Source organism: Burkholderia catarinensis, assembly GCF_001883705.2.
Classification (GTDB): Bacteria; Pseudomonadota; Gammaproteobacteria; order Burkholderiales; family Burkholderiaceae; genus Burkholderia; species Burkholderia catarinensis.
Map to the genome: position 1 here is coordinate 1 of NZ_MDEQ02000031.1, position 84,195 is coordinate 84,195.

Consider the following 84,195-nt stretch of genomic DNA (forward strand, 5'->3'; position numbering starts at 1 on the left):
CGACCAGCCGGCGAACCTGCCGTGTCGTCAACTCCAGCCGTTCGGCCGCACGCCATGGCTTGAGCTTGCCGTCGGCTACGTCCTGAATGACCTTGAACCGGTCCAGCTCCCGCATCGTCATCGTGATCCGCTCCGTTGCAGCCATCGCAGCCTCCGGCGCCGGACACCCGGCGGCCGGACAGCTTACGCGGCACGAAAGCGGACATTTCTATGTAGCCAAAAGCGGACATTTCTATCTAGCCACTACAAAATTTGACGGTGATAATCAGCATTATGTCAAATAATCCATTAGGCCGGTGTAGGTCCCAAGTTCAGATGTCGTGTTTCCGCTAAATAAAAATGTCGTGTTTTGGCTTGTAGGTTGATCGTCTGCACCCTGAGGGAGCGCCGACGATGAACGCGACTGGGACGATCACGATGACGATGCGTGCAGCGGCACGGCTGGGCATCAGTCGGCGGCAGATCGAGCGACTGCTCGCCCGGTATCGCGCCGTAGGTCCTGTCGAATGGCGCTACCGCCAGCAGCGGACTCAACATCGTCGGGAAGTCGTAGTTCCACTCCACCATGTTCAGACATGGCGTGTCGACCGGACCGATGTCTTGCAGATTGAACATGTACATGCGATGCGCCATCGAAGTTCCTTGTTATGAGTGACACGTTGGCAAATCAGCGTCCGGATGCTTATGTTATGTCTGCCGGTGTTACGTTTTCCGGCGTCGAATCGACAGAAATTCATGCGTCGCAGCCGGATCCCACGCAACGGAAACGGGCCATCGAGCGATGCAGCGGGCGCAATGGGTTTCACAGTGCGATCTTGCCTCGTGCAACCACGCCCGAAGCAACTGAACCTCTACCTTTCCGGGATCCCCTTGATTTCGATGCACTTCACGGAGGTAGCCTGATTAAGCGTGATAAGGGATTCCGATCCGCGCCTACAATAATATCCAGTGAAATCGAATACTCTCTGTCTGATTTTTATTCACGCCGCATTGGGTAACGCCAGCGCATCGTCGCATGGCCTAAACCCGTCGACTCCCAATGTTGCATCAACATCCAGCCGCTTCAGACCGGCGCCCTTACCTTGCTTGCAGTTAATGTCGGAAGTATGCCCTGCGGTCTTCGCACAATTAACATTGCCACGCCATATGCTTCGCCCCGGAGACCGCATTTTTCGGCGACTTTACGCCGGCGCCCTTCTTCTTCGGGGCGGCGGCCGACATCGTCGTTCCATGAAATCCGCTGCTCGCCCCCCATTCATCCGAGGGCGCTTTCGATCTGGTCATCCATGCAATTTTCGAGCGGCGCGAAATATTCGAGAAACCCCGTGTTAAAGCGTAGCATGCGGTGCTTGCCGCAAGCAGGCATCTGTTATCCGTCTGACGTCATTCTTTATGAAAGGGAACGCGGGCTCCCGGACAGGTGTATCGGGTCGGCCGATTATTCGAGATTTTGTACTCGATCGATGCGATTGCTTCGAGAATTCGCTTGCAAATCGATGACGATTCACCCGCCAGTCGGGCAGTTCCCCGGGGTAGACTGTTGTCCTGTTCGAGTTCCTGCTTCACACGATCGTCAGCAGCTTTAGTTGCGGCGCGGTACTTGACATTCGTCATTGCGATAGCTCGCGCGATCGCGATGACGAATGCAATCGCGGGGACATAGCTTGTAGCGGCCAAGTTGAAATCCATGGCCAACTCCTCATCATGATGGCATTCGACTATCCTGTTCGGGACCCGTCGCGCGCGTGATCGACAATTGTGATGCGGGGAGACCCCATGTACAAACCCGCCGCACCCGCTCGCCTACCGCTGCGTGCTGCTCTGGTGAATGGCACCGGCCAAGACAGTTCAGTGGTGCGCGACCAGTGAACATTGTGGATTCACGCATCATGTACTCGATCTTGCCCGCGTTTGTCTCTGCCTTGTTTCTCGGGTTTGGCCTCTACGTGCTGGCCACCAAGGGTCTCACGCGCGTATCCGTCCCGTTCGTCTTGATGTGCGCGACGACCTTCGTCTGGCAGGGAACGTGGGCCTTCCTGTTCCAGACGACCGAGGCGGACGTTGCCAACTTGTTAGTCAAGGCAGGCTATCTGTTCATCCTTTTTCTGCCGACGACCTTCTACCATTTCGTGACGGAGATCGTGTCGCGTCGGGACGAGCGGCCGATCATGTTCGCATCCTACGGACTCTGCGTCCTGCTGGCTGTGCTGCTGGTCACGAGCAATGTGGTCGTCGATGGATTCCGCCTGCATTTCTTTGGCCCGTATCCGAAGGCAGGCCCACTGCATCCGTTGCACGTCGCGCAGACGGTATTCCTGGTCGGCCGCAGCGGTTGGCTCCTGATCGACGCAAGACGACAGGAGCGAGCGCGAGACGTCCGGCAACTGCTCACCCAATGTCTCGTCAGCCTGGGCCTCTACTCGCTCGCGGCCACCGACTATGCGGTGAACTACGGAGTCGAGTTCTATCCCGTGGGGGTGCTGGTTATCGCGATCAGTCTCGGGATTCTCGCAACGTCGATCGTCCGCTATGGCCTGATGGGCCCCTATCTGCTGGCCGCGACGGTCGCGCATGAAGTGGCCACGCCGCTGGCGGCGATCGGCCTGCACGCGGACGAACTGCGGAGCGTCCTGCCGGTGCTGCTGCGCGGGTATCGGCTAGCGGTGGAGCACCGGTTGTGCGCCGACGGTTTGTATCCTGAACAGCTGGAGCGGCTGCCGACGCTCGCGTCGTCGATCCGGCGCCAGGTCGACACCACGAGTACTGTGGTCGAAATGTCCCTGGCGTCCTTTACGCTGGACCGACTCGATCGCCACGGCTTCGCGGCCTGTCCGATACGGGCCTGTGTCGACGCCGCGGTGGATCGCTTTCCCTTCCGTGTGGGTGAGCGAGACCGCGTATCGGTCAACTCGATCGATCCGGACCTTCAGTTCTCCGGATCCGACTCGCTCGTGATCTTCGTCATCTTCAATCTGCTGAAAAACGCCCTGTACGCGATCCACGCAAACGGCCGTGGGCAGATCGAGATCGAGGCCCGTCGCAGCAACGGTTACTGCATGGTGCGTTTCAGCGATACGGGCCCGGGCATCGCCCCCGATGTGCTCCCTCGAATCTTCGACGCCTTCTTCTCAACCAAATCGCACGGTCGCGGCGCCGGCATGGGCTTGAGCTTCTGTCGCCGCGTATGCGAGGCGCTCGGCGGCACCATCGCGTGTGAATCCGTCCCCGGCGTCCGGACCACGTTCACGATTCGGCTGCCGGAGCCCGGTTCGCCGGCGGACCGGGCATTGCGCGATCCGCCGGCGCCCACCCGACGCTATCGCATCGGGTAAGGCTGTCTCACATTCAGTTCGCGGCGGACGGCAGGATCAGTTCATACGCCTTGACCCGCTCGATGATGCCCGGCGGAAACCGGCGGATCCGCTTGTCGGAACCGGCAAACACGATCTGCTGATACCCCAGCGACACTTGTCGTCCGTCAACGTAGAAGCGAAACAGCAGATAGGCCGAACACTGCCGAACCTCGAACGTATTGAGATAGCAGTCGACCCGCTGGAACGGAAACGTCTCGTGGACGTATTCCTGATGCGCGCGCTTCGTCACGAACGACCCGCCGGCCGCCAGCAGGTTGTTGTGGATGCATTCGTGAAACCAGCGTTCACGGCACACGCCTTGCCATTCGAAATAGCGTGAGAAATAGGTGTTCATGAAGGCATTGGAATCCTTGAGGTAAATGTCGACCACGTGGTGGAAGGTTTTCTCGGACAGATGTGCCGTTTCGTTGGAAAGAACGTGAAGAATCGCGTCTCGCGTCAACATGGATAACTCCTTGTGTCGCTACTGGCGGTAGCGGCGCATTCCTTCAACGAGAAGGAATGGCCCGATTCTCCCCGTGCATTTCCGCTGAGCGGCGCGGTCGAAACGTGGCGAATGCGCGGATGAGGAGCAGTTGATGCGCGTCGCACTTTCGCCGGATAATTGGCGCGGTCGTGCAATGCGACCGTCGTTCGCGGTCATGCGTCTCCGGTACCGCACGTTCCTTTGCTGATTTATCGAGACTCGAATGCAATCCTTCGTTAGGCAGCCGGTGCTCTATCCCGTGTCCGTGGTGTTTGTCGACGACAATCCGGATTTCCTGCAGGCACTGCGGGGCATATTTCCGGACGAACACCTGAACCGCTTTTTTACGGAGCCGCGGGCGGCGCTCGACTTCGTATCGTCGCGTAACGCGGAGATGCCGCCGACCGCCGCGGACTATTTTGGTGCGGAGAAGACCGGCGGAAATGCGATCGGCCATGATGTGCTCACCGATCTCGCCCGATTTGAGGCAGTGGGCGCGGTAGTCGTCGACTATTCGATGCCGGAGGTCGACGGCATCCGGTTTCTCGCCTCCATCCGCAACGCGAACTGCATGAAAATCCTGCTCACCGGCGTCGCCGATGAGCGCGAGGCGGTGGACGCATTCAACGCGGGACTGATCGATTGCTATCTGAAGAAAACCGACGTCGAGATGGCCCGCAAGCTGGCAGCGGTGCTGGACAACGCGAAACGCAAGTTCTGCGCAGCCCGCGGGCACATCAGCCTGCATGAAGCGGGGGCGACCTACCGGGATCCGCGGATCGTCAAGCTGATCGATGAGGTGGCCGCGCGGGAAGGCATCGTCGAATACTACTGGCGCCCCAATCAGGACGCGGTGCTGATGTTTGACGCCGCCGGTGCGCCAAGTGTCTTTCTCGCCTGGAACGAGGAGGACTGGTCGTTCCACTGCGATATCGTGGCCGACGCGGGTGGACCGGCCGAATTGTGCCGCGGCATGGAAGCGCGCCGCATCATGCCGCTGTTCTGGCCAGCTCAGGGCTATCGACCGGGCCTCGCGGACATTCACTGCGCAACCCCGCTACCCGTTCCGGGATGGGGCGGCACGTTTTATAGCTGGACCCGTCTGGACGATGCGGCCACCGAGCGCGAGCTGCCCACGTTGGCAAAATGGCGTCACGCGTAAGAAATCATCCGCCCGTCCCTGGACGGAACGGGTAGGCGATGCGATGCTGTCGGCTGCTCGGCAGCAACTCGAATTGGAACAATCCCTGTCAATATTGACAGTTATCATCGGCACGGACTTTTGTTCCAATAGCACCCTATTCCGAGGGCCACCCACTATTCCAATCAGAGCAGGCAGTCGATCAGCGATCTGCGCCGCCTCCCGATATCGATCGATTCTCGATCTGATGTTGTCATCACGCTTCACGAAAGCTGCAGCGCGAAGCGATCCGCAAACTTCCGACTGGCGGATCTGACCTTACCCCCGCCGAGTACACCATTCGTAAGTTCGTGGCTCGTCGGTGTTCGGTTGATGCAGTTGCCGAAATGGGTCCGGCGCCAGTTGCCCCAAGGCACTCTGCGGACGCATCGAGTTGTAGTCCATGCGCGACGCTTCGATACGCCTGCGTGCATCGTCGAGACTGACGGACGCGTACTGGTTCAAACACGCTTCGCGCAGTCGGCCGTTGAAGCGCTCAATGTTCGCGTTTTCCACCGGCTCACCCGGCGAATAAACGTCAGCTTGACGCCATGCTTGTGCACCCAGGCGTCGAGTGCCTTGCTCACGAATTCCGGCCGTTATCAACCTGAATCAGGTCGAGACATCGTCGTTGCCTTGACTGCTCGAGCACACGCGCCACGCGTACACCCGTCAGCGAGAAGTCGACCGCGGTGTGTGGACACTCCCGGTTCCAAGTTTCGGTGATGGTCAACATCCGAGCGCGCCAGCCATTCGCAAGCGCATCCGCAACGAAGTCCATTGTCCACATTGGGCATCGGCATCACCACGCGCAGATGGCCAGGGCGCTTCTTTCGACACTTCAAGCGAATCGACAGGCCTTCTTCGCGGTATAGCCGTTCGGTCCGTTTGTGGTTCTGAACCAATCCTTCTCGGCGCAGCAGAACGTGCAGTGCAGCAAACTCGATCGATCCCGCTCGCGGGCGGCGATGCGAAGCATGGGTAGACGAGCCGCACGAGATCGCCCCCCCTGCTGACGAACCGTCACGAACAGGCGCTCGACGCACGGCTCGTCGAACCGACTGCTTACGCCGTGTTCCTCACCGGCTCCAGCGCGATCAGCGTGCACGATTCGGGCGGCAGCGGCGACAGCGGCACGCCGATGTCCAGCAACGTCGCCCCCGAAAACTCCGCGCCCTCGCCGGCCATCGCCTCAAACAGGTCGGTCTGATGCACGAAGTGCGGCGCGACGGGCACATGAAGGAAGCGGGCGCGATACACGACATCGCGCCGCAGTCCCTCGATGCGCAGCGGCAATGCATAGCGCGTTTTATCCTCGTGCAATCGATAGACCGCCAGCAGCGATGACATCCCGTCGTCGGCGACCGCCTGGGTCCACGACAGCGCACTTCCGGCATGCCCCTGCCGCAGGGTTCCGCCGTGCAGGACCGGCCGCCACGTCTTGTACAGCGCAATCCAGCGGCGGGTTTCGTCGAATTCCTCGGCGGAGAAGGTTCGCGGATCGATTTCGAGCCCGAGGTGACCGAAGATCGCGACGGCGGCCCTGAATGCCAGCGTATGCCGTCGCCCCGTCGTATGAGAGCATTCCGCGCCGATGTGCGCGCCCATCACCTCGGGCGGAAAGAAACGCAGGAAGCCGCGCTGGATGTCGATCCGGGTCAGCGCGTCGTTGCAATCGCTCGTCCAGATCCGCTGAACGTATTCCAGCACACCATAATCGGCACGCCCCCCACCGGATGCGCAGCTCTCGATCTCCACCGACGGAAACGAGCGACGCAGCCGGCCCAGCAATGCATAGAACGCACAGGTCTGGCGACGGTAGGCCGCGAGGCCGCGATGGCCCGCGGTCGCAAGATCGCGATTCATGTCCCACTTGACGTAGGAAATCGGATGCTCGCGCAACAAAGCACCGACCCGCTCGAAAAGATGCGCCTCCACATCGGGCTCCGAGAGATCGAGCACCAGCTGGTTGCGCCCCGTCACCAGCGGCCTGCCGTCGAGCCGGAGCACCCACTCGGGATGGGCGCGATACAGCTCGCTATCCGGATTGACCATCTCCGGCTCCATCCAGATCCCGAATTCCATACCGAGGCCGCGCACGCGCTCGACGAGCGGCGCAAGCCCGCTCGGATACTTGTCGGCATCGGGCCACCAGTCGCCCAGCCCCGCGCGATCGTTGTTGCGTCGATGAAACCAGCCGTCGTCGAGCACGAAGCGCTCGACTCCCAGACGCGCGGCGGCACCGGCCAGTTCCTCGAGATCCGCCGGGTCATGCTTGCAATACACGGCCTCCCAGGTATTGAGCATGACGGGACGCGGGCGCATGGGCTGCTGCGGCGAGTTCAGCATGTGCGCGCGAACGAAGCGATGAAACCCGGCACTCAGTCCGTTCAGGCCACACTCGCCATACGACAGGTATGCGCACGGCGTGCGATAGCGTTGCCCGGGACGCAGCACGACCTCGCCCGGGGCCAGCCACTCGCCCAACTGGAGTTGCCGACGACCGTCGGCCATGGGTTCGACGACGATCGAATGGTTTCCGCTCCATCCGAGATGCGCGCCATAAACATGGCCTTCATCGTCCCCGAGCGACGAACCGATCATCACGCCCGGAAACGAGTCGTGGGAAGTACGACCGCGCCGGTTGTCGCGGCGCCACGTCGCGACGCCCAGGCGCTCGCGTGTTTCCTGGAACTCCAGTGTCCAGCGCCCGGAGAAACCCAGTACCTGGTCTGCTTCGGGCGGCAACGGCACCGACGCTGCGGCAAGCCAGTCCACGCGAAACGGCGTTTCCCCGCGGTTCTCCACCTCGGCCCACATCGTCACGACGTCCGACGCCGGGTCGATCGCATAACCGAGCGTCACGCCCAACGCAGCTTGCTCGTCGCTCAGCTTCAGCACCATGCCGTGTTCGTTTCGGCGAACTTCGTCGAGACGGAATTGCTGCGCCCAGTCCGTGTCGCCGTCCGTCCCCGGGCGGGCTCCTGCCAGTGCTGGCTGGTGAAACCAGCCGAATCCGTGTGTCGGCAGAACCGTGAACGGCGGATCGCCGTCGAGCACCGTAGGCGGGTGCGGTCGCGCGCTCGCTGCGCGCCAGAAGCCGGCGCGTTCGTCGGGTTTCGCGCCGAAGTGACGCCATATCGGCGGCATGCCGGATGACTCCTCCAGTGCAATGCAGACGTTGGAGCCGTTCAGGCACACCAGTTTCGTATCGAACATAGGTCTTACCCTTTGGTGGCCCCCATCGTGAGGCCGGCAATGAAGTGCTTTTGCTTGAAGAAAAAGATCAGGACAGGCGGAAGGGCCGCGACGATCGACCCGGCCGCGACGAGATGCCATTGAGCGACCCAGATGCCGCTCAGCGTCTTCAGCCCTGCCGTGACCGGCATCGCGTGATCGCCCTGCACCAGCACCGTTGCCCAGAAGTAGTCGTTCCACACGAAGGTGAAGACCAGTACCGAGATCGCCGCCATTGCCGGCCGCACGAGCGGCAGCACGACCTTGTAGAAGACCTGGAACTCGGTCGCTCCGTCCATGCGGGCCGCTTCGATCAGCTCGCGCGGCAGCTCGATGATGAAATTGCGCATGAAGAACGTGCAGAAGCCGGTATTGAACGCGACATGGAACAGCACAAGGCCCGGCACGGAGTTGTAGAGCCCCAGTTGCAGGCTCATCAGGCGGACCGGGATCATCAGGATCTGGAACGGCACGAAGTTGCCGGCCAGGAACAGGAAAAAGACCGGCAGGTTCAGCCTGAACCGATAGACGCCGAGCGCGAAGCCGGCCATGCAGCTGAGGGCCACCGCGCCGATCACCGCGGGCAGCGTGATCAGGCAGGTGTTGACGAGATAGCGCGCCAGCGGCGTATCCGTGAACACGGCGCGATAGTTTTCCACGACGCGCCACTCGCTCGGCCACCCCCAGTAGTTGCCGGCGAAGATGTCGGCGGACCCGCGAATCGACGTCAGCGCGACGGCCAGAAGCGGCAGCAGCCAGACGACGAGCGCGACGGCAAGCACGGCGCGGTACAGCCATTGCGCGGAACGGCTGGCCTGTTCGATCGGTGTGGGAAACATTCAGGCGAGCTCCTTTTCCTGCGTGTAGACGCGAACGATGACGAAGCCGATGTAGACGAGCATCAGCAGAAACAGGATCGTCGCGATCGCCGAGCCGTAGCCGACGCGATAGCCGTAGTCGCCGAGCGCCTGTTCGTACATGTAATAGGCGAGCACCCTCGACGATCCGTACGGGCCGCCCTGGGTCATGATCGACACCATGTCGAAGCTGCGCAGCGCGCCGACGACCGTCACGACGATCGCGACGAAGGTCGCGGGCCGTAACTGGGGCAGAACGACGCGACGCAGCATCGACCAGCCGTGCGCGCCTTCGAGGCGGGCCGCCTCGATCAGGTCGGCCCGCACGTTCGACAGGCCCGTCAGATAGAGAATCATGCAGTACGAGATCTGCGGATAGAGCCCCGCGGCAACGATGCCGTACGTGACGTAGCGCTCGTCGGACAGCACGGCCACGGGCGGGATGCCGAACCAGTGGAGCACGTGGAACAGCATGCCGTTGGACGGATCGTAGAACCAGCCGAACACGAGTCCGATCACGGCCTGCGAGATCACGAACGGAAAGAAGAACATCGACTTGACGGCCCGCATCCCGAACACGTTCTGATTGAGGAACAGCGCGAAGAACAGGCCGGCAGGAACGGCCAGCAGAAAGCCGACCAGCCAGATGACGTTGTTCCTGAACGCCGTCCAGAAATCGGGATCCAGAAGGAGTTCGAAGTAGTTGCCCAGGCCGACGAAGCGGGGCGTGCTCAAGCCGTCCCACGCATAGAAGCCGAAGCCGATCGAGCGGACGATCGGAACGACGACGTAGACGGCGAACAACACGAGTGCGGGCGCGAGAAACAGCCAGGGCGCGATCGCGCGCTGGTGACGCTCCCAGAACGTGACGCGCGGGGCGCCGACGGATGTGGCAGTGGATTGCACGAAGCCTCCGGTGGCGGACGAACGCGGCACCGCATCCGTCCGGGGCACGATTCGATCGTTATTTGTAGACGCGCTGGCGAACCTGCTCCAGCCGGTCGAGCACTTCGCCGCGCGTGTCGGGTTTCAGCATGTATCGCTCGAATCCGTCCATCGCGGCCTGGGTCAGCTCGGGCGCGGCATCCCGGTCGAAGAACTGCGAAAGCCCCTGCGCCTTCGCGAGCAGCGCCGCGCCTGCCTTCAGATACGGATCGCCCGGCGGCGGCGCATCCTGGTTGACGGGGAGTTCCTCGGTGCGCTCGCCGAACCGGGCCTGCACGTCGGCGCGCGCCATGTAGGCGAGGAAGCGGCGCGCGTCGGCCTTGTTCCGCGCGTTGGCGGGGATGTGGATCGACTCGATCGGCGCCTCCTCCGCGCGGGGCACCGCGGGATCGATCGTCGGGAACGGCATGAAGCCCAGCTTGTCCGGGCCGAGGCCGGCCTGCTTCATCGGCGCCACCACGAAGTTGCCCATCAGGTACATCGCACCCTTTCCTTGCGCGAGCGACGCGGCCGCCTCCTGCCACGTGTACGACGCGTGATTGGCAAGGAAATAACCCGGCTTCGTCAATTGATCCCAGCGATCGAACACGGCCTTGACGCGCGGGTCCGTCATCGGCACCTTGCCGCTCGTCAGCGCCATGTGGAACGGAAAGCCGTTCACGCGCTGGTCGAGGTAATCGAACCACGCCAGATTCGTCCACGGTTCCTTCGTGCCGATGACGAACGGCGTGATGCCGTTCGCCTTGAGCTTCGCGCACGCGTCGAGCGATTCTTGCCACGTCTTCGGCGGCTCGATGCCGAACTTCGCGAAGATGTCCTTCCGGTAATAGATGCCCCACTGGTAATACGTGTACGGGATGCCCCACTTCTTTCCATCCAGCGTCATCGCCGCCGCCGCCGACTTGAGCTTGACGTCGAGATTCCCCTTCGCCCACAGATCGGATACGTCCTCGAAGAGCTTCGCGCGCACGAACGGCTCCATCTTGTGCCCCGGATACCAGTTCACGACATCGGGCGCGTCGGCGGTCAGAAAATTCCGGATCGCTGTCTTGTACGCATCGTGGTCGAAGCGGTTGACCTTGACCTCGACGTCGGGATTTTCCGCCTTGAAGCCGTCCACCGCGGCGTCGAACGCGGCCTTCACCGCGACATCGGACGTATCGGTGTTGATGACGAGGGTAGCGGCGCCGGCATTCAATGCGGCCGTGGTCGCCAATGTGCACAACACGGTCTTCAACACGTTCGTTCGCGTATTCATGGGGATCTCCTCCTTGTGGTTCGCGGCGGCGTCGCGCCGCTTGTATCGTTGCGTTGATTGCGTCCGGGTCACGCGTACGAGGCCAACAGCGGCGCTTCCTCGTCGATGCAGCGCCGCAGTGCCTGCCCGCTGCCGTCGAACGCATGCAGCTTGTCGGGCGGCATGAACAGTGAAAGACGGTGGCCCGCACCGACGTTCGTCGTGCCGGGCAGCCTGGCGATCCACTGCTGCCCCGCGTCGTCGCCGCGCAGGTAGACGTAGGTCGCTTCGCCGAGCCGCTCCTGCCAGGTCGCCTCGCGCACGAGATGCTGCCTCTCGCTGCCGAGCGCGAAATCCTCCGGGCGAATGCCGAGCGTGAGCGGTTCGCCCGGGCGCAATCGACGGGCATCGACGCAGGCCGACAGCATTTCGCCGCTCGCGATACGCACCCGCGCCTGCCGCTCCCCGGCGTCGACCAGCACCGCGTCGATGAAATTCATCTTCGGCGAACCGATGAACCCGGCAACGAAGCGATTGCGCGGATGGTGATAGAGCTCGAGCGGCGATCCGGCCTGCGCGAGACTGCCGTGCTGACCCGTCGCCTCGCCCGAATTGAGCAGCACGACACGGTCGGCGAGCGTCATCGCTTCCACCTGGTCGTGCGTCACGTAGATCGTCGATACGCGGCCGATCTCGCGGTGAATGCGCGCGATCTCGTGGCGCGTCTGCACGCGCAACGCTGCATCGAGATTGGACAGCGGTTCGTCGAACAGGAAGACGCCCGGTTCGCGCACGATCGCCCGTCCGATCGCGACACGCTGCCGCTGCCCACCCGACAGAGCCCGCGGCTTGCGATCGAGCAGGTGTTCGATCTGCAGCGCGCGCGCCGCACCGAGCACCTTGTCGCGAATCGTCGCCTTGTCGACGCGCGACAGCGTCAGTCCGAACGACAGGTTTTCATAGACGGTCATGTGAGGAAACAGTGCATAGCTCTGGAAGACCATCGACACGCCGCGCCGCGCGGGCGGCACCTCGTTGATCCGCCTGTTGCCGATGAAGATTTCCCCGTCCGTGATGTCCTCGAGCCCGGCGATCATGCGCAGCAACGTCGATTTCCCGCAGCCCGATGCACCCAGGAACACGCAGAACTCCCCTTCCGCGATGTCGAGATCGACATCCCGCACGATCGGCAGACCGCTGCCGTACGCCTTCGACACGCCTCTCAGTACTACGCTTGCCATGCCAGTCTCCACTTGAATGTCTTCTTGTTCAGGCGCACGCCGCGTGCCTATTTCGAAACCTGTACGACCGCGGTGCCTTGCGGGGCGACCGTCACGTCGACGTACGTGTAGGTCGCCCCGCCGCCGCCTTCAGGTTGTTCGGTGTTCGCCGCACGCGCCACGCCGTTGACCGTAACGGTTGGGTAGACGCCCGCGAATCGCGCATGCCATGCATAGGATGTTCCGCCAGCGGGGTTCTCGTTGGTGAGCATGCTGCGCGTGGCGCCGTCATGTCGCACGGCGACTTTCCCCGCGCCGATCGGAATGTGCGAGACCTGCAGCCACGCCATGCCGGTGGCCGGCAGTTGCGACAGGGTGGTCAGCTTGCCGGCGGCAGCGTCGGGCTCGACACCGAGCAGCCCGGCGATCGCCTGGCCGACGAGCGTGAACGACACCTCCGGATAGTCTCCGTTGACGAAGTTGTTGCCGTAACCGCCGTGGACGTCGTTGATGCGGTTGTACACGTATTGCATCCACGCCCACGCGGTGGTGCCGTCGTGAACCGCAAAGAATGCGTCCGGCAGATAGGTCGCGGCTTCGAGGTTGGCGGGTGCCTGGCCGAGCGCGGTGGTGTTGAGCCATCCCATGTACCGGTCGCGGCGCGCGCCCGGGTTCATGATCCCTTTCATCGGCGGGAACCAGCTCATCTCGCCGCCCCAGGCGATCGACTTGACTGCCGACGGATCGTAGGAGCGCACCACGTCGGTCGAATCGGTGGACGAATACACGCTCCATGGCGCGTTGTAATAGGTCTTCAGATCGCCGGCCCGGGTCGCATAAGTGGTCGCCGTCGTCGTATCGCCGGCCGCCGTCGCGAGCTGCTGCATCGCGACGTACGCGCGGTACTGGCTGGACAGCGCGTCGGCCGCCTCGACCGGATTGCCCGGCGCGCCTTCGTTGTAACTCGCCACGCCAGCCCAGATGTCGGCGCCGCTTTCCTGCGCGACCTTGACCTGCCGGCCATTGGCCGTGCCGTCGACGAGCGGTCCGTAGTGCGCGTCGACGAACGTACTCGCGGTGTTCCTGACGAATGCGTAGAACGGCCCGCCCGATGCCGCGTAATCGGCGTCGCCGGTCCAGCGGTAGCCGTCCCCGATGCGCTGCGCAAGCTCGAACGGTGCGGGGAGCTCCCGCACGAACGACGTATCGCTCGAATAGTCGGTGAGTCCGATGGACCCGTCGAAGTTCAGCGCCCAGACAGGGTAGCCGCCGCGCGCCGCGTTCGCCGTGGCGGCGAACGCGGCCAGCATCGCCTTGTTCTGCACATCCATCCCCAGCATGTGCGCGCCGACGAACTGATGCGCGAAATCGCGTGAGTAGTAATAGGAGCGGAACGGATAGCCGGCCCAGTAGGAGGGCGCATAGGTGGCGACGCCCTGCCCGCTCCGGTGCGATTCGTCCATGTTGGTCACGCCGGTCGTGCAGGCCATGCGCGTCCACGAATTCGCCTTGACCTTTGCCCAGTCAAACAGCGCGACGACGGTCGGGTTGTCCGACGAGAGTTGCGGATCGTTGGCTGCGGAGGGGGCGACCTCGATATCGTCGATATTGATCCACGCGCGCCCGCTCGACGACGTGAATGCGATCGTCACGGCCTGATTCGCGGCAACGGCAACATGCGCAATGGTGTACTTGATGTAGTTCGAATTCGCGATCGTCGACGGCAGCGTGACAGTTTGAGCGGTCTGGCCGGCCACCTGGACGGAGAAGGTGCCGCCCGCGCCGCTGGCGGACGTGGCGATCCAGGCCGAGACATCGAAGTTGCCCGCGACAGGAGCCGTCACGGTCTGGGACACGGAGTAGCCGTCGCCACCGTTCAGAAATGCCGCTCGACCGCCGCCATGCGGATTGTTCGACGCACATCCGGCACCGGACGTGACCGTCCACGACGTCGGGCAGGCATAGCCCGTCGCCCCCGCTGATTCGAAACCCGGATCGCCGAACTGCAGGCTCTGGAAGTTGGCCGGGCATGCGGCGTGCGCCAACCCGGCGCCATGAAGAATGGCTGCGCCGAGTATCGCCGCGTGAAATTTACGCTGGGGGAGCGCACCTTTTCGATTCTCTCGTCTCATGATTTTTCTGACCCGGTTTTATATTCGCATTCCTTACTGATTTGCAAAATTCTCCGAACGCTTGCCGTTTCGAGCTTCCTTTTCCGGTGATTTTTTTCGTCGTGCCCGGCGATCGCTTGCCGGGCACATCGGCGACGTAGTAGTGCGGTTTCTGTCGCGCGGCGTACGTGCTGCTACGTCTTCCGGTTCGCGCCGCAGGATTGCCGGACGATCAGTGGCGCGATATCGCGGGTATACAGCCCGTCCGGTGAATCTCCCGAGATGATCCCGACCAGTGTGGCCGCCGCGTCGCGCCCCTCCTGGAACGGCTCGGTGCGAACTGTCGTCAGCGGGGGCGTCGAGAATGCTGCCAGCGGAATGTCGTCGTAGCCGACGATCGCGATGTCCTCCGGAATGCGCAGCCCGGCTTCGCGAATCGCTGCCATTGCGCCGAATGCGATCGTGTCGTTTCCGGCGAACAGGGCTGTCATGCGCGGCGAACCGGCGAGCATGGCGCGCATCGCGTCATAGCCGCTCTGCGAACTGTAGTCGGCAAAGGCGATCCATTCGGGACGCACGTCCACGTGATGCATCGCCATCGCCTGCCGGAAACCGTCCAGACGATCGCGGACGACCTGATAGTCCTCCGACGCAAAACCGACATGCGCGATCCGCTCGTGACCGAGCCCCAGCAGGTGCTCCGTTGCCTGCCGGGCGGCTGCGCGGTTGTCGACGCCGATTGCACACACGGTACGCTGCTCGGCCAGGTTCGAACCGAAGACGACGAGCGGAAACCCTTTCTCGGCCAGCACATGCAGGTGCCCTTCGTCAAGCCGTCGCGGATTCAGGACGGCCAGGCCGTCGATGCGCCCGCTGTCCACGAGATCGAGGAAGGCGCCGGGGCGGTCGGTCTCCTGCACGGGTTCGAGCATGACCTTGTAGCCGTGCGCATGGCACGCGACACTGAGGCCGGCGAGAAAGCGCGGGAGATAGGCGTCGACATCGACATGCACGTGATCGCCATGCGGCATCAGAAGCGCGATCGTTTTCGTGGAGCCACTGGCCAGCGATCGGGCCATCGCATTCGGCACATAGCCGAGTTGCCTCGCAGCCGTCATCACGCGCTCGCGCGTTTCCTCGCTGATCCCCATGCCTGTTACGCCATTCAGCACGAACGACACCGTCGTGCGGGACACGCCAGCAAGCTCGGCGACCTGGGTACTGGTTACGCGACTCACGACGCCATACTCCTGATTCGATTTAGCTACAGGTTGGAAGGCTGGCGAAGGCAATCCCCGCCCCGGATCTATCGTCGACCCGAATATACCCGAGGCTGCCGGCGCAATCGTCACATCTCGCCTGACAACCATCTAACGCGGTTTAGTATAGGGGCGGCAGGCAACAGGTCAAGGAAACGAAATTGAGTGAATACCCTTAGCCCGGCGCATGGCTGCCGCGCCGGTCAGCCGGCGCGGCGTGCGCATGCGCCATGCATCCGCACGCTCTCCGGATCGCCGCTCAGGAGGACAGCGTTACCGCAATTTTGGTCACGCTCCAGTTCGGATCGCCGGTGCTCATCCAGATCCCCGAGCCATCGCTGCCTCCGCAGGTCGGCACCCCGTTCGAATCGGATGTCAGCGCGTAGTATCCCGTCGATTGCGTGCCGTTGGCCCAGGTCTGCACGACCTTGCATTGCGTATTGCTGCCCTTCGACGGAAACTTCACGATCCAGTGGAACCCGCTTACCGGCTGGGCGGCGGGATCGGAATCGTAGATGAAATCCGTCTCGATCGTGCCGTTCGCGGTCATCGTCTGCGCAATGCCCGCCTTGACCGTAATCGTGTTGCCGCCGTCATGGAAGTAAAGCGGGATGTTGTTGACGGCGAAGTTGTTGCCGGCCTGGAACGACGACGGAAGTCGCGCGAGCGTGACGAGCTTCTTGTTGGGCGCATCGAATTCGAGACCCAGCACCTTCGTGATCACGTCGGAAATCATTGCGAACGCAACTTCCGGATAGCCCGTGACGCCCTGGCCGGATTCCCACGACGCCAGCCGCGTCAGCCATTTCCACGCCGTATCCGGCCGGTTCGCGTTGTAGAACGCCGTCGGAAGATAGGTATGCGACTCGATGCCCGGATACGCGAGGCCGTGCGCCTGATAGAGCGCTTCCGACTGCGTATCGACGTAGTTCGCCTGGTTCGCCAGTTTCCCCGGATCGGTAATCGCGCCCTTGTAAAGCGGGAAGAGATTGGGCTCCTGCGCGTAGTAATCGTAGTACTGCAGGCTCTGGTAATTCGACGCGTTGTACGTCGTGCTCGTCGTGCCGACGAGCCCCACCGAGAAATGCTGTACGGCCGGCAGATACCAGTCGCCATTGAAATTTGTCGACAGCGTGCCGAACCGGGCCGTCATGTTGGTCGCATCGCCTTGCGCGAGCAGCGACGGATAGGCCGAGACCTCGCGGTAATAGGCAATCTCGCTTGCCGCCATATCGCCGCCCAGCAGGATGACGAGATTGCTCGGCAGGTTGTTGCCGCGGTCATACACGAACTCGTTGTAGGTCGCTGCCTCGCCGTTCGTCTGGGCCCGCGCCATCCGGAAACCCTCGGCATTGACGTAGCTGTTGTTGCTGACCTTGGTAAAACCGTTGTTGAGGTTGTTCGTATAGTTCGTGAAATCCGCACCCAGGTAGCGGCTGTCCGCGGTCAACCGGTACATCCTCGCGATGTTCTCGCCGATCTCGAACGGCGCCGGCGACTCGTCATTCTGCTCATAGACCGTTCCGTTTGCACCGATTGCCCAGTAAGGCGCCAGTGCACCACCGTTGTCGTGCATGAGCTTCACGAAGTGATCGGCCATCTGGTAGTTCTGTTCGTAGAAGCCGAGGTAGTACGCGCCGGTCGCTTGATGGACATAGTCTCGCGAGTAGTACGCGCAGCGATTCTGCAGGCCCGCGAGATAACCCGGCTGCAGATCCTGGGCCGACGACGGGCAACGCGCGTCGCTCGATGCGCTCGGCCATCCGAGGCCCGCCGGCTGTGGCGTGCTGAAGAAGGTCCAGTTGTCGGCAACGAAGTTCAGCTTGCGGGCTTCGACGACAGCCTGGTTGAATGCCGTGGCCAGTGCCGCAGCGGAATTCGCGGAATCGGAACTGCTGGCATGCGCGGTCAGTTCGCCATTGTCGATCGCAACCGCGGCATTCAGCGCCGTGACGGAGCGAGCAACCGGATTGCCCGATTGCCCGTCGCATCCAAACAGGAACACGCTCGCGGCAACGGCTGCAAGCACGCGCAGCCGATGGGGCGCGGTTCCACCGCCGGTTTCCGAACCGCTTGCAATGCGTTTGAGATTCATGCGCGCAACAGTGCGCCCCGTTGAACGGACGTCCATCGTGAGTCTCCTTGCGTAATTGACAAGCGCAATCCGGCGCTCCCGGTACGGCTCACCTTCTCTTCCGCTCATCCGCGGACAATGATTTGCAGTTCGAAACAAGTGACGGCGGGAGCCGTTGCCGGAAACGACACGCTCGCCCTGTCAATGCAAGCCGACGCAATGCCGGCCGAAATCCGATGTGGCTTACTAACGCGCGTTAGCTGCGAGGCAAAATAAAAGCTCCAGCCACAATATGCACGTTCATGCTCGATGAAAAGCAACGGCGCAGAATGTTTTCAACCTGGAGCTTCAGCAACTAATGCGTGTTAGTTTAGAACCTTGCATCATCAAGTCAAGATCGACCGGCCTAGGGGTTTCCCTAGATCCTGTTGCGAACCTATATGAATGAAGTCGATGATTTTGGGCAGCATTAGACAGGCGAAGGCGAGGAAATGGAATCCGGCCAGCGCGTGAGGCAAGCGTCCATAGTCGCGCGCGAGGTGTCGAAAGCGCACGGCCCATGCGAAGCTGCGCTGGACCACCCAGCGTCTAGACAGCAACACGAAATCGCGTTTGGCCTCGGTGTGCTTGACCACCTCCTACTCAATGCCGTGGCTCTGTGCTGCCTGACGAGCTGCTTCGCCGGTATAGCCCTGATCCACGTACGCAAGCGCCACGCTCCGGCCGGCCATTTCCCGTACCGCATGGGCCAATTGCTCGGCCCGTGCGCGATCCTGCTCATTGACCGGTGTCGCATGCAGTGCCAGCAGCTGACCCAAAGTATCGATCGCGAGACGATCACGCTGTTCGTCACGATTAGTGAGACGACCGGGCCGATGCACTGGAGAGCGAATCCGCCGGGCTCCTGAACCCAACCACCGTCTTTAATCGATCTGGCGCAACGTCGGCAAACCGCAAAGCCATCAGAAAAACCTGACCGTCGGTCTGCAAGAACTGGAGAACCAGACGCGAGCGCCCTGCTCGTTCAAGCGCCGACCTTCGACACCGCGTAACAGTCAAAACGAGGAAAGAAACGCAACAAAACCAACCTTAAACCCGGACATTTTCAAATAGCCGGCAGATGAACATCTGAATCCAGATATGCCATCAGGGGATGGATTCGACATCTACGACCACGCGCGTCCCCTTTTCCTACGACATACATCCACGCGGCCTCATGTTTAACTCATGCCAAACCGGATCGGGCGTATTCCGAATCCGAGCGGCGCGCGCCTTGAATTTTCATGAAGCAAATCAATGCGTCCATGACTTCCGGTGTGCTTGACGCACTGCCTTTGTACAGCAATGAAGAACCGGCTATCGGAGTGTGAACCGACGCGCGCTTGGCTGTCGCGCCCGTTTCTCTCCACGTGAAGATTGCCGATGCATCGCCATGGCAACAATGACTGGAACTTTGATGGTGAAAAACGCCGAACACGTGAATTTCCGCAGCGCGATCTCCTGTGCGCCAGTAGCACGTGAGCCGCTCGCGCACCCGCTCGCATGCGTCTGATCTGTTTTCCCTATGCGGGCGGCTCGGCCGCCGTTTATCGTGCGCTGCAAGCCTTGTTGCCCGGCATCGAAGTGCATCGTCATGAACTTGCAGGCCGAGGCAGCCGCCTGTCCGAGCCTGCCGTACGAGACATGTCGACGCTGATCGACGTGTTGCTGGGCGACTTGGGCAACTGCTTCGATCGTCCCTTTGCGCTGCTCGGACACAGCATGGGCGCGGCTATTGCCGTCGAACTGGCGCTGCGGCTTCCCGCCCACGCGCAACCGAACCTGCGGCATCTGTTCCTGAGCGGGCGCGCCGCACCGGGCAAGGAGCGAACTGTTCGACGCATGCAGGCGCTGGACGACCTCGCCTTCATCGATGCTCTGCACGAGATGGGCGGCACACCGAAGCCGGTGCTGGACAACAGCGAACTGATGGCGCTGCTGATGCCGGCGCTGCGTGCGGATTTCACGCTGATCGAAAACTACCGGCCCGTGCCAGGGCGCAGGCTAGCGGTGGACATCACCGCGTTCGCGGGCCGGGCGGATGAACAGGTCCCCGTTGATGCCGTTGCAGGCTGGGGCGCCGAGACGACCGGGCACTTCGATTTTCACGTCATCGAAGGCGATCATTTCTTTATGAGAAGCGAAATGCGGGCGATGGCCGGCATCATCGCGGCGCGCCTGCGGCGTGAGGAACACGTTGCGTCGAGCGCACTGCAAGCATGACGGGCCGATCCTCGCGATCGGCGTGCCGGCCGCTGCCGTGATCGTCGAATGAAGAGGCTCGCGCGCCTTATCGGCTTCCATGCCGGAGCCGCGGGCCGGTCAAACATGCCTGGAGGCCGCGCGTCGCTTCCTTGCGCGCGATACTTGGAGTGCAATTGTGCAACGTAATCGAAAGCGAATCCTCGTAACAGGTGGCGCGGGTTTCCTCGGTTCGCATCTTTGCGAGCGTCTGGTCGAACTCGGTCACGACGTATTGTGCGTCGACAACTATTTCACCGGCACGAAGCAGAACGTGGCTGCGCTGCTCGGCAACCCGAGCTTCGAGGCGCTGCGCCACGACGTGACCTTTCCGTTGTACGTGGAGGTGGACGAGATTTACAACCTCGCCTGTCCGGCCTCGCCGATCCACTATCAATTCGATCCCGTGCAGACCACCAAGACCAGTGTGATGGGCGCGATCAACATGCTGGGGCTCGCCAAGCGCACGCATGCACGCGTTCTGCAAACCTCGACCAGCGAAGTGTACGGCGACCCCGATGTGCATCCGCAACCGGAGAGTTACCGGGGCAACGTCAACCCGCTCGGGCCGCGCGCCTGCTACGACGAAGGAAAACGTTGCGCGGAGACCCTGTTCTTCGACTATCACCGCCAGCAAAACGTACGAATCAAGGTGGTACGCATCTTCAACACGTACGGGCCGCGCATGCATCCCAATGACGGCCGCGTGGTTTCCAACTTCATCGTGCAGGCGCTGCGCGGCGACGACATCACGCTGTATGGCGACGGCAGCCAGACCCGAGCGTTCTGCTATGTCGACGATCTGGTCGACGGTTTGATCCGGATGATGGCCACGCCCGCGGACCTCACCGGCCCGATCAATCTCGGCAATCCGCACGAGATCGCGGTCAGCGAACTTGCGCAGATCATTTTGCGCTTGACCGGCTCGAAGTCGCGGCTCGTATTCCGTCCGCTGCCGAAGGATGATCCGACACAACGTTGCCCCGACATCAGCCTCGCACGCGCCCACCTCGACTGGGAGCCGACGGTCGGGCTCGAAGTGGGGCTCAGGCGGACCATCGACTATTTCCGCTCGACCCTGCCGGCTTGACGCCACGTCCAAAAGCCACGCTTCGATGATCGGGAGGCGATGGCATGACGGAGTGACGTTGCATGGCCTGTGTCCCATTTTTACGTGACAGACGTGATAGGGAGACCATGCTCCAATCTGGCCGTACCGTTACGCCATTGGCCAGGATGAAGCGATTCTCGTGCGCCAGTGTTCATCAATCCGCCTAGCAAGCCGGATCTCCGAGCATGGAAGAACTTGAGTATCTTAAGCATGTCGAATCGAAGGCGCGAACCTACGCGACATCTTTCCCACGGCTGTTTACCCATGCCAAAGGCATACGCGTACGCGACTCCGAGGGACAGGAATACATCGACTGTCTGTCCAATGCAGGTACGCTCGCGCTCGGACATAATCACCCGGAAGTCAATGAAGCCGTCATGCGGTTTCTGTCGTCCGATCAAATGCAACAGGCACTCGACCTGGCGACGCCGGCAAAGCACGCGTTCGTCGAGCAGCTTTTCTCGCTCTTGCCCAAGAAGATCGCCGAATCCGGCAAGATCCAGTTTTGCAGTCCCAGCGGGTCGGATGGCGTCGAAGCGGCTGTCAAGCTGACCAAGCACTATACGGGCCGCTCGACGATCATGGCGTTCCACGGCGCCTACCACGGCATGACGGCCGGCGCACTCGCCGCGTCGGGAAATCTCACGCCCAAATCGGCCGGCGGCAATGGACGCGATGTTCATTTCCTGCCTTATCCCTATGTTTTTCGCTGCCCGTTCGGCACCGACGGCTCGGCGACCGATCAACTCAGCATCAACTATATTCGGACCGTCCTGTCCGATCCCGAAAGCGGGATAACAAAACCGGCGGCGATCATTGTCGAAATCGTGCAAGGCGAAGGTGGCTGCATCCCTGCTTCCGACGCGTGGTTGATCGAGTTGCGCAACCTGACGCTGCGGCATGAAATCCCGTTAATCGTCGATGAAGTGCAGACCGGGCTCGGTCGAACCGGCGCCCTGTTCGCCATCGAACATTCCGGCATCCGGCCGGACGTACTGGTGTTGTCGAAGGCATTCGGCGGCGGCTATCCGTTATCGGTGGTGGTCTATGACGAGCGTCTGGACACCTGGCCGCCAGGCGCGCACGCCGGCACCTTTCGAGGCAACCAGATTGCGATGGTGGCCGGCTTGTCGACCATGCGCATCGTCGAACGAGAGGATCTGTCGGCGCACGCGGACAGAGTCGGCAAGCTACTGGTTGCCGGCCTCGAACGGTTGGCCGAACGCTTCCCCTGCCTGGGCCAGATACGCGGCCGCGGCCTGATGATCGGCGCTGAAGTCGTCGTACCCGGCACCAATGGCCACACCGGCCCGACCGATGCAAAACTGGCAAAAGCCATCAAGCTGAACTGCCTGCGAAACGGACTCATTATCGAAACCGGCGGCCGCAACGGCGCGGTACTCAGGTTCCTGCCGCCGCTGATCGTTTCGGAAGCGGATATCTACGAGATTCTCAATCGCTTCGAGCATGCCGTGGAAGCGGCCTGTCGCGCCTAGCCGCACCGCGGCGCGACCACGCAGACCGACCGGTTCGGGTTTCGCCGTGATCCACGTTCAGAAAAGGACTATCGACGATGCTGGGCATGACGGAACGCAAGCTGCTTGCCGAGGGGAGCTCTCCGTGGCTGCTGGAGCCTGCGTCGAACGGGCACGCGAACAGGCACGATATCGTGCTGGCGGTGAACGACAACCGGGTGGAACTCGAATCCCGACTTCTGGAACACGGTGCGCTCCTGTTTCGCGGCTTCGACGTTTCATCCGTGGGCGGCTTCGAAGCGTTTGCCAACGCGATTTCGGCCCGTAAGTCCGACTACGTCTATCGTTCCACGCCGCGCACCTCGATCGGCAATGGCATATTCACCGCAACCGAGTATCCGCCGAGCGAGACAATCGCCCTTCATTGCGAAAACGCGTATCAACGAAGCTGGCCGCTGAGCGTTGCATTCTGTTGCCTGACTCCGGCCACGACCGGCGGCGAAACGCCGATTGCCGACATGCGGGAGGTGAGCCGCAGGATCGGACCGCGCATCCTGGAGAACTTCGAGGCGAAACGAGTCCGCTATGTCAGGCACTACCGGCGGCACGTCGACATTCCGTGGGAAACCGTCTTTCAGACCTGCGACCGCAGCCAGGTTGCGGCCTTCTGCGCGGACAACGGCATCGAGCTCGAATGGCTCGACGACGACACGTTACGCACCGAACAGGTCAACCAGGGCGTGGCTTACCATCCGGTCACCCGCGACAGGGTCTTCTTCAATCAGGCACATCTATTCCATATCTCGAACCTGGAAGCATCGCTCGCCAGTTCGATCGTCAGCCTGTTCGGCCATGACCGAGTTCCGCGCAATGCTTGCTATGGCGACGGGAGTCCATTCGATCTCGCCGACATCGAGCAGATCCGCAACGCGTTCCGCGAATGCGCCATCACGTTTCCATGGCAACGAGGCGACGTCCTGCTTGTCGACAACATGCGCTTCGCGCATGGCCGCAACCCGTTCGAAGGCGAGCGCAAGGTCGTCGTGTCACTGCTGGACCCGTACTCCCCCGACATCGAAGGAATGGCCGATCGTTAGCAAGAGCGCGCGCGCCAATGAATAAAAAGCCCGATTGATCACGAGCGCGAAACGCCGTGTCCATGGATTACGGGGCAGACGTCGGGTTAGAGCGGTGCTCTAATTTCATACCATCCAATTCAAGAAGCAAGCTTGGCGGGATCGCCGCAACTGGTCCTGAGGAATTCAACGTTTAGCAGACAACGAAGGTTGAGTATGCTTCCCGATACAAAATTCAGGACTGTTACAGAAATATTGGTATTTCGCGGCAAGGTCGAACCGGAGAAGACGGCATTCATTTTTCTCGAGAACGGCGAATCGGAACTGACTCGACTCACGTTCGGCGACCTGGACAAGCGGGCTCGCGGCATCGCCGCCAGGCTGCACGGCATGGCGCAACCGGGCGATCGCGTCCTGCTGGTCTATCCGCCCGGACTGGAATTCATCTGCGCATGGGTGGGATGCCTGTACGCCGGCCTGATCGGGGTGCCCGCCTATCCTCCGCGCAGGCATCGTCCCGCCGATCGTCTCAAGGCCATCGTCGCCGACGCCAGGCCGGTCGTCGCGCTGACCGACGCAGCCACGCTCGACGGCATGGCGCATCGCGCGGACGGCTATTCCGACACGCTGGAACTGAAGATTCTGGCGACGGACCAGGGCTTCGACGCACCGGCCGAACAATGGCGCGCACCGGACATCACGCCGCAGACGCTGGCGCTTCTGCAATACACGTCAGGCTCCACCGGTACGCCAAAAGGCGTGATGATCAGCCACGCGAACATCCTGAGCAACATGGCGGTCATCGCCGAGGCGAGCGATGCCGATGCGTCGACGGTGTTCGTCAGCTGGCTCCCGGTGTTTCACGACATGGGTTTTTTCGGGAAGGTGCTGCTGCCGATCTATCTCGGTGTGCTGTCGGTGCTGATGGCGCCCGCGGCGTTCGTGCAGAAACCCATCCGCTGGCTGCAGGCAATCACGAAGTATCGTGGCACGCATTGCGCCGCGCCGGATTTCGCGTATGACCTGTGCGCGCGCAAAATATCCGATGAAGCCCGCGCGCAGCTGGATCTGAGCAGCTGGCGGGTGGCATTCAACGGCGCGGAACCGGTGCGCGCGGAGTCGGTGGCGCGTTTTTCGCGCGCATTCGCCGCGTGCGGCTTCCACGCGAAAACCATGCGCCCGGTCTACGGCATGGCCGAGGCGACCTTGTTCATCTCCGGTCAGCCGGCACGCTCGCTGCCGCTCGTGGCGGACTACGACGCCGACGGCCTGGCACAAGGCGTGGCGACGAGAAGCGACGGCGGCAAGCGCCACGCGCTGGTCTCATGCGGCCGGACCTGGGCGGAGCACCGCCTGCAGATCGTGAATCCGGATACCGGCGAGCGCTGCCCGCCGGACCGGATCGGCGAAATCTGGTTGACGGGCCCGAGCGTCGGCGTCGGCTACTGGAACCGCGTCGAGGAAACGGAGCGCACCTTTCGCGCGAAGCTGGATGGCGATGACGCGCGTTACCTGCGCACGGGCGATCTCGGCTTCGTCGATGGCGAGAACCTCTTCGTTACCGGCCGCTTGAAAGACCTCATCATCGTCGCCGGCCGCAATCACTACCCGCAGGATCTCGAGCAATCCGCCGAGGGAAGCCACCCCGTGCTGGCGCCCAACGCGTCGGCGGCGTTCTCGATCAACGTCGATAACGTGGAGCGGGTCGTTATCGCATGTGAAGTGCGCCGGGAAGCGCTCAACACGCTGAACGCGGAAGCCGTCGCCGCGGAGATCCGGCGCAAGCTCGCCGAAGCGCATGACGTCGATCTGTATGCGGCGATCCTGTTGAAGCCGGCCACGATCCTGCGCACGTCCAGCGGAAAAATCCAGCGGAGCCGAATCAGGCAAGCATTCCTCGACGAACAGGGGCTCGCGATCGCGGGCGAGTGGCGGCGTTCGTTCGCCCCGGAATACGCGCCCTCCACGGCCGCGGCACGTGACGCGCAAGCGCTGGTGCAATGGTGCGTCGAGCGTGTGTCGCGTCTGTCGGGAATCGATTCCGGCAATATCGACCCCGACGCGCCGTTCAGCATCTATGGGCTCGATTCGAAGGACGCCATCATGCTCTCGGGGGAGTTGCAGGACTGGCTCGGGCTGCCGGTCTCCCCTACCGTCGTCTACGATTTTCCGAGTATTTCCCTGCTGGCGCGCCATTTGAGCGGCACCGGGAATGCCATGCCGGACCAGGCGCCCGGTTCAGCCGAAGCACGCGCGGATATCGCGATCGTCGGCATGGGATGCCGTTTCCCCGGCGCCAGTGATCCCGACGCATTCTGGCAGCTGTTGCTGGAGGGCCGGGATGCGGTCGGCACGTCGAAGCAGCGCGCCGGCGACCTTCCGCCCACCGGACTGTTGGAACAGGTCGATCAGTTCGATGCGGCGTTCTTCGGCATCAGCGCCCGCGAAGCCGAATCGATGGATCCGCAACAGCGCCTGCTTCTCGAGGTTGCGTGGGAGACGCTCGAGCATGCGGGGATCGCGCCCCGGAGTATCGCCGGCGGACGCACCGCGGTCATCGTGGGCATCAGCAATTCGGACTACATCCGTCTGGCGCAGGAAGAAGTCGCGGATGTCGGCCCTTATGTCGCGACCGGCAATGCGCTCAGCGTCGCCGCCAACCGCATTTCCTACACGCTCGATCTGCGCGGCCCGAGCTGGGCGGTCGATACCGCGTGTTCGTCCTCGCTCGTCGCGGTTCATCACGCGTGCCGCGCACTGCAGCGCGGCGAGTCCGATGCGGCGCTTGCCGGCGGGGTCAATCTGATTCTGGCGCCGCAATTGAGCGCCTCCTTCACGCAGTCGGGCATGCTTTCGCCGGATGGCCGATGCAAGGCGTTCGATGCGGCAGCCAACGGCTATGTGCGCGGCGAAGGTGTGGGCATGGTGCTGCTCAAGCGTCTCGACGATGCGCTCGAGAATGGCGACACCGTGTTCGCCGTGATCCGCGGCTCGGCGGTGAATCAGGACGGACGCAGCAATGGCCTGACCGCGCCCAATGGCCCGGCCCAGCAGGCCGTGATTCACAGCGCGCTGTGCGATGCCGGCGTACGCGCGCAGGACATCGGCTTCGTCGAAGCGCACGGTACGGGAACGCCGCTCGGAGACCCGATCGAGTTGAACGCGCTGGCGGCCGTCCTGAACGAATCCCGTCGGCCGGACGCTCACTGCTGGATCGGTTCGGTCAAGACCAACATCGGCCATCTGGAGTCGGCGGCGGGTATCGCCAGCCTGATCAAGACCGCCCTTGCGCTACACCATCGCGCCATTCCGCCGAACCTCCATTTCCGGTCGATCAATCCGCAAATCGCGCTCGACGGCACGCCCTTCCGTATTCCGCAGCAGGTCACGCCCTGGCATTCGGAACACGGGCCGCGCATGGCCGGCGTGAGTTCGTTCGGCTTCGGCGGCACCAACGCGCACATGATCCTGTCCGAAGCGCCGCGGCCCGAGGAGATCGAAGCCGACCCGGCGGCGCCCGCGGCGCGCGTCGTGACGCTCTCCGCGCGTACGCCCGAAGCGTTGCAAGCGCTGGCGGCGTCCTACGCGGCGTATCTCGACGCCCATCCCGAGGTCCGTGTGCGGGATGTCGCGTTCACGGCCAATACCGGGCGCACCCACTTCACGCGGCGAGCGGCCATCGTCGCATCGAGTCTCGATACGTTGCGTTCGCAACTGGATGCCGTTTCGGCCGGCGAGCCCGCCGAAACGCCGCCCGCGGTGACATTCCACTTTTGCGCCGACGACGGCGGCAGCGCCGACGCGGTTCGGCAATTGCGTTCGGCCAGCCCCGCTTTCGGCGCGCTGATGCAGCGGCAATCCGAGGTATCCGAGACGCCCGGGCTCGCCTCCAACGAAGCCGGGTTCACGGCATTCCAGCGCGCGTTCGCGCAACTGTGGATGTCCTTCGGCATCACGCCGGGCGCCGTCAGCAGCACGGGCGACGGGCATCGCGCCGCGGCCTCGTTCGCGGACGTGCCGCAGGCGCCGGACGGCACTGCGGCGGGAAGCCACGGCATTGTGATCGAAATCGGCGCGCACACGGGCGCGTGGGACACGATCCTGCGCACGCTCGCCGAGCTCTACGTACGCGGCGCGTCCATCGACTGGGATGCCGTGGAGCAGGACGCACCGCGCCGCCGGCTTGCCCTGCCGACCTACCCGTTCGAGCGTCGCGGCTTCTGGATCAGTCCACGCGCGCCTCGGCATCCGTTGCTCGGGCGCCTCATGGAGCCGAACGCGCATGCGCCGGCCACGTGGATCTGGGAGTCGCGTCTTGACGCGCCGGCCACCACCTTTCTCAGCGGTCATCGCGTCAAGGGATCGCCCGTCCTGCCCTATTCCGCCTATGTGGAAATGGCGCTGGCGGCAACCTCGGAAATCGGCGCCGCCAGCCATACCACGTTGAAGGACCTCGCACTGCATGCGCCGTTGCCGCTGCATCCGCATGAATCGCACACCGTGCAGACCGTGCTGAGCCGTCAGTCCTGGGGACCGTTTTCGTTTGCCGTCTATCACCGGATCGAGGACACCAGCGCCGCCGCGACATGGCAGATGTGCGCGAGTGCCGAAATTCACGAATCGGATCGGAGCCACGCATGAAATTCGGACTGATGTTCTTCGCCAGCAGTGAAGAGGCGCTGTCCGGCAACAAGTACCAGCTCGTGATGGAAAGCGCCCGTTTCGCCGATGCGAACGGGTTTTCCAGCGTCTGGGTGCCGGAGCGCCATTTCACCGAATTCGGCTCGCTGTACCCGAATCCCGCTGTCCTGCACGCCGCGCTCGCCGCCGCCACCCAACGCGTGAAGCTCATCGCCGGCAGCGTGGTCGCAGCGCTGCACAACCCGATCCGGATCGCGGAAGAGTGGTCCATGGTGGACAACCTGTCGAACGGCCGCGTGGGCGTGTCGTTCGCCTCCGGATGGAATCCGGACGACTTCGTGTTCGCCCCGGACAAATACGCGACCCGGCAGGATGACATGCTGACCACGATGCGCACCGTCCAGCATCTGTGGCGCGGCGGTCTGCTGGATGCGCGCAACGGCGTCGGCAAGCCGGTGCAGTTGCGCGTCTATCCGACGCCGGTGCAGCCGGAGCTGCCCGTCTGGGTGACGGCCGCGAGCAATCCGCAGACCTTCGTGCGCGCCGGCGAAGTCGGCGCCAACCTGCTGACCCACGTGCTCGACCAGGATCGGGACCAGCTCGCGCACAAGATCGCCCTCTATCGCGAGGCGCGCGCAAAGCATGGCTTCGATCCGGCGGCCGGCACCGTGTCCGTGATGCTGCACACGTTCGTCGGCGACGATGCGGCGCGGGTGCGCGAGCAGGCGCGCGCGCCGTTCTGCAACTACATCCGCAGCAATATCGGGCTGTTGAACGGGCTGGCGCAGAGCCGCGGCCAGTCGGTGGACGTGCGCGCGATGGGCGCGCGCGAACTGGACGAGTTCGTCGAGTTTCTCTATGAACGCTTCGCGCAATCGCGCGGCCTCATCGGCACGCCGGAAACCTGCGTCGACCTGGTGCGGGATCTCGAGTCGATCGGCGTGGATGAAGTGGCCTGCCTGCTCGATTTCGGTCCGCCGGTCGAGCTGATCCTCGGCAATCTTCCGCAGTTGCGTCGACTGCGGGAGATGTGCGCTCCCAGGCGATTGGCCGCGCCGACGAGATTCGATGCCGCCGCGGTGCAGGCCCGCTGCACCGAAACGACTTCGGGCGCGGACTTCAATTGGGAAATCCGGCAGCACGGCGTGCAGATCGACGGCGTGTTCAACGCGATCCAGCAGATCTGGCGCACGGCCGGTGAGGCGCTGGGGAAAATCAGCCTGCCGGACGACGCACTGGCCTCGTCGCAATACCAGGTGCACCCCGCTTTTCTCGACGCGTGCAGCCGCGTGCTCGCCGCCGCCATCGATTCGGACGCGCTGGAGGCGGGCGACCTGTACCTGCCGAGTTCGATCGGTGCGGTACGGGTTCATCAGCCGCCGTCGTCAACGGATGCATGGAGTCACGCCACGCTGCGCAAGCCGATCGGGCAAGGCGCGCTGGAGGGCGATATCCGCGTCCATGACCTCGCCGGGCGACTGCTGATCGAGATCGATGCGCTGCGGTTGCAGCATGTGCGCTCCGGGCGAACCGTCGAGCGGCACGACTTGTCCGCGCTGCTTTATCAGCGCGTGTGGAGACCGTCGAGCGTCGACGCGGCAACCGGCGCTTCCGCGCAGGGCGAGTGGCTGATTCTCGCGGACCGTGGCGGCGTCGGCGCGCAACTGGCCGACCTGCTGGAAAGCGCGGGCGATACGTGCACGCTGCGCTTCGCCGACGCGACGCCGGAACTGCCCGCGCTCGACCGGCCGCTGAAGGGCGTCATTCACCTGTGGAGTCTCGATCTCGCGCCCGCCGACATCGCGGCGAGACGGCGTGCCAGCGCAAGCGTGCTGCAACTGGTCAGGGCGCTGGCGTCACGCGCACCGGCAGCCCGGCAGGCGCGTCTGTGGCTGGTGACCTCGGGTGCGATGAATGTGCTGGACGGTGAATCGACCGCCGTGGCGCAGGCCCCGCTGTGGGGATTGGGCCGGGCGATCGCCGTGGAGCATGCGGCGATGTGGGGCGGGCTCATCGACCTCGATCCCGCGCAGCCGTCGGCGGCGCACATCGTGCAAGCGGTACAGGCCGGCGGCCGTGAAGACATGATCGCGTTTCGCCGCGAACAGCGCTACGTCGCGCGTATCGCCCGCGACAATCGCGAATTCGTCAGCCACCGTCCGATCAGGTTCCACCATGACGCGACCTATCTGGTGACCGGCGGGCTCGGCGGGCTCGGCCTGCGGCTCGCGTCCTGGCTCGCCGCCAACGGCGCCGGCAAGGTCGTGCTGCTCGGGCGCGGCGCGCCCTCCCCCGCAGCCGAGAAAATCCTGCGCACGCTCGACGCGCGGTTCGTTCGCGCCGACCTGTCGCGTCGCGAGGACGTCGCGCAAGCGCTCGGTGAAATCGCGGATTCGATGCCGCCGCTCAAGGGGGTCTTTCACCTCGCCGGCGCGCTCGACGATGCGCTGCTGACGCGCCAGGACGACGATTTCTTCCATCGCGCCGGAAGCGGCAAGGCCGATGGCGCGTGGTATCTGCACGAACTCACGGCCGATCTGCCGCTCGATCATTTCGTGCTGTTCTCGTCGATGGCCGCGCTGATCACCATGCCGGGCCAGGGCAACTACGCGGCGGCGAACAGCTTCCTCGACGCCCTCGCGCAGCATCGGCGCGCGCAGGGAAAACCGGGGCTCAGCATCAATTGGGGGCCGTGGGCGGAGATCGGCCACGCCGCCACCGACTATGGACGGCGCGCGCACGAACAGCTGGCCGCGCTCGGCGTCGGCACGCTGTCGCCCGAACTGGCCATCGCGGCACTGGAACGGCTGATGGCGTCCGGCGTCGCCCAGTCCGGGGTGGCCCGGATCGACTGGCCGACCCTGTTCCGGGTCGATGCGCCGGCCGCCGGGTCGGCGCTGTTTTCCGAGCTGGCGCAACCGGTCGCGCAGCCTGCGCAGCAAGAGACGGCATTGCTGCGCCAGCTGCATGCGTGCGCGCCGCGCGAGCGGGTCGAGCTCATCACCGACACGCTCGCGAAGATGCTGGCCGAGACCCTTCGTCTGTCCGGCCCCGACGCCATTGCGCCCGAGCAATCGCTGCTCGATCTCGGCCTGGATTCGCTGGTCGCGCTCGAACTGACCGACCGCCTCAACAAGGTGTTCGGAAGGCCGTTTCGCGCGACGCTGTTCTTTTCCTATCCGAACCTGCAAACGCTCGCCCAGTACGTTCTCAACGAACTGTCGCCGTCGCTCCCCGCGCCTGTCGTCGATGAAGCATCCGAAGACCTCGACGAGGACGACCTTTCCGAACTGATCGCCCAGGAGATCGGCGCCCAATGAACGCCAAGGCCACGCATGCACTGAAAGCCGCGCTCGACGAACTGCGCCTGCGGCGCGCGGAAATCGCGGCGCTGCGTTCGGACCGCAACGAGCCGATCGCCGTCATCGGCATGGCTTGCCGCTTCCCCGGCCGCAGCGATACGCCGGACGCGTTCTGGCAATTGCTCGATCACGCGCGCGACGCCGTCGCCGAAGTGCCGGGCGAACGCTGGGACATCGATCGCTATTACGACCCCGATCCGTCCACGCCCGGCAAGATGGCGACCCGCCACGGCGCCTTTCTCGAACGCGTGGATGAATTCGACGCGGCGTTCTTCGGGATCGCGCCGCGCGAAGCCACTTACCTCGATCCGCAGCAAAGGCTCCTGCTCGAAGTGGCCTGGGAGGCGCTCGAAAACGCCCATCTCGCGCCCGAGCGCTTCAGGCAGTCCGCCACGGGCGTGTATGTCGGCATTACCTGCTTCGACCATGCGATCCAGGTGTCCAATGCGTCGACGCCGTCGAGCAGCTACGCCGGCACGGGCAGCGCGCTGAACATGGCCGCGGGCCGCTTGTCGTTCGTGCTGGGCCTCACCGGCCCGAGCATGGCGATCGATACCGCCTGCTCGTCGTCGCTGGTCTGTCTGCACCTGGCCTGCGAAAGCCTGCGCTCGCGCGAAAGCAACATGGCGCTTGCGGGCGGCGTCAACCTGATGCTCTCGCCCGAGGTGATGGTCAGTTTCTCGCAAGCGCGCATGCTGTCGCCGGATGGACGCTGCAAGACCTTCGACGCGGCGGCGGACGGCTATGTGCGCGGCGAAGGGTGCGGCATGGTGGTGCTCAAGCGCCTCGCCGACGCGCTCGCCGACGGCGATCGCGTGCTCGGTATCGTGCGCGGCACGGCGGTCGACCAGGGCGGTGCGGGCGGCGGGCTGACCGTGCCGAGCCGCGATTCGCAGGAACGGGTGATCCGTCGCGCACTGAATCAGGCCGGCCTCGTGCCCGGCGACATCTCCTATGTCGAGGCCCACGGTACGGGGACGTCCCTCGGCGACCCGATCGAGGTCGAAGCGCTGGCCGGCGTCTACGGCCCCGGGCGCGCGGCGACCGAGCCGCTCGTGATCGGTTCGGTCAAGACCAATATCGGGCATCTGGAGTCGGCCTCCGGCATCGCCGGCCTGATCAAGGTGCTGCTGTCGTTCGAGCACGACAGGATTCCGGCGCATCTGCATTTCACGCAACCCAATCCGCATACGCCGTGGCATGACATCCCCATTCGCGTCGCGGCCGATCCGGTCGCGTGGCAGCGCGGGGATCGCAGGCGAATCGCCGGGGTGAGCGCGTTCGGATTCAGCGGCACCAATGCCCACGCGATCGTCGAGGAACCGCCCGTCGCGCCGGCGCACGCCGCGCAGCGCGCGCTGCTGCTGCTGTCGGCCCGGTCCGAAGCCGCGCTGACGGCGCTCGCACAACGCTACGAGCGCATGATCGCCGGCGCGACGCCGCAGGAGCTGGCCGCCATCTGCCGTGCCGCTGCCACCGGACGGAGCCACTATCCGTTTCGCGCGGCCTATGTGTCGGGCGCGAGGGAACCGTCGGCGGCATCGGCACGCACGGGCAAGGCGTTGCGCCTGGGCTTCATGTTCGGCGCACCGGACACCGGCGTCGCGCGCGAACTCCACGCGTCGGAACCGCTTTTCCGCGACGCCTTCGCGCGGTGCTCGGTGCCGCTGGAGGCGCTCGATTCCGACGCGGGCCGCTTTGCGATCCAGTACGCGTGGGCGGAACTGTGGAAGGCATGGGGCATCCGCCCGTCCGTCGTGTCGGGCCACGGCGTCGGAGAATATGCCGCGGCCTGCGTGGCGGGGGTCATGAGCGTTGCCGACGCGCTGCGCCTTGTAGCCGCTCGCTCCGATTCCGAGGCCTTGCGCGCCGCGCTTCAGGACATGCCCCTCGCACGGCCCTCGGTCCGCCTGATTTCCGGCTGTCTCGGCGCCGAGGTGACCGACGAGGTGACGCATCCGCCGTACTGGTTGCAGCTTGCCGAGTTGTCGAATCAGGCCAACGCGCAAACCGACGCACCGCCCACGCCGGAGGGGCTCGCCGACGGCTGGCTGCCGCCGCCCTGCGCCGGCGATGCACTGGAGCGCGCACTCGCGGCGCTCTATGTGCAGGGCGCGCAGTTCGACTGGAACGCGTTGTTCCCGATGCCCGCCCAGCCCGCCGCGACCCTGCCGAACTACCCGTTCGAGCGGCAGCGCTTCGGTCTGGAGAAAACCCCATCGCCCGTCGTCGGCATGGATGCCGGCAGCATCGAGGAAGCGTTGCGGCAGCTCAAGGCGTCCGGCAAGTACTCGGGGGACGTGCTGAACGCATTTCCGGAACTGCTTCGGACCGCCTTCGCCCCCGCTGAAGCCGCCGCCCCGAACGCACACCCGCTCTATCACGTGGTGTGGGAGCAGCAAGCCGCGTTGCCGGCGGCCCGACTTGCCGCCGACACGTCCCCGTGGCTGATCTTCGCGGACGAAAGCGGTGTCGGCGAGCGGTTCGCTGACCTGCTGCGCGCGCATGGCGCATCCTGCTCGCTGGTCCGCCCCGGCCCCGACTATGGCGGCGGCGCGGAAGCGGGCTGGCAAGTCGTGCCCGAGCGGCCGGATCATTTCGTCCGCGTGCTGAACGAGACCGCCGCCCCTGGCCAGCGCATCGTGTTTCTATGGGCGCTGGACGAAGCCGTCGGCGCGTCGCGCATGTCCGCCGCCCTGCTGCATCTCGTGCACGCGTTGGTCGGCAGCGAGCGCGAGTGGGCGCCTTCAAGCCGGCCCAGAATCTGGGTGATCACGCGCGACGCGGTGGAAGCCGGCGAATCGCCCCGCGTATCGGGGCTCGCTCAGGCTGCGCTGTCGGGCCTCGCACGCGGTGCGATGATCGAGCATCCGGAATGGTTCGGCACCGCGATCGATCTCGATCCGGCCGCGCCGGAGGACGAGACGCAGGCGCTGCTTCAGGAAATCCTCGGCGAGAGCCGCGAAGAACAGGTGGCGTTGAGGCACGACGCGCGCCATGTCGCGCGCCTGAGCCCGCTCGCGCCAGCTGAAACGGCCGCGCTGCGGGTCGACCCGGAAGCGGCCTACCTGATCACCGGCGGGTTCGGTGCGCTCGGGCTGCACACCGCCCGGTGGCTGGCAGCGCACGGCGCAGGCACGCTGATCCTGGTCGGCCGACAAGGGGCCGCGAGCGAGGAGAGCCAGCAGGCGATCGCCGAGCTGCGCGAGCGGAACGTGTCCGTGCGTTGCGAGCGTCTCGATATCACCGACCCGGTGGCGGTTGCCGATTTCTTCGCCGCGCTCCACCGCGACGGCGTGCCGCTGCGGGGCATCGTGCATGCGGCCGGCATCGTCGGCTACAAGCCGCTCATGCAGGTTGAGCGCGAGGAACTGGAAGCTGTCCTGCAACCGAAGGTCGCGGGCGCCTGGCTGCTCCATCAGCACAGCGAACCGTTTCCGCTCGATTTCTTCATCCTGTTTTCGTCGATCGCGTCCGCGTGGGGTTCGCGTGACCAGGCACACTACAGTGCCGCGAACCGATTCCTCGACGCGCTCGCGCATCATCGCCGCAGCCTGGGCCTGCCGGCCCTGAGCGTGAACTGGGGGCCGTGGGCGCAAGGCGGCATGACGTCCCCCGAGGCGGAAGCGCTGCTGCGGCGCGTCGGTATCCGTTCGCTGGCGGCGGATCGCGCGCTCGACATGCTGGATCAGCTCCCCGCCGTGCCCCAGGTCGCGGTCGTCGATATCGACCTGGCGCTGTTCCAAGGCTCCTACGAGGCGCGCGGACCCAAGCCATTCCTCGACCGCGTGCGGGTGGCCGGAAGCCCGCCAAGCGCGCTGGCGATGCCGGCGTTGAGCGACGCATCCCCCCGCGAGCGAAAGCGCCTGCTGGCGGACAGCATCGATCGCGCGGTTGCCCAGGTGCTCGGCTTCGACGCGGCGACGCTGGACCGCGACCTCGGCTTCTTCGAGATGGGCATGGATTCGCTGATGGCGCTGGATGTGCGCACGCACCTCGAAAAAGCGCTGGGCATCCCGTTGTCGGTCGCGCTGTTGTTCGATCATCCGACGGTCAACGCGCTCGCGGATTTCCTGGCGGAGCAGTCGTCCGCGCCGGCGCCGGACGCGAGCGCGGCGCCGACGGAGGCCGTGCCGTCGCGGCCGGTCGCACCCGCCGTGGCGCCGCGCGAGGCCGGCACGCCGGAGCCGATCGCGATCGTCGGCATGAGCTGCCGGTTTCCGGGCGCCGCGCACGATCTCGACGCCTATTGGCGGCTGCTGAACGACGGCGTGGATGCGATTTCCAAAGTGCCGCGCGAGCGCTGGGATGTCGACGCGTACTACGATCCCGATCCGGAAGCGCCGGGCCGTATGTATTGCCGCTTCGGCGGTTTTCTCGACGACGTCGATCAGTTCGATCCGGCATTTTTCCGGATCACGCCGCGCGAAGCGGCCGCGATGGACCCGCAGCAGCGCCTGTTGCTCGAAGTCAGTCACGAAGCGCTGGAGCATGCCGGCATTCCCGTCGACAGTCTCAAGGGCAGCCGGACCGGCGTCTTCGTCGGCATCACCACCAACGATTACGCGAATCTGCAGCTTCGCAACGGCGGCGGCAGCGGCATCGACGGCTATTTCTTCACCGGCAATCCGCTCAACACGGCGGCCGGCCGCATCTCCTATGGACTCGGTGTGCAGGGGCCGAGCATGGCGATCGACACCGCCTGCTCGTCGTCGCTCACCGCGATCCATACCGCCAGCCAGAATCTGCGCAGCGGCGAGTGCGATCTCGCGATTGCGGGCGGCGTCAATCTGATCCTGTCGCCGGACAACTCCATCGCCGTCTCGCGCACGCGGGCGCTGGCGCCGGACGGTCGATGCAAGACCTTCGACGCGGCGGCGGACGGCTTCGTGCGCAGCGAAGGCTGCGGCGCGCTGGTGCTCAAGCGCCTGTCCGATGCGCTCGCCGCGGGCGATCGCGTGCTGGCTGTGCTCCGCGGTTCGGCCGTCAACCACGACGGTGCGTCGAGCGGCTTTACCGCGCCGAACGGCCGCGCGCAGGAAGCCGTGATCCGCCAGGCACTGGGCAAGCTTCCCGCCGCGTCCATCGACTACGTGGAAGCGCACGGGACCGGCACCCCGCTGGGCGATCCCGTCGAGGTGCAGGCGCTGGCGACGGTGTTCGGCGCCGAGCGCGACGGGGGCCGGCGGCTGCGCATCGGCTCGGTGAAAACCAACATCGGCCACACGGAATCCGCCGCCGGCATCGCGGGGGTCATCAAGGTCGTGCTGTCGCTGAACCACGACCGCCTCCCCGCCCACCTGCATCTCCGCCAGCCGAGCCCGCTGGTGCAGTGGGACGCGCTGCCGATCGAGATCTGCGCCGAGGCGAGCGCGTGGCCGCGCGGCGAGCGGCCACGGCGCGCCGGCGTCAGCGCGTTCGGCGCGAGCGGCACCAATGCGCACCTGGTGCTGGAAGAAGCGCCCGCGCCGGCGCCGCAGGCGACGCCGTCGAAACACAAGGTACATCCGCTGGTCCTGTCGGCCAAGACGCCGGCAGCGTTGCGCGAACTGGCCGGGCGCTATCAACGGCGGCTCGAAACCGAACCCGGTCTCGATATCGCGGCCGTGGCCTTCTCGGCGTCGACCGGCCGCTCGCATTTCGCGCATCGGCTGGCGCTGCCGGTGACGTCGCTCGAGGACGCCATCGAAAAGCTGCGCGCGTTCCACGCGAAAGAACCGGCCGGCGCGGCGCAGCCCGCCCCCCGGGTGAAGATGGCGTTCCTGTTCACCGGCCAGGGCCCGCAATACGCCGGCATGGGCCGCCGCCTGTACGACGCCTATCCGGTGTTCCGCGACGCCATCGACCGCTGCCGCGCGGTGGCCGATCCGCTGCTCGACAAACCGTTGCTCGAGGTGCTGTCGGCCCAGAACGACGATATCCACCAGACCGGCTACAGCCAGCCGGCCCTGTTCTCGCTGCAGTTCGCGCTCACCACGTTGCTGGCGTCGTTCGGCGTGGTGCCCGACGCGGTGATGGGACACAGCGTCGGCGAATACGCAGCGGCTTGCGCGGCCGGCGTCTTCTCGCCGGAAGACGGCCTGCGGCTGATCGCCGAACGCGGCCGGCTGATGCAGGCGTTGCCCCGCGACGGCGAGATGGCGGCGATTTTCACCGATCTCGCCACGGTCGAGCGCGCGATCGAAGCCTATCCGCACGATGTCGCGGTGGCGGCCGTCAACGGTCCGGCCAGCATCGTGATCTCCGGCAAGCGCGAGCGCATCGCGATGCTGGTCGACGCGTTCGCTGTGCTGGACATCCGGTCCGTACTGCTCAATACCTCGCACGCGTTCCACTCGCCGCTGGTCGAGCCGATGCTGGACAGCTTCCAGGCCGTCGCGAAAGCGGTGCGCGCCACGCGCCCGGCGATCCCGTTCTATTCGAATCTCACGGGCGCCGTGATGGACGAGGCGCCCACCGACGAGTACTGGCGCCGTCATTGCCGGGAGCCGGTGCAGTTCGCGAGCAGCGTCGAGCGCCTCGCCGAAGCCGGGTTCAACCTGCTGGTCGAAATCGGCCCCAAGCCGGTGCTCGTCAACCTGGCCCGCGCGTGCTGTGCGCCGGACGCCGGGATCCAGTTCCTTGCCCTGCAGCGGCCGCAAGTCGAGCAGCAAGCGCTGATCGAAACGCTGTCGAGCCTGTATGCCCGCGGCGTCGATGTCGATTGGGCCCCAACCGAAACACCCGCGCCCACGCGCGTCGCATTGCCGTCCTATCCCTTCCAACGCAGCCGTACCTGGTTTCAGAAAGCGGACATGTCCATGACTCAGACAAGCGCATCACCCCTCGCCGCAACGCCGACGCACAACCGTAGCGGCGAGGTTCTCGAATGGCTCCGCGGCAAGATCGGCGAATTGATCCAGGCCGATCCCGCCACCATCAACATCGACCTGCCGTTCCTGGAGATGGGCGCCGACTCGATCGTGCTGATCGAGGCCATCCGGCACATCGAGAAACAGTACGGCGTGAAGCTGGCCATGCGCCGCTTCTTCGAAGACCTGGCGACGGTGCAGGCGCTCGCCGAGTATGTCGCGGACAATCTGCCGGCGGTTGCCGCGACGGCCGAGGCCACGGTCGCGGTCGAGGCCGAGCTGTCCACGGCGGCGGTCGCGCCGTCCGCGGAGGTGCTTGCGCCGCTCGCCGCCGCCCCGGCGGAATGGGTTGCGGCCGAAGGCGGCTCCACGGTCGAGCGGGTGTTGCGGGAGCAGAATCAGCTGCTGTCCCGCGTCATGAGCCAGCAGATGGAACTGCTGCGCACGTCGCTGACCGGCCACGCCGACGTTCGGCCGACGATCGCCGCGCAAGCCGTCGCGAGCGTCGGCAGCGTCGCGAGTGTCACACCAAAGGCCGCGATCGCGGCCCCGGCTGCCGTGCCCGCAACGAAGCCCGCGCCTGCCACTGCGGCCGCGGCGGACAATCGGCCGTCCAAGCCGATGATGCCCTGGGGCAGCCCGGTCGAACAGCGGGCGCGCGGCTTGTCCGCCGTGCAGCAGGAGCATCTCGAAGCGCTGATCGTGCGCTACACGACGCGCACCCGGAAATCGAAGGACTCGGTGCAGGCGTCCCGCCCGGTGCTGGCCGACAGCCGTGCCACGGTCGGCTTCCGGTTTTCGACCAAGGAGATGCTGTATCCGATCGTCGGCGATCGCGCGGCCGGTTCGCGGCTGTGGGATATCGACGGCAACGAGTACATCGATTTCACGATGGGCTTCGGCGTGCATCTGTTTGGCCACACGCCGGACTTCATCCAGCATCAGGTCACCCGCGAGTGGCAACGTCCGCTCGAACTGGGCGCGCGCTCCAGCCTCGTCGGTGAAGTGGCCGCGCGCTTTGCGCGCGTCACCGGTCTCGATCGCGTGGCTTTCTCGAACACCGGCACCGAGGCGGTCATGACCGCCATGCGGCTCGCGCGTGCCGTGACCGGGCGCGACAAGATCGTGATGTTCACGCATTCCTATCACGGCCATGCCGACGGCACGCTCGCCGCGGCGAACGCGGAAGGCGTGACGGAAACCATCGCCCCCGGCGTGCCGTTCGGTTCGGTCGAGAACATGGTCCTGCTCGACTATGGCAGCGACGCCGCGCTCGAGGCCATTCGCGGGATGGCGTCGACCCTCGCCGCCGTGATGGTGGAGCCGGTGCAGAGCCGTAACCCGTCCCTGCAGCCCGTCGCCTTCCTCAAGGAGCTGCGCCGCATCACCGAGGAGGCCGGCATTGCGCTGATCTTCGACGAAATGATCACGGGCTTCCGCGTCCATCCGGGCGGCTCCCAGGCCATGTTCGGGATCCAGGCCGATCTCGCGACGTACGGCAAGATCATCGGCGGCGGCCTGCCGCTGGGCGTCATCGCCGGTTCCAGCCGCTTCATGGACGCCATCGACGGCGGCATGTGGACCTACGGCGACCACTCGTTCCCCGCCGCCGACCGCACGGCGTTCGGCGGCACCTTCTGCCAGTACCCGCTCGCGATGGCGGCCGCGCTGGCCGTGCTCGAGAAGGTCGAACAGGAGGGGCCGGCGCTGCAGGCCGCGCTCAACGAACGGACCGCGCAAATCGCCGAAACGTTGAATGCGTTTTTCGCCGAGGCCGAGGCGCCGATCAAGGTCACGTGGTTCGGCTCGATGTTCCGCTTCGAATTCACCGAGAACCTCGACCTGTTCTTCTATCACATGCTCGAAAAGGGCATCTACATCTGGGAATGGCGCACCTGTTTCCTCTCCACCGCGCATACGGATGCCGATATCGACCGGTTCATCCGGGCGGTGAAGGACAGCGTCGCCGACCTGCGCCGGGGCGGTTTCATCCGGCCTCACTCGAAGCACGGCACGGTGGCCGCGCTGAGCGAAGCGCAACGCCAGCTGTGGATCCTGTCGGAAGTCGATCCCGAAGGATCGCTGGCCTACAACGTCAACACCACCCTCGAGCTGAATGGCCGGCTCGACGAGGCCGCCATGCGCGCGGCCGTGCAGGGTCTCGTCGATCGGCACGAAGCGCTGCGCACCACGCTGACGCCGGACGGGTCAGGCCAGATCGTGCATCCGTCGCTGAAGCTTCAGATTCCGCTGATCGACACGGACCAGGACGCGTGGCGGGACCACGAAAGCCGCCAGCCGTTCGACCTGGTGAACGGTCCGCTCTTTCGCGCCGCGCTCGTGCGCCTGGACAGCACGCGTCACCTGCTGGTGATGACGGCCCATCACATCGTCTGTGACGGATCGACGTTCGGCATCCTGCTCGAGGATCTGGCCCGCGCTTATGCGGGTGCCGCGCCGGCCGCGGCGCCGCTGCAGTTCCGCGAGTACCTGAAGCAGCTCGACGGCCAGCGCCACAGCCCGGAAACGAAGGCGAATCGCGCGTACTGGCTGGCGCAATGCGCGCACCGGGCCGAACCGCTGAACCTTCCGTTGGACTACCCGCGGCCCGCTGTGAAGACGTTTCACGGCGAGCGCGTGTCCCTGCATCTGGACGCGGCCGAGGCCACGTCGCTGCGCACTGCCGCCCGTCAGAACGGCTGCACGCTCTACATGATGCTGCTCGCGGGCTTCAATCTGTTCCTGCACCGCATCGCCGGCCAGCAGGAGATCGTCACCGGCATCCCGGTGACCGGCCGTTCCGTGGCCGGCAGCGATCGCCTCGCCGGCTACTGCACGCATCTGCTGCCGTTGCGCTCCACGCTGCCGGAGCAGGCCACCGTGGCCAGCTTCCTGGCCGGCACCCGCCAGAACCTGCTCGACGCGCTCGAGCACCAGGATTTCCCGTTCGCCGAACTGGTCCGCGAAATCGGCGCGCAGCGCGATCTCAACGCCGCCCCGCTGGTATCGGCGGTCTTCAATCTGGAACCCGTATCGGCGCTGCCCGAACTGCCCGGCCTGACGGTCGGCCTGGTCACTCCGCTGATCCGCTATACCGCGTTCGATCTGAACGTCAATGTCCTCGACGCGGGGCAGGCACTCCTGATCGATTGCGACTACAACACCGACCTGTTCGACGAGAGCACGGTGCAACGTTTCCTCGGGATCTACCGGACCTTGCTGACGCGCCTCGCGGACGATGCGTCGGCCGCCGTTGCGCGGCTGCCGCTGACGAGCGACGCGGAGCGGAGCCTGCTGACCGTCGAGTGGAACCGGACCGAGATGGATTTCGGCGACGCCGCCGCGCAACCGCTGCATCGGTTGTTCGAGCAACAGGTCGAGCGCACGCCCGATGCCGTCGCCGCCGTCTACGACGACGTCGCGCTCACCTACGCCGAACTCAACCTGCACGCCAATCGTCTCGCCCATCGCCTCATCGAGCTCGGTGTCGCGCCCGACTCCCTCGTCGGCGTCGCGATGGAGCGTTCGCTCGACATGATCGTCGCGCTGCTCGCGATCCTCAAGGCCGGCGGTGCTTATGTCCCCGTCGACCCCGAGTACCCCGCCGAGCGCGTGCGCTTCATGATCGACAACGCTCAGTTGCGCTGGCTCCTCACCCAGCAGCATCTGCTTGACGCGCTGCCCGACTCCGACGCCCGCGTGATCGTCGTCGATCGCGACACGCTCGACCTCGATGCCGCGCCTGCGTCCAACCCCGCGCCTGTGCTGAGCGGCGACAACCTCGCCTACATGATCTACACCTCCGGTTCGACCGGCCGGCCCAAAGGCGCGCTCAACACCCATCGCGCCATCACCAACCGCATCCTGTGGATGCAACACGCCTACACGCTCGGCGCGGACGATGCCGTCCTGCAGAAAACCCCGTTCAGCTTCGACGTGTCGGTCTGGGAATTCTTCTGGCCGCTCGTCACCGGTGCGCGCCTCGTGTTCGCCCGGCCCGGCGGCCAGCGCGAGACCGACTACCTGGTCGAACTCATCGAGCGCGAACGGATCACCACGGTCCACTTCGTGCCCTCCATGCTGCGCGCCTTTCTCGACCATCCGGACCTCGACGCGCACTGCACGTCGCTGCGCCGCGTCGTGTGCAGCGGCGAGGCCCTGCCATACGACCTGCAGCAGCGTTGCCTCGCGAGCCTGGACGTCAGGCTGTTCAACCTCTACGGCCCCACCGAGGCCGCCGTCGACGTGACCGCATGGGAATGCCGGCGCGACGACCCGCACCGCATCGTGCCGATCGGCCGGCCCATCGCCAACACCCGCCTCTACATCGTGGCCGCGCAGTTGCAGCCCGTGCCGGCCGGTGTGGCGGGCGAACTGCTGATCGGCGGCACGCCGGTCGGGCGCGGCTACCATGGCGAACCCGAACTGAGCGCCGAGAAGTTCATCGTCGATCCGTTCTCCGCCGATCCGCATGCGCGCCTCTACCGCACCGGCGATCTCGCACGCTACCGGCTCGACGGCAACATCGAGTTCCTCGGTCGCATCGACCACCAGATCAAGCTGCGCGGCCTGCGCATCGAACCCGGTGAAATCGAGGCGGCGCTGGCATCGCACCCGCTGGTCGAGGCAGCCGTCGTCGCACTGCGCGGCGCGGACGACGGCGCGCGACTCGTCGCATGGCTGCGCTCGTCGCAACCCGAGGCCGAACTGATCGAAGCGGTACGCGCGCACCTGCGGCAGCGGCTGCCGGATTACATGGTGCCGTCCGCATTCGTCGTCGTGACCGCGTTCGAGCAACTGCCCAACGGCAAGCTCGATCGCGCCGGACTGCCCGAACCCGGCGACGGCCTGGCCCACGTTGCGCCCGCCAACGCGCTCGAAGCGCAGTTGACGGCCATCTGGCAGGAAGTGCTCGGCCAGGCCCGGATCAGCACGACCGCCAATTTCTTCGAGCTGGGCGGCAATTCGCTTTCCGCGACGAAGGTCGCCGCGCGCATCCGTCGCGATCTGCATGTGAAGCTGGAAATCCGCAGCCTGTTCTCGCATCCCACCATTTCGAGCCTCGCGAAACGCATCGCCGATACGCAGCCGATCGATTACGCGCCGGTGACGCCGCTGCCGGCGCAAGCGCATTACGAACTCTCTCCCGCCCAGACGCGGCTGTGGGTCCAGGATCGCCTCAATGCGGGGCAAGCCGGCGGGCCGCTGCCCACGTCCCTGCTGTTCGAGGGGGTGCTGGACGTGGAGGCGCTCGTGCGGGCGTTCCGCGTGTTGAGCGAACGTCACGAGATCTTGCGCACGCGTTTCGTGCTGTCCGGCACTCAGCCGGTCCAGCAAGTGCTGCCCCCGGGCGAAGCCGCCTTCCCGGTCGAGGTCGTGGATCTGCAGGATGCCGAGGACCGGGATGCCCAGGCCGTGTCGATCACCGCCAGCGAACGGCTCGAGCCGATGGATCTCGCCACCGGCCCGCTGTTCCGCGTCAAGCTGCTCAGGCTCTCGGAAGTCCGTCACGTCTGCATCTGCACGATGCATCACATCGTGAGCGACGGCTGGTCCACGGAGGTGCTGCTCGACGACCTGTCGAAGATCTATGACGCGTTGGTCCAGCGTCGCGACCCTCCGTTGCCCGCACTCTCGATCCAGTACAAGGATTACGCCGGCTGGCTGAACCGCCTGCTCGCCGGGCCGGACGGCGAACGCATGAAGGAATACTGGCTGACCAAGCTGGGCGGCGGCCTGCGCGCGCTGGAACTGCCGGGCGACATCGAGCAGCCGGCCGCGCCGAGCTGGAAAACCTGGCGGTTCGAACTGCCCGCCGCTGAGACGACGGCGCTGGAATCGCTCGGCAAGCGCCACGGCGCGACCTTGTTCATCGCGCTGCTGTCCGCGATCAAGGCGCTGTTCTACCGCCGTTCCGGCCAGGAGGACATCGTCGTCGGCACGCCGGTCGCGGGCCGCGAGCTTCCCGAACTCGAGCCGCAGGTCGGCCCCTATCTGAACGTGCTGGCGCTGCGCGATCGCGTCGCCGGCGACGATCGTTTCGATACGCTGCTGACCCGGGTGCGGGACACCACGCTCGAAGCGTTCTCCCACCCGCTGTATCCGCTGGATCGCTTGCTCGACGAACTGCGCATCAAACGCGTTGCGGGACGCAATCCGCTCTTCGACGTCGGCCTGACGCTGCAGAACCAGCGACCGGGCGCCAGCGATCGCTACGCGGGACAAGTGCGCATCGCCGAGCTGCCGGAACCCGACCTGCAGGGCGCGGACACGGAAGCCGCGACGGACTTCTGGTTCCTGGCCGAACCGCGCGCCGAGGGCCTCGCGATCAGCGTCGTCTATCACGCGGGGCGGTTCAGCGAGGCCCTGGTGCAAGGCCTCGCCAGCGAGCTGACGTCCGTCATCGGCGAAGTACTTGCCAACCCGGGCGTTCGCATCCGGAACCTGACATTGGGACAACGCGCGCTGCACGCCGAAGCCCGCCAGCCCACCGTCGAACTCAGTGCATTCTAAGGAGCCTTCGTTGACTATTTCGTCCAGCACGCAGGTCTACCTGCGACAAAACATCCAGTTCGAACCGCTGATCAACGGCTGGTACGCGTGGTTTCACACGCTTCCGCCGTTGACCGCCGCACTCAACGTGGCCGAGCGGTTCCTGCCGCTGATGAAGTCCTATGCCGCATCGCCGATGATGCATGCGGCGGCGTGCAAGGATCCGGCGATGCGCGGCGGCCCGTTCCTCAACCTGGACGGCAAGCGCGTCGACGAAATCCGCGCGCTGATCGAGCAGACCACCCGGCGCGCGACTCAACAACTGGAACTGGCGAAGGCCTACAAGGCGTTCTCCACGCTGCTGCTGGAACAGGCCAGGGGGATGGCTTCGGATCCGCTCTACCCCGAGATTCCGGAGGTGTTGAAAGGCTATGTCGAGATCTACTACGACCTGAACCACAACCCGTCCTTCCGGATCTTCGAGAGCTTGCTGTACGCGAGCCCGCTCTATGCGCGCGATGCGCAGAGCATCGCGCTGTCGGCGATCGAGGAGCACACGCCCCGGCCGTTCATTCTCAGCACGCCCCGGCTCAGCGACGAGCGCACGCTGTTCTGCAACATGGCCTTCGACGATCGCGCGCTCGACGCGCTGTTCCGCATGCGCGACACGCCCGGCAGCTACGCGAAAATCGTTGACCTGATGCGCGTGGAGGAGAAGGACGAGCCGCTGTTCCGCTCCTTCTTCGTCGAAGAGGCGCCGGCGCCGAAGCCGGATCGATCGTTCGATGGCGACGACATCCGCATCCGTTACTACGGTCACGCGTGCCTGCTGGTCCAGAGCCGCGGCGTGAGCATCCTGATCGATCCGGTGATCAGCTACGGCTACGACACCGCGCTGCCGCGCTATACCTTCGCCGACTTGCCGGACCAGATCGACTACGTGCTGATCACGCACAGCCATCACGATCACATCGTCCTCGAAACGCTGCTGCAGCTTCGCCACAAGATCAAGACCGTGGTGGTCGGCAGGAATCTGGACGGTTTTCCGCAGGATCCGTCACTGCAACTGGCGTTGCGCAAGCTCGGCTTCGACGACGTGCTGGAAGTCAGGGATGCTCAGGAAATCAAGGTGACCAACGGCGCCATCACCGCGATTCCGTTCCTGGGCGAACACAACGACCTGGCGATCCAGAGCAAGCAGAGCTTCATGATCCGCTTCGGCACGCGTTCGGTGCTGTGCATCGCCGATTCGTGCAACCTGGACCCCACCCTTTACGAGCATGTCTTCCGCCTCGCCGGCAAGCCGGACACCCTGTTCGTCGGGATGGAAACCGAGGGCGCGCCGCCGTCATGGGTCTATGGCCCGCTGTTTCCCAAGGCGCTGCCGCGCGACATCGATCAGTCGCGCCGGGCGCGCGGCTGCCAGTTCGGCGAGGCCGCCGCGCTGGTGGACGACTTCGCGTTCAACGCGGCGTATGTCTATGCGATGGGTCAGGAGCCATGGCTGAACCACCTCCTCGACAACACCTTCGACGAAAACTCGCCCAGCCATATCCAGTCCACCCAGTTTGTCGCGCACTGCAAGGCCAAGGGCGTCGATTCCGAAATCCTGTACGCGACGAGGGAGATCGTGCTTTGTCAGAACTGAATCTCAACGCGCTCTCGACCAGCGGGCAATACCAGGAACACGTGGCGTTCTGGAGCGATGCGCTCGGTCGCATCGACGAAGACTTCCGTCTTCAGCAGGCGTGGCAGGCCTATGCACTGCCGCTCGGCCCCACGCCGGCACTGACGTTCGAACTTGACGGCGACGAGGCGCAGGTGCTGGAGAAGCTCGCTGCCGGTCAGGCGCTGGGCGCTTTCGTCGTGCTGCTGGCGGCGCTGTTCCATGTATTCAGGCGCTACGACGGCACGGCCGGCCTGTTCGTGGAGTCGCCGCGCCTGAGCGTCGAACCCGCAAGCGGTCCCGCCGGCCCCGTCCCGCTGCTCGACGCCGTCCGGCCCGGCCCCACGGTTCGCGCGTATCTGAACCAGGTTCGCGACACGGTGCAGCGCGGCTATTCGTATCAGGATTTTCCGATCGCGGCCCTCGCGCACAAGCTGCATGGCGAACGCCGCGCGACCAACGTCGGCGTGCGCTTCGACGGCCTTCACGAAGCGTGGGCGTCGGCGGACTACGACCTGTCGATCGAGATCCGGCATCGCGAGCGCTACGAGATCGTGCTGACGGGCCGGCCGACGGTGTTCACGCTGCATTATCTCCAGCATGTCGCGCGACACCTGCGCAACGTCCTGGCCGGCTTCGGCACGCTGGACGCCCCGCTCGACACCGTCTCGCTGCTCGACGACGAAGAACGCGCGCGCCTTCGTTCGCATGCGGCGCCCGTCGCGGTGCATGGCACCTTCCTGGCGCAGTTCGCGCAACGGGTCGCGGCCACGCCGGACAGCATCGCCGTGGCGACCGCCGACGCATCGCTGACCTACGCCGAACTGGACGACCAGGCGTCCCGGCTGGCGAGCTTCCTGCTCACGGAATACGCGATCGAACGCGGCGACGTGGTGGGCGTGGTGGCCGACCGTTCCGAGCGCTGGATCGTCGGCATGCTCGGCGCCCTCAAGGCGGGCGCGGTGTATCTGCCGCTCGACCCGGAGTTTCCGCAGGAGCGCCTGCGCTTCATGATCGAGGACGCGAAGGTCAAGGCGTTGCTGACGCACTCGGAACACCTGCCGCTGCTCGCCGATTTCTGGGCGATCCCGATGTTCGCCCTCGACTTTCAGCTCGACACGCTGGAACCTGCATCGGCGTCGACGCAGGTCGAGGTGCGGCCGGACGATGCGGCGTACATCATCTACACCTCCGGCTCCACGGGCGTGCCCAAGGGCGTCGTGCTCGAACACGCAGGCCTCCTGAACATGGCGCAGTACCATGTGGACGCCTTCGGTTTCGATGCCGCCGATCGCTTCGTGCAGTTCTACTCCCCGGGCTTCGACGGCTCGATCATGGAGATTTTCGTCACGCTGCTCGCGGGCGCGCGCCTGGTGCTGGCGAAGCCGGCCGTGATCCGGGACGTGCCGCGTTTCGTGGAATATATCGCGCAGCAGGGCGTCACCACCGTCAACGCGACGCCGGCCTATCTCGCCGGGCTCGACTGGAACGCGCTCGGCGCCGTGAAACGGGTCATCAGCGCGGGCGACAACGCCCGCGTGGCGGATCTCCGCGAGCTGGCCCGCACCCGCTCGTGCCACAACTCGTACGGCCCCACCGAGGCAACCGTCTGCATCGCGGACTATGTAGTCGACCCTGCAACCGCCTACGGCAGCCGTCTGCCGGTAGGCCGGCCGATCCACAATACGCACCTGTACCTGCTCGACGAGCACGGGGCCCTGGCTCCCGAGGGCTGCACGGGTGAGATCTGCGTGTCCGGCATCGCGCTGGCGCGCGGCTACGTCGGCCGGGACGACCTGACTGCCGCCGCGTTCGTCGACCACCCGTTCGAGGCGGGCGAGCGCCTCTATCGCACCGGCGACCTCGGCGTCTGGCTGCCGGACGGCAACCTGGAAGTCACCGGGCGCCGCGACATGCAAGTGAAGATTCGCGGCTATCGCATCGAAATGGGCGAAATCGAAGCGGCGCTCAGGCAGCACGCCGACGTCACCGACGCGATCGTGTTCGTGCGCGAGGACACGCCGCAGCACAAGCAGCTGGTGGCCTGTGTCGAGACGGCGACGGCCAGCGTTGCCAGCCTGCGGGAATACTTGAAGGAACGCCTGCCCGAGTTCATGGTGCCGGCGTCGATCGTGACGCTCGAACGCCTGCCGCTGACGCCGAACGGCAAGCCCGACCGCAAGGCGCTCGCCGCGCTGGAACTGGCGCCCGTGCCGAGCGAAACCGCGTACGCCGCGCCGACCAACGACGTCGAAGCGCGCCTGCGCAAGATCTGGTCCGAGGTGCTGGGCCGCGAGCCGATCGGCGTGCACGACAATTTCTTCGAACTGGGCGGCGACTCGATCCTGATCATCCAGGTGATGTCGCTGGCCCAGCAAGTCGGCCTCAAATTCACCGCCGACCAGTTTTTCGCGCATCCGACCATCGCCGAGCTCGCCCGGGTTGCCGTGGACGCGCCGTCGATCCGGATTTCGCAGGAGCCGGTGGTCGGCCCCGCGCCGCTGACGCCGATCCAGCATTGGTTCTTCGCGCAAGACGTGGCGGATCCGCACCACTACAACCAGTCGACCCTGATCGAGGTGCCCGCGTCGCTGCGGCCGGACGTGATCGAGCACGCGCTGGCGGCCGTCGCGACGCATCATGACGCGCTGCGGCTGGGTTTCGAGCGCGTCGACGGCGCGTGGCAGCAATCGCATGCGGCGCCGCCGCTGGCGATCCCGCTCGGCGTCACGTCGCTGGCCGGCGCGGCGCCCGCCGCACGGCAGGCCGAGATGCTCGCGATCGCCACCCGCATGCAGGAAAGCTTCACGTTGTCCGCGCCGCCGCTGCTGCGCGCCCACCTGTTCCAGTTCGGTCCCGACGCGCCGCAGCGCCTGCTCGTGGTGGCGCATCACCTGGTGATCGACGGCGTCTCGTGGCGCATCCTGTTCGAAGACCTGTACGCGGCGTGCCGCCAGCTCGAAGCGGGCGAAGCGGTGCAGCTCCCGGCCAGGACGACGGCCTGGCGCGACTGGTCGACGCGCCTGTCCGAACTCGGCGCGACCGCGCTCGACGGGCTGGACTATTGGCTCGAGGCGAACGCCGAAGAACAGGCGAGCTTCGACGACATGCCGGTCGGCACCGTCGCCGAAGCCGGCTCGACGGTCATCGAGTTCGACGCCCAGCAGACGCTCGCGCTGTTGCAGGACGTGCCGCGCACGTTCAATACCCAGATCAACGAAGTCCTGCTGACGGCCCTGCTGCTCGCGTTCGGCGACTGGACCGGCAACGCGTCGCTGGTCGTCGATCTCGAAGCCCACGGCCGCGAGGATCTTTTCGACGGCGTCGATACGTCACGCACCATCGGCTGGTTCACCGCGCACTATCCGGTGTTCCTGAATGCTGGCGACGCGAGCGTGGCGGTCGAGGCGTTGCGCCACGTCAAGGAGCAGTTGCGCGCGGTGCCGATGCGCGGGCTCGGCTACGGCATCGCACGCTACCTCGGCAAGGACGCCGGCATCGCGGCGGCACTGGAACGGCAGCCGCCGGCGCCGGTGCGCTTCAACTATCTCGGCCAGATCGATCGCGTGCTGACCGACGACACGCGCTGGAAGCCGGTGCTCGACTTCCAGAGCCCCGAGCACAGCCCGCGCGCGCGGCGCGGCCATCTGTTCGAGATCGACGGGATGGTGTTCGACGGCCGCCTGCGCCTGACGTGGCACTACAACCGCGAGGCCTGCGCACCCGGCGTCATCGAGCAGCTGACGCAGTGCTATCGCAGCCGCCTGCTGTCGATCGTCGCGGCGAGCGGCGACGACCCGCGAGGGCTGAGCCCATCGGACTTTCCGGCCGCGCGCATTAGCCAGGAAGCGTTGGACGCGCTTGTCTCAAGGATCAAATCGTGACATCCCCCACCATTGCCGATATCTACGAGCTCTCCCCGATGCAGGAGGCGATGCTCTTTCATGCCGTGCACTCGCCCGGCACGAGAAGCAGCTTCAATCAGCTCAGTTGCCGGATCACCGGCAGCCTCGACACCGCGCTGTTTCATGCCGCCTGGCAGCAGCTCATCGATCGGCATCCGGTGATGCGCACGTCGTTCCATTGGGAAGCGTTCGACAAGCCCATGCAGGTCGTGCACGCGCACGCCACGCTGCCGTGGGTGCAGGACGACTGGCGCGACCTGCCGGAAGACGAACAGCGCACGCGCTGGAGCGCGCATCTCGAAAACGACCTGGCCGAGGGCTTCGCGCTCGATCGTGCGCCGCTCGTGCGCTGCCGCCTGGTGCGCGTCGCCGCTCACGCGTACCTGTTCAGCTGGAGCCACCATCACATCCTGGCCGACGGCTGGTGCCTGTCGCTCGTCATCGAGGAAATCTTCCAGGCCTATGGGGCGCTCACGCGCGGCCTGCCGCCGGCGCTCCCTCCGGTGCGCCCCTACCGCGACTATATCCAGTGGCTGCAGCAGCGCGAACCGCAGGCCGCGCAGCAATACTGGACGCGCTATCTCGAAGGGTTCCACTCGCCGACCCCGCTGCCCACGGCAGCGCGCGCGGAAACGAGCGAGCGCTTCGGCCAGGGCCTCGCGCAAGTCCAGGCCGACCTGTCGGCCGACCTGAGCGCGCGCCTGCGGCAATTCGCGGCCCGGCATCACGTCACCCTCAACACCCTCGCGCAAGCAGCCTGGGCGCTCGTGCTGTCGCGCTACAGCGGGGAAACCGACGTGGTGTTCGGCGCCGTCGTGTCCGGACGGGGCGCCAACCTGCCGGGGATCGAAACCATGCTCGGCCTGTTCATCAATACGGTGCCGGTGCGGGTGCGGGTCGACCCGCGGCAGCCGCTTGGAGCCTGGCTGAAGATGATCCAGGCGCGCGTGGCCGCCCGTGCGCAGTTCGAGCACACCCCGCTTCCCGATATCCAGCGCTGCAGCGAAGTGCCGCTGACTACGCCGCTGTTCGAGAGCAACATCACGTTCATGAATTACCCGCTCGATGCGTCGCTGACGCACGGCGCGCACGGCCTGGCGGTCGACGAGGTGCAGCTCTACAACCGCGCCGACATCCCGCTCGAATTCGTCGTGACGGCGCGCGACGACTGGAAGATGGAACTGTCGTTCGATCCGCGGCGCTTCGATGAAGACACCATGCAGCGGATGCTGGGCCACGTGGCCGCGACGCTCGACGCATTCGCGGCCGATCCGAACCGGCTGCTCGGGCGCCTGCCGATGCTGCCCGAAGCCGAACGCCGGCAGTTGCTGGACACCTTCAACGACACCGACGTGCCGTTCGACGCCGCGCGTACCGTGGTGCATCGCCTGGAACAGGCCGCGGCGGACCACCCCGAGCGGCCGGCGGTCGAGTACCGGGATATCGTCCTGAGCGCGGGCGAACTGAACGCCCGCGCCAACCGCACCGCTCACCGCCTGCTGGCCGCCGTTGAACTGCAGCCGGACGCGCTGGTCGCAATCTGCATGCACCGGTCGGAGCGGCTGATGGAGGCGATCCTCGCGGTCTGGAAGTGCGGCGCCGCCTATATTCCGATCGACCCCGACTATCCGGCGGCCCGCATCCGCACCATTCTCGAGGATTCCGGCGCCGCCCTCGTCATTACCTGCGACGGCCTCCTGCCGCCCGAGCTGGCCGCGCTCGCGCCGGTCGTGTCGCTCGACGCCGCCACCGATGGCGTCGACGACGCCAATCCCGGCCGCCCCGTATCACCCGACAGCCTCGCCTACGTGATCTACACGTCCGGTTCGACCGGCAAGCCCAAAGGGGCGATGGTCGAACACGCCGGCATGCTGAATCACATGCTCGCCGAGATCGACGAGTTTTCGATCTCGTCGTCGTCGGTGATCGCGCAAACCGCACCGCATTGCTTCGATATTTCGGTCTGGCAATTTTTCACGGCGCCGCTCGCCGGCGGCAAGACCGTGATCGTCGACGACGAGTGCATTCGCGATCCGGCGTCGTTCGTCGCGACCCTGGAAGCCGCCCGGATCAGCATCCTCGAACTGGTGCCGTCCTATCTGTCCGCCGTGCTCGACCATGCGTCGGAACGCCCGGCGCTGATGCGGCACCTGCGGCACCTGCTCGTCACCGGCGAGATGGTCAGCCCGGCCCTGGTGAAACGGTGGTTCGACGTGTTCCCGGACATCGCGGTGGTGAACGCGTACGGCCCGGCGGAAGCGTCCGACGACGTCGCGCAGCACCGCATGACGTGCGCGCCGACCACGCCTTACGTACCGGTCGGCAAGCCGATCCGCAACGTGCGCCTCTATGTCGTCGACCCGCAGATGAACCTGTGCCCGATCGGGATTCCCGGCGAACTGTGCGTGTCCGGCGTCGCCGTCGGCCGCGGCTATCTCAATAACGAAGCCGGCACGCGGGAAGCGTTCCTCGAGGATCCGTTCCGTCCGGACCGCGGTGTACGCATGTACCGCACCAGCGATATCGGATGCTATCTCCCCGATGGATCGATCGTGCTCTACGGCCGCAAGGATCATCAACTGAAGATCCGCGGCTACCGCATCGAGCTCGGGGAGATCGACAACGCGCTGGCCGCCATTCCGGAAATCCGCCAGGCGGCCGCGCTCGATTATCGCGACGCCGCCGGCCGCGCCGCGCTGTGCGCGTATGTCGCATTCCGCGACGGCGCGTCGCTGAGCGACGCGGAGATTGCCGCCGCGTTGTCCGCCACGCTGCCGGCCTACATGGTGCCCGGCATCTACGTGGTGCTCGACGCGCTGCCGTTGAGCGGCAACGGCAAGATCGACCGCAAGGCGCTGCCTCCGCTGGACCGCTCGCGGCTGTCCGCCGAGGGACAGGCGCCGACGCTGCCCCGCACGCCCACCGAGACGCTGCTGTGCCGCATCTGGGGAGAAGCGCTGGGCATTCCGTCGCCGGGCATCCACGACAATATCTTCGCGCTGGGCGGCGATTCGATTCTCAGCATGCGCATCGTGTCGCTGGCCGCCAAGGCAGGGCTGAAGCTCACCACCCGGCTCATCTTCCAGCATCCGACGGTTGCCGAACTCGCCGCCGTGGCCACCCGCGGCACGCTTGGCGCGGCGGAGTTCGTCGCGTCGTCCGGCCCGCTGCCGCTGACGCCCATCCAGAAGGATTTCTTCACGCAGCGCAAGGACGACCCGGACCAGTACAACCAGGCGGTCCTGCTCGACGTGCCGGCGGATTTCGATCCGGTGTTGCTGCGCCAGGCGCTGCGGCACGCGATCAAATGGCATGACGCGCTGCGGCTGCGCTTTCGTGCGGGCGAGTCCGGCTGGATCCAGGAAGTCGTCGACGATCCGGAGATCCCCGTCGGCGTGTTCGAGATCCGGCGCGATCAGCTCGCGCAGCACGTCGCGCAATCTCATGCGAGCCTGAATCTGTCGGATGGCCCCGTCGTGCGCGCGGACCTGTTCCGCCTCGACGAAGGAAGCTCGCTGCGTCTGCTGCTGGTTGCCCATCATCTGGTCATCGACGGCGTGTCGTGGGGCGTGCTGCTCGAGACCGTGTACGACGCCTATACCCGCCTGCGCAACGGCCAGGCGCCCGAATTCGCGGGCGGCGGCGCGACGTGGACCGCCTGGACCCAGGCCATCTCGAATTGGGCCGACTCCGGCGCCGCCGATGCCGATATCGCCCATTGGCAGGCGCTGGCGCGTGCCACCCTGCCCGGCCTGCCGCTCGATCGCGCCGCAACGGCCGACGCCAATTCCGTGTCGTCCGCCGAAACGATCGTGGTCGAGCTGGGCGAATCCGCCACCGCGGCCTTGCTGGGCGCCGCGCCCCGGGCGTACGACGCGCAGATCAACGACGTGCTGCTGGCCGCGCTCGCGCGTGCCGTCAGCGACTGGAGCGGATGCGCCGACGTGCTGCTGGATCTCGAAGCGCACGGGCGCGAGGAACTGATCGCGGACCTCGACATCTCGCGCACGGTGGGCTGGTTTACGTCCCTCTTCCCGGTCGTGCTGACGGTCGATGCCGGCTCGCACGACCCGGCTCGCCTGGTTGCGTCGATCAAGACGCAACTGCGCGCCGTCCCGAGCGCGGGCATCAGCTACGGTCTGCTGCAAGAGCGGCTCGACGGTCCTGTTCCGCGGCCTCGACTGCTGTTCAACTACCTGGGTCAGACCGACCAGATGCTGAACGCCGCACGCGACTGGAAACAGGCCGCGGAATCAAGCGGAGACGGCCGCAACGGGAACCAGCTGCGCGAGCACCTGCTCGACATCAACGCGTACGTGACCGGCAACCGCCTGCACGTTGCGTGGGAGTTCAGCCGGGCCTGCCACGACACGGACACCATCCGGCGCGTCGCGCAAGCCTACCTCGCGGCGCTCGAATCGCTGGTCGCCGACCATGCCGTCCAGATCGCATCGACCCGGCCCGCGTCGGGCCAGCCGGCGAATGCGCTGCCGCAGGCGCTGGCCTCGGTCATACCGGACGAGATCGCCGACGTCTACGCGCTGACGCCGACCCAGCAGGGCATGCTGTTCCACAGCCTGTACGAACCGGCGTCGGATGCCTATTTCAGCAGCCTCGATTTCCGTATCGACGGGGCACTCGACGTCGAACGGTTCCGCCGCGCGTGGGATGCGGTGGCGCGCCGGCACGACATCCTGCGAACCTCGTTTCACTGGGAAGAAATCGAAAGCCCGGTGCAGGTCGTGCATCGCCGTATCGACTTGCCCTGGCATGACGAGGATCTGCGCGCGGCGTCCGCCGAGGAGGCGGAACGGCGTTGGGCGGCCTACGTGGCGCAAGACCGCGCACGCGGCTTCGACTTTACCCGGGCGCCGCTGATGCGCGTCGCGCTGTTCCGGCTGGGCGATCAGGCATGGCGCTTCCATTGGAGCCATCACCACATCCTGCTCGACGGGTGGAGCTCCGCCCGGCTCCTGAGCGAAGTGGCGGCCACCTATCAGGACCTGGCGGCCGAAGCCGCCCCGCAGCGCGCCGCGCCGCCCGCCTTCGCCGATTACGTGCGCTGGCTGGCGCGCCAGGATGCCGCCGCCGCGGAGCGCTTCTGGAAGACGAAGCTGGAAGACTTCCCGACCACGACGCCGCTCGTGCTGGGACGCCCCGAACTCGACGGCACGGCCGCGCCGGGCGCCTACGTGGAAGAGCAGCTGCTGCTCTCCGAAAGCGACACGCGGCGGCTCGTCGCCTTCGCGCAAACCCGCCGCGTCACCCTCAACACGCTCGCCCAGGGCGCGTGGGCGCAACTGCTGGGCCGCTATAGCGGTGAAGCGGACGTCGTGTTCGGCACGATCGTTTCCGGTCGCCCGGCGTCGCTGCCGGAATCGGACGAGATGGTCGGGCTGTTCATCAACACGCTGCCGGTGCGGGTCCGCATCGACACGCGCCCGACGTCCGCGTGGCTCGCCCAGCTGCAGATGGATCTCGCGCAGCAGGAGGAGTATGCGCACTATCCGCTGGCCGACATTCAGAAATTCGCCGGCCTGCCGCCCGGCGTGCCGCTCTTCGAAAGCCTGCTTATCTTCCAGAACTATCCGGTCGAGGAAGCGCTGGCCGATGCGCTGCCCGGTCTGCGGATCGGCGAATTCCAGGTGTCCGATCCGAACAATTACCCGCTGACCCTGGTCGTGACGCCGGGCAAGCGCCTGTCGCTGCAGGTGCTGTACGACGATGGCCGGTTCGACCGCGACACGATCGTCCGCCTGCTGCGCCATGTCGAAACCCTGCTCGCCGGCCTTGCCGGTGCGGAAGATCGCCCGAACGGCAGCATTCCTCTTCTTACCGCGGCCGAGCGGGACGCGATCCTGCTCGACTGGAACGATAGCTTCGCGCCGGTTCCGTCCGACCGGACGCTGCCCGAGCTGATCGAGGCCGCGGCCGCCGCTCATCCGGAGCGCATTGCGATCCGCTGCGGTACGGAGGTCCGTACCTATCGGGACCTCGTCGAAGGCGCCAACCGGATCGCCGGTCATCTGCTGCAGCGAGCGCCGATTCAGCCGGACGACCGGATCGCCGTATGGATGCCGCGCTCGCCGCTGATGCTGGAAACGATCCTGGCCATCTGGAAGTGCGGCGCGGCGTACGTTCCGGTCGATCCGGCCTATCCGGCCCAGCGGGTCGAGACCATCCTGACGCTGGCTCGGCCGACGGTCATCGTCGCCACGGACTGCGTGCCGCCGCCGGCCCTGGCGTCGATCCCGCTGGTCGATCCCACCCGGTTGCCCGACCGTCACGGCGCCGGGGCACCGGCGCCCGTGACGCCGCGTTGCCGGCCGGTGGACCTGGCCTACGTGATCTTCACGTCGGGTTCGACCGGCCAACCCAAGGGTGCGATGGTCGAGCATCGCGGCATGCTCAATCACGTGCTCGCCATGGCGCGCCGGGTCGAGCTCGGCGCGCAGAGCGCGGTCGCGCAGACCGCTTCGCACTGCTCCGATATTTCGGTCTGGCAATGCTTCGCGGCGCTGGTGTCGGGCGGCACGACGGTGATCTACCCCGATGCCGTGATCCTCGAGCCCGCGCGCCTGATCGACAGCCTTCACCGCGATCGCATCACGGCGATGCAATTCGTGCCGTCCTATCTGGCGACCTTTCTCGGCGAGCTGGAAAGGCACGCGGCACCGGCTTTCCCGCACCTCGAAACGCTGCTGACCATCGGCGAAACCCTGCAGCCCGCCTCCGCGCGAGCGTGGTTCCGCCTGAATCCGGGTGTCCGGCTCATCAACGCCTATGGGCCGACCGAAGCGTCGGACTCCGTGGCGCACTACAGCATGGCGTGTGCGCCGGATCTGCCGGCGATTCCGATCGGCCGACCCATCGAGAACCTGCGCCTCTACGTCGTGGATGCCGACATGAACCTCTGCCCGGTCGGCGTCAAGGGCGAGATCTGCATCGGGGGAGCCGGCGTCGGGCGCGGCTACCTGTTCGACGAAGCGCGCACCCGGGCGGTGTTCCGCGACGATCCGTTCAGTCCGGAACCGGGCGCGCGCCTGTATCGCACCGGCGATATCGGCTGCTTCGGGCCGGACGGCAATCTCCACTTCTTCGGACGCCGCGACTTCCAGGTCAAGATCCGCGGATACCGCATCGAGCTCGGGGAAATCGAAGCCGCCCTGACCGGTCTCGCCGGCATCTCCAACGCCGTCGTGGTCGTCCGCGACGCGGCGGGCGCGGAAAAAACCCTGTGCGGCTACGCGTCGGGCACCGGCTGGACGCCCGCGCGCCTGCGCCAGGCACTGCGCGAAAAATTGCCGGCCCATATGGTGCCCGACACCTTGATGCTGCTGCCGGCACTGCCCGTCATGCCGAACGGCAAGATCAACCGTGCCGCGCTGCCGCTCCCGGAAGCGGCGTCCGTGCCCGACGGCGTGCCGGTCGAACCGCAGACGCCGGTCGAAGCGGCGCTGCTGCGCATCTTCGCCGAGGTGCTCGGCCGCCAGCCGAACGGTGTCGACGACAATTTCTTCGAGCATGGCGGCCAAAGCCTCAAGGCGATCCAGATGGTCAGCCGGATCCGGCGCGAACTGAAACTGGACGTCGCGGTCGCCGATATCTTCCATGCGCCGTCGCCGCGCGCGCTCGCGCAGAAGCTTGCGTCCACCCCGGCCTCCTCCGCCAGCGCCGAGGCGATCATTCCGGCGCTTGCCGCGCAACCCTCGTACGCGGTGTCTCGCGCTCAGAAGCGGATCTGGCTCGCCAGCCGCGGCGCGGATCCGTCCACGTACAACATGGCAGGGGCGCTGCAGCTGGACGACGCTGTCGATACGGCGCGCCTCGTCCGTGCGTTCGACATGCTCGTCGATCGCCACGAGAGCCTGCGCACCGTGTTCGCGATGATCGAAGGCGATCTGCGGCAACGCATCCTCACTCGCGAAGCCTCCGGTTTCCGGGTCGAGCAGGTCGATCTCGCGGACGATGCCGGGCCGCAAGCCATCGATGCGCTGATCCGCGCGGAAAGCGAGCAGCCATTCGATCTCGCGTCGGGACCGCTCTTTCGCGTCAAGCTGGTCCGGCTCTCGCCGGAGCAACACCTGCTGCTGCTGAACATGCACCACGTGATATCGGATGCGTGGTCGATCCGCGTGCTGACCGACGACCTGCATGCGCTGTATGCGGGACGCGACCTGCCGCCGCTTTCGATCCAGTACCGCGACTACGCCGCGTGGCACAACGCCAGCCTGGAAGGCGCGCGTGCCGCCGCGGATCGCGCGTACTGGCTCGAGCAACTGGCGCCGCCGTTGCCCCGCCTGCAACCGGCATCGGACTACCCGCGCCCCGAGCGGCTCGGCCATGCCGGGCAGACGCTCGAAGTCGAACTGTCGGCCCCGCAGGTGGAAGGGCTCGCGAAGCTGGCCCGCGCTCACCATACGTCGCTCTACGCGGTGCTGCTGGCATCGTTCTGCGTGCTGATGCACCGCTACACGGGGCGTGAGGACATCGTCATCGGCAGCGTGTCGGCCGGGCGCGACAGCGAACAGCTCGAAGCGCAGATCGGGGTATTCCTCAACACCGTCGTGCTCCGCGTCCCGGTGCGGAAATCCGCGACCGTGGACGAGGTGATCGACGGGGTGGCGAAAGCCTCCACGCAAGCGCTGGAGCACGCGTCCTATCCGTTCGATGTCCTGCTGGAAGATCTCCGGATCCGCACCCCGGCGGGCCATTTCCCGATCTTCGACATTCAGGCGAACCACATTTCGATGCCGGCGCCTCAGCCGGGCCTTCGCATCACGGACCGCTCGCAGACGGACACCACGGCCAAGTTCGACCTGTCCTTCCAGATCGTGGAAAGCGACGGCAGGCACCTCATCCAGTTCATCTACAACACGCACCTGTTCCGCCCCGCGACCATCGCCGCGATGCGCGATCGACTGCTCGAGATCCACGACGTCTTTCGCCGTGATCCGACCACGCCGGTCGATCGTATTTCGCTCTCCGGCAATGCGCCCGCCGCCAGCCCGAGGGTCCGGGTCGGCCTGCGCCTGAAGCGCGCGCCCGAAGTCACCGCCGACGACGCACTCGAGGAGAAGACGTGATGCGGGCCGGCCGGGGTTCGAGCGGCGGCCGCCATGCGGCCTGCTTCGGGTTGTTTCAGGTGAACAAAACGTTTCAAGGAGTTTCGTGTGCAAGACAATAACGTACTGGTCACCGACCATCGCTATGCGCAAACCGCGCGTTTCTGGCGCGAAAGCCTTTCCCTGGTGACCGGCGTCTACCGGATCGCCACGCACGCCCCGAGCCCGCAGCTGGGCCGTCTGCTGTCCCGCACGGTGCCGCTCACGCCCGCGTCGCTCGACCTGTTGCGGCGCATCGGCGACGGCGAGCTTGCCGAATTCGCCGTCACGGCCGCGGGCATTGCGTTCCTGCTCTGGAAGTACTTCCGGATCCCGGTCACGGTGCTCGGCACGCCGGGGCTTGCCGAGCATCCGCCGGCCCGTGCCGCCACCATTCCGCTGATCATCGAGGTTCGTCCCGAGGAGCGCGTCGAGGACTACCTGTCGCGCGTGGCGGGAATCGTGGAAGACAGCTATGCCGAGCACCATTTCCCGCTGGAAACGCTCGTGCGCAACGAAAAGGACATGGCGCTCGCGCAGCTCACGAAGGTCTCGCTGGTGGACGATCGGGTGCACCACGCGCTGACCGGCCAGGACGACGACCTGCAGCTGCACCTGCGGCTGGCGCGCGGCGAGATCGAGATCCGCTATACCGGCGCCATCGAACCGCTCGTCATCGACGGTTTCGCAACGAGCCTCGGCGCGGTGCTGCAGGAATTCGAACACCTCGACAGGCCGGTCGGCGACATCGAAGCGATCCCGCCGGAAGAGCGTCGGCTGCTGGCCCTCTTCAACGAAACCGCGACGGCCGGACCCAGCCACTCCACGGTCGTCGACATGTTCGAAGCCCAGGTCGCGCGCACGCCGGCGGCACCCGCGCTGGTCACCGACAGCTCGCTCACGACCTACGCCGACCTGAACGCCCGGGCCAACAGCCTGGCGGATCAGTTGGTCAGCCACTACGGCGTCGGGCCGGAATCGCTGGTCGGCATCATGCTCGACCGTTCCGAATGGATGATCGTCGCGATTCTCGGCGTCTTGAAGGCGGGGGCGGCGTTCGTTCCGCTGGACCCGGCGTATCCGGCCGAACGCATCAATCACATCCTCGGCGACACCGGCCTGTCGCTGCTGGTGACCCAATCGAGTCAACTGGCGCAGTGGTATGAATTCTCCGGCGTGACGCTGCTGCTGGATCAGGAACTTCCCGGCTGGACGCCGCTGCCGGACAATCCGCCGCGCCGCGCCGAGCCGGCGAACCTGGCTTACGTGATCTATACGTCCGGCTCGACCGGGCGACCGAAAGGCTGCCTGCTCGAACACCGGAACCTGGCCCACTACATTGCGTGGGCCGCCGGGTATTACTTCCCGGAAAGCACGACCGGCAGTTTCGGTCTGTACAGCTCGCTGTGCTTCGATTTCACGCTGACCAACCTCTTCTGCCCGCTGGTGCGCGGCAAATCGCTGCGCATCTATCCGCAGTCGGAAAGCATCGACACCATCCTGGCCCGGATGTTCCAGCCCGGCAGCGGCGTCGACACCCTCAAGCTCACACCCACCCACATTCACCTGCTGGAATACATGAACCTGGCACGCTCCGGCGTGCGCAAGGTGATCGTCGGCGGCGAGGAACTGACGCCCCAGCACATCGCGACGCTGCGGAAGATCGATCCCGCGATCGAGATCTACAACGAGTACGGTCCCACCGAGGCGACGGTCGGCTGCATCGTGGAGCGCGTCGAGGACACGCCGCCTACGGTGCTGATCGGCCGGCCCATTGCCAACACGCGCGTGTACATGCTCGACGAAGCGCTGCGGCCGGTCCCGATCGGCGTACCGGGGGAAATCTGCATCGCCGGCGACGGCCTCGCGCGCGGCTACCACCAGCGGCCCGACGTCACCGCCGCGAAATTCGTCGAGCATCCGTTCGCCGGCGAAGCACGTATCTATCGCACCGGCGACATCGGCCGATGGCTGCCCGACGGACAGATCCAGTGCTACGGACGCGTCGACGACCAGGTCAAGATCCGCGGGCACCGTGTCGAACTCGGCGAGATCGAGGCCGCGCTCACCGCGCACGAGGATGTCGTCGGCGCAGCGGTCATGCTGCGCGAATCCGCTCATGGGGTGCGCAAGCTGGCGGCCTACGTCAAGGGTTCCGCGAGCCTGAGCGTGCCGGACCTCAGGGCCTTCCTGGCCGGGAAGCTGCCGGACTACATGGTCCCGTCCGACATTGTCCCGATCGCCGAATTTCCGCTCAACGCCAACGGCAAGCTGGATCGCCCGGCGCTCCTGGCCATGGAGCCCGCCGCCGCGCCCGACGCCGCCAGCCTCGACGCCACGCCGATCCAGCTCGAGCTGGTGCGCATCTGGCGCGAAGTGCTCGACAATCCGGCCGTCGATGTCACCGGCCGCTTCTTCGACTACGGCGGGGATTCGCTGCAGGCCATGCAGCTCGTCTCGCGGATCTGGAGTAGCTTCTCCGTCGAGATCGGCATCGACGCGATCTTCGAACTCCAGACCATCAGCGCGGTGTCCGACCTGATCGAAGCGTCGTCGCCCCGTGCCGGTTCGATGGCCGGCAACATCCCGCCCCGCTCGCGCGCGAACGACCTGCCGCTGTCCTTTCCGCAGCAGCGCCTGTGGTTCCTCGCGCAACTGGAAGGCCCGTCGGCCACCTACAACATTTCGAGCGCGCTGCGTTTCGACGGCGATCTGGACATCGCGCGCCTGCGCGCCGCCGTGTCCGAAATCAGCCGGCGTCACGAGATCCTGCGCACCACGTTTCCCGCCGTCGACGGCCTCGGGGTTCAACGCATCGCCCCGCCGGCGCCGGTCGCGCTCGACGTCGTCGACGTCGCCAGCGAGTCCGACACGCTCGCGCTGCTCGCCGAGGAAGCCGACCGCCCATTCGATCTCGCCGCCGGGCCGCTCCATCGTGTCGTGCTGTATCGCGTGCACGAGCGCCTGCACGTCTTCGGCATCACGATGCATCACATCATTTCCGATGCGTGGTCGTCAGGCATCCTCATCGGTGAACTGGCCGCGCTCTATGCCGGCCAGTCGCTGCCGGAACTGGCCGTCCAGTACGCGGACTACGCCGCCTGGCAGCACGAACGCCTGGCGTCCGCCGACACGCATCGGGAACTGGCGCTCGTGAGCGCGGCGCTGGCGGACGCGCCGGACCTGATCGAGCTGCCCACCGATCGCCCCCGGCCCGCCATCCAGCGTTTTCACGGTGCGGTTCTGCCGTTCCAGCTGAACGGCGAACGCGCCGACGGCCTGCGCGCGATCGCGCGCGCGTCCGGCACCAGCACGTACATGGTCGTGCTCGCCGCGTATGCGCTGCTCCTTTCGCGGTACAGCAACCAGCAAGACCTCGTCATCGGCTCCCCGATTGCCAATCGGCGTTCCAGCATGACCGAGCCGCTGATCGGCTTCTTCGCGAACATGCTCGCGCTGCGCGTGGACCTGTCGGGCAATCCGACCTTCGGCGAACTGCTGGCGCGCGTGAAGCGCGTCGCGCTGGACGGCTACAGTCGCCAGGAGATTCCGTTCGAGCAGGTGGTGGATTCACTCAAGCTCGAACGCAACCTGAGCCGCACGCCGGTTTTCCAGGTCGTGTTCGCGTATGAGAAAGCGCAGCCCCATGCGGTGAACTTCCCCGGTCTCGTGGCCACGCCGGTGTCGGTGGAGACCCACACCGCCAAGTTCGACCTCACGCTCCATATCCAGGATGCCGACCACGGGCTCGCGGGCTCGCTGGAATACAACCTGGACCTGTTCGACGCCGCTACGATCGATCGCATGGCGGAACACTTCCGCACGCTCCTCGATGCCGTGGTCGCCGATCCGAACCGGCCGCTCAGCGCGCTTTCGTTGTCGAGCGATGCGGAGCGGGAGAGAGTGACCGTCGAATGGAACCGGACCGAGATGGATTTCGGTGACGCCGCCGTGCAACCGCTGCATCGGTTGTTGGAACAACAGGTCGAGCGCACGCCCGATGCCGTCGCCGCCGTCTATGACGACGTCGCGCTCACTTACGCCGAACTCAACCTGCGCGCCAACCGCCTCGCCCATCGCCTCATCGAACTCGGCGTCGCGCCCGATGCCCTCGTCGGCGTCGCGATGGAGCGCTCGCTCGACATGATCGTCGCGCTGCTCGCGATCCTCAAGGCCGGCGGTGCTTATGTCCCCGTCGACCCCGAGTACCCCGCCGAGCGCGTACGCTTCATGATCGACAACGCGCAGTTGCGCTGGCTCCTCACCCAGCAGCATCTGCTTGACGCGCTGCCCGACTCCGACGCCCGCGTGATCGTCGTCGATCGCGACACGCTCGAGCTCGACGCCGCGCCTTCGTCCAACCCCACGCCTGTGCTGAGCGGCGAGAACCTCGCCTACATGATCTACACCTCCGGCTCGACCGGCAGGCCCAAAGGCGCGCTCAATACCCATCGCGCCATCACCAACCGCATCCTGTGGATGCAACACGCCTACACGCTCGGCGCGGACGATGCCGTCCTGCAGAAGACTCCGTTCAGCTTCGACGTGTCGGTCTGGGAATTCTTCTGGCCGCTCGTCACCGGCGCGCGCCTCGTGTTCGCCCGGCCCGGCGGCCAGCGCGAGACCGACTACCTGGTCGAACTCATCGAGCGCGAACGGATCACCACGGTCCATTTCGTGCCCTCCATGCTGCGCGCTTTTCTCGACCATCCGGACCTCGACGCGCACTGCGCATCGCTGCGCCGCGTCGTCTGCAGCGGCGAGGCCCTGCCTTACGACCTGCAGCAGCGTTGCCTCGCGAGCCTGGACGTCAAGCTGTTCAATCTCTACGGCCCCACCGAGGCCGCCGTCGACGTGACCGCATGGGAATGCCGGTGCGACGACCCTCACCGCATCGTGCCGATCGGCCGGCCCATCGCCAACACCCGCCTCTATATCGTGGACACGCAGCTGCAGCCCGTGCCGGTCGGCGTGGCCGGCGAACTGCTGATCGGCGGCACGCCGGTCGGGCGCGGCTACCATGGCGAGCCCGAACTGAGCGCCGAGAAGTTCATCGTCGATCCGTTCTCCGCCGACCCGCACGCGCGCCTCTATCGCACCGGCGATCTCGCGCGCTATCGGACCGACGGCAACATCGAGTTCCTCGGCCGCATCGACCACCAGATCAAGCTGCGTGGCCTGCGTATCGAACCCGGTGAAATCGAGGCGGCGCTGCGCGAGCATCCGTCGGTCGACGACTGTGTCGTGATCGCGAAAACCGACGGCGCCCGGACGTTCCTGATCGCCTATGTCGCGACCGCATCGCCTGACCTCGCCGATCTTCGCGGCTATCTGAGCGGCAAGCTTGCGGACTACATGGTGCCGTCGAAGTTCGTCGCGCTCGAATCCCTGCCGATGCTGCCCAACGGCAAGATCAACCGCAAGGCGCTGCCCGTCCCGGCGGACACGGTCGACGCGGCCCAGCCGCACGCGCCGGCCGTCACGCCCCGGGAAATCCTGCTGGCGTCGATCTGGCAGGACGTGCTGCAACTGCCCTCCATCGGCATCCACGACAATTTCTTCGAGCTTGGCGGCGACTCCATCCTGAGCATCCAGGTGATCTCGCGCGCCAATCGGGCGGGACTTCGCGTGACGGCGAAACAGCTGTTCCAGTATCAGACGATCGCGCAGCTGGCCGCTGCGCCTGAAGAACGGGCAGCGCATGCGCCGAGCGTCAGCCCGCTGGGCGACGCGCCGCTCACGCCGGTCCAGCACTGGTTCTTCGAACAGGAGATCGATGCGCCGTCGCACTACAATCAAACGGTCCTGATCCAGGTGCCGTCGGATATCGACGCGCCGAGGCTCGCCGACGCGTTCCGGCAAGTCTACGAACATCACGATGCGTTGCGCCTGCGTTTCTCGCGCAGCGCGGGCCGCTGGACGCAAGAAATCGTCGCCGCCGGCGAGATGCCGGCGCTCTTCGCGAAGCAGGTGCTGGCAGGCGACGCCGGCGAGCGCATCGCGGCGATGCGCGCTGCCGCCGCGGAAGCGGAACGCGGGATCGACATCACGCATGGCCCGTTGCTCGCGGCCCGGCTTTTCTGCTTTGCCGACGAGCCGCTCGCCCGCCTGTTCGTGTCGATTCATCACCTCGCGGTGGACGGCGTGTCATGGCGCGTGCTCCTCGAGGACCTGCATGCCGCCTACCACGGCCAGCCGTTGTCCGAGAAGACGGCTTCGTTCCGCGAATGGGCGTTGCACCTGCAGCAACTGGCCCGGTCGCCCGCCATCGGCGACGAAGCCCCACTGTGGCAAGCTCTCCTGTCGCAGGACGTCGAGCCCATGCCGGTCGATTATCCGGCCGCGGGCGCGGCCAATAAAGCGGCCAACAACGCGGTCGGCGACGCGGCATCCGTTTCATTCGAGCTGGACGAAGCCGACACTGCGGCGTTGCTGCGTCGGCTGCCACGGGCCTACGACACCCGCATCAACGATGTCCTGCTCGTCGCGCTCGCGCAAGCGTGCAGCATGGTCACCGGCAACGCCCGCACCCGGATCGATCTCGAAAGTCACGGCCGCCACGTGTCGGATGCGCCGATCGACGTCACCCGAACGGTGGGCTGGTTCACCTCCATCTACCCGATCGTGCTCGAGGCCGACGCGATGCACACGCCGGAGGAAGCGCTGCGTGCCGGGCAGCAACAGCTGCGCCGGATTCCGGCCGAAGGCCTCGGTTATTCGCTGCTCCGCTACCTGAGCCCCGACGACGCCGTGCGCGACAGCCTCGCCGCGCTGCCGAATGCCGATATCCTCTTCAACTATCACGGGCAGCTCGATACCGTGTTGCAGCAATCCGATGGCTGGCGCCCGGCGGCCGAAGACCTCGGTTCGCTGCGCGCCGAGCGGTCCCAGCGCACCCATGCGTTCGAGATCGTCGCCGCCGTTTCCGACGGCAAGCTTCAGGTGGACTGGCGCTACGGCGAGCGGCTCCACCAGCGGCAAACGGTCGAAAATCTGGCCGCGCACTTCAAGGACCGGTTGCTCGACTTCGTGGCGTCGGTTCCCGACACCGCGTGGGACGACATCGAAGACAGCTACCCGCTCTCTTCGCTGCAGCAGGGCATTCTGTTCCATTCGCTGTACGAACTGGATCCTGCCGCCTATTTCCAGCAGTTCAGCTTCGTCGTCAGCGGCCCGCTCCAGGTGCCGGCGCTCCGGCAAGCCTGGGCCAACGCGCTTGCGCGCCACGCCGTATTGCGCACCGCGTTCGCGTGGGCCAATCGCGATCATCCCGTCCAGACCGTCCTGCACACGGTCGACCTGCCGTGGACGTTCCTCGACTGGCGACACCGCGATGCGTCCCGCCGCGCGCAGGACTTCGATGCCTTCCTCGCCGACGACCGGCGGCGCGGCTTCGATCTGCATCGGGCGCCGTTGTTCCGCTGCACGCTGATTCAGGAAGCGGAGGCGCGCCATCGCTTCTGCTGGAGCGCGCACCACATCATTCTCGACGGCTGGAGCACCGCCACCCTGATGAAGGAAGTGTTCGACGATTACCTGTCGCTCGCCCGCACCGGCCTGCCCGCGGTCGCATCGTCGGCGCCGGGATACCGCAGGTACATCGACTGGCTCGCGCGTCATCCTCGTTCGGCCGACGAAACCTGGTGGCGTGCCGAGCTGGCCGGGTTCCATGCCGCCACGCCGATCGCGGCCAATCCGGCCCGGCAGATCGCCGGCGATGCCGCGCGGCAGGACAAGCTCAGGACCCAGCAATTCCTGCTGGACGAGGCCCTGACCACTCGGCTGCAAGCGCTCATGCGCACCCATCGCCTCACCCTCAACGTGCTGATACGCGCGGTCTGGGCCTTGGTGCTGCGGCGCCACGCCAGGACGGACGACGTCGTCTTCGGCGTTACCGTGTCCGGTCGCCCGCCGCAGCTCGACGGCGTCGAGTCGATCGTGGGGCTGTTCATCAACACGCTGCCGTTTCGCGTGCGTATCGCGCCGGAGCGCCCCTTCATCGACTGGCTGGCGGCGGTCCACGCAGCCCAGACGGCGATGGAGCCGCATTCGTACAGTTCGCTGGTCGATATCCGGTCATGGAGCGAACTGCCCGCCCGCGACAGCCTGTTCGACAGCTTGCTGGTGTTCGAGAACTTCCCGGTTGCCGCCGCTCCCGATCTCGGGCCGGACGGCATCGAGATCCTCGACACCCGCGCGTTCGCGGAATCGAATTACCCGCTGACCCTGACCGTGCACCCGGATAACCGCCTCGCCTTCCATATCACGCACGATGCACACCGCGTCGCCCCCGACGTGGTGCGGCAGATGCTGGGCACCCTCCGCGCGTTGCTGGAACGATTCGCCGACGACCCGGCCCAGCTGACCGGCCAGCTTGCCGATGCGTCGGCGCCGGCCGCCGGCGGCCAGCCGGGCGCGCCGCGCGGCGCGGCCGCCCCTGCCGTCGAACCCGCCGCCGGTGCGGCCACGACGGCCCGCGCCGTCGCGCCGACGGCGGACGAAAGCACGTTGCTGGCGATCTGGCAGCGGATCTTCAAAAGAGACGACATCAAGGTCAGCGACAACTATTTCGACCTCGGCGGACACTCGATCATCGCGATCCAGTTGATGGCCAATGTCGAGAAGGCGTTCGATCGCCGGCTGCCCATTTCCTGTCTCTTCGAGAATCCGACGATCGAGAAACTGGCGGCGGCACTGGCCACGCAAGCGCCGTCCGCCCCTGCCGGCGAGCTCGTGACGATCCGGGAAGGCGGCCCTGCCGCGCCGCTGTTCCTCCTGCCGGGCGCCGGCGGGAACGTGGTCTACTTCCACCCGCTCGCGAACCACCTGAACGAGGCCCACGCGGTGCTCGGCCTGGAAGCGCTCGGCCTCGATGGATCCTGCCTGCCGCTCACCCGCGTGGAAGACATCGCGGCCCGCCATATCGAACGCATCTGGCCGCTGGTGGGCGCGGGGCCGTACTACCTGGCGGGCCACTCGTTCGGCGCGCAGGTGGGGCTCGAAATGAGCCGGCAGCTCGTCGCCAAGGGCGCCGTCGTGAAGCTGCTGGCGATCTTCGACGCTTCCGCCCCCATCGACAGCCCGGCCGCAACCTACTGGCAAGACTGGGACGACACCGACTGGCTGGTCGCGATCGCCCACGAAATCGGCACCTTCCTCGGCACCGACCTCGAGGTGACGCGAGCAGACCTCGTCCCGCTCGACCCCGACGGCCAGGCCGGCCTGATCCTCGACAGGATCGGCGACCGCGGCAACTGGTTCGCGGACGCCGGATCCGACCGCGTGCGCGCGTATCTGCGTGTCTATCAGGCCAACTTCAAATCGCGCTACGCGCCGCAGGCCACCCCGCTGCCCGTGCCGATCGCGTTGTTCCGCAGCACCGAGCGGGATCCCGGCGACTACGATCCGTCGCCCGAGATCGCGCAGCTCCGCCTGGACCCGACCTGGGGCTGGTCCCGCTTCTCGGCGCTGCCCGTCGAGGTGATGGACATACCCGGCGACCACCTGACGATGCTGCTCGATCCGCACGCCGGCGTTCTCGCTACCCACGTCAATCAGTTTCTGGAAAAAAAGCCCTCATGAAATCGACACCGACGATCGACAACGCTTTCGCCCGCAAGGTCTGCATCAATCTGGACCGGCGTCCCGACCGCTGGGAAGCCATGCAACGAAAATTCGCGGAGCAGAACATCCTCACGGTGGAACGACTGTCCGCCGTCGACGCGAAGCAGGTGAGCGTGCCGGAATCCTTGAGCCATATGCGTCCGCAGGACTACGGCTGCACGATGAGCCATCTCGCCGCCGTGCAACAGGCCAAGGCCGCCGGCGCGAGCGAAGTCCTGATCTTCGAGGACGACGCGTTCTTCGACCCCGACTTCGCCGCGCGCTTCCCCGAGTTCATCACGCAGGTGCCGGAAGACTGGCACATGCTGTTTCTGGGTGCCTATCACTTCACGCCGCCCATTCCCGTCGCGCCGAACATCGTCAAGACCGTGGAGACGCTCACCGCGCATGCGTACGTCGTCAGGGACTCGCTTTACGACGCATTCATTGCGATCAACGAAAACCCGCCGGCGATCAACGACCGCAACAACCTCGTGCTGCAGCAGAAGTTCAATTGCTACTGCTTCGAACCCAATCTGGTCGGACAGGAGTCCGGTTACTCCGACATCATGGACGAAGTCATGCCGGAAAAGCCGCTGACCTATTCCCTTCCGATTCCGAATGGCTGGTAACGGCTGCGGCCGGCGCTCGCTGCGATCCATCACTCGACAGGCCATTGAAGATCATGCAAATCACCACCGTTGACCTCGAAGCGGCGTTCGTACAGTCCGCGCTGGATGCGCTTCACCGGGACTGCAAGCTCGGCGAGGCGATTTCGCTGGCTTACGGGAAATGCGAATCGACCGCCGGCGTGATCGACCTGATTTTTCCGTTGATCACGAAGAAATTGCGGATCGATTACATCCTCATGTACAGCATCGAAAGCAATCCCCGCACGCTCCTGCAATTTCTTCGACTGATCGAGTCGCGGCTGACACAGAACGACAGTTGGTCAGTCTCGTCGGTCGAGGCCTCGTTGCGTAGCGCGGCCGATTCAACGAGCGTCGGCTGGGACCGTGCGCAGCGCTTGCTGAAGTGCTGCATCCTGTTTTCCGACTCGCCGCTGGAAATCGTGGAAAGCATCACGTTCCTCGGCAAGCACGAAACCTCATTGAGGTTGAGATCAGCGGCAAAAAATGTCGAACTCAGCCACCTGATCAACTGAGTCATATTGGCAACTCATGGATTCCGCTCAAAGTAAATCGCCGCCGTGGCATTCGGCCGCCACCCTGATGTGGCGCAGTCATCCCTGGTTGACGCTGGGCACGGTCCTGACGGGCCTCGTCAGCGGCATCGCATCGATCGTGGGCGTCGGATTGATCAGCAGGGTGCTGCATGACGGGGAGGATCGACACACGCTGTTGCTGATATTCATTGCGGTGAATGTCATCGCGGTTTTATGCAGGAGCAGCGCTGCCGTGATGCCCTCCTATGCCTGCATGAAAGTCATGACGAGATTGCGCGTCAACCTGTGCAAAAGGATCCTGGCAACCCCGCTGGATGAAATTGACAGACGCGGCGCTCCCAATGTCCTGACCATGCTGACCCAGGACATTCCGCAGCTGAGCCAGACCCTGCTCACCATCCCGACGATCATCGTTCAATCCGTCGTCCTGATATGCAGCATCGTCTATCTCGCCTATCTCTCCTGGATTGTTTTCGCTTCGACGATCATCCTGACGATCGTCGGCCTGGTTATTTATCTGTTTTTCTATCGAAAGGCGGTCAATTTCACGGAGAGGGTTCGCGATGAATTTGTCCAGTTCAATGAATATACACATGGCCTCGTGTTCGGCATCAAGGAGCTCAAGCTCAACCGGGCCAGGCGACGCTGGTTTACCAGGGCCGCGATCGAATTATCATCGAAGCGCGTGGCAGGATTCAATTACATAGAACGCTTCTGGTTCATGAGCGGCGACAGCATCGGCCAGATCACGGTAGCGGTCCTGCTCGGATTCCTGCTTTTCGGCGTACCTTCGCTCGGCGTCGTGGACCCTTCTGTACTCACCGCGAGCATTCTGGCCGTGCTCTACATGATGGGGCCCTTGACCATGCTGATCAATATTCTGCCGGTCATGGCCGAAGGCAAGACCGCGCTCGCCCGGCTGGCGGAATTCGGTTTTCTGATCGACGACACGCAGGATTCGCGCAACGAACCCTCCCCTCCGGGCACCGGGGAATCCTCGTCGGCAAAGCCATGGAAGCTCATTGAGTTGAAAGACGTGAAGATGAACTACCGTGACAATGAGTCGTCGGCCGACTTCGTGCTTGGCCCCATCAACATGACGATTCATGCCGGAGAGCTCGTCTATGTCATCGGCGGAAACGGCAGCGGCAAGAGCACGTTGGGCAAGGTACTCAGCGGCCTCTATGCGCCTACCGAGGGCTATATCGCCCTTGATGGAAAAGTCGTTGACGACGATACCAGGGAACGGTACCGAAATCTGTTTTCCGCCGTATTCACCGATTTCCATTTGTTCAATCGCATCATCGGGCCGGCTCGCGAAAATGGGAGCATCGAACTTGCCCGGAAATACCTCGAAACCCTGAAATTGGGGGGCAAAGTCGAGATCAGTGGCAACACGTACTCGACAACCAAGGCTCTGTCGACCGGACAACGCAAGCGCTTGGCGTTGCTTTGCGCCTACATCGAGGATCGTCCGATTTATATCCTGGACGAATGGGCCGCCGATCAAGATCCGGTTTTCAAGAGATTTTTCTATGAAGTGCTGGTTCCCGATCTGAAATCCCGCGGGAAATGCGTCGTGATCATTACCCACGACGATCAGTATTTCAAGCTGGCGGATCGAGTCATTCGCCTGGATAGCGGCCGCATCTTCTCCGATACGGCCATGTGTGCCGTCCGAGCCGAAGTTGCAGGATGAGCAGTGATGCGGATGCGGACAAGGTGCGCGCGTTGCAGCGCCGTGAGCACCTTGTCCGGCACGCCGTTTCACGGCGTCCATCGATCCGCGACACGGCATACGGGACGACCGCGACCTGCGCGCCGGTCACCCACGCGCCCCACACTTCCCGCACCGGGAAGTCGAAGCCAATCGAATGGAACGGCGACCCCATGTCGGACGCGTCGAAATCGAACCACGCGTGCGACTGCTCGATCAACGTGCAGCACGTTGCGATGCTCGGCCATCACGCCCTTCGGTTTCCCTGTCCAACCGGACGTGTAGATCACGTAGGCGAGATCGTCAGGGCGCGACGCCGGTTCGACGTAGACGTAGACGTAGCCGTCGGCGGCCGCGCGCTGTCTGTCGCTGAAAGATGGGTCAATCGCCGCGCACCGCGCCGGATTCGGCGACCGGCGATTCATCAGAATTTGCTCCGAGAAACCCCGCCATTGATGGCGGGAAGGAAAGGAGTGCTGTTGACAGGCAGCTTCTTCCACGGGTTAGGATGACCGGCATGATCCTTGTCTACCGCTACCGCGTGAAGTCGCTCAACGGACTGCTCAACACGCAGAGCCGTGCGGTGAACTACGTCTGGAACTTCTGCAATGACACGCAGAAGCATGCGCTCAAGTGGGGCAAGAAATGGCCGACGGGCTTCGATCTGAACGTGCTGACGACGGGGAGCAGCAAGGCGCTCGGCATCCACTCCGGCACGATCAACGCGACGTGCGAGCAATATGCGAAGTCGCGCAGTCAGCACCGACGCCCCTACCTGCGCTATCGCGGCAGGAAATCGCTTGGCTGGGTGCCACTGAAAGGCCGCGACCTGAAGCGTGAAGGCGACGCATTCCGCTTCGCCGGCAATACCTTCCGCGTGTTCAACAGCCGACCGCTTCCTGAAGGCAAGATCAAGGACGGAACCAACTTTGCGCAGGATGCGCGGGGCAACTGGTTTCTCAACATCGTGATCGAGATGCCCGATGTTCAGGCTCGCCCGATCCGTTCCGGCGTCGGCATCGATCTCGGCCTGAAAGACTTCGCCACACTTTCGACGGGCGAGAAACTGCCCAATGACCGGTTCGGCCGGGGCGCGACGGAAAAGCTCGCGAAAGCCCAGCGAGCACGAAAGCACAAACGACATATTGCGAAGCTGCACGCCAAGGTGACGAACGCCCGCGCTGATTTCCAGCACAAGCTTGCGCTCGATTTGGTGCGGCGCTTCGATTACATCGCGGTCGGCAATGTATCTGCCGTCAAACTCGCCAGAACCAGGATGGCGAAAAGCGTCTACGACGCATCCTGGTCGTCCTTCCGAAACAAGCTCCGCTATAAAGCGATCGCGCACGGGGCCACGTTTGAGGAAGTCGACGAAAGCGGTTCGACCCAGTCCTGTTCGGCGTGCGGATCGAAAGACAGCACGACGCGGCCGAAAGGTATCGCGGGACTGAGAATAAGAGCATGGGCCTGCGAGGGCTGTGGTGTCGTGCATGATCGTGATACCAACGCTGCGCTGAACATTCTCCGATGCGGACGTGCATCGCCAGGTGTGGGAATCCTCCGCCTTTAGGCGGAGGAGGACGTCAACAGCTGTCCCGGCTAACCGTTACAGACGCGTTCGCAGCCGGGTGTTTAAATCATGTCGGCAACCATGCGCGCAAGCGCAGCTTCAACGTCTCACCAGGAATCGTTTCATGGAGTTCAGCAGATTGTTCGCACACGTCGGCGAGGCGATCTCGAGCAGCGGGAGCCGACGCTTTCCCCGAATGATGTACAGCCTGATTTCTGCGGCAGTCCCCGTCGACGGGATCCGCATTTCGGAGCTCGCGGTCGACGCCGCGCCTGACGGCGATCTCGGGGTGCGCAGCCTCGGCGCGGTCGGCGCGGCGCTCGCGAAGGCCGGCCCGGCCGCTGCCTGTTACGGGCCGCAGATGCCGCCGCACTCGGGCGCGAGCCGCCTGCACGTCGACGACGCGCTCGCCGGCCACGGCCCGACCCACGCGCTGCTCGACCGCTTCTTCCTCATGCAGGCGGAGATCGAGCCGCCGCATAGCGCGCAATTCCACCTCGTGACCCGCAAGCGGGGCCACTATTACGTGATCTCGTTGTATCGCACGAATACGCTCGACGATTTCTCGCCGCAGGAGCGGACCTTCCTCAAGGAACTCTCGCACGTGCTGTTTCCGATCGTCGAGAGCCATGTCGCGGCGCTCGATTCGGCTCCGCCGGCCGCCCGGGTGACCGACGTCGCGCCGCCGGCGACGCAATCGGGCCGGGAGCGCGTGGCGCGGCGGTTCGCCGACCGTTTGCGGCAAGCTGGCGTCAAGCTGTCGACGCGCGAGATCGAGGCATGCACGGCGCTGCTGGCCGGCGATACGGTGTCCGCCATTGCCGTGCGTTTCGCGCTGCGCGAAAGCACCGTCGAGACCTACCTGAAGCGGGCAGCCATCAAGCTGGGCTTCGGCGGGCGTCACGGCCTGACGCGCTGGATGCTCGACGAGACGGCCGGGACCGCGACGGAAGCAGGCCGAGACGGCACGAGAAGCATGCTGCGCGACCGCGCGTCGCCGCGCATCGGAACCTGAAGGCTCGCGCCCGAACGCGCGCGCCCGGCGGCGTGACACGCGTCATGTGTGGCGCGCCAGGAACTGCAGCGCGCGCGAAACAACACAGGATGGCTGCCGCCGGCCTCCGCCTCGAGTCGCGCGCCGGCAATCCGGCCGGCGACGACAGCCGAGCTGCCGCACCCCGTGATATCGTCGTCATCACCCGCGACGACGAGCGTCTGCGCGGGCACGCACGGCAGCAATCCCGGCACGTCGGCCGGCGGCGTTCGTCGCGCGTCGGGTATCGGCGCCCGCGCCCCGCGTGACGGCGTCACGCCGCCGACGCGCATGGCACGTAATCGTCGATCATCCATTTCGTGAGCCCGTGCCGGCCGCTGATGCCGAGCTTCACCGCGGCGCGCTTGAAGTACGTCTCGACCGTGCTCTCCTTCACACCGAGCTCGCCGGCCATTTCGCGCAGCATCTTGCCCGCGAGCAGGCCGAGGCACACTTCGCTTTCGCGCGCCGACAGCGCGACCGCCGCGCGCGCGAGCCGCGATTCGAACTCGTGGCGCAGCGCCTCGACGCCGGGCATGCCCGCCGTCGCACCGGGCGCCGTCGCGCCTTCGCGCTCGCCGTGCCGGCGCGTCGACGCATGCCACTCGACGAGCGGCAGCAGCGTATCGGCGAAATTCTTCAGGAACGACATCTCCTGCAACGAGAAGTCGCAATGCGATGCCGTTCGATGCAGCGAGATCACGTAGCGGCGATTCGCCTTGCCCGACACGAGATGGCACTGAAATCCGCTGCCCGGGCCGCGCGGCGGCGCGACTTCGCCGCCATTGCCGCGCCGCATCAGCGGGTTGATGTGAATGAGCTGCCGGTCGCACGCGGCCAGGATCCGGTTCGACAGCGGATGCGCTGCCGGTTCCCGCTCGCCGTGCACGGCCGGCTCGCCGCCGCGCGCGGCGTCGCCCGGCGCGCCGAACGCGCCGAGCGATTGGACGCGGACGACTTCGCCCGCTGGCTCGTCGAGCGTCCATTCAGTCATCCGGGTAATCGCGAGCGGAATCGATTCGACCAGCAATGCATGCATGTCGGATGCGAACCGCTCACTGCCGGCGCTCGAAATTACCTTCCCGAGCTTCGCGAACATCTGACTCTCCTTGTTGTGCGTGTTTGAGGACTGCTGCGCAACGCCAGCGCGGGCGAGCCGGCGCGGTTTGCGCGGCGCGCGTTTCGTCACGCTTCGTCGCGCGCCTTTTTTGGTGGGCGACGCGCCGCCGCCATCGCGTACCGATGCGTTCGGCTCACGCGAAACGGCGGCGCGCCGTTCCCTGTTCAGCTCGATGCGAGATCGCGTGCGGGGACGGGAGCGGCGGCCGCGAACCACTCGACGGTCGGCGGCGACTCGCCCGACGGGGCGCCGCCCGGTTCGCGCACGCGCCAGCCCGCGCCGAGTTGCCCGGCAACGTGCCGCGGGCCGTCGGGCAAGCATGCATAGCCCGCGATCCGGAAGACGCAATGCTCGTGCGAACGATCTTCAGGCGCGGCGAGCGCAGCCTCGTCACCGACGATCGAACAGCCCGATGACAAGCGTGAAACAGGCACGATGTTTCCTCCGTATTGGACGGCGCCATGCGGCCGGCCATCGCATCGATGGACGATCATTACTGGCGAACGCTGCAAGAAGCTGAAACGTCCATTTCAGTCAATCAGCGTTGCTGGATGAAAACGCGCTGCCGCCGGACGTGCTGAAGACCTGAATTGGAAAACCCGGCGCCGGCCCGGAGCGGGCGCATTCCCGGCGAATTCAACGAAAAATCGCGAGAAAAAAACGAAACGATTCTTTCCATTGAGTTTGATTCATGTATATCCCAGCTGCGTATCATAGCGATGATTTAAAATTCTTGCAGTTCGCCTGGCATATATTTTCCTCTCGCGAACTGGAAACCAATCGATCTGCAAGCTGTCCGCGGGCACGCATTATGAATGCGCCGGATAAATCAACATCTATTTACCACGAAATTTTGTAATAATCATCCTGGCGCCGCATACCACGGATTTCCATCCGAGAACCTTATTCGAGAGAGGAGTTGGCGAATTTCATCATGCTCTTCTCGCTCACCGACTTGGCTTCAAGCATCGTCCTCTGGATATCGTTTCGATTCACTCAACGATCGACTCGATTTGCGCGACAACAGAGCATAATCCCCGTTGTCAGCCTGCGGCTGCACGCCGCTGATTACACCTTCAGGCGATAAAAATCGCCACGAATGACATTTTCAGTGCCGCCGACACCGGTGTTGCAAAATATCCACAAATTGAGAGGTCATTGCCCGTCATAAAATTTCTATATTTACGGACGCGGAATTTGTCAACTCCACCGCTTGCCGCCAGATTAATAAATTGCTACGCTTTGCAGCGAAATAAACGACGAATTGTCAACCGATTTTGAACTGCGAGCCTATTTATTTAAAAAATAGAAACATGTAAATTAATATTCACGTGCAATCTATCTATCTATTGATCGATCGTCGCGGCTAGCGCTTCGCCACGCGCTATTCAATCGAATCTCCCTATCCGTTTGCCGGCAGGACAGGCCGACGGCCAATTGAAGAGGTCGCCCGGCGGTTTTTCGATTTCCTTTTAGACGTCCGTGATGATGCGCGGCTGCGCATTGCCGAACACACCGTCCTTTTCAATCCTGGCCCGCCAACGCGCAATGCTTCCCGCGCGTCACGCCTGCTCGAATTGCCACACGGGTTTCAACGCGCCATTTGTCGTCTTTCCAATCAGCAAAACAATTCCGAAAAATTGGAGCACACCATGAGTCACGACTTCCGAGACGAACCTGCGCCGCGTCGCGCCTTCCTGGCCGACATGGCGAAGCTCGCGGCGGCCGGCATCATCACCGGCTGGACACCGCTCTACCAGATTGCGGCGCACGCGCAGACGGCCGGCGCGACACCGCCCGGCTTCCCGGCCAACATTCCGCTTTACAAGCAGGCGTTCCAGAACTGGAGCGGCGAGATCGCCGTGCAGGACGTATGGACCGCCGCGCCCCGCTCCGCCGACGACGTCGTCGCGACAGTCAACTGGGCGCGTGCGAACGGCTACCGGATACGCCCGCGCGGCTACATGCACAACTGGTCGCCGCTGACACTGGACCCGAGCGCCGGCGCCGCGAACCTCGTGCTGCTTGATACGACGCAGTCGCTGACGGCCGTCTCCGTCGACACGTCTGCGCGTCCGGCGCGCGTCACCGCGCAAACGGGCGTCTCGCTGGAGGCGCTGCTCGCGACGCTCGAGCAATATGACCTCGGCGTGATCGCCGCGCCTGCGCCGGGCGGCATCACGCTCGGCGGTGCGCTCGCGATCGACGCGCACGGCACCGGCGTACCGGCGGCCGGTGAAACCCTGCAACCGGGCCACACTTACGGCTCGCTGAGCAATCTCGTGGTCGCGCTGACCGCGGTCGTGTTCGATCCGGCCCGGCAGCAATACGTACTGCGCCGGTTCGAGCGCAGCGATCCCGAGATCGGCGCGTTCCTCGCGCACATCGGGATGGCGTTCGTCGTCGAGGTCACGCTGATCGCAGGCCCGAACCAGCGGCTGCGCTGCCAGAGCTTCGTCGACATTCCGTCTTCCGAACTCTTTGCGCCGGCCGGCACGCCGGGCCGCACGATCGCGTCGTTTCTCGATCGCTCGGGCCGGATGGAAGCGATCTGGTTCCCGTTCACGACCTGCCCGTGGCTCAAGGTCTGGACGCCGACGCCCAGCAAGCCGTTCCTGTCGCGCGCCGTCACGCAGCCGTACAACTATCCGTTCTCCGATTCGATCACGCAGTCCATCTCGGATCTCGTCAAGCGGATCGTGATCGGCGGCGAAGGTGCATTGACGCCGTTGTTCGGCCAGACGCAACTGGCCATCACGACCGCCGGCCTCGCGCTCACGCTCAGTGGGGACATCTGGGGCTGGTCGCGCACCGTGCTGCAGTACATTCGGCCGTCGACGCTGCGCGTCACCGCGAACGGCTACGCGATACTGGCGCGGCGCGCCGACGTGCAGCGTGTGATCAGCGAATTCGTGCAGTTCTATCAGAATCGCATCGACACGTACAAGGCACGCGGCGAGTACCCGATCAACGGTCCCGTCGAGATCCGTGTCACCGGTCTCGACAAGCCGGCCGATGCCGGCGCCGGCGCGGTCGTTCCCACGCTGTCCGCGCTCAAGCCGCGCCCCGACCACCCCGAATGGGACATCGCCGTATGGTTCGATATCCTGACGTTACCGGGCACGCCGGGCGCCGATCGCTTCTATCGCGAGATCGAGCAATGGATGCTCGCGAACTACACCGGTTCGTATGCGACGCTGCGCCCCGAATGGTCGAAGGGCTGGGGCTATACCGACACGGCCGCCTGGCAGGACGGCACGATGCTCGCCACCACGATCCCGAACCTGCATCGTGAAGGCCAGCCGCCGTCGAGCAGCTGGGATGCGGCGCGCGCGACCCTCGACCGCTACGACCCGAACCGGATCTTCCGGTCGCCGCTGCTCGATCGGTTGATGCCGTAGCGATCCCTGTGGAAGCCGGCTGCTGTGGCTGCAACGGAACGGATCACGATGACGATGCGCGAACGGACGAGAAGCAAGTACATGCGAAGTTGGCGCTTGGTGCCGATGCACTTGTGTCGGCAATCATCGCTCTGATCATATTCTTCGTCTGGTTGTGACCGGCCAAATCGATACTGGGATTTATTTTTTTGAAAAGTCTTTAGGACTCTCGACTTAGTCAAGAGCCGTGTGCTGACTCCCCCATGGAAGCATCCAGTTCTGTCAGCAGGACGCTGGTAGAACTGGATGGGCCGGCAACTCAGCAATCGGCCTGCGCGGCTATCACATCTGCGTGCCTTGCATCGACGGGTAATCGATGTAGCCCTCGGCGCCGCCAGCGTAGAAGGTATTACGGTCACCTGTGTTCAGGGGCGCGTTCGTCTTGAGGCGCTCCAGGAAGTCCGGATTAGCCAGAATGGCCTGACCATAGGCCTCGATGTCCGCCAGGCCCGCGTTGACGTCCGAGCCGATCTGCTCGCGTGGCCGGCTGGGACGGTTGACGATCAGCACCGTCTTCCACAGCGCACGGATATCGGCCAGGAGCGGCTCGTTTCCCACGTGCAGAAGGTGGAGATAGGCCAAACCCAGTTTGTCCAACTCGCCCACCAGATAGCGGTACAGGTCAGGACCTTCAGTGCCCTCGTCAATGCCATTCATGGGAACGCCCGGCGATAGGCGGATGCCGGTACGATCCGGCCCGATTTCCTCGGCGATGGCCTTGGCGACTTCGATGGCGAATCGGGCACGGTTCTCGATCGATCCACCGTAGGCATCCGTCCTGGTGTTCGCGCTCGGTGCGATGAACTGGTGGATGAGATAGCCATTGGCACCATGGATCTCGACGCCATCGGCCCCAGCCTCGATGGCGCGGCGTGCGGCGATGCGGAAGTCGTTGATGGTCGTGGCGATCTCTTCAAGGCTCAATGCACGTGGCTCCGGGATGTCGACCATGCCATTCAGCGTGAACATCTGGGAGCCTGGGGCAATTCGCGAGGGCGCGACCGGCTGGCGATGGTGGGGGGTATTGTCAGGGTGCGAAACACGCCCAACGTGCATCAACTGAATGAACAGACGGCTACCCTTGGCGTGCACGGCAGAAGTGACGCCGCGCCAACCGGCCACGTGCGCATCGGTGTAGATGCCCGGGGTGGCCAGATAACCCTGACCATCATCCGACGGCTGCGACCCTTCGCTGATCAACAGACCGACGCCGGCGCGCTGGGCATAGTACTCAGCCGCCAAGTCGCCGGGCGTGCCGTCCGGCTTGGCGCGACTGCGCGTCATTGGTGCCATCGCGAAGCGGTTGGATAGTTCGATTGCGCCCAGTTCAACAGGCTGCCAGATACGCGTCATTTTTCGTTCCTCTGTATGTTCCGAATCGAGCACTCCGGATGTCGGAGTGAATGCTTTAGCCGATATTCAATGCCTGAACCAGCTGGCCACCTTCAGGCGTGTTCCAACTGCCGGCCAGTTCGGCGATGAGCTGGTTGGTGCTCGTCAAGGTGACGCCTGCACGCTCCATGCGGCGCAAAGCAATGTCGTCGGCAATCTTGCTGGGGGAGCCACCTGCGTCGGCGACCACCTGCACCTCGTAGCCTTGTCCAACCAGGGTCAGCGCCGGATACACCGTGCAGACGTCGTTGGTGACGCCTGCCAGGATGAACTTCGTACGGCCGGTTGCCTTGACGGCAGCAGCGAACGCTTCGTCGTCCATCGCATTGACGATGCCCGCGCGCCTGATGCGAGCAGCGAATGCGTTGGGAAGGATGGCTTCAAGCTCGCTCAGCAGCGGGCCTTGGGCCGCCTCTTCCATGCTGGAAGTCAGCACCGTCGGGATGTTGAGGATCTTGGCAGCCTTGGCGAGAATGATGGCATTCCTCTTCATCTCATCGAAGGATGTGGAAGTCACCCAGCCCATGGTACCGACTTGGTGGTCGATGAGGAGCAACGCTGCGCTGGCACCGGTGAGTCGTTGGAACGTCAAGATGTTCTCCTTGCGAAATTGACGAGATGCACGTGATGTCGTGCAGATCAAGGGTGTTTTGCAGGCACGATGGGGGAATCCAACGTGCCGAATTCACCGCGCTGGTAAGCGGTTATCGCGGATGCCAGAGCTGCAGTTGAAGCCATGGCCATCGGGCCTTGCCAATGCACCGGCTGGCGTAATGGCGGTCCGCTGAAGAGCACGGCTTTTGCGTTGCCTCGTGTCGCCGAAAGGACGAGCTCGTGTCCTGTCTTCTGCGCAGGAAACGCCGGCACGGCGCATTGCTCGCGCTCGAAAAGCTGCCCGTTGATCGCCAGCGCTCCGTGGATCGGCATCACGAATGCAGTATGTCCCGCGGGAACAGGCACGGAGAGTTCAGCTCCATCGTGCAGGGCGATATCGAGCAAGGTGAGCTCAGTCGGGGTTTCCAATGGCGAGTTGGCCCCGCAGAAGGTTCCCAGAGGTACCCGCACCTTGGCGCCGGACGCATGGACCACCGGCACGTCAGAAGGCTCCAGGCTCAACGCGAACGGCGCGCCGTTCTGCCGCTCCTCGGGAAGGTTCACGAAGATCTGCAGGGTATGGACGGTCTTGCCTGTCTCGACGGGGAACTCTTCGTGTACCACCCCCCGGCCGGCGGCTGTCCAGTGCAGCCCCCCAGGCTGGATCACATTGTGATTGCCGAGTGAATCACGATTGTCGATTCCGGTTTCCGAATCGAGGAAGAGGTAGGACACCGCGGAAAAGCCTGCATGCGGATGGGCGGGAAACTGAGGGGCGCTGATCCACGCGTGGTCCACGCCCAGAATCGGGTCGATCGGCTCGCCGTTGTTGCCGTCCCCGCGCAGCGAATAGGCGCGGAAGTGGCTGCTCAGATTCATCGGTCGCAGGCGGGATATCACCGGAGAGACGACAACGGGTTTTGCTTGCGCCGAGGCCGTCACACTGCGCTCGTCGAGCAAATCCCGTCGCCGGCTATCGGTCGGGGGTCTGTTCGCATCGGGGATGATTGATTGGCTCATGGTCAGGTCCACTGAATCACAAGGCCTCATCATGAACCCGCTCGTTTACGGGATAAACTAGCGCCTGTAGAATTCATTGCTCCGATATTGGAGCAATGATATGACCCATCTGGATGACATGGCGCTGTTCGTGGAGGTCGTGAAGGCCAAAGGGTTTCGGGGCGCAGCCGATGCCTTGGGCATGCCCAATTCAACCTTGTCCCGCCGTATAGGGGCCCTGGAAAAGGCGATCGGATTGCGGCTGCTGCATCGCACGACACGCAAGGTTGAACCGACGGAAGCCGGGCTGCTGTACTACGAACGCAGCAAGCGCATCGTCGAGGAGGCCAGGCTGGTTCATGAGCAGCTTGGAGAAATGCTTGCCCAGCCCAGCGGGCTGTTGCGCGCCTCGTTCCCTGAAGGCTTCGCCAACATCTTCCTGGCTCCCTTGGTGGCCGAGTTTGCCCGGCGCTATCCCGGCATACGCTTCGAGTTTGATTTATCACCTCGCCTGGCAGATCTGGTGAGCGACCCGGTTGATGTCGCCATTCGTATGGGTGAGCCCGCCAACTCCAACCTGATCGCTCGCCAGCTTGCGCGATTGCCGCGACATCTCTACGCCTCACCTCGCTATCTCGATATGCTGGGCGAACCTCAGCATCCCGACGAGCTTGTCCAGCATGAATGTTTGCGGCTGCGCGGATCAAAGTCCGATATCTGGACCGTGCAAAACAAAGACGAAACGGTGAATGTCGCAGTTGGAGGACGGTTTCTGCTCAATAGCGTCGGCATGATCCAACGCCTGGCAGCCCTGGACATGGGGATTGCCATATTGGCGGAGGGCATCGTTACCGATGACGTAGCCCAGGGGCGGTTACGTCGTGTCTTGCCACAGTGGCAGGCCACCCCGGTACCCGTCTATGCATTGACCGAAACCCGTCTTTTGCCGGCGAAGACCCAGCGGTTCATCGACTTCCTGCGAGAGCATCTGTCAAGCACGTGATGCATCCACATTGATCCGAGAGACGGTCGGACGATGACTGAATCGCTCAGGTGAGTAGATGTGCGCAATGCGTGGTAGCCAGCCGCTCATTCTCCTGGGCGCGGGGTCTTCCGCGTTCTCCGATGGTATTCATCAGAATTTGCTCCGAGAAACCCCGCCATTGATGGCGGGAAGGAAAGGAGTGCTGTTGACAGGCAGCTTCTTCCACGGGTTAGGATGACCGGCATGATCCTTGTCTACCGCTACCGCGTGAAGTCGCTCAACGGACTGCTCAACACGCAGAGCCGTGCGGTGAACTACGTCTGGAACTTCTGCAATGACACGCAGAAGCACGCGCTCAAGTGGAACAAGAAGTGGCCGACGGGTTTCGATCTGAACGTGCTGACGACGGGGAGCAGCAAGGCGCTCGGCATCCACTCCGGCACGATCAACGCGACGTGCGAGCAATATGCGAAGTCGCGCAGTCAGCACCGTCGGCCCTGCCTGCGCTATCGCGGCAGGAAATCGCTGGGCTGGGTGCCGCTGAAGGGCCGTGACCTGAAGCGCGAGGGTGACGCGTTCCGTTTCGCCGGCAACACGTTTCGCGTGTTCAACAGCCGGGCGCTTCCCGAAGGC

General features: G+C 65.0%; 38 protein-coding genes and 2 pseudogenes. 21 read left to right on the forward strand and 19 right to left on the reverse strand.

All coding sequences use genetic code 11. The features are described 5' to 3' along the window. Positions 1-288: 288 nt before the first annotated feature. Together BFF94_RS32420 and BFF94_RS32425 are read right to left on the reverse strand one after the other, a co-directional pair. Positions 289-621 (reverse strand): hypothetical protein, encoded by a 333-nt coding sequence (locus BFF94_RS32420; RefSeq protein WP_158061971.1) that lies wholly within the window; start codon positions 619-621, stop codon positions 289-291. Positions 622-1,383: 762 nt separating this feature from the next. Next, the gene (locus BFF94_RS32425; protein ID WP_128843606.1) at positions 1,384-1,689 is read right to left on the reverse strand and encodes a hypothetical protein; all 306 of its coding nucleotides are present in this window, start codon (positions 1,687-1,689) and stop codon (positions 1,384-1,386) included. A 200-nt stretch (positions 1,690-1,889) separates the two neighbouring features. On the opposite strand from BFF94_RS32425, the gene BFF94_RS32430 reads away from it, so the two are divergent. Further along, positions 1,890-3,332 (forward strand): sensor histidine kinase, encoded by a 1,443-nt coding sequence (locus tag BFF94_RS32430; protein ID WP_128843605.1) that lies wholly within the window; start codon positions 1,890-1,892, stop codon positions 3,330-3,332. 13 nt (positions 3,333-3,345) lie between these two features. Here the strand turns inward: BFF94_RS32430 and BFF94_RS32435 are convergent, their stop codons facing one another. Beyond that, a complete protein-coding gene (locus tag BFF94_RS32435) occupies positions 3,346-3,819 on the reverse strand; it encodes an acyl-CoA thioesterase (protein ID WP_128843604.1) in 474 nt (157 codons plus the stop codon). Between the two features lie 244 nt (positions 3,820-4,063). On the opposite strand from BFF94_RS32435, the gene BFF94_RS32440 reads away from it, so the two are divergent. Further along, entirely contained in the window at positions 4,064-5,002 is a 939-nt protein-coding gene (locus BFF94_RS32440) for a response regulator (protein WP_128843603.1), read from the forward strand. A gap of 297 nt (positions 5,003-5,299) precedes the next feature. Here the strand turns inward: BFF94_RS32440 and BFF94_RS38505 are convergent, their stop codons facing one another. The 10 genes from BFF94_RS38505 to BFF94_RS38365 all read right to left on the reverse strand — a co-directional run bounded on the left by BFF94_RS38505 (position 5,300) and on the right by BFF94_RS38365 (position 18,841). Further along, a complete protein-coding gene (locus tag BFF94_RS38505; RefSeq protein ID WP_128843602.1) occupies positions 5,300-5,626 on the reverse strand; it encodes an integrase core domain-containing protein in 327 nt (108 codons plus the stop codon). A 459-nt stretch (positions 5,627-6,085) separates the two neighbouring features. Beyond that, on the reverse strand, positions 6,086-8,239 hold the full coding sequence (locus BFF94_RS32450; RefSeq protein WP_128843611.1) for an alpha-galactosidase: 2,154 nt from the start codon (positions 8,237-8,239) through the stop codon (positions 6,086-6,088). 5 nt (positions 8,240-8,244) lie between these two features. Further along, the gene (locus BFF94_RS32455) at positions 8,245-9,096 is read right to left on the reverse strand and encodes a carbohydrate ABC transporter permease (RefSeq protein ID WP_128843601.1); all 852 of its coding nucleotides are present in this window, start codon (positions 9,094-9,096) and stop codon (positions 8,245-8,247) included. Further along, on the reverse strand, positions 9,097-10,020 hold the full coding sequence (locus BFF94_RS32460) for a carbohydrate ABC transporter permease (RefSeq protein WP_162285546.1): 924 nt from the start codon (positions 10,018-10,020) through the stop codon (positions 9,097-9,099). 58 nt (positions 10,021-10,078) lie between these two features. Beyond that, complete coding sequence (locus tag BFF94_RS32465; protein ID WP_128843600.1) at positions 10,079-11,317, reverse strand: ABC transporter substrate-binding protein; 1,239 nt, start codon at positions 11,315-11,317, stop codon at positions 10,079-10,081. A 68-nt stretch (positions 11,318-11,385) separates the two neighbouring features. Continuing rightward, the gene (locus tag BFF94_RS32470) at positions 11,386-12,537 is read right to left on the reverse strand and encodes an ABC transporter ATP-binding protein (protein WP_128843599.1); all 1,152 of its coding nucleotides are present in this window, start codon (positions 12,535-12,537) and stop codon (positions 11,386-11,388) included. A gap of 47 nt (positions 12,538-12,584) precedes the next feature. Continuing rightward, positions 12,585-14,525, reverse strand: coding sequence for a carbohydrate-binding protein (locus tag BFF94_RS38040; protein ID WP_372454362.1), 1,941 nt, complete (start codon positions 14,523-14,525; stop codon positions 12,585-12,587). Positions 14,526-14,821: 296 nt separating this feature from the next. Continuing rightward, on the reverse strand, positions 14,822-15,979 hold the full coding sequence (locus tag BFF94_RS32480; RefSeq protein WP_246637466.1) for a LacI family DNA-binding transcriptional regulator: 1,158 nt from the start codon (positions 15,977-15,979) through the stop codon (positions 14,822-14,824). Between the two features lie 166 nt (positions 15,980-16,145). Then, a complete protein-coding gene (locus BFF94_RS32485; protein WP_128843597.1) occupies positions 16,146-18,017 on the reverse strand; it encodes a hypothetical protein in 1,872 nt (623 codons plus the stop codon). Between the two features lie 581 nt (positions 18,018-18,598). Beyond that, positions 18,599-18,841, reverse strand: coding sequence for a transposase (locus BFF94_RS38365; protein ID WP_308286068.1), 243 nt, complete (start codon positions 18,839-18,841; stop codon positions 18,599-18,601). Between the two features lie 661 nt (positions 18,842-19,502). Here BFF94_RS38365 and BFF94_RS32500 point away from each other — a divergent pair. The 14 genes from BFF94_RS32500 (at position 19,503) to BFF94_RS32565 (ending at position 72,411) form a co-directional block, all read left to right on the forward strand. Continuing rightward, entirely contained in the window at positions 19,503-20,222 is a 720-nt protein-coding gene (locus BFF94_RS32500; protein ID WP_128843594.1) for a thioesterase II family protein, read from the forward strand. A 157-nt stretch (positions 20,223-20,379) separates the two neighbouring features. Then, on the forward strand, positions 20,380-21,330 hold the full coding sequence (locus BFF94_RS32505; RefSeq protein ID WP_128843608.1) for a UDP-glucuronic acid decarboxylase family protein: 951 nt from the start codon (positions 20,380-20,382) through the stop codon (positions 21,328-21,330). Positions 21,331-21,536: 206 nt separating this feature from the next. Then, a complete protein-coding gene (locus BFF94_RS32510; protein ID WP_128843593.1) occupies positions 21,537-22,847 on the forward strand; it encodes a diaminobutyrate--2-oxoglutarate transaminase family protein in 1,311 nt (436 codons plus the stop codon). Between the two features lie 77 nt (positions 22,848-22,924). Beyond that, on the forward strand, positions 22,925-23,923 hold the full coding sequence (locus tag BFF94_RS32515; protein WP_128843592.1) for a TauD/TfdA family dioxygenase: 999 nt from the start codon (positions 22,925-22,927) through the stop codon (positions 23,921-23,923). A 195-nt stretch (positions 23,924-24,118) separates the two neighbouring features. Next, positions 24,119-28,543 carry a beta-ketoacyl synthase N-terminal-like domain-containing protein gene (locus BFF94_RS32520; protein ID WP_128843591.1) on the forward strand — a complete coding sequence of 1,475 codons (4,425 nt, stop codon included), beginning with the start codon at positions 24,119-24,121 and terminating at the stop codon, positions 28,541-28,543. Beyond that, on the forward strand, positions 28,540-31,863 hold the full coding sequence (locus tag BFF94_RS32525) for a type I polyketide synthase (RefSeq protein ID WP_128843590.1): 3,324 nt from the start codon (positions 28,540-28,542) through the stop codon (positions 31,861-31,863). The genes BFF94_RS32520 and BFF94_RS32525 overlap by 4 nt, the downstream gene beginning before the upstream one ends. Further along, positions 31,860-45,269 carry a non-ribosomal peptide synthetase/type I polyketide synthase gene (locus tag BFF94_RS32530; protein ID WP_219140258.1) on the forward strand — a complete coding sequence of 4,470 codons (13,410 nt, stop codon included), beginning with the start codon at positions 31,860-31,862 and terminating at the stop codon, positions 45,267-45,269. The genes BFF94_RS32525 and BFF94_RS32530 overlap by 4 nt, the downstream gene beginning before the upstream one ends. A gap of 10 nt (positions 45,270-45,279) precedes the next feature. Further along, the gene (locus BFF94_RS32535) at positions 45,280-46,896 is read left to right on the forward strand and encodes an MBL fold metallo-hydrolase (protein WP_128851277.1); all 1,617 of its coding nucleotides are present in this window, start codon (positions 45,280-45,282) and stop codon (positions 46,894-46,896) included. Positions 46,897-46,937: 41 nt separating this feature from the next. Next, positions 46,938-50,798, forward strand: coding sequence for a non-ribosomal peptide synthetase (locus BFF94_RS32540; protein WP_246637470.1), 3,861 nt, complete (start codon positions 46,938-46,940; stop codon positions 50,796-50,798). Then, complete coding sequence (locus tag BFF94_RS32545) at positions 50,795-59,905, forward strand: non-ribosomal peptide synthetase (protein ID WP_128851275.1); 9,111 nt, start codon at positions 50,795-50,797, stop codon at positions 59,903-59,905. Before BFF94_RS32540 ends, BFF94_RS32545 begins: the two co-directional genes overlap by 4 nt. Positions 59,906-59,992: 87 nt before the next feature. Beyond that, positions 59,993-69,505 (forward strand): non-ribosomal peptide synthetase, encoded by a 9,513-nt coding sequence (locus tag BFF94_RS32550; RefSeq protein ID WP_219140259.1) that lies wholly within the window; start codon positions 59,993-59,995, stop codon positions 69,503-69,505. Then, positions 69,502-70,158, forward strand: coding sequence for a glycosyltransferase family 25 protein (locus BFF94_RS32555; RefSeq protein ID WP_128846964.1), 657 nt, complete (start codon positions 69,502-69,504; stop codon positions 70,156-70,158). Before BFF94_RS32550 ends, BFF94_RS32555 begins: the two co-directional genes overlap by 4 nt. Before the next feature lie 53 nt (positions 70,159-70,211). Then, positions 70,212-70,691, forward strand: a complete 480-nt coding sequence (locus BFF94_RS32560; protein WP_128846966.1) for a hypothetical protein — start codon at positions 70,212-70,214, stop codon at positions 70,689-70,691. A 16-nt stretch (positions 70,692-70,707) separates the two neighbouring features. Then, a complete protein-coding gene (locus BFF94_RS32565; RefSeq protein ID WP_128846969.1) occupies positions 70,708-72,411 on the forward strand; it encodes a cyclic peptide export ABC transporter in 1,704 nt (567 codons plus the stop codon). A 238-nt stretch (positions 72,412-72,649) separates the two neighbouring features. Here BFF94_RS32565 and BFF94_RS38510 read toward each other — a convergent pair. Then, positions 72,650-72,731: pseudogene (locus BFF94_RS38510) on the reverse strand (AMP-binding protein); the annotation flags it as partial. A 215-nt stretch (positions 72,732-72,946) separates the two neighbouring features. Between BFF94_RS38510 and BFF94_RS32575 the strand changes: the two are divergent. Continuing rightward, on the forward strand, positions 72,947-73,999 hold the full coding sequence (locus BFF94_RS32575) for an RNA-guided endonuclease InsQ/TnpB family protein (RefSeq protein ID WP_219140260.1): 1,053 nt from the start codon (positions 72,947-72,949) through the stop codon (positions 73,997-73,999). Positions 74,000-74,123: 124 nt separating this feature from the next. Beyond that, on the forward strand, positions 74,124-75,014 hold the full coding sequence (locus tag BFF94_RS32580) for a helix-turn-helix transcriptional regulator (protein ID WP_219140261.1): 891 nt from the start codon (positions 74,124-74,126) through the stop codon (positions 75,012-75,014). Between the two features lie 292 nt (positions 75,015-75,306). Here the strand turns inward: BFF94_RS32580 and BFF94_RS32585 are convergent, their stop codons facing one another. Next, positions 75,307-76,131: a helix-turn-helix domain-containing protein gene (locus BFF94_RS32585; protein ID WP_219140262.1), complete on the reverse strand. Its 825-nt coding sequence runs from the start codon at positions 76,129-76,131 to the stop codon at positions 75,307-75,309. Between the two features lie 185 nt (positions 76,132-76,316). Next, on the reverse strand, positions 76,317-76,586 hold the full coding sequence (locus BFF94_RS32590) for a hypothetical protein (RefSeq protein ID WP_128843405.1): 270 nt from the start codon (positions 76,584-76,586) through the stop codon (positions 76,317-76,319). Positions 76,587-77,804: 1,218 nt separating this feature from the next. On the opposite strand from BFF94_RS32590, the gene BFF94_RS32595 reads away from it, so the two are divergent. Then, positions 77,805-79,553, forward strand: a complete 1,749-nt coding sequence (locus BFF94_RS32595) for a cholesterol oxidase substrate-binding domain-containing protein (protein ID WP_128843406.1) — start codon at positions 77,805-77,807, stop codon at positions 79,551-79,553. Between the two features lie 321 nt (positions 79,554-79,874). On the opposite strand, the gene BFF94_RS32600 is transcribed toward BFF94_RS32595, so the two are convergent. Genes BFF94_RS32600 through BFF94_RS32610 form a run of 3 tightly spaced genes read right to left on the reverse strand, consistent with a single transcriptional unit; the run spans position 79,875 to position 82,598 of the window. Then, the gene (locus BFF94_RS32600; RefSeq protein ID WP_128843407.1) at positions 79,875-80,945 is read right to left on the reverse strand and encodes an alkene reductase; all 1,071 of its coding nucleotides are present in this window, start codon (positions 80,943-80,945) and stop codon (positions 79,875-79,877) included. 55 nt (positions 80,946-81,000) lie between these two features. Beyond that, positions 81,001-81,576, reverse strand: a complete 576-nt coding sequence (locus tag BFF94_RS32605; RefSeq protein ID WP_128843408.1) for an isochorismatase family protein — start codon at positions 81,574-81,576, stop codon at positions 81,001-81,003. Positions 81,577-81,623: 47 nt separating this feature from the next. Then, complete coding sequence (locus tag BFF94_RS32610) at positions 81,624-82,598, reverse strand: pirin family protein (RefSeq protein ID WP_308286069.1); 975 nt, start codon at positions 82,596-82,598, stop codon at positions 81,624-81,626. Between the two features lie 100 nt (positions 82,599-82,698). Between BFF94_RS32610 and BFF94_RS32615 the strand changes: the two genes are divergently transcribed. Together BFF94_RS32615 and BFF94_RS32620 are read left to right on the forward strand one after the other, a co-directional pair. Next, a complete protein-coding gene (locus BFF94_RS32615) occupies positions 82,699-83,580 on the forward strand; it encodes a LysR family transcriptional regulator (RefSeq protein WP_128843409.1) in 882 nt (293 codons plus the stop codon). A gap of 225 nt (positions 83,581-83,805) precedes the next feature. Further along, positions 83,806-84,195 (forward strand): annotated as a pseudogene (locus BFF94_RS32620) (RNA-guided endonuclease InsQ/TnpB family protein); the annotation flags it as partial.

Excerpts from the sequence above, each read along its gene's own strand:
- BFF94_RS32595 (WP_128843406.1), top strand. The coding sequence starts at position 77,805 with ATGAGTCACGACTTCCGAGACGAACCTGCGCCGCGTCGCGCCTTCCTG.
- BFF94_RS32575 (WP_219140260.1), top strand. The coding sequence starts at position 72,947 with ATGATCCTTGTCTACCGCTACCGCGTGAAGTCGCTCAACGGACTGCTC.
- BFF94_RS32465 (WP_128843600.1), bottom strand. The coding sequence starts at position 11,317 with ATGAATACGCGAACGAACGTGTTGAAGACCGTGTTGTGCACATTGGCG.
- BFF94_RS32615 (WP_128843409.1), top strand. The coding sequence starts at position 82,699 with ATGACCCATCTGGATGACATGGCGCTGTTCGTGGAGGTCGTGAAGGCC.
- BFF94_RS32430 (WP_128843605.1), top strand. The coding sequence starts at position 1,890 with ATGTACTCGATCTTGCCCGCGTTTGTCTCTGCCTTGTTTCTCGGGTTT.
- BFF94_RS32420 (WP_158061971.1), bottom strand. The coding sequence starts at position 621 with ATGTACATGTTCAATCTGCAAGACATCGGTCCGGTCGACACGCCATGT.
- BFF94_RS32525 (WP_128843590.1), top strand. The coding sequence starts at position 28,540 with ATGAAATTCGGACTGATGTTCTTCGCCAGCAGTGAAGAGGCGCTGTCC.
- BFF94_RS32600 (WP_128843407.1), bottom strand. The coding sequence starts at position 80,945 with ATGACGCGTATCTGGCAGCCTGTTGAACTGGGCGCAATCGAACTATCC.
- BFF94_RS32520 (WP_128843591.1), top strand. The coding sequence starts at position 24,119 with ATGCTTCCCGATACAAAATTCAGGACTGTTACAGAAATATTGGTATTT.
- BFF94_RS32440 (WP_128843603.1), top strand. The coding sequence starts at position 4,064 with ATGCAATCCTTCGTTAGGCAGCCGGTGCTCTATCCCGTGTCCGTGGTG.
- BFF94_RS32555 (WP_128846964.1), top strand. The coding sequence starts at position 69,502 with ATGAAATCGACACCGACGATCGACAACGCTTTCGCCCGCAAGGTCTGC.
- BFF94_RS32470 (WP_128843599.1), bottom strand. The coding sequence starts at position 12,537 with ATGGCAAGCGTAGTACTGAGAGGCGTGTCGAAGGCGTACGGCAGCGGT.
- BFF94_RS32530 (WP_219140258.1), top strand. The coding sequence starts at position 31,860 with ATGAACGCCAAGGCCACGCATGCACTGAAAGCCGCGCTCGACGAACTG.
- BFF94_RS32485 (WP_128843597.1), bottom strand. The coding sequence starts at position 18,017 with ATGGACGTCCGTTCAACGGGGCGCACTGTTGCGCGCATGAATCTCAAA.
- BFF94_RS32515 (WP_128843592.1), top strand. The coding sequence starts at position 22,925 with ATGCTGGGCATGACGGAACGCAAGCTGCTTGCCGAGGGGAGCTCTCCG.
- BFF94_RS32435 (WP_128843604.1), bottom strand. The coding sequence starts at position 3,819 with ATGTTGACGCGAGACGCGATTCTTCACGTTCTTTCCAACGAAACGGCA.
- BFF94_RS32560 (WP_128846966.1), top strand. The coding sequence starts at position 70,212 with ATGCAAATCACCACCGTTGACCTCGAAGCGGCGTTCGTACAGTCCGCG.
- BFF94_RS32585 (WP_219140262.1), bottom strand. The coding sequence starts at position 76,131 with ATGTTCGCGAAGCTCGGGAAGGTAATTTCGAGCGCCGGCAGTGAGCGG.
- BFF94_RS32450 (WP_128843611.1), bottom strand. The coding sequence starts at position 8,239 with ATGTTCGATACGAAACTGGTGTGCCTGAACGGCTCCAACGTCTGCATT.
- BFF94_RS32565 (WP_128846969.1), top strand. The coding sequence starts at position 70,708 with ATGGATTCCGCTCAAAGTAAATCGCCGCCGTGGCATTCGGCCGCCACC.
- BFF94_RS32455 (WP_128843601.1), bottom strand. The coding sequence starts at position 9,096 with ATGTTTCCCACACCGATCGAACAGGCCAGCCGTTCCGCGCAATGGCTG.
- BFF94_RS32610 (WP_308286069.1), bottom strand. The coding sequence starts at position 82,598 with ATGAGCCAATCAATCATCCCCGATGCGAACAGACCCCCGACCGATAGC.
- BFF94_RS32425 (WP_128843606.1), bottom strand. The coding sequence starts at position 1,689 with ATGGATTTCAACTTGGCCGCTACAAGCTATGTCCCCGCGATTGCATTC.
- BFF94_RS32500 (WP_128843594.1), top strand. The coding sequence starts at position 19,503 with ATGCGTCTGATCTGTTTTCCCTATGCGGGCGGCTCGGCCGCCGTTTAT.
- BFF94_RS32510 (WP_128843593.1), top strand. The coding sequence starts at position 21,537 with ATGGAAGAACTTGAGTATCTTAAGCATGTCGAATCGAAGGCGCGAACC.
- BFF94_RS32580 (WP_219140261.1), top strand. The coding sequence starts at position 74,124 with ATGGAGTTCAGCAGATTGTTCGCACACGTCGGCGAGGCGATCTCGAGC.